Annotated in this window: 82 protein-coding genes, 1 pseudogene and 1 riboswitch (1 of these 84 only partly in view); of the genes and pseudogenes, 49 read left to right on the forward strand and 34 right to left on the reverse strand. The window is 70.7% G+C overall.

Annotated elements, in window-relative coordinates:
* Nucleotides 1-23 carry the 5' end (the start) of an FAD binding domain-containing protein gene (locus FB600_RS16510; protein WP_017920413.1) on the reverse strand. The gene continues 958 nt to the left of window position 1, outside the view, so the window shows 23 of its 981 coding nt (coding positions 1-23); its start codon is at nucleotides 21-23; its stop codon lies off the left edge, out of view.
* The gene (locus FB600_RS16515) at nucleotides 23-727 is read right to left on the reverse strand and encodes a (2Fe-2S)-binding protein (protein WP_145757087.1); all 705 of its coding nucleotides are present in this window, start codon (nucleotides 725-727) and stop codon (nucleotides 23-25) included. The genes FB600_RS16510 and FB600_RS16515 overlap by 1 nt, the downstream gene beginning before the upstream one ends.
* 601 nt (nucleotides 728-1,328) lie before the next feature.
* Between FB600_RS16515 and FB600_RS16520 the strand changes: the two genes are divergently transcribed.
* Entirely contained in the window at nucleotides 1,329-2,894 is a 1,566-nt protein-coding gene (locus FB600_RS16520; protein WP_098182154.1) for a methyl-accepting chemotaxis protein, read from the forward strand.
* Here FB600_RS16520 and FB600_RS16525 read toward each other — a convergent pair whose 3' ends face one another.
* Together FB600_RS16525 and FB600_RS16530 are read right to left on the reverse strand one after the other, a co-directional pair.
* Nucleotides 2,895-3,383 (reverse strand): GNAT family N-acetyltransferase, encoded by a 489-nt coding sequence (locus FB600_RS16525; protein WP_227743963.1) that lies wholly within the window; start codon nucleotides 3,381-3,383, stop codon nucleotides 2,895-2,897.
* Nucleotides 3,364-4,287, reverse strand: a complete 924-nt coding sequence (locus tag FB600_RS16530) for a LysR substrate-binding domain-containing protein (protein WP_046580562.1) — start codon at nucleotides 4,285-4,287, stop codon at nucleotides 3,364-3,366. The genes FB600_RS16525 and FB600_RS16530 overlap by 20 nt, the downstream gene beginning before the upstream one ends.
* Nucleotides 4,288-4,432: 145 nt before the next feature.
* On the opposite strand from FB600_RS16530, the gene FB600_RS16535 reads away from it, so the two are divergent.
* The 7 genes from FB600_RS16535 to FB600_RS16565 all read left to right on the forward strand — a co-directional run bounded on the left by FB600_RS16535 (nucleotide 4,433) and on the right by FB600_RS16565 (nucleotide 12,478).
* Nucleotides 4,433-5,461: a DUF1338 domain-containing protein gene (locus tag FB600_RS16535; RefSeq protein ID WP_096751737.1), complete on the forward strand. Its 1,029-nt coding sequence runs from the start codon at nucleotides 4,433-4,435 to the stop codon at nucleotides 5,459-5,461.
* A gap of 285 nt (nucleotides 5,462-5,746) precedes the next feature.
* Nucleotides 5,747-6,907: a branched-chain amino acid ABC transporter substrate-binding protein gene (locus tag FB600_RS16540; RefSeq protein ID WP_096751736.1), complete on the forward strand. Its 1,161-nt coding sequence runs from the start codon at nucleotides 5,747-5,749 to the stop codon at nucleotides 6,905-6,907.
* Nucleotides 6,908-7,070: 163 nt separating this feature from the next.
* Nucleotides 7,071-8,570 carry an aldehyde dehydrogenase family protein gene (locus FB600_RS16545; RefSeq protein ID WP_017919567.1) on the forward strand — a complete coding sequence of 500 codons (1,500 nt, stop codon included), beginning with the start codon at nucleotides 7,071-7,073 and terminating at the stop codon, nucleotides 8,568-8,570.
* A gap of 12 nt (nucleotides 8,571-8,582) precedes the next feature.
* Nucleotides 8,583-9,755 (forward strand): NAD(P)/FAD-dependent oxidoreductase, encoded by a 1,173-nt coding sequence (locus FB600_RS16550; RefSeq protein ID WP_098153072.1) that lies wholly within the window; start codon nucleotides 8,583-8,585, stop codon nucleotides 9,753-9,755.
* Nucleotides 9,756-9,769: 14 nt separating this feature from the next.
* Nucleotides 9,770-11,047, forward strand: a complete 1,278-nt coding sequence (locus tag FB600_RS16555) for a PLP-dependent aminotransferase family protein (RefSeq protein ID WP_098153071.1) — start codon at nucleotides 9,770-9,772, stop codon at nucleotides 11,045-11,047.
* Complete coding sequence (locus FB600_RS16560) at nucleotides 11,044-11,325, forward strand: helix-turn-helix domain-containing protein (protein WP_096751732.1); 282 nt, start codon at nucleotides 11,044-11,046, stop codon at nucleotides 11,323-11,325. Before FB600_RS16555 ends, FB600_RS16560 begins: the two co-directional genes overlap by 4 nt.
* Nucleotides 11,326-11,482: 157 nt before the next feature.
* Nucleotides 11,483-12,478 carry an SLAC1 anion channel family protein gene (locus FB600_RS16565; protein WP_145757088.1) on the forward strand — a complete coding sequence of 332 codons (996 nt, stop codon included), beginning with the start codon at nucleotides 11,483-11,485 and terminating at the stop codon, nucleotides 12,476-12,478.
* Between the two features lie 75 nt (nucleotides 12,479-12,553).
* Here the strand turns inward: FB600_RS16565 and FB600_RS16570 are convergent, their stop codons facing one another.
* The 3 genes from FB600_RS16570 to FB600_RS16580 form a co-directional block, all read right to left on the reverse strand.
* Entirely contained in the window at nucleotides 12,554-12,988 is a 435-nt protein-coding gene (locus FB600_RS16570) for a Fur family transcriptional regulator (protein ID WP_145757089.1), read from the reverse strand.
* Nucleotides 12,989-13,308: 320 nt separating this feature from the next.
* Entirely contained in the window at nucleotides 13,309-14,013 is a 705-nt protein-coding gene (locus tag FB600_RS16575) for an SDR family oxidoreductase (protein WP_096751729.1), read from the reverse strand.
* 104 nt (nucleotides 14,014-14,117) lie between these two features.
* The gene (locus FB600_RS16580) at nucleotides 14,118-14,714 is read right to left on the reverse strand and encodes a TetR/AcrR family transcriptional regulator (RefSeq protein ID WP_098153068.1); all 597 of its coding nucleotides are present in this window, start codon (nucleotides 14,712-14,714) and stop codon (nucleotides 14,118-14,120) included.
* 328 nt (nucleotides 14,715-15,042) lie between these two features.
* On the opposite strand from FB600_RS16580, the gene FB600_RS16585 reads away from it, so the two are divergent.
* The 8 genes from FB600_RS16585 (at nucleotide 15,043) to FB600_RS16620 (ending at nucleotide 21,483) form a co-directional block, all read left to right on the forward strand.
* Nucleotides 15,043-15,357, forward strand: coding sequence for a hypothetical protein (locus FB600_RS16585; protein ID WP_017919560.1), 315 nt, complete (start codon nucleotides 15,043-15,045; stop codon nucleotides 15,355-15,357).
* Between the two features lie 81 nt (nucleotides 15,358-15,438).
* Complete coding sequence (locus FB600_RS16590) at nucleotides 15,439-15,789, forward strand: hypothetical protein (RefSeq protein WP_227742814.1); 351 nt, start codon at nucleotides 15,439-15,441, stop codon at nucleotides 15,787-15,789.
* Nucleotides 15,790-15,801: 12 nt separating this feature from the next.
* Complete coding sequence (locus FB600_RS16595) at nucleotides 15,802-16,248, forward strand: hypothetical protein (RefSeq protein WP_046580571.1); 447 nt, start codon at nucleotides 15,802-15,804, stop codon at nucleotides 16,246-16,248.
* A 117-nt stretch (nucleotides 16,249-16,365) separates the two neighbouring features.
* Nucleotides 16,366-16,698, forward strand: a complete 333-nt coding sequence (locus tag FB600_RS16600; RefSeq protein ID WP_226284743.1) for a hypothetical protein — start codon at nucleotides 16,366-16,368, stop codon at nucleotides 16,696-16,698.
* 316 nt (nucleotides 16,699-17,014) lie between these two features.
* Complete coding sequence (locus FB600_RS16605; protein WP_145757090.1) at nucleotides 17,015-18,538, forward strand: ATPase domain-containing protein; 1,524 nt, start codon at nucleotides 17,015-17,017, stop codon at nucleotides 18,536-18,538.
* A gap of 6 nt (nucleotides 18,539-18,544) precedes the next feature.
* Entirely contained in the window at nucleotides 18,545-18,907 is a 363-nt protein-coding gene (locus FB600_RS16610) for a response regulator (RefSeq protein ID WP_096751726.1), read from the forward strand.
* 155 nt (nucleotides 18,908-19,062) lie between these two features.
* Nucleotides 19,063-19,782, forward strand: a complete 720-nt coding sequence (locus FB600_RS16615; protein ID WP_145757091.1) for a biliverdin-producing heme oxygenase — start codon at nucleotides 19,063-19,065, stop codon at nucleotides 19,780-19,782.
* 15 nt (nucleotides 19,783-19,797) lie between these two features.
* Nucleotides 19,798-21,483 (forward strand): sensor histidine kinase, encoded by a 1,686-nt coding sequence (locus FB600_RS16620; RefSeq protein WP_233630552.1) that lies wholly within the window; start codon nucleotides 19,798-19,800, stop codon nucleotides 21,481-21,483.
* Nucleotides 21,484-21,556: 73 nt separating this feature from the next.
* Here FB600_RS16620 and FB600_RS16625 read toward each other — a convergent pair whose 3' ends face one another.
* Together FB600_RS16625 and FB600_RS16630 are read right to left on the reverse strand one after the other, a co-directional pair.
* A complete protein-coding gene (locus tag FB600_RS16625) occupies nucleotides 21,557-21,994 on the reverse strand; it encodes a response regulator (RefSeq protein ID WP_036034379.1) in 438 nt (145 codons plus the stop codon).
* 65 nt (nucleotides 21,995-22,059) lie between these two features.
* Nucleotides 22,060-24,417, reverse strand: a complete 2,358-nt coding sequence (locus FB600_RS16630; RefSeq protein ID WP_046580573.1) for an ATP-binding protein — start codon at nucleotides 24,415-24,417, stop codon at nucleotides 22,060-22,062.
* Nucleotides 24,418-24,984: 567 nt separating this feature from the next.
* Between FB600_RS16630 and FB600_RS38175 the strand changes: the two genes are divergently transcribed.
* The 5 genes from FB600_RS38175 to maiA all read left to right on the forward strand — a co-directional run bounded on the left by FB600_RS38175 (nucleotide 24,985) and on the right by maiA (nucleotide 30,216).
* Entirely contained in the window at nucleotides 24,985-25,548 is a 564-nt protein-coding gene (locus FB600_RS38175; RefSeq protein WP_145757093.1) for a transposase, read from the forward strand.
* Nucleotides 25,549-25,833: 285 nt separating this feature from the next.
* Nucleotides 25,834-26,604 carry a YkgJ family cysteine cluster protein gene (locus FB600_RS16640; RefSeq protein WP_046580575.1) on the forward strand — a complete coding sequence of 257 codons (771 nt, stop codon included), beginning with the start codon at nucleotides 25,834-25,836 and terminating at the stop codon, nucleotides 26,602-26,604.
* A gap of 285 nt (nucleotides 26,605-26,889) precedes the next feature.
* Nucleotides 26,890-28,227: a homogentisate 1,2-dioxygenase gene (gene hmgA, locus FB600_RS16645; RefSeq protein ID WP_096751722.1), complete on the forward strand. Its 1,338-nt coding sequence runs from the start codon at nucleotides 26,890-26,892 to the stop codon at nucleotides 28,225-28,227.
* Nucleotides 28,224-29,540 carry a fumarylacetoacetase gene (fahA, locus tag FB600_RS16650; protein ID WP_096751721.1) on the forward strand — a complete coding sequence of 439 codons (1,317 nt, stop codon included), beginning with the start codon at nucleotides 28,224-28,226 and terminating at the stop codon, nucleotides 29,538-29,540. The genes hmgA and fahA overlap by 4 nt, the downstream gene beginning before the upstream one ends.
* Before the next feature lie 4 nt (nucleotides 29,541-29,544).
* Nucleotides 29,545-30,216, forward strand: coding sequence for a maleylacetoacetate isomerase (gene maiA, locus FB600_RS16655; protein WP_013691207.1), 672 nt, complete (start codon nucleotides 29,545-29,547; stop codon nucleotides 30,214-30,216).
* A 56-nt stretch (nucleotides 30,217-30,272) separates the two neighbouring features.
* Here maiA and FB600_RS16660 read toward each other — a convergent pair whose 3' ends face one another.
* Both FB600_RS16660 and FB600_RS16665 read right to left on the reverse strand, forming a co-directional pair.
* The gene (locus FB600_RS16660; RefSeq protein WP_145757094.1) at nucleotides 30,273-31,151 is read right to left on the reverse strand and encodes an alpha/beta hydrolase; all 879 of its coding nucleotides are present in this window, start codon (nucleotides 31,149-31,151) and stop codon (nucleotides 30,273-30,275) included.
* Between the two features lie 11 nt (nucleotides 31,152-31,162).
* The gene (locus FB600_RS16665) at nucleotides 31,163-32,446 is read right to left on the reverse strand and encodes an MASE1 domain-containing protein (RefSeq protein ID WP_098182145.1); all 1,284 of its coding nucleotides are present in this window, start codon (nucleotides 32,444-32,446) and stop codon (nucleotides 31,163-31,165) included.
* Nucleotides 32,447-32,693: 247 nt separating this feature from the next.
* Between FB600_RS16665 and FB600_RS16670 the strand changes: the two genes are divergently transcribed.
* Nucleotides 32,694-33,551, forward strand: a complete 858-nt coding sequence (locus FB600_RS16670) for an NmrA family NAD(P)-binding protein (RefSeq protein ID WP_145757095.1) — start codon at nucleotides 32,694-32,696, stop codon at nucleotides 33,549-33,551.
* A gap of 158 nt (nucleotides 33,552-33,709) precedes the next feature.
* On the opposite strand, the gene FB600_RS16675 is transcribed toward FB600_RS16670, so the two are convergent.
* Nucleotides 33,710-34,006 carry a DUF4148 domain-containing protein gene (locus tag FB600_RS16675; RefSeq protein ID WP_096751717.1) on the reverse strand — a complete coding sequence of 99 codons (297 nt, stop codon included), beginning with the start codon at nucleotides 34,004-34,006 and terminating at the stop codon, nucleotides 33,710-33,712.
* Nucleotides 34,007-34,040: 34 nt separating this feature from the next.
* Between FB600_RS16675 and FB600_RS16680 the strand changes: the two genes are divergently transcribed.
* Both FB600_RS16680 and FB600_RS16685 read left to right on the forward strand, forming a co-directional pair.
* Entirely contained in the window at nucleotides 34,041-34,328 is a 288-nt protein-coding gene (locus FB600_RS16680; RefSeq protein WP_145757096.1) for a hypothetical protein, read from the forward strand.
* An 11-nt stretch (nucleotides 34,329-34,339) separates the two neighbouring features.
* The gene (locus FB600_RS16685; RefSeq protein ID WP_145757097.1) at nucleotides 34,340-35,113 is read left to right on the forward strand and encodes an SDR family NAD(P)-dependent oxidoreductase; all 774 of its coding nucleotides are present in this window, start codon (nucleotides 34,340-34,342) and stop codon (nucleotides 35,111-35,113) included.
* A 68-nt stretch (nucleotides 35,114-35,181) separates the two neighbouring features.
* On the opposite strand, the gene FB600_RS16690 is transcribed toward FB600_RS16685, so the two are convergent.
* Entirely contained in the window at nucleotides 35,182-36,159 is a 978-nt protein-coding gene (locus FB600_RS16690) for a LysR family transcriptional regulator (RefSeq protein WP_145757098.1), read from the reverse strand.
* Between the two features lie 305 nt (nucleotides 36,160-36,464).
* Nucleotides 36,465-36,645, forward strand: a riboswitch (yybP-ykoY riboswitch).
* 67 nt (nucleotides 36,646-36,712) lie between these two features.
* Between FB600_RS16690 and FB600_RS16695 the strand changes: the two genes are divergently transcribed.
* The 3 genes from FB600_RS16695 (at nucleotide 36,713) to FB600_RS16705 (ending at nucleotide 40,448) form a co-directional block, all read left to right on the forward strand.
* Nucleotides 36,713-37,705: a sodium:calcium antiporter gene (locus FB600_RS16695; protein ID WP_145757099.1), complete on the forward strand. Its 993-nt coding sequence runs from the start codon at nucleotides 36,713-36,715 to the stop codon at nucleotides 37,703-37,705.
* Between the two features lie 450 nt (nucleotides 37,706-38,155).
* On the forward strand, nucleotides 38,156-39,601 hold the full coding sequence (locus tag FB600_RS16700) for an MFS transporter (protein ID WP_186015623.1): 1,446 nt from the start codon (nucleotides 38,156-38,158) through the stop codon (nucleotides 39,599-39,601).
* Nucleotides 39,602-39,776: 175 nt separating this feature from the next.
* Nucleotides 39,777-40,448 carry an aspartyl/asparaginyl beta-hydroxylase domain-containing protein gene (locus FB600_RS16705; protein WP_096751713.1) on the forward strand — a complete coding sequence of 224 codons (672 nt, stop codon included), beginning with the start codon at nucleotides 39,777-39,779 and terminating at the stop codon, nucleotides 40,446-40,448.
* Between the two features lie 74 nt (nucleotides 40,449-40,522).
* Here FB600_RS16705 and FB600_RS16710 read toward each other — a convergent pair whose 3' ends face one another.
* Together FB600_RS16710 and FB600_RS16715 are read right to left on the reverse strand one after the other, a co-directional pair.
* On the reverse strand, nucleotides 40,523-42,319 hold the full coding sequence (locus FB600_RS16710) for an alpha/beta fold hydrolase (RefSeq protein WP_098153059.1): 1,797 nt from the start codon (nucleotides 42,317-42,319) through the stop codon (nucleotides 40,523-40,525).
* Nucleotides 42,316-43,608, reverse strand: a complete 1,293-nt coding sequence (locus tag FB600_RS16715; protein ID WP_145757101.1) for a cation:proton antiporter — start codon at nucleotides 43,606-43,608, stop codon at nucleotides 42,316-42,318. Before FB600_RS16715 ends, FB600_RS16710 begins: the two co-directional genes overlap by 4 nt.
* 305 nt (nucleotides 43,609-43,913) lie before the next feature.
* On the opposite strand from FB600_RS16715, the gene FB600_RS16720 reads away from it, so the two are divergent.
* The 6 genes from FB600_RS16720 (at nucleotide 43,914) to FB600_RS16745 (ending at nucleotide 54,048) form a co-directional block, all read left to right on the forward strand.
* Nucleotides 43,914-45,164 (forward strand): alpha/beta fold hydrolase, encoded by a 1,251-nt coding sequence (locus tag FB600_RS16720; RefSeq protein WP_096751710.1) that lies wholly within the window; start codon nucleotides 43,914-43,916, stop codon nucleotides 45,162-45,164.
* Nucleotides 45,165-45,333: 169 nt separating this feature from the next.
* Nucleotides 45,334-47,211 (forward strand): amino acid adenylation domain-containing protein, encoded by a 1,878-nt coding sequence (locus tag FB600_RS16725; RefSeq protein ID WP_227742812.1) that lies wholly within the window; start codon nucleotides 45,334-45,336, stop codon nucleotides 47,209-47,211.
* A gap of 22 nt (nucleotides 47,212-47,233) precedes the next feature.
* Nucleotides 47,234-48,181, forward strand: coding sequence for a syringomycin E biosynthesis L-threonyl-[L-threonyl-carrier protein] 4-chlorinase SyrB2 (gene syrB2, locus FB600_RS16730; RefSeq protein ID WP_096751708.1), 948 nt, complete (start codon nucleotides 47,234-47,236; stop codon nucleotides 48,179-48,181).
* 7 nt (nucleotides 48,182-48,188) lie between these two features.
* A complete protein-coding gene (locus tag FB600_RS16735; RefSeq protein ID WP_096751707.1) occupies nucleotides 48,189-49,778 on the forward strand; it encodes an efflux transporter outer membrane subunit in 1,590 nt (529 codons plus the stop codon).
* Complete coding sequence (locus FB600_RS16740; RefSeq protein ID WP_096751706.1) at nucleotides 49,775-50,905, forward strand: efflux RND transporter periplasmic adaptor subunit; 1,131 nt, start codon at nucleotides 49,775-49,777, stop codon at nucleotides 50,903-50,905. Before FB600_RS16735 ends, FB600_RS16740 begins: the two co-directional genes overlap by 4 nt.
* Nucleotides 50,902-54,048, forward strand: a complete 3,147-nt coding sequence (locus tag FB600_RS16745; protein ID WP_145757102.1) for an efflux RND transporter permease subunit — start codon at nucleotides 50,902-50,904, stop codon at nucleotides 54,046-54,048. Before FB600_RS16740 ends, FB600_RS16745 begins: the two co-directional genes overlap by 4 nt.
* A gap of 22 nt (nucleotides 54,049-54,070) precedes the next feature.
* Here FB600_RS16745 and FB600_RS16750 read toward each other — a convergent pair whose 3' ends face one another.
* The gene (locus FB600_RS16750; protein WP_096751704.1) at nucleotides 54,071-54,847 is read right to left on the reverse strand and encodes a helix-turn-helix transcriptional regulator; all 777 of its coding nucleotides are present in this window, start codon (nucleotides 54,845-54,847) and stop codon (nucleotides 54,071-54,073) included.
* 759 nt (nucleotides 54,848-55,606) lie between these two features.
* Between FB600_RS16750 and FB600_RS16755 the strand changes: the two genes are divergently transcribed.
* Nucleotides 55,607-56,671 (forward strand): TauD/TfdA family dioxygenase, encoded by a 1,065-nt coding sequence (locus FB600_RS16755; protein WP_145757103.1) that lies wholly within the window; start codon nucleotides 55,607-55,609, stop codon nucleotides 56,669-56,671.
* A gap of 117 nt (nucleotides 56,672-56,788) precedes the next feature.
* Here FB600_RS16755 and FB600_RS16760 read toward each other — a convergent pair whose 3' ends face one another.
* From FB600_RS16760 to FB600_RS16775, 4 genes are all read right to left on the reverse strand, one after another.
* A complete protein-coding gene (locus FB600_RS16760; RefSeq protein WP_164467636.1) occupies nucleotides 56,789-57,784 on the reverse strand; it encodes a cupin-like domain-containing protein in 996 nt (331 codons plus the stop codon).
* A 209-nt stretch (nucleotides 57,785-57,993) separates the two neighbouring features.
* Nucleotides 57,994-71,265 carry a non-ribosomal peptide synthetase gene (locus FB600_RS16765; protein ID WP_186467865.1) on the reverse strand — a complete coding sequence of 4,424 codons (13,272 nt, stop codon included), beginning with the start codon at nucleotides 71,263-71,265 and terminating at the stop codon, nucleotides 57,994-57,996.
* Entirely contained in the window at nucleotides 71,258-87,475 is a 16,218-nt protein-coding gene (locus FB600_RS16770; RefSeq protein WP_145757105.1) for a non-ribosomal peptide synthase/polyketide synthase, read from the reverse strand. Before FB600_RS16770 ends, FB600_RS16765 begins: the two co-directional genes overlap by 8 nt.
* 120 nt (nucleotides 87,476-87,595) lie before the next feature.
* Nucleotides 87,596-88,915, reverse strand: coding sequence for a diaminobutyrate--2-oxoglutarate transaminase family protein (locus FB600_RS16775; protein WP_096751697.1), 1,320 nt, complete (start codon nucleotides 88,913-88,915; stop codon nucleotides 87,596-87,598).
* Nucleotides 88,916-89,307: 392 nt separating this feature from the next.
* Between FB600_RS16775 and FB600_RS16780 the strand changes: the two genes are divergently transcribed.
* The gene (locus tag FB600_RS16780; protein ID WP_181164037.1) at nucleotides 89,308-90,288 is read left to right on the forward strand and encodes a cupin-like domain-containing protein; all 981 of its coding nucleotides are present in this window, start codon (nucleotides 89,308-89,310) and stop codon (nucleotides 90,286-90,288) included.
* Nucleotides 90,289-91,042: 754 nt separating this feature from the next.
* The gene (locus FB600_RS16785; protein WP_098153050.1) at nucleotides 91,043-91,777 is read left to right on the forward strand and encodes a helix-turn-helix transcriptional regulator; all 735 of its coding nucleotides are present in this window, start codon (nucleotides 91,043-91,045) and stop codon (nucleotides 91,775-91,777) included.
* A gap of 43 nt (nucleotides 91,778-91,820) precedes the next feature.
* On the opposite strand, the gene FB600_RS16790 is transcribed toward FB600_RS16785, so the two are convergent.
* Together FB600_RS16790 and FB600_RS16795 are read right to left on the reverse strand one after the other, a co-directional pair.
* Nucleotides 91,821-92,168 (reverse strand): HrpB1 family type III secretion system apparatus protein, encoded by a 348-nt coding sequence (locus tag FB600_RS16790; RefSeq protein WP_098153049.1) that lies wholly within the window; start codon nucleotides 92,166-92,168, stop codon nucleotides 91,821-91,823.
* A gap of 39 nt (nucleotides 92,169-92,207) precedes the next feature.
* The gene (locus FB600_RS16795) at nucleotides 92,208-92,435 is read right to left on the reverse strand and encodes a hypothetical protein (protein WP_096751693.1); all 228 of its coding nucleotides are present in this window, start codon (nucleotides 92,433-92,435) and stop codon (nucleotides 92,208-92,210) included.
* 137 nt (nucleotides 92,436-92,572) lie between these two features.
* Here FB600_RS16795 and FB600_RS16800 point away from each other — a divergent pair.
* A pseudogene (locus FB600_RS16800) lies at nucleotides 92,573-93,061 on the forward strand (Fe2+-dependent dioxygenase); the annotation flags it as partial.
* A 46-nt stretch (nucleotides 93,062-93,107) separates the two neighbouring features.
* Here FB600_RS16800 and FB600_RS16805 read toward each other — a convergent pair.
* The 5 genes from FB600_RS16805 to FB600_RS16825 form a co-directional block, all read right to left on the reverse strand.
* Nucleotides 93,108-94,400 (reverse strand): sensor histidine kinase, encoded by a 1,293-nt coding sequence (locus FB600_RS16805; RefSeq protein WP_145757106.1) that lies wholly within the window; start codon nucleotides 94,398-94,400, stop codon nucleotides 93,108-93,110.
* Complete coding sequence (locus FB600_RS16810; RefSeq protein WP_025100653.1) at nucleotides 94,387-95,073, reverse strand: response regulator transcription factor; 687 nt, start codon at nucleotides 95,071-95,073, stop codon at nucleotides 94,387-94,389. Before FB600_RS16810 ends, FB600_RS16805 begins: the two co-directional genes overlap by 14 nt.
* Nucleotides 95,074-95,203: 130 nt before the next feature.
* Nucleotides 95,204-96,055, reverse strand: coding sequence for an alpha/beta fold hydrolase (locus FB600_RS16815; protein ID WP_145757107.1), 852 nt, complete (start codon nucleotides 96,053-96,055; stop codon nucleotides 95,204-95,206).
* A gap of 308 nt (nucleotides 96,056-96,363) precedes the next feature.
* Nucleotides 96,364-97,248: a sel1 repeat family protein gene (locus tag FB600_RS16820; protein ID WP_145757108.1), complete on the reverse strand. Its 885-nt coding sequence runs from the start codon at nucleotides 97,246-97,248 to the stop codon at nucleotides 96,364-96,366.
* 13 nt (nucleotides 97,249-97,261) lie between these two features.
* Nucleotides 97,262-97,735 (reverse strand): hypothetical protein, encoded by a 474-nt coding sequence (locus FB600_RS16825; RefSeq protein ID WP_025100656.1) that lies wholly within the window; start codon nucleotides 97,733-97,735, stop codon nucleotides 97,262-97,264.
* 318 nt (nucleotides 97,736-98,053) lie between these two features.
* Between FB600_RS16825 and FB600_RS16830 the strand changes: the two genes are divergently transcribed.
* Entirely contained in the window at nucleotides 98,054-98,830 is a 777-nt protein-coding gene (locus FB600_RS16830; RefSeq protein ID WP_261383407.1) for an HAD family hydrolase, read from the forward strand.
* Nucleotides 98,831-99,145: 315 nt separating this feature from the next.
* Nucleotides 99,146-100,387: an NAD(P)/FAD-dependent oxidoreductase gene (locus FB600_RS16835; RefSeq protein ID WP_096751689.1), complete on the forward strand. Its 1,242-nt coding sequence runs from the start codon at nucleotides 99,146-99,148 to the stop codon at nucleotides 100,385-100,387.
* Between the two features lie 58 nt (nucleotides 100,388-100,445).
* Here the strand turns inward: FB600_RS16835 and FB600_RS16840 are convergent, their stop codons facing one another.
* Nucleotides 100,446-101,333 carry a LysR family transcriptional regulator gene (locus tag FB600_RS16840; RefSeq protein WP_145757109.1) on the reverse strand — a complete coding sequence of 296 codons (888 nt, stop codon included), beginning with the start codon at nucleotides 101,331-101,333 and terminating at the stop codon, nucleotides 100,446-100,448.
* Between the two features lie 124 nt (nucleotides 101,334-101,457).
* Here FB600_RS16840 and FB600_RS16845 point away from each other — a divergent pair, with 124 nt between their 5' ends.
* The 7 genes from FB600_RS16845 to FB600_RS16875 are packed head-to-tail and all read left to right on the forward strand — an operon-like array spanning nucleotide 101,458 to nucleotide 106,224.
* Complete coding sequence (locus FB600_RS16845; RefSeq protein WP_098182130.1) at nucleotides 101,458-102,306, forward strand: transporter substrate-binding domain-containing protein; 849 nt, start codon at nucleotides 101,458-101,460, stop codon at nucleotides 102,304-102,306.
* A 10-nt stretch (nucleotides 102,307-102,316) separates the two neighbouring features.
* Nucleotides 102,317-102,988, forward strand: a complete 672-nt coding sequence (locus FB600_RS16850; protein WP_025100661.1) for an amino acid ABC transporter permease — start codon at nucleotides 102,317-102,319, stop codon at nucleotides 102,986-102,988.
* Nucleotides 102,978-103,640 carry an amino acid ABC transporter permease gene (locus tag FB600_RS16855; RefSeq protein WP_145757110.1) on the forward strand — a complete coding sequence of 221 codons (663 nt, stop codon included), beginning with the start codon at nucleotides 102,978-102,980 and terminating at the stop codon, nucleotides 103,638-103,640. The genes FB600_RS16850 and FB600_RS16855 overlap by 11 nt, the downstream gene beginning before the upstream one ends.
* Nucleotides 103,641-103,695: 55 nt before the next feature.
* Nucleotides 103,696-104,661 carry an agmatinase gene (locus tag FB600_RS16860; protein ID WP_013691189.1) on the forward strand — a complete coding sequence of 322 codons (966 nt, stop codon included), beginning with the start codon at nucleotides 103,696-103,698 and terminating at the stop codon, nucleotides 104,659-104,661.
* Nucleotides 104,662-104,680: 19 nt separating this feature from the next.
* The gene (locus FB600_RS16865; protein WP_096751686.1) at nucleotides 104,681-105,409 is read left to right on the forward strand and encodes an amino acid ABC transporter ATP-binding protein; all 729 of its coding nucleotides are present in this window, start codon (nucleotides 104,681-104,683) and stop codon (nucleotides 105,407-105,409) included.
* A 45-nt stretch (nucleotides 105,410-105,454) separates the two neighbouring features.
* Nucleotides 105,455-105,862, forward strand: a complete 408-nt coding sequence (locus tag FB600_RS16870) for a RidA family protein (RefSeq protein ID WP_025100665.1) — start codon at nucleotides 105,455-105,457, stop codon at nucleotides 105,860-105,862.
* Nucleotides 105,859-106,224 carry a M20/M25/M40 family metallo-hydrolase gene (locus FB600_RS16875; protein ID WP_145757111.1) on the forward strand — a complete coding sequence of 122 codons (366 nt, stop codon included), beginning with the start codon at nucleotides 105,859-105,861 and terminating at the stop codon, nucleotides 106,222-106,224. The genes FB600_RS16870 and FB600_RS16875 overlap by 4 nt, the downstream gene beginning before the upstream one ends.
* A gap of 39 nt (nucleotides 106,225-106,263) precedes the next feature.
* Here the strand turns inward: FB600_RS16875 and FB600_RS16880 are convergent, their stop codons facing one another.
* Entirely contained in the window at nucleotides 106,264-107,643 is a 1,380-nt protein-coding gene (locus FB600_RS16880) for an MFS transporter (protein ID WP_145757112.1), read from the reverse strand.
* A 158-nt stretch (nucleotides 107,644-107,801) separates the two neighbouring features.
* The gene (locus FB600_RS16885; protein WP_096752897.1) at nucleotides 107,802-108,674 is read right to left on the reverse strand and encodes a hypothetical protein; all 873 of its coding nucleotides are present in this window, start codon (nucleotides 108,672-108,674) and stop codon (nucleotides 107,802-107,804) included.
* A gap of 546 nt (nucleotides 108,675-109,220) precedes the next feature.
* On the opposite strand from FB600_RS16885, the gene FB600_RS16890 reads away from it, so the two are divergent.
* The 3 genes from FB600_RS16890 (at nucleotide 109,221) to FB600_RS16900 (ending at nucleotide 111,875) form a co-directional block, all read left to right on the forward strand.
* Nucleotides 109,221-109,808: a tetratricopeptide repeat protein gene (locus tag FB600_RS16890; protein WP_013691183.1), complete on the forward strand. Its 588-nt coding sequence runs from the start codon at nucleotides 109,221-109,223 to the stop codon at nucleotides 109,806-109,808.
* A 125-nt stretch (nucleotides 109,809-109,933) separates the two neighbouring features.
* On the forward strand, nucleotides 109,934-110,752 hold the full coding sequence (locus FB600_RS16895; RefSeq protein ID WP_036055551.1) for a hypothetical protein: 819 nt from the start codon (nucleotides 109,934-109,936) through the stop codon (nucleotides 110,750-110,752).
* Between the two features lie 109 nt (nucleotides 110,753-110,861).
* Nucleotides 110,862-111,875, forward strand: a complete 1,014-nt coding sequence (locus tag FB600_RS16900; RefSeq protein ID WP_098182126.1) for a hypothetical protein — start codon at nucleotides 110,862-110,864, stop codon at nucleotides 111,873-111,875.
* A gap of 109 nt (nucleotides 111,876-111,984) precedes the next feature.
* Here FB600_RS16900 and FB600_RS16905 read toward each other — a convergent pair whose 3' ends face one another.
* From FB600_RS16905 to madL, 4 genes are all read right to left on the reverse strand, one after another.
* The gene (locus FB600_RS16905) at nucleotides 111,985-113,040 is read right to left on the reverse strand and encodes a helix-turn-helix domain-containing protein (RefSeq protein WP_013691180.1); all 1,056 of its coding nucleotides are present in this window, start codon (nucleotides 113,038-113,040) and stop codon (nucleotides 111,985-111,987) included.
* A 494-nt stretch (nucleotides 113,041-113,534) separates the two neighbouring features.
* Nucleotides 113,535-114,020: a hypothetical protein gene (locus FB600_RS16910; protein ID WP_096751683.1), complete on the reverse strand. Its 486-nt coding sequence runs from the start codon at nucleotides 114,018-114,020 to the stop codon at nucleotides 113,535-113,537.
* A 104-nt stretch (nucleotides 114,021-114,124) separates the two neighbouring features.
* Nucleotides 114,125-114,892 carry a malonate transporter subunit MadM gene (madM, locus tag FB600_RS16915; RefSeq protein ID WP_013691178.1) on the reverse strand — a complete coding sequence of 256 codons (768 nt, stop codon included), beginning with the start codon at nucleotides 114,890-114,892 and terminating at the stop codon, nucleotides 114,125-114,127.
* A 12-nt stretch (nucleotides 114,893-114,904) separates the two neighbouring features.
* Nucleotides 114,905-115,288 carry a malonate transporter subunit MadL gene (gene madL, locus FB600_RS16920; RefSeq protein ID WP_145757113.1) on the reverse strand — a complete coding sequence of 128 codons (384 nt, stop codon included), beginning with the start codon at nucleotides 115,286-115,288 and terminating at the stop codon, nucleotides 114,905-114,907.
* Nucleotides 115,289-115,343: the final 55 nt, after the last annotated feature.

A 115,343-nucleotide genomic window follows, 5' to 3' on the forward strand; every position in this document is an offset into this window, starting at 1 on the left:
CGGACGTAGTCGAAGTTGCGCATCAGATCTGCCTCCCGCCCTTGGCGCGGGCGTCCTGGATCGCCACGACGATGTTGCGGTAGGCGCCGCAGCGGCAGATGTTGCCGCTCATCGCCTCGCGCAGCGAATGGTCGTCGGCGGGGATCCGCGCGTCGCGCAGCACCGCCACCGCGCTCATCATCTGGCCGGCCGTGCAATAGCCGCACTGGTAGGCGTCGTGTTCCCAGAAGGCCTGCTGGACCGGATGCAGGCGGCCGTCGCGCTCCAGCCCCTCGACGGTGGTCACCTCGTCGCCCTCGTGCATCAGCGCGAGCGACAGGCAGGAATTCACCGACACGCCGTTCACGTGCACCGTGCAGGCGCCGCATTGGCCGTGGTCGCAGCCCTTCTTGGTGCCGGTCAGTTGCAGGGAGTCGCGCAGCACGTCGAGCAGGATCACGTTCGGCGCCACGTGCAGCTCGCGCGCCACGCCGTTCACGCTGAAGCGCAGGTTCGGCGCGTTCGTCTCGGCGGGGGCGGCCGCGGGCGCGGGCGTCTCGATGGCCGGCTGGGGCTCGGCGGCGGTCGCGCTGGCGAGCCAGCCGCCGCTGCCGACGGTGGCCACGCCGGAGGCGCCGGCCTGCAGGAAGCGGCGGCGCGAGATGGCGGGGCGCTCGGGGACGCCGGCGCCGGCCGGGGCGGCGGCGTTGCCGGGGGCGTGGGCGGTCGGTCGGGAGTCGGTGGTCATGGGCGGATTACCGTATCGAGGCGTATTGAGGGGAGCGGGGGCGCGCACGACGGATCGCGCGCGATGCTCATTAAACCGCCTTTGGCGGCCTCGTGACCGTCCCGATTTGCTTCAAGCCTCGTAGAGGAAAACTCATCAATGCGTGCCGGCGCGATCGACGATCATGGACGCTTTCCACCGCGCCGCGGGCCGACGGCTGCCGGGCTTGCCGCGACGGGCTCGACGAGCCCTGCGTGGATGCGGCGCCATATGTGCGCGTATATTGCGTGCGCGGGCGGACGGCATGGGGTGCCGCCTCGCGCGACGCTTTCGGCAAACGGCGTGCCCGCCTCACCGCGTCTCGCTCGAGGAGTTCGCGGCCGACGGCGAGGCGACGACCCCACGAGGCGGCGGAGGTGACGGAGGCGGCGGAGGTGGCGGCGCGCACGCGCCGGGCAAGCCGGCGGCGTGCCGCATGGCGCAATTGGACGGGTTGCCGTCGCTTCGCGGCAAAAGTCAAAAATCGGCGATTCCGTTAGTCCGGCATGAGGCGCGTTGCCGGCACGGCCGGCGTTCGCGGCTCGCCCAGGCCGCCGTTCCGTCCGATTCCTCGATGCCGACCATGTCCCGAACCCTCACGATCCGCGGCGGGCTCGCCGCCACGATTGCCGGTTGTACCGCGCTGCTGATGCTGGTGATCGCGGCGGCCGCGTTCTCGCTCGTCAAGAGCAATGGCGCGCTCGACGCGATGTACCGCGACGACACCGCCTCGGTGGTGCACCTCAAGACCAGCTCCGAGCGCATGCTGATGCTGCGCGTGGGCCTGGGCAACGTCGAGCAGATCATCAGCGCGGGCAAGCCGGCCGGCGACGAAATCCGCCGCCTGCATGCGCTGCTCGACGAGAGCAATCGCGAGCTCGACGCCTATCGCGCCCTGCACGCGCCCGACGCGGCCGAGAAGACCTTGCTGGACACCATGCTGGCCCGGCGTGACCGGCTGCTGTCGCAGGCCTTCGCCAAGGGCCTCAAGCAGCTCGACAGCGACAACCTGGTCGATTTCCTCGGCACCCAGCGCGACATGCCCAGCGCCTGGTTCGACGAGTACCAGCAGTCGCTCACCGCGCTCGAGGCCTTCCAGGTCGAGCGCCAGCGCGCCCGCTTCGAGCAGGCCGCGCGGCGCTTCGACATGACGCTGGCGGGTTTCGGCATCGCCGCGCTGGTGGCGCTGGTGGCCGGCTTCATCGCGCATCGCGGCCTGGCGCGCGCGATCGTCGGGCCGATCGACGCGGCGGTGGGTCACTTCGCCAGGATCGCGGCGGGCGACCTGACCGGGCGCATCGAGATCGGCCGAGGCAACGAGATGGACCGGCTGCTGGCCGCGCTCGACGAGATGCGCGTCCACGTGGCCGGGGTGGTCGGCAAGGTGCGCGAGGGCACCGACGCGATCCGGCTCGACGCGCGCGACATCGCCGGCGGCAATCGCGACCTGTCGGCGCGCGCGGGCCAGCAGGCCTCCTCGCTGCAGCAGGCCGCGGCCAGCATGGAACAGTTGACGGCGACGGTGCGCCAGAACGCCGACAACGCGCACGACGCCAGCGCGCTGGCCACGCGCGCCTCCGAGATCGCCACCCGTGGCGGCGAGGTGGTGCGCCGCGTGGTGCGCACCATGGACGCGATCGCCGACAGCTCGACGCGCATCGTCGGCATCGTCGGGGTGATCGAGAGCATCGCGTTCCAGACCAACATCCTCGCCCTCAACGCGGCGGTCGAGGCGGCCCGCGCCGGCGACCAGGGCCGCGGCTTCGCGGTGGTGGCCAGCGAGGTGCGCCAGCTCGCGCAGCGCTCGGCCGCGGCGGCCAAGGAGATCAAGGAGCTCATCTCGGCCTCCAGCACGAACGTCGGCGAGGGCAGCGCGCTGGTCGGCCAGGCCGGCGCGACCATGGACGAGATCCTCGGCGCGGTGCGCAGCGTCAACGCCATCATGGCCGACATCAGCCTGGCCTCGCGCGAGCAGTCGGCGGGTATCGAGCTGGTCAATGCCAGCGTGGTGCAGATGGAGGCGAGCACGGCCCACAACGCGGCCCTGGTCGAATCGGCTTCGGCCAGCTCGGCCTCGCTGGAGCGGCAGAGCGAGAGCCTGCACGCGGCCGTGTCGTGGTTCCGGGTGGTGGAGGGGGCGGCGGCCTGATCAGCTGCGCGGGCCGTCGCGCGGCTCGCGCAGGTAGTGGATATCCCATTCGGCCTCGTCGGTCCGCACGAAGCCGTGCCGCTGGTAGAAGCGGTTCGAGGCGCTGCCGCGCAGCGCGCCCACGCGGATCGGCGCGGCCTGCGCGTCGGCCTCGGCGAAGATCGCCCCCAGCACGGCCGCGCCGATGCCCCGGCCCTGCATGGCCGGCTCGATATAGAGGTGGTCGAGCAGCCAGGGCCGCGTCTGGCGACGCAGCAGCACGAAGCCGGCGCGCACGCCGTCGGCCTCGACGAAGCGGCAATCGGCCGGCGTGAAGCCGGCCAGGAAGCGCTCGCGCGCCCGCCGTGGATCGAAGCGGCCGAGCGCTTCCAGGCTCTCGCGCATCGCCGCGATGCGGATCGCCACCAGTGCTTCGGCATCGTCCAGGGTGGTCGGGGAAAGATCCAGGATCACGGCCGATCGCCCCCCTTCATTGCTGCGCCTCGGCATACTCGCGCGCCTGCCCCAGCAGCCATTCGCGGAACGCCTCCAGCGGCTTGCTGTGGCTCAGCTCGGTCGGGTAGACGAGGTAATAGGCCGCGTCGTCGCGCATCGCCTCGCGCGCGGCGGCCGGCACCGCGTAGGGCACCACCACGCCCAGCTGCGCCTCGCGCCCGTCGACGAAGAACTTCGGCACCAGCGCGATACCGAGCCCGGCCGCCGCCGCGCTGATCAGCATGGTGTGCAGCTCGTAGCGATCGCCCTGCATGGTGCCGTGGTCCTCCACGCCGAGCGCGCCGAACCAGCGCGACCAGCCGTCGGGCCGCGTGGTGGAGTGCAGCAGCGGATAGGCCAGCAGCTCGTGCGGCTTGCGCACCGCCTTCCCCAGCAGCGCCGGCGCGCACACCGGCACCACCTCCTCGCCGAACAGGTAGTCGGCCGCGGCGCCGGGCCAGGTCGGCTTGCCGTAATGGATGGCGGCCTCGAAGTGCGATTCCTCGAAGGAGAAGATGCCGGTGCGCGCGCCCATGTTGACCCGCACCTCGGGACATCGCGCGTAGAAATCCTTCAGGCGAGGGATCAGCCACTGCGAGGCGAAGGTCGGCAGCACCGCCAGCTCCAGGTAGCTGCCGCCGCTGCCATGCGCGATGATCGACAGCGTGTCGCGGTCGAGGTTCTCCAGCGCGCGCCGCACCTGGGTGCTGTAGAGCCGGCCCGCGCGCGTGAGCACCACGCGCTGCTTGGCGCGCACGAACAGGCGCACGCCGAGGCTGGCCTCCAGCGTCGCGATCTGCCGCGAGATCGCGCTTTCCGTCAGGAACAGCTCGCGCGCCGCGTAGGTGAAGCTCTGGTGGCGGGCCGCCGCCTCGAAGGCCAGCAGCGCGCCCATGTTCGGGATCTTGAATTTGCGCATGTTGATTCCGAAAACGCATCAAGTGGCAATTTTATCTCGCTTTACGCCGGCCGCGGCCATTTCGAATAATGCGTCCGGAGCAAGCCAGCCCATGCGCCGCCCGCGCGGCGAGGCCGGCTGGCCAGAGACCCCGACGAGATCCCCGATGCGCAATTCGAACCTGCAAGCCCTGTTGACCACCCTGCTCGGCGAGCCGAAGACCGACGCCCTGTTCGCCACGCTGAACCTGCCGCCGCTGCTGGCGGACTGGGAAGCCGGCACGGTCACGCGCGCCGAGCTGGCGCAGGCGATGAACATGGCGCTGTTCGAGGACCTGCTGGCGCGCTCGCCGAACGGTCGCGACTACACGCGCGATGCGATCGCAGCCGGCGGCTCGGTGTTCTTCGACCACGGCGCGCTGCGCACCGTGCGCTGGCGCGAGACCGGCGCGCTGCCGCCGGGCGAGGCCGCCTTCGCGCGGATCCTGCGCCCGCTGGGCTTTCGCCTGAACGGCCGCTACCCGCTCGACAAGCTCGGCATGACAGGCCGCGCCTACGCCCACGAGGACGCGCCCGACGACATCGCGCAGTTCTTCGTCAGCGAGCTGCATCCCGAACGCTTCTCGACCGAATTCCAGCAGGCGGTCAGCCGCGTGCTGCGCACCTCGCGCGACCCGCTCACGCCCGAGGCGCTCGGCCTGCTCTGGGAGCTGGAACGTGACGGCACGCTGCCGCTCGAGGCCGCGCACCGGCTGCTGCCGGCGATCGTCGGTGCCTTCGCGCGCCAGCACGAGGTGCCGAGCGTCGACGACTACGAACTGCTGCTGGCCGAATCGGCCGAGATGGCCTGGATCGCCACCGAGGGCAATGCCTTCAACCACGCCACCGACCGCGTGGCCGACGTGTTCGCGCTGGCCGAGGCCGAGAAGGCCAAGGGCCGACCCATGAAGCCGGAAGTCGAGCGCTCGCGCTCGGGCCGGGTGTTCCAGACCGCCTATCGCGCCGACATCGTGGAGCGCCAGTTCCGCACCGCCGAGGGTCGCGTCATCTCGCGCAGCGTGCCGGGCTCGTTCTACGAATTCATCACGCGCAAGCGCGAGTTCGACCGCGCGACGCACCAATGGAAGCTCGACCTGCGTTTCGACGCCGGCAACGCCCAGGGCATCTTCAAGATGACCGCCAGCGCGCCCCGCTGAGCCGGCCGCGCGGCCCGCGCGCCTTGCCGTGCCGGGCTTGATGAGCAAAGCGCAAGAGGTGGTGCGTGGAAGTCGTTTGATCCGCCGTTTTCGGCTGCCGACAATCGGCGCGCCCGCCGGGCCGCGCCGGCCACCATCGACCCATGTTCCGCCGGCACGCCTCGGGCGTGCCGGGCCCAGGCAGGAAGACCCCGACTCACCGGCAGCACCCGCAAGTCCGCCGCCGAGACTGCGCCCCGGCGCCCCGGCGGCGCCCCCGATTCCCGTTCCCGAAGGAAGCGTCCCATGAGATTCCCGCCGAGATTCGCCCGTCGCGCCGTGCTGTCCGCCCTCGTGCTCGCCTGTGCCGCGGGTGCTTCCGGGGCCGCGCTGGCGCAGGAAATCGTCAAGATCGGCGTGGCCAGCCCGCTGACCGGCAGCGCCGCCGCCTACGGCAAGGACATCGAGAGCGGCGTGCGGATGGCGGTGGACGAGGCCAATGCCGGGCACCCGGTGATCGGCGGCAAGCCGGTGAAGTTCGTGGTCGATTCGCAGGACGACCAGGGCGACCCGCGCGTCGGCGTGCAGGTCGCCCAGCAACTGGTGGACGACCACGTGGCCGCGGTGGTGGGCCACTTCAACTCCGGCACCACGCTGCCGGCCTCGAAGATCTACGCGAAGGCCGGCATTCCGATGCTCACGCCCGCCGCCACCAATCCCGACATCACGCGCGCCGGGCTCGACACCGTCTATCGCGTGATCGCCAACGACATCCAGAACGCCGGCAACGCGGGCGAATACGCCGCCGTCGTCACCAAGGCAAAACGCATCGCGATCATCGACGATCGCACCGCCTTCGGCCAGGGCGAGGCCGACCAGTTCGAGAAGGCCGTCAAGGCCAACGGCGGCACGGTGGTGACGCGCGAATTCGTGTCGGACAAGGCGGTCGACTTCAGCGCCCAGCTCACCCGCATCAAGAGCACCAATGCCGACCTGGTGTTCTTCGGCGGGCTCGACGCGCAGGCCGCGATGCTGGTCAAGCGGATGCGCCAGCTCGGCATGCGCGCGCAGTTCCTGGCCGGCGGCGGCGTGATGAACGCGAACTTCATCAGGCTGGCGGGCCCGGCCGGCGAGGGCGCCTCGGTCTGGGAATACGGCCAGCCGCTCGCGCGCCTGGCGCGCGGCAAGACCTTCGCGACCGACTTCCGCCGCAAGTACGGCGTGGACATGCTGGCCTACGCGCCGTTCGCCTACGACGCCGCCTGGATCGCGATCCGCGCCATGCAGAAGGCCAACAGCACCGCGCCGGCGCTCTACAACGCGGCGCTCAAGAGCACCCGCTACGACGGCATCACCGGCACCATCGCCTTCATGCCGAACGGCGACCTGAAGCAGCCCAGCTCGACGCTCTACGAAGTGAAGCGCGCGGCCTGGGTACCCGTCACCACGCGCCAGAGCGTCGAATGACGCCGCTGGCCGATGACGATCCGGTGCGCCGCATGGCGCGCCTCGGTCCGAGGCGCGGCGGGCGCCGGCGGCTCGGCGACCCTCGCGTCGAGGGGCCGCCGCGCCCGCGGCGACGCGGCCCCATGAATCCCTTTTTCGCATTCCCCAATCCAGAGGTGGCAACGTGAACGCAGCAAGCATCCTTTCCGAACTCGGTATCGACCATCTCGTCCAGGGCGGCGAGCTCGCCGTGCATTCGCCGATCGACGGCCAGCTGATCGCCCGCGTGGCGACCCAGGGCGAGGCCGAGGTCGACGCGGCCCTGGCCGCCGCCCAGCAGGCCTTCCTGGCCTGGCGCGAAGTGCCGGCGCCGCGCCGCGGCGAGCTGGTGCGGATCCTCGGCAACAAGCTGCGCGAGAAGAAGCAGGCGCTCGGCGCGCTGATCACGCTGGAGGCCGGCAAGATCCTGCAGGAAGGGCTGGGCGAGGTGCAGGAGATGATCGACATCTGCGATTTCGCGGTCGGCCTGTCGCGCCAGCTCTACGGCTTGACGATCGCCTCGGAGCGCCCCGGCCACCGGATGGCCGAGACCTGGCATCCGCTGGGCGTGTGCACGGTGATCTCGGCCTTCAACTTCCCGGCCGCGGTGTGGTCCTGGAACGCGGCGCTGGCGCTGGTGTGCGGCAACGCGGTGATCTGGAAGCCTTCCGAGAAGACCCCGCTCACCGCGCTGGCCACCCACCAGATCCTGCTCGAGGCGCTGCGCGAATTCGGCGACGCACCGGCCGGCCTGGCCGCCGTGATCAACGGCGGCCGCGAGATCGGCGCCAAGCTGGTGGCCGATCCGCGCTCGAACATCGTCAGCGCCACCGGCAGCACCGAGATGGGGCGCACGGTCGGCGTCGAGGTGGCGCGCCGCTTCGGCCGCTCGCTGCTGGAGCTGGGCGGCAACAACGCCGGCATCGTCTCGAACACCGCCAACATGGAGCTCGCGCTGCGCGGCATCCTGTTCTCGGCGGTCGGCACCGCGGGCCAGCGCTGCACCACGCTGCGCCGCCTGTTCGTGCACGAGAGCATCTACGACGAGACCGTCGAGAAGCTCAAGACGCTGTACGCCAAGGTGCGCATCGGCAACCCGCTGGAAGCCGGCACCCTGATGGGCCCGCTGATCGACAGCCGCTCCTTCGACCGCATGCAGTCGGCGCTGGAGCAGGCGCGCCGGGAAGGCGGCAAGGTCACCGGCGGCGAGCGCCACGCGGTGGCGGGCAGCGAGGGCGGCTTCTACGTGCGCCCGGCGATCGTCGAGATGCCCGCGCAGACGGCCGTGGTGCTGACCGAAACCTTCGCGCCGATCCTCTACGTGCTGAAGTACCAGCGCTTCGAGGACGCGATCGCGGCCAACAACGCCGCCTCGCACGGCCTGTCGTCCTGCGTGTTCACCACCGACATGCGCGAGAGCGAGCGCTTCCTGTCCTCGGCCGGCAGCGACTGCGGCATCGCCAACGTCAATATCGGGCCGAGCGGCGCCGAGATCGGCGGCGCCTTCGGCGGCGAGAAGGAAACCGGCGGCGGCCGCGAGTCGGGCTCGGATGCGTGGAAGGCCTACATGCGCCGCGCCACCAACACCGTCAACTACTCGTCGGCGCTGCCGCTCGCGCAGGGCATCGACTTCAACATCGGCTGAACGGAGCGCGGCATGAGTTCCCGGATCGTCATCATCGGCGGCGGCGTGATCGGCAGCGCGGTCGCGTACTTCCTGCGGGCCGCCGACCCGAGCGTCGCGGTGACCGTGATCGAGCGCGATCCGACCTACGCGCGCTCGTCCTCGGCGCTGTCGGCGGCCTCGATCCGCCAGCAGTTCTCCACGCCGCTGTCGATCCGCATGTCGCTGTTCGGCATCGCGTTCCTGCGCGAGCTGGGCGAGCGGCTGGCGATCGACGGCGCGCGGCCCTCGATCGACCTGCACGAGGGCGGCTACCTGTTCCTCGCCACGCCGGCGGGCGAGGCCACGCTGCGCGAGAACCACGCGCTGCAACTGGCCGAGGGCGCGCAGATCCGCTACCTGGAGCGCGAGGCGCTGGCCGCCGGCTTTCCCTGGCTCAACGTCGAGGATCTCGCCGCGGGCTGCTACGGCGAGCGCGGCGAGGGCTGGTTCGACGGCTACGGGCTGGTGCAGGCGCTGCGCAAGAAGGCGCAGTCGCTCGGCGCGCGCTACCTGGCCAGCGAGGCGGTGGACCTGGTGCGCGAGGGGCGGCGCATCACCCACGTGGTGAGCGCCGACGGCGAGCGCCATGCCTGCGATACCGTGGTCAACGCGGCCGGCGCCTGGGCGCGCCGCATCGCCGAGCTGGCCGGCGTCGAGATCCCGGTGTTCGCGCGCCGCCGCAGCATCTTCAACGTGTCCTCGCCGGCGCGGCTGGAACGCTGCCCGCTGCTGATCGACCCGAGCGGCGTCTACTTCCGTCCCGAGGGGCGCACCTATCTGTGCGGCACCTCGCCCGCGCCCGATCGCGATCCCGACGACCTGCCGCTCGACGAGGTCGACCACGCGCTGTTCGACGAGGTGATCTGGCCGACGCTCGCGCATCGCGTGCCGGGCTTCGAGGCGCTGCGCGTCGAGAACTGCTGGTCGGGCTACTACGAGTACAACGTGTTCGACCACAACGCGATCATCGGCTACCACCCCGAGGTCGAGAACTGCATCTTCGCCAACGGCTTCAGCGGCCACGGGCTGCAGCAGGGGCCGGCCACCGGGCGCGGCGTCAGCGAGCTGATCCTGTACGGCCGCTACACCACGCTGGATCTGTCCGAGCTCGACTGGACGCGCGTGCTGGAAAACCGGCCGATCGTCGAGAAGAACGTGGTCTGAGGGAGGGCCCGTCCATGTATGACTTCACCGCCCCGTTTCGCGAACCGGCCGGCTCGCCGATCCGCGAGCTGTTCCGCTATCTCGGCCTGCCGGGGATGATCTCGTTCGCCGGCGGCTACCCGGCCGCCGGGCTGTTCGATACCGAAGGGCTGGAGCGCGCCGCGCAGCGTGCCTATGCCAGGCCGGTGCGCTGCCTGCAATACGGGCCCACCGACGGGCTGCCCGAGCTGAAGGAGGCGCTGGCCGCGCGGCTGGCCTCGCGCGGCGCGTCCTGCCGGCCCGAGGAGCTGGTGGTGACCACCGGCTCGCAGCAGGGGCTCGACCTGCTGCTGCGCGTGCTGGTGGCGCCGGGCGACCTGGTGCTGACCGAGCAGCCCGCCTATCCGGCCACGCTGGCCGCGCTGCGCCTGGCGCAGGCGCGCATCGTCACGCTGCCGACCGACGGCGCGGGGCTGGATGTCGAGGCGCTGGCCGAACTGCTCGATTCGGGGCGCGTGGCGCGGCCCAAGCTGCTCTACACGGTGCCGACCTTCGCCAACCCGACCGGCGCCACGCTCACGCGCGAACGGCGCCTGGCGCTGCTCGCGCTGGCGGCGCGGCATCGCTTCGTGATCGTCGAGGACGATCCCTACGCGGACCTGCGCTTCGCCGGCGAGCCGGTGCCCTCGATGCTGGCGCTGTCGGACCAGGTGCCGGGCTCGCGCGACTGGGTGGTGCATTTCGCCAGCCTGTCGAAGATCGTCGCGCCGGGGCTGCGGGTGGGCTGGACCGTCGCGCCGGCCGAGATCGCCCGGCGCTGCACCATCGCCAAGCAGACCGTCGACCTGTGCAGCTCGCCGTGGACCCAGGCGGTCGCCGCCGAGTACCTGGCCGAGGGCGCGCTGGAGCGGCATCTGCCGCTGATCGCCGCAGCCTATCGCGACAAGTGCGATGCGCTCTGCGACGGGCTGGAGGCCGCGCTGGGCGACGCGATCGATTTCCATCGTCCGGAGGGCGGCTTGTTCGTCTGGGCGCGCATCGGCGGCGCGGAATCGGCGGCGCTGCTCAAGCAGGCGATCGCGCAGAACGTGATCTTCGTGCCGGGGCGCGCGTTCTACGAGGACGGTGTCGATCCCTGCGCGCTGCGCCTGTCGTTCGCGGCGCCCGCGCCCGACGATATCCGCGAGGGCGTGCGGCGCCTGAAGCTCGCGCTCGACGCGACGCTGGCGGGCGAGGACGTGGTGGCGGCGCGCGCGGCGGCGAGGCCAGCGCCTGGATCGGCTTTGCCGGCTGGCGGCTCGATACGCGCATGAAGCAGCTGCTGTCGCCCGAGGGCGTGGTGGTCTCGCTCGGCGGTTCGGACTACCGCACCCTGCGCACCCTGCTCGATCATCCGAACCGGCCGCTGTCGCGCGAATTCCTGCTCGACCGCGTGTTCGACAAGGGGCTCACGCCGCTCGATCGCTCGATCGACGTGTGCGTGAGCCGGCTGCGCCAGACGCTCGGCGACGATGCCCGCCGCGCCATGCTGATCCGCACCGTGCGCAACGAGGGTTACATGCTGGTGGCCGAGGTCGGTCACGAGGCCTGAGGCGCCAAGCGAAGCCCCGGCGCCGCGCGGGACCGGCGGCGCCAACCCGCGCGACACGGTTTCTCCTGTCATCCTTCCCCGGTAGAGTTCGAGTGGCGCCGGCCGTGCCAGCCCGGCGCGGCCCCGCATCCCTCATTCGATACGACAAAGGCAAGCCATGGGAGATACAGCAAGCCAGGTACTCAAGCCGCCCTCGCAGCTCGACTACCTGCCGGTGAGCCTGTTCGGCTCGGTGATGGGCCTGGTCGGGCTCGCCGTCGCCTGGCGCGAGGCCGCCCGCCTGTATGGCGTGCCGGGCGCGATCGCCGATCTCGTCGGGTTCGTCGCGATCGTGGTGTTCGTCGCGCTGCTGCTGGCTTACGGCTGGAAATGCCTGAGCGCCCGGGCCGCCGTGATGACGGAGTTTCGACATCCGGTGGCCGGCAGCCTGTTCGGCACCGTCTGGATCAGCCTCTTGCTGCTGCCCATCGTGCTGGTGCGCCTCGATCGCGCGCTCGCGTTCGGCATGTGGGGGGGGGGAGCGGCCGGCATGATGCTGTTCGCCTGGCATATCGTCGGCCGCTGGATGAGCGACCGCCAGCACGCCGCCCACGCCACGCCGGCCTGGATCATCTCCGTGGTCGGGCTGCTCGACCTGCCGCTGGCGATGCCGGCGCTGGGCCTGCCCGCCGCCTCGGGGCTCGGCGTGTTCGCCCTGGCGGTCGGGCTGTTCTTCGCGATCCCGCTGTTCACGCTGATCTTCTCGCGCCTGCTGTTCGAGGCGCCGATGCCCGACGCGATGCGTCCTTCGCTGATGATCCTGGTCGCGCCGTTCGCGGTCGGCTACTCGGCTTACACGACCGTGACCGGCCGGCACGACCTGTTCGCCACCGCCCTCTACATGCTGAGCCTGTTCATGCTCGCCGTGCTGGCCGGGCAGATGCGCCATCTGGCAGCCTGCTGCCCGTTCCGCGTGTCCTGGTGGGCGGTCAGCTTTCCGCTGGCCGCCTCCGCGATCTGCGCGCTGCGCCATGCCGGCGCCAGCCCCGGCGCTTTCACGGACGGCGTCGCCTGGCTGCTGCTGGGCGTGGCGAGCCTGGTCATCGCCGGCTTGCTGCTGCGTACGCTCAAGGGGCTGTTCAGCGGCGAGCTGCGTACCCTGAGCGGCAGCTAGATCGAGGCGCCCGGTGCCCCTTGGTGCCGCGGGCGCGCTCGAGCCGGTTGCGGCCCGCGAGGCCGGGCCGGCCCCTCAATGCACGGCAGCGTTCGGCGCCGGCTCGCAGTCGGCGCAGACCCCGAACAGCACATGCCGATACGCCTGGTAATGGAAGCCGTGCGCGGCCGCGAGCCTTGCCTGCCGGCGCTCGAACTCGGGATCGCGCAGGTCGCGGATCGTCTCGCAGCGCGTGCAGACCAGGTGGATGTGCTGCTCGCCGCGATTGAGCTCGTAGACCAGCTTGGCCGAGCCGACCGAGGAGCCGACGATCAGCGAGGCTTCCTGCAGGTTGGCCAGCGCCCGGTAGATGCTCGACAGGCTGTAGTTCATCTCGCCGCTGAGCGCCTGGAACACCTGGTCGACCGTGTCGTGCGCGGCCGGCTCGTCGTGGAACAGCTTGAGAACCGCCACGCGCGCCGCGGTGGGCCGCACCTGGACGCGCTTCAGTTCCGAATAGATCGCTTTCATGGGGTGGATATCGTTGTTTTGTCGGTGCCGCGTGCGGTGTGCGGTGCCGCCATGGCGGCGCCGCATCCGGAGTAACACCGGATCGACGCGAATATTCCAGGGGCGGGAGTGAAAAAAACGTCTAGGCGCGCTGGGCGAGCCGCGAAGGCGGGAGGACAGGGGGCTTGTCCGGGCAGGGCGCGGCAGGCCCGGCGCGTTCGATATCTCGCCGGGCAGGGCCGGGGGAGGGGGAGCAGGAAGCGGCGGGGCCGCGAGAGGCGGGGCGGCCGAACGCAGAGCGGCGGCAAGCCCGGCCTGCCGCCGTCCGCCCCGGGCGCGGATCAGCCGGCCAGCACGTCCTTCAGGTAGACGCCGCCCGACAGCGCCTGCTTGACCTGGCGCGTCGGCTCGTCCACCAGCACCTCTTCCTCGCCGGCCTCGAGCGCGTCGAGCGTGGTGCGGATCACGTCCTCGGGGCGCGCCTTCGGCACGTCGAACTGGCGAATCATGTCGGTGTCGATGTAGCCGGCGTGGAAGCCCGTGACCTGGGTGCCCTGCGCGCGCAGCTCGTGGCGCAGGCCATTGGTCAGCGACCAGGCGGCCGCCTTGCTGACGCCGTAGCCGGCGATCATCGGCGTGTTGGCCCAGCTCAGGATCGACAGCATGTTGAGCAGCGCGCCGCCGCCGTTGCGGCCGAGCACGCCGGCGAAGGCGCGCGTCACGTTCAGCACGCCGATCAGGTTGGTCTCGAGCTGCTCGCGCAGCACCGGCAAACCCTCGTCGGACAGCAGGCTGCCGAGCCGGCCGATCCCGGCGTTGTTGATCAGTACGGTGACGTCGCCGCATTCCCGCGCGGCGGCCTCGGCCTGCTCCGGCCGGGTCACGTCGAGCTGGATCGGGATCACGCCCGGCAGGGTCACCGTGGCCGGGTCGCGCGCGGCCGCGTAGACCTTGGCGGCGCCGCGCGCCAGCGCCTGTTTCGCGAGTTCGAGGCCGAGGCCGCGATTCGCCCCGGTGATGAAGACGACGGAACCTTCGAGTTTCATGGAAGCATCCTTGCGCGCAGCGCGCCTTGAGTTGATATGACGATCGTCATATTTCGGATCGGAAAAAAGCCCCGGTGGCGATCCAGGCCGGCCGGGGCGGGCGCTCAGGCCGGCGCGTAGCGCGCCAGCAGTTCGCGTTTGGCGGCCGCCAGCACGGCGCGGCCTTCCTCGCTGTCGCCGAGCGCGCGTGCCAGTTGCAGCGCGCCGAGCATGGTGCCGGTGATCGACCAGGCGGTGTCGTCGGGGTAGCCGGGCGGCAGCGCCCGCAGCACATGGCGCTGGAGCCGGCGCGCCACCTCGCGCGAGGCCTCCACCACGTCGTCCGATTGCACCGGTATCTCGGAGGCCAGCGCGGCCATCGCGCAGCCGCGCTCGCGATCGCCGATCACGCCGGGATACAGGTAGGTTTCGACCATTGCCTGGAACGGGCTCAGGCCGGCCGCCACCAGCCGCGCCGCATGCGCGTCCATGGTCACCATGCTGTCGGCGGCGGCGTGCTCGACGGCCGCGCACAGCAGCGCGTCGCGCGAGGCGAAGTGGGCGTAGAAGCCGCCGTGGGTGAGGCCAGCTTCCTTCATCACGTCCGCGATGCCGACGCCATGGAAGCCGGCGCGCCGCACCGCGCGGCTGCCGACCTCGAGGATCCGCTCGCGCGAGGCTTCCTTGCGCAGGCTATGGGCTGATTTCTTCATCGGGTTCATCCGGCGAATTCATATGATGCTCGTAATATGATGTGCATCATATGTGCTGACGGCGGCGGCAGGCAAGCGGTTTTTCAAGGGCGGGACGACGGCGCCCGTCGCGCGCCTCCTCACCAGCCGTTCCCCCTCGCCCGGGCCGCCGACCTCCTCCGTTTTCCTTGCCAGCGAGCCGTCCCCGGGGCTGGCCCGATTCTTGCCCATTCCCTGCGCCGATCGAAGCCGATCGCCCGCCGTGCCAAGCGGGAAGCGCTTCGACAGGCGGCATGCGACATGCCGATTTACCAAGGTGCTGGCTTGAATTGTAATTTTTACAACAAGGAAAAGACCAATGAACGAGATTCAATTCGTCAGGTTGGTGGTCGTCGCGCTGTTCGCGATGGTCTGCTGGTCGATGTGGGATGCGCTTCGCGTGGCGGTGCGCAGCCCGCTCGACGGCCCGGTGCGCCGCGCGCAGACGATGGTCCGGCTGATGCGCGCGGTGGTCTACGCGGCGCTGCTGTACGTGCTGTCGGCCTGGGGCGCCTACCAGGCCTGGTTCGCCGGCTCGGTGGTGTCCTGGACGCTGGCCACGCTGCTGGTCACGGGCGGGGCGACCGGCGCCTACCTGGGCTGGGTGTACCTGACCGTGAGGCCGCCGGCCTGAAGCCGTGGTCCCGCCCCTTGGCCGTACTTTCGATGCCTCGTCCGGCCCGGCCGGGGCTCCCCTGATTGCGCAGGACATCCGATGATGATTCCGACCCAGACCGCACAAGACACGCTGGCGGCGCTCGCGCGCGCCGGCTTCGAGATCAGCTTGCCGCTTTCGATCGCGCCGGTGCGCGAGGAGCGCGACTACCGCGCGCTGGTCGCGGCCGGCCTGATGGCCCTGAACCTGCCCGCCGACGCCTGGGCCGACACGGAGATGTGGGCGGTGGTGGCCGCCTACGTGAACGTGCACGGGCTGGTGCCGATCACCGAGCTGCAGGCGGCCAGGCTGCGCCTGACGCCGTTCGAGACCGGCGCGGCCAACACGGTGATCGCGCTGGCCGCGCGCATCGCCACGCTGGCGGTCGCGCCCGGCCGACGCGCGGCCTGAGGCGCGGGCGGCATGAAACGACGTCAACTGAGCAAGGCGCAATTGCTGCCGCTGCCGGCCGACTACCAGCGGCGGATGCAGTTGCGCCACCATCTCGCGCTGGCTTCGCTGCGCGCGGCCCGGGCGAGCCCGGAGCAATTGGCGCTGCTGCTCAGCACGATCCAGCTCGCCTACCTGCTGCGCGCGCCGTCGCAGGCAGGCACCGCCGGCGAGGCCGACCAGGCGTTGTTCTCGCGTGCCGAGCGCACGCTCGAGCAGTGTTATGCGCGCCTCAGCGAAGGCGCGCCGGTATTGCTGCACGAGCACGAGCGCGGCGACCTGGAGCGCATCGTGACCGACTACGACGCGCGCCTGGTCGCGCTGCCCGCGCATCGCTACGCCGATGCCCAGGCGGAGCTGCACCACCACGTCTTCACCGGGCGCTCGCCGATTCCGGCGCAGCGGTCGCAGGCCGCCTGAGGTGCCCCGGTTTCTGCAATCGCATTGAAAAAAACGCATCGTCCGGCCCGCTCGCGGGCGCGGCCGGCCCTGCACCGCTTTCCGATTCGAGGTTCGTCCATGTATGAAAAAACGCCGATGTCCGGCCCGCGGCCGGACGCCCCGCGCCGCGTCGACGGCATCGTGTTCCATCTCGCCCTGAACGGCAGCTGGATCGAGACCATCGGCACGCCCTTCGAGTGTCGCGGCCGGACCTGGGCCGTGCATCGCTCGCCGCTGTTCGCGCCGGACAGCCATCCGCGCTACACCGTCTCGGACGTCGAGACCGGGCGCGGCCTGCGGCGCATCCTCGAGCCGAGCATCGAGGCGGCCCGCGCGGTGGCCACCGCGGTGATCGAGGCGATGCCGCTGCCGGTCTGGACCAAGATGGTCCGGCTGCCGCAGGTCGCCGCGGTGATGGCCGCCGCCTGAGCTTCGCGGCCCGCCGTGCCCGGCACTCGGCGGTGCCCGCGCCTCCGGTCGCGTCACGGCTGCGAATGCGTGCGCGGGCGGCGTGATACGGCCCCCCCGCGCGTCGCCATGCACGCGCTCCGCGCATCCACTGTTTCTTTTCTCCTCGCCCACTTGAGCGGGCCCGGCATTTGCTCCGTTTCATCATGACTTGTCGTGACGATATGCGGGGCGCCGTCGGTCGCTCACGTTAGAATCGCGAAACCCGAGTCGCCCGTCGCGGGCGGCATCGCGCCCGGTCCGCCGGGATCGGCCACCGACATCTGAACGACTGAACATGACCCAGGAAGACTCCGCGCCCCAACATCCAGCGCCCGACCCGAAGCCGAGCTTGCCGTCCGAAACGCGGCCGCCCGACAATGTGGAGACGGGGGTGCCGGGTCTAGACGAGATCCTCGGCGGAGGCTTTGTCCGCGGCGGCCTCTATCTGATCGAGGGCATGGCCGGCGCGGGCAAGACCATCCTGTCGAGCCAGATCGGCTTTCACCGCGTGCGCCAGGGCGAGCGCGTGCTCTACATGACGCTGATCGCCGAATCGCACGACAAGCTGCTGGGCCATCTGCGCGGGCTCGAATTCTTCGACCCGTCCGCCGTGGCGCAGCAGATGATGTTCGAGTCCGGCTACCACGAGCTGATGAAGGACGGCCTGGACGGCTTCCTGAAGCTGATCGCCGCGAGCCTGGCGAACTACCGCCCGGGCCTGCTGATCATCGACGGCTTCCGCAGCGCGCGCGAGTTCAGCGAGACCGAGCTCTCGCTGTCGAAATTCATCCACGAACTCAACGCGCTGGTGGCGGCGATGGGCTGCACCACGCTGCTGCTCGCGCCGCTGTCGGGCAACGAGCCGCATCCCGAGCACACCCTGGTGGACGGCCTGATCGAGCTGAACCGCTACAGCGACGGCATGCGCCGCGCGCGCGAGATCGAGGTCCACAAGATGCGCGCGCGCAACCATCTGCTCGGCAAGCATTTCTTCCGCATCACCACCAGCGGCCACGCCATGTACCCGCGCCTGGAGGCGCGCTACGCCAACCTCGAGGACGAGCGCGACCTGCGCCAGCGGCTCGACACCGGCCTGCCGCACCTCGATCACCTGATCGGCGGCGGCTTCGTGCGCGGCTCGACCACCACCGTGATCGGGCCGGCCGGGGTCGGCAAGACCCTGCTCGCGCTGCAGTTCCTGCAGGCCGGCATCGCGCGCGGCGAGAAGGTGGTCTACCTGGGCTTCTACGAGTCGCCGCAGCGCCTGATCGGCAAGGCCGAGGCGGTCGGCATCCTGCTGCGCGAGGGCTTCGCCGACGGCCGTCTCACCATGCAGTGGCAGCCGGCCGTCGAGCTCGAGGTGGACGAGCTGGCCACCACCACGCTCGCGCTGATCCGCCGGCTCGGCGCCTCGCGGCTGGTGATCGACGGCATGGAGGGCTTCCGCGACTCGGCGCTGCGGCCCGCGCGTTTCGGGCTGTTCCTCAATGCCTTCACGCATGCGCTGCGCGACTCGGGCATCACCACCATGCTGACCGAGGAACTGCCGCTCTACGCGGATCCCTCGCACGGCAAGGGCATGCGCCTGTCGGCGCTGACCGAGAACCTGATCCTGCTGCGCTACGTGGAAGCCGATGGCCGCCTGCGTCGCATGGTGTCGGTGGTCAAGCAGCGCGAGAGCGCGCACGACACCTCGCTGCGCGAACTGATCATCAAGTCCGACGGGCTCGACGTCACGCCGAATGCGATCGGCGCGTCGGGGCTGCTGTCGGCGCAGGGGCTGACGACCATGCTGCATCGGCCGATGACGGACGGCTAGTCGCTGATGAAGACCATCCTGATCGTGGACGACGAGTTCGACATGCTGACCGTCTGGCGTCTGCTGCTGGAGCAGTGCGGCTATGCGGTGATCACGGCGTCGAACGGCGCGATCGCGCTCGACCGCGTGAGGGAAACCATGCCGGACCTGATCGTGACCGACTACATGATGCCGGTGATGACGGGCGCCGAGCTGTGCGCCGCGCTGGCGCGCGAGCCCGACTGGCGCCGGATCCCGGTGATCCTCTGCAGCGCGGCGGTCGAGATCCCGGTGCCGTCGGGCGAGCAGGTCGAGACCGCGCGCAAGCCGCTGTCCTTCGATACGCTGCACGGCATGATCCGGCGCCGGCTCGGCGAAGTGCCCGGCTGAGAGCGGCGGGTAGTGCATCAAAATGCGTGCGCCGATGCCGCTGTCATGCGATAGTCGCGGAACTGCTGGCGGTGCCGACTCGATCCGGCGCCGCTCCGGCACGATCCGCCGCCTTCCTGCCGCGCGCGGCGGAGCCAACCGAGGAACCCATTCCGATGCTGGACGAGATTCGACCGGCCGATGCCCACGAGGCGTCGCCGTCCACCTCCATGGCCGAGCGCGCGGCAGCGCCCGCCATGCAGGCAACGCCGCCGGTGCTGGCGCGGCTGCGCGAGGCCACCGGCGAGCAGCATGAGCTGCTGCACGGCCTGATGCCGCTCGCGGCGCCGTCCCCAACGCTTTCCGATTACCTTTCCCACCTGCTGGTGCTGCGTGCCTGGCTGGCGCCGCTCGAGCCCTGGCTGGCCGCACGCGGCGACGGCCTCGCCGCGCACGCGGCGGCCGTGCCGCCGGTCGACCGGCGCGCGCTGATCGACGCCGACCTGGCCGCCGCGCCGCGCGATGCCGTGCCGGCCGGGCCCGCGCCGCTCGCGCCGTGGTGGCCCGCCGATGCCGATCGCGCCTATCGCTGGGGCGCGAGCTACGTGATCGAGGGCTCGCAGATGGGCGGCGCGGTGCTGTACCAGCAGCTGCACGAGCGTCTCGCGCCGCATCCGCTCGGTTTCCTGGCGAGCGGCCGCAACGGCCTGTCGGCGCGCTGGAAGGCCATCGTGCGCTGCCTGGCGGCCGAGGTCATCGGGCCGGACGAGATCGACGCCGCCTGTCGCGGCGCCGTCGACGCGTTCGACCGTTTGGTCGCGCTGGCCCGTGCCTGCCGCGAGCCCGGCGGCGCGGGCGGCGCCGATCGATCGGCCGCCGCCGGCCGGGCCGGCTGAGGCGTGCGGCCCGACATGGACGAGTTCCACCTCGACCCCTCCGCGTCGCGTGCAGGCTCGCCCGTCGTGCGCGCGAGCGATGCCGTCTCCGAGGCGACGCGCGCGGCGGCCGCTGTCTTCGACTGCCTGCCCGACGCCTACCTGATCGTCAACGCGCGGCACGAGGTGCTGCTGGCCAACCGCCGCTACCTGGAGCTGCTCGACGTGCCGCTCGAGGCGGTGCTCGGCATCCGCGTGCAGGACATCAACCAGTTCGGTGCCCAGGCCCAGCGCGCCGCGCGCCGCGAATGGCTGGACGAGGCGCTGCGCGGGCCGCTGCGCCGCGAGTCGGCCTGGTCGCCGGTGTTCCGCTACGAGATGCCGGTGGCGCACGACGACGGCGCGCTCGCGCCGATGCCGCGCTACTGGCGCATCAAGACCACCCCGCTCGATTCGGCCGACCCGACGCTGGCCGGCGCGATCGCGATCCTGGTCAGCGAGGCCACCGACCACGTGGCCGAATACGAACGCGACCAGCGCGAGCGCGCCAAGCTGCGTTCGCAGGCGCAATTGCGCCAGGTGGTGGCCGACGAGGCGCGCGCCCAGTTGCGCGAGCAGCAGGAGCAGTTCGAGATCGCGATGGCCTTCTCGCAGGTCGGCGCCTGGCAGCTCGATCCGCACAGCGGCCGCATCGACTGCACCGACCAGTGCCGCACCAATCTCGGCCTGGCGGTCGACGAGGCGCTCACGCGCGAGCTTTGGTTCGGCGAGATCGTCCATCCCGGCGATCGCGCGCGGCTGCGCGAGGCGATGGAGCAGGCGCTGGACGCGCGCGGCCAGTTCGAGGTCGATTTCCGGGTCGGCTGGCAGGACGGCACGGCACGCTGGATCCTGGTGCGCGGGGTGGGCCGCTACCACGCCAGCGGCGCGCTCAGCAGCGTGCTCGGCTTCACGCTCGACATCACCGCGCGCAAGCAGTCCGAGCTCGAGACACAGGCGACCGCCGCCGCCGAGAAGCGCGCGCGCGAGGAAAGCGAGCGCCTGGCCACCGCGATGGATCACTTCATCGCCACCGTCAGCCACGAGCTGCGCTCGCCGCTCAACGCGATCCTGAGCTGGTGCGAGCTGATGCGCCGCTCGCCCGAGCCGGCGCTGGTCACGCGCGCCGGCGAGGTGATCAACCGCAACGGGCGCCAGCTCGCGCACATGGTGGACGACCTGCTCGACAGCGGCGCGATCGTCACCGGCAAGCTCTCGGTGCTGCCCCGGCCGGTCGACCTGGGCGCGCTGGCCGGCATCGTGATCGAGGACATGCGGGTGATCGCCGAGGCCAAGGGCCTGGCGCTGATCGCCGAGCGCCTGCGCCCGGCGCCGGTGATGGCCGACGAGCACCGCATCAAGCAGATCGTCTGGAACCTGTTGTCGAACGCGGTGAAGTTCACGCCGCAGGGCAGCATCGAGGTATCGATCGAGACGGCCGGCGAGCAGGTCGAGCTGGTGGTGAGCGATACCGGGCGCGGCATCGATCCGAGCATGCTGGAGCGCGTGTTCGAGCGCTTCCAGCAATCGGCCGCCGACGGCGAGGGACGCGTGGCGGGGCTCGGCCTGGGGCTGTGGCTGGCGAGGAACCTGTTGGAGCGGCAGGGCGGCGAGATCGTCGCGGAGAGCGAGGGCCCGGGCCGCGGCGCGACCTTCCGGGTGCGCCTGCCCGTCTATCGCTGAGGGCGGGGCAAGGGCAAGAGGGCGGGGGGGCGGGGCGCCGGCGGCGTGTCCGCCATGGCTCGGTACCCCGTGCTCAGCGCTGGTAGGGCGGCGGTTCGTTCAGCACCGCCCAGAACATGCCGAGATCGTTGATCGCGGCCATGAAATCGTCGAACGCGACCGGCTTCACGACATAGGCGTTGACGCCCAGGTCGTAGCTGCGCAGCAGGTCCTTCTCCTCGCGCGAGGAGGTCAGCATCACCACCGGGATATGGCGCAGGCTCTCGTCGGCGCGCACGCTCTTGAGCACCTCGTGGCCGTCGATCTTCGGCAGCTTCTTGTCAAGCAGGATCACCGCCGGATTCTGGTCCACGCGCTCCGCCCACTTGCCTTGGCGGCGCAGGAAGTCGAGTGCCTCCTCGCCGTCCCGCACCGACACCACCGGATTCGCCAGTCGCGTCTTCTCGAGCGCGATCAAGGTCAGTTCGATGTCGTCAGGATTGTCTTCCACCAGAAGGATCGGTCTTAACACACTCGCTCCATTGCTTGAATTGCCGGTTCTTTCGTCGTCGACGGGTGCCGCATGAATGCGGCGGCTCATTTGGCCTGCTTGGGCACCGAGCGCGAACCGCGCCCCGGCGCCAGCGCCTCCAGCCGGGCCGCCGCGCTGTTCGAGCTTTCCTCGAGTTCCACCGCCGCCCCGGCGAACACGCGCGGCAGCGTAAACCAGATCGTCGCGCCGCGGTCGAGCTCGCCTTCGGCCCAGACTTTTCCGCCGTGCCGCTCGACGATCCGTTTCACTGAAGCAAGACCGATGCCTGTGCCGTCGAATTCCTCGACGTGATGGAGCCGCTGGAACACGCCGAACAATTTGTCGACGTAGCGCATGTCGAAGCCCACGCCGTCGTCGCGCACGAAGAACACGTCCTGGCCGGCCAGCTCGCGCTCGCCGTCGCGGCGTCCGATCTCGATGTGCGCCACGGGCCGGGAGGCGGAGAATTTTACAGCGTTCTCTACCAAGTTACGCAGTACCAGGTGGATCAGGACCGGGTCGGCCATCACCGCGCCGAGTTCGCCGACCTGCCATTCGATGCGGCGCTCGCCGAGTTCCTTGCTCTCGTCGGCGATCAGTGCCTGGACCATCGCGTTCAGCTCGATCTTCTGCGGGCGCAGCGCCGAGCGGCCCATGCGCGAGAAGGCCAGCAGGTCGTCCACCAGCTTGCCGCCCAGGCGTGCGGAATTGACGATGCGCTCGACGAAGTGGCGGCCGCGCTCAGACAGGTTAGGCATCTCCATCTCGCGCAGCAGGTCGGCGAAGCCGACGATATGGCGCAGCGGCGCGCGCAGGTCGTGCGAGACCGTGTAGGAGAAGCCCTCCAGCTCCTGGTTGGCGCGGCCCAGCTCGAGCGCCAGCTCGGCCAGCTCCTCGGCGCGGCGCAGCACGATGCCGAGCAAGGCGGTGCGGAACTCCAGCGCGATCTCGCGTTCGGCCGGCCGCCACGGCGGCGAGTAGCCGCGCACGATATCGGTCCAGACCTCGAAGCTCTTGCGCGGCGAGAGCGAGTCCGCCAGCGGCGCCAGCTTCTCGCGCGGGTCGCCGGCCCACTTGATGGTCTTCACCATCTCGGGCCGGAACCAGACGATGTAGTTGCGGAACAGCCGCGAGATCGATACCGCCAGCGCGCCCGAGTAATCGGGACTGGCCTCCAGCACCGGCACGTCGCGCGCCAGGTTGTCGGTCCAGAACACCTCCTCGATCTGCGTGTCGAGCCACTTCACCAACTGGCCCACCTGCGCCTCGGGCGGCGTGACGCCGGCCAGCACCACGCGGCCCTCGAACACGATCGCCACGCCCGAGGCGTGGGTCAGGCGCAGCAGGTCGACCGGATCGGCCGCCAGCGCGTCGACGAAGCTCTCGGTGTCGGCCATCGAGGCCAGCAGCCGTGCCAGCAGTTGGCGCAGGTGCAGGCGCTGCTCCGCGTCGGCGTGATCCTCCTTGGCCTCGATCTGCAGCGACAGCACCTGGGCGATGTGCTCGCAGGCGGTGCGCACCTCGAAGGGCGGCACGCGCGCGGCGTCGTGGTGGCAGGAGATCAGCCCCCAGAGCTTGCCCCTCACCATGATCGACATCGACATCGAGGCCAGCGTGCCCATGTTCTTCATGTACTGCACGTGCACCGGCGAGATGCTGCGCAGCGAGGCGTAGGTCAGGTCGGTGGGGCGCTGGGTGGCGGGATGGCGCGGCGGCACCAGCCGCACCGGCCGGTAGTTGGCGTCGGCGATCAGGCGGATCCGGTTGCGCATGTAGAGCGCGCGGGCCTGGGCGGGAATGTCGGAAGCCGGGAAGTGCTGGTCCGCGTAGGAGGCGTAGCCGGGATCGATGCGCTCGGCGATCACGTGGCCGTTGCCGTCGTCGTCGAAGTTGTAGACCAGGGTGCGGCCGAAGCCGGTGATCCGGTGCACCTCGTCGGCGGCCAGCTCGGCCAGGTCGGCGGTGGTCTGCACTTCCTGCAGGCGGTTGATGAAGGTGCGCACCAGCGGGTACATCGACGAGAACACGTCGATGGTGCCGCGTGCCGGCTCGAATTCGACGATCGAGATGTCGTCGTGGCGGTGCACCACGATCGCGAACGGCGACTTGCGCGGCGCGTCGCGGCGCGGATCGTCCATCGAGCCCAGGTAGAGCGGCAGGCCGTTGGTGTCGTGCTCGCGCAGCGCGGCGACGATGGTGGCGGCCCAGCTCTCGCCGACGAAGCGCGCCAGCGGCAGGCCGGGCAGCGCCTCGGGCGCGCCGCCGACCAGCTCGACGGCGTTTTCGCTGGCCTGCAGGACCGTGCCTTCGGCGTCGATCGACAGCAGGAATCCGTGCGGCTGGATGCCGCCGGGGATATGGATGGGTTCTCGCGCGCAATCGGCGCCGTTCGTGTCTGAAACGGTGGGGATCGGGGCTGCCATGAGCACTCCAGGCTGGGGTGCGGGCATTTTCGCACAGCGGCGCGGGGCGCCGGCATGGGCGGCGGGCGTCGGTTCGCCTCGCGAAGCCGCGCGGCGGGGCGCCAGGGCAGGGCGGCGGGCGGCGCGGGATCGAGGCCTGGGCCGTCGGGAAGCCGCCGCGGGTACCGGCCGGCGCGCTCGGAAGGGCGGCAAGGCGCGAGGAAGGGGGACAGCGGGCAAGTCGGCGCGTCGAGGAGGAGGCGGCCCGAGCATCGCTCATGCTGCGTCGCAAAATGCGTTCCCGGAGCGCGTCATCGGCAAGCCCGACATGGCCGTCAGGCGTTCGGCGCGGGACCGGATTGCTGCGGCGCAACTTCATGTGCCGCTGGTCGCGGCGCGGCGATCTTCCGTCTGGACCGGAATTACAGGACAGACAACGGCATGACGGATCGTTTTAATAGGTCCCGTGAAAGCGGTATTCGGTCGAGTCGATTGTGAATCCAGGCGGCTGTCCGACACCGATCCAGGGCTAATAAAACGACGACGCCGGTCAGTCCCGCCGCGCCGTCCTATGAAGACGAGGTTGAGATGACTGCCGATACGACACCGATGCTCGACGACACGCTGTGGTCCATGATCCAGCCCCTGCTGCCGCCGGCCAAGCCGCGCCGCACGCGCTATCCGGGCCGCAAGCCGCTGGACGACCGTTCCGTGATGGCGGGGATCCTGTTCGTGCTCGAATCGGGCATCCCCTGGGGGCAGCTGCCGCAGGAGCTCGGCTATGGCTCGGGCATGAGCTGCTGGCGCCGCCTGCGCGACTGGCAGCAGGCGGGCGCCTGGGAGCAGATTCACGCGGTGCTGATGAAGCAGCTGCACATGGCCGAGCGGATCGACTGGTCGCGCGTGTTCATCGAATCGCCGTCGAGCCGCTCGAACCGCGCCGAGACGCCGGCCGCGCAGATCATGCTCGACGCGCCGGCGCCACGCGCGCCGCAGGCGCTGGGCCCGCTGCCGTCGCCCTTGCCCTCGCCGCTGTCGCTGGTCCAGCCGGTGCAGCACCTGGCGCACGTCACGCATGCGCAGCACGCCTCGCAGCCGGCGCAGGCCTTGGCCCTGTCCTTGTCCCGGCACGATGTCAGCGAAGTGAGCTGAGCGGCCCTCGCCGCGCCTCGTCTCCACCCCGGGGCGCGGCGGCCGGTTCGCCGCGCCTGTCTCCCGACTGTCCCCCCGACTGCCTTTCGATCGCCCCGGCGGCCCGCCGGGCGCCACCGCCGTCCCGCCCGGCAAGAGCCCGCGCGCGAGACGCCGAAACTCGCTATAGTTCGTCGCCCGCCTGCCGGCAGCGGAATCGTTCCGCATCCGGCCGAGCGGGGGCTTTCCAGCGACCGCGCGCTCCCTGCCCGGAGCGCCGCCGCCAAGACGATCGAGGTTCCCCCAGTGAGCGATATTGCGTTCCAATGCACGTCGTGCGGCAACTGCTGCCACGATCTGCGCCTGCCCGTCACGCCCGCCGAGGCGCTGGGCTGGCTCGAGCGCGGCGGCCGCGTCGACGTGCTCTGCGAGGCCGTGCCCTGGCCGACCGAACCCGAGCCCGGCAACGCCTTCGCCGACTACAAGCGGCGCCGCAGCTTCGCCGCCGACAGCGGCTCGCTGCCGATTCGCGTCGACGTGACGCTGGCGGCCTCGTTCAGCGGCCCCTGCCCGAACCTGCTCGAGGACATGCGCTGCGGCGCCTACGAGATCCGGCCGATGGTGTGCCGCGTCTACCCGGCCGAGATCAATCCCTTCATCCCGCTCGCCCCCGCCAACAAGGGTTGCCCGCCCGAGGCATGGCAGGCAGCCACGCCGCTGATCGCGGGCGGCGTGATCGTCGATGCCGTCACGCGCGAGGCCGCCGAGCGCAGCCGCGTCGCGCACGAGCAGGCGGTGCCGGCCAAGCAGGCGATCTGCGCGGCGCTCGGCATCGCGCATGCCTCGGTGTCGAACGAGGGTTTCCTGATCGTCGCGCCGGAGCCGGCGCGCTTGCTCGAGGTGCTGCGGGCGCTGCCGTCCGGGCCCGAGGCGGCGGCCCCGCCTGCCGGCTCCTGGACGCTGGTGTCGAATCGCCAGCCGACCGTCGAGGTGCTGGGGCAGGTTGGCGCGATCAGCGAACTCGATCGCGCCGGCACGAGCGGGTATCAATACCTGGGGATGTTCGAGGCGGCCTGAACGGCCGTTCTTTCCAAGCCTTCCGCGTGACGCGAGCCGGCCGGGCGCCGCCCGGGCCGGCGTCGCCGCGCTCGTGCCGGTTCCTGCCGCGCCGCCCGCCGTTTGTTCCTTCCCCTTCCCCTGGTTTCGCCGGTTTGCCGCCCCGGCAGGCCGGTGCTCGTTCGCGCGCCGCCGCGCCTTAGGGTAAACGCAATTTCACGTATGAGAAACGAGTTATACAATGCGTAAAAAATTTCCGAGATAGACCGGGCGACGAAACCTGCCCGGACCGACTGGAGCGCATCCATGACCTTCGACCTGAGCCGACCGGGCGAGACCGGCTACCAGCCCGGCTTCGCGAATCACTTCGCGAGCGAGGCGCTGCCGGGCGCCTTGCCCGCCGCGCAGAACTCGCCGCAGCGCGCGCCTTACGGCCTGTACGCCGAGCAACTGAGCGGCACCGCCTTCACCGCGCCGCGCGCGCACAACCGCCGCTCCTGGCTGTACCGGATCCGCCCGGCCGCCGTGCACCGGCCGTTCGAGCCGCTGCCGCGCCCGCTCGCGCTGGTGGCCGAGTTCGGGGCCGAGTCGGCCGAGGTGCCGCCCACGCCGCCGAACCAGTTGCGCTGGGACCCGCTGCCGATCCCGACCGAGCCGACCGATTTCGTCGACGGCTGGGTGACCATGGCCGGCAACGGCTCGGCCGCCGCGATGAACGGCTGCGCGATCCATCTCTACGCGGCCAATCGCTCGATGCGCGAGCGCTTCTTCTACAGCGCCGACGGCGAGCTGCTGATCGTGCCGCAGCAGGGGCGCCTGTTCATCGCCACCGAACTGGGCCGCCTCGACGTCGAGCCGCAGCAGATCGCGGTGATCCCGCGCGGCGTGCGCTTCACGGTGGCGCTGCCCGATGGCGAGGCACGCGGTTACGTCTGCGAGAACTTCGGCCAGGCGCTGCAACTGCCCGACCTCGGCCCGATCGGCTCGAACGGCCTGGCCAACCCGCGCGACTTCGAGACGCCGCACGCGGCCTACGAGGATCGCGAGGGCGATTTCGAGCTGGTCGCCAAGCTCAACGGCCGGCTCTGGCGCGCCGCGATCGGCCACTCGCCGCTCGACGTGGTGGCCTGGCACGGCAACTACGCGCCGTATCGCTACGACCTGCGCCGCTTCAACACCATCGGCTCGATCAGCTACGACCATCCCGATCCCTCGATCTTCCTGGTGCTGCAGGCGCCCAGCGACACGCCGGGCGTCGACACGCTCGACTTCGTGATCTTCCCGCCGCGCTGGCTGGCGGCCGAGTCGACCTTCCGGCCGCCCTGGTTCCACCGCAACGTGGCCAGCGAATTCATGGGCCTGATCCATGGCGCCTACGACGCCAAGGCCGAGGGCTTCGTGCCGGGCGGCGCGAGCCTGCACAACTGCATGTCCGGGCACGGGCCCGACGCGGGCACCTTCGAGAAGGCCTCGGCGGCCGATACCTCGCGCCCGCACAAGGTCGGCGACACCATGGCCTTCATGTTCGAGACGCGCACCCTGATCCGGCCGACGCGCTTCGCGCTGGAGACCTCGCAACTGCAGGCCGACTACTACCGCTGCTGGCAGGACCTCGCCAGGCACTTCAACCCGGAGCAACGATGACCGTCACCGACCTCGACGCCACGCTGGCCGCCTCGCTGCGCAGCTGGCTCGATTCGGCCAATCAGGCCGATTGCGATTTCCCGATCCAGAACCTGCCGTTCGGCATCTTCAGCGACGCGCGAGCGCCGCGCGCCGGCGTGGCGCTCGGCGACGCGATCGTCGACCTCGCCGCGCTGGCCGAGGCGGGCCTGCTCGCGGTGCCGGGCGCCGATGCGCGCGCGGTGTTCGAGGCGAGCACCCTGAACGGCTTCATCGCGCTGGGCCGGGACGCCTGGCGCGCGGTGCGCGTGCAGTTGAGCGCGCTGTTCGCGCAGGGCAACGCGCGCTTGCGCGACGACGCGGCGCTGCGCGAGCGCGTGCTGGTGCCGCAAGCCGGCGCGACGCTGCACCTGCCGGTCGAGATTCCCGGCTACACCGATTTCTATTCCTCGAAGGAGCACGCGACCAACGTCGGCTCGATGTTTCGCGATCCGAAGCATGCGCTGCTGCCGAACTGGTCCGAGATGCCGATCGGCTACAACGGCCGGGCGTCGTCGGTGGTGGTCAGCGGCACGCCGGTGCGCCGCCCGCTCGGCCAGTTGAAGCTGCCCGACCAGGAGCGGCCCGTGTTCGGCGCCAGCCGCCGGCTCGACATCGAGCTCGAGACCGGCTTCATCGTCGGCCGCGGCAACGCGCTCGGCGAGCCGATTCCCTGCGAGACGGCCGAGGAGCACATCTTCGGCATGGTGCTGCTCAACGACTGGAGCGCGCGCGACATCCAGCAATGGGAATACGTGCCGCTCGGGCCGTTCAATTCCAAGGGCTTCGCCACCACCATCTCGCCATGGATCGTCACGCTCGATGCGTTGGCGCCGTTTCGCGTCGCGCAGCCGAGGCAGGAGCCGCCGCCGCTGCCCTACCTGCGGCATGCCGGCGAGCATGGCTTCGACATCCGGCTCGAGGTGCGGCTGCAGCCCGAGGGCGCGGCCGAGCCGAGCGTGATCTCGCGCAGCAATTTCCGGCACATGTACTGGAGCATGGCGCAGCAGCTCGCGCATCACACCGTGTCGGGCTGCAATACGCGGGTAGGCGACCTGATGGGCTCGGGCACCATCAGCGCGCCCGACCAGCACGGCTACGGCAGCCTGCTGGAGCTGAGCTGGGGCGGCAAGGCGCCGATCGCGCTGGCGGGCGGCGGCACGCGCGCCTTCATCGAGGACGGCGATACGCTGACGCTCGCCGGGCATTGCCAGGGCGACGGTTATCGCGTGGGTTTCGGCACCTGCACGGGCACCATCCTGCCGGCGGCCGCGCACGACTTCGGCGGGGAGTGAGGCCATGTCCGCGCTCGCGCTTCATGGTTATTTCCGCAGCTCGGCCTCGTATCGCGTGCGGATCGCGCTGAACCTGAAGGGGCTCGACTACACGCAACTGCCTGTGCACCTGCTGCGCGGCGGCGGCGAGCAACTGGGCGAGGCCTATCGCCGGATCCATCCCGACGGGCTGGTGCCGGCGCTGGTGGATGGCGACGCGCCGCCGCTGCTGCAGTCGCTGGCGATCGTCGAGTATCTCGACGAGTGTTATCCCGAGCCGCCGTTGTTGCCGGCCGCGGCGGCCGATCGTGCCTATGTGCGCTCGGTGGCGCAGCAGATCGCCTGCGAGATCCATCCGCTCAACAACCTGCGCGTGCTCGGCTATTTGAAATCGACGCTCGGCGTGAGCGACGAGCAGAAGAGCGCCTGGTACGCCCACTGGATCGGCAATGGCTTCGCCACGCTCGAACGGCGCCTGGCGGCCGAGCCGCGCGTGGGGCGCTTCGTGTGCGGCGACACGCCTGGCCTGGCGGATCTGTGCCTGGTGCCGCAGGTCTGGAATGCCAGGCGTTTCGCGATCGCGCTCGACGACTACCCGACCCTGGTCGGGCTTGACGAGCGTGCCGCCGCGCTGCCGGCCTTCGCGCGCGCGGAGCCTTCGCGGCAGCCCGATGCGGAACCGCCGCCGTCGAGGTAGAACGGGGCGGTGACGGGCCGTTGTCGAGGGACGCGGCCGACGCGGCCCGGCGCGCGTCAGCCCGCCTCGTCACCCGAATCGGCTGGATCGGCTGAATTGCCCGCGTTGCCTGGGGCGTCATCCCGGCTGCCGCGGCCCATGCGGCGCGCCATGGCCGGGCTCACCGCATGTACCGGATCGAAGCCGAAGAAGGCCAGCAACTGCCGGGCCACCTCGTCGCGATCGTTGTCGGCGCAGATCATGTGGTAGCTGTCCTCCAGCACCACGCTGCGCGCATCGGGCAGCGTGTCCTGCAGGAAGGCCTGCGAGCGCAGGCTGGTCAGCTCGTCCTCGCGCGCGTGCACCACCAGGGTCGGGCAGCGCGTCTCGGGCGCGGCCGCCTGCACCCAGGCGCGCATGCGATCGACCTGCCCGACGCAGGACAGCGGCACCCAGGGATAGTGGAAATTGTCCTGGCGCTCGAATTTCTTCTTCACGATCGCGCGCACCAGCGGGTTCTTGATGCCGAACGGTTCGCCTTCCTCCACGCGCATGCGCCGGGCCAGTTGCGGCAGGCGATAGATCAGGTGGCGCAGCGGGCGATACCAGGGCGTCGACCAGCCGTCGATGAACACCGGCGCGGCCAGCAGCGCGAGCCGCCCGCGCGCGTGCCCGACGCGATGGCAGAGCAGCAGGGCGACCAGCGCGCCCATGCACATGCCGGCCACGTGCAGCGTGTCGTATTCCCCCTCGAGCTGCCGATACTGCTCGACCACCGCGTCGAGCCAGGCCTCCGCGCGCACCTCGGCGAGATTCTCGGGGCGCGTGCCGTGGCCGGGCAGGGTGATCATGTGCGCGTCGCCGCCGGCGCGCCGGATCGCCTTGTGCATCGAGCCGAGATCGTGACGCGTGCCGCCCAGCCCGTGGATCAGCAGAACGCCGGTGCGATCGTTCATGATGGCCGCGCCTAGTTCGAGCGATCCCCGAGCAGCCAGACGCCGGCGAACACCGCCACCTCGGCGCTGGCATCGCGCAGCGCGCTGCCGTGATCGACGATCGCCAGCGTGCCGCCGTCGGGCTGGATCACGCGCAGCCGCAAGGGCGCGCGCGTGTCCTGCGCCTGCTCGGCGGACCAGCTCTCTCGCAGGGCCGCGCGATCGTCGGGATGCAGGCGCTCGAGCAGCAGCGGCAGGCTCGCCACCTGCCGGGCGGCGATGCCCGCGCCGAATACGCGGCCGAGCTCGCCGGTCCATTCGAGCTGCCCCGATTGCGGGTCGAGCACGTAGGCGAGCTGGCCGGCGCCGGCCAGCGCCAGCGCCACGTTGTTCTGCTGGCGCGCGGCCTGTTCGTGCACGCGCTCGCGGTTGGTCTTCAGCGTGCTGACGGTGAGCACCAGCAGCGAGGCGATCGCCAGATAGAACTGCACTTCCAGCAGCGAGCGGCCGTGATGGTCGTCGAGCCAGGCGAACGGCCCGTCGTCCTGCGCGGTCAGGCCGATCGCGATCAGCGCCAGGACCAGCATCGACACCGAGCCGCTGCGCCCGCCCAGCAGGATGGTCACGACCACGGTCAGGAACAGCGGGATGTAGGTCAGCGAGAACAGGATGCCGATGTCCTCGATGCGCGCCGCCGATTCGCTGAAGACCAGCGCCGCGCTCACCACCATCAGCACGAAGCAGGCGATGCCGAGCCAGAGATCGAAGCGTTCGTGGTCGCCCGAGCGATGGGCGCGAAAGCGCGACCACGAAGCCAGCACCGGCGTGACCAGCAGCACCCCGACGAAGCTCGAGGCCGCGCCGATCGCCACCGCGCCCAGCGTGGCGTGGCCGCCGCGCAGGCTCAGCCAGGCCGCGTCGCCGAGCGCCGCGACCACCCCGGCCAGCAGCCCCGCGAAGATCACCGAGCGCAGGAAATACAGGCCCTCGAGCGCGAAACCGGTGCGCTGGATCAGCCACACGGCCAGGGCGGCCGCGCCGACGTCGTCGACGGCATACAGCAGGGCGTCGAGCCAGCGGCCCAGCTCGAAGCCGCCCAGCAGCCATTGCGCCAGCAGGAACAGGCCGCCGAGCAGGGGCCAGTCGCGCACCGGGCGCAGCATGAAGGCGCCGACCGTCACGCCGGTCGGCAGCCAGATGTAGTCGATCGAGTCGTCGACGGCCCCGAGCCGATACGACAGGTAGCCGCTCAGCACATACAGCGCCACCCACCACCAGGCGGACGCGAATTCGGGTCTTGCGCGTGTCGTCGCCATCGAGCACTCCTTGCGGCCGGGCGTGGCCGGCCTGTCTGTTCAGCCCGCGATTGTACGCGTCCCGAACGCGCGTGGCGTGGCGACTCATGACGAAACGTCATCGATGTCCTGACCTTCCGGCCATTCGTCGCCGCGCCCGCGCGGCTTACGCTGCGAGCAGTCGCATCGAGCTCGCGCCGCGCCACCCGGGCGAGCCGGCTCGATCGCGGTGGCGAACCCAATATTCAGTGATCCGGAGGACAGCACGATGTATGCAGTGACAGGTATTACCGGCAAGGTCGGGGGAGAAGTCGCGCGAACGCTGCTGGCCGCGGGCCTGCCGGTGCGCGCGGTGGTGCGCGACGCGGCCCGCGGCGCGCCCTGGGCCGCGCTCGGCTGCGAGGTGGCGGTGGCCGAGATCGGCGACGCCCAGGCGCTGGCCCGGGCCTTCGCCGGCACCGCGGGCGTGTTCTTCATGACGCCGCCGAACTACGACCCGGCGCCGGGCTTTCCCGAGACGGTGGAGAACTGCGAATCGATCCGCCATGCGATCGAGACGGCGCGGCCGGGCCGCGTGGTGTTCCTGTCGACGGTCGGCGCGCAGGTGGCCGAGCCCAACCTGCTGAACAACTCGCGGATGACCGAGACCATGCTGCGCACGCTCGACGTGCCGGTCGGCCTGCTGCGCGCCGCCTGGTTCATGGAGAACGCGGCCTGGGACGTCGAGGCCGCGCGGACCGGCACGGTCCCGTCCTTCCTGCAGCCGCTCGATCATCCGATCCCGATGGTCGCCACGGTGGACATCGGCCGCACCGCCGCGGCCATGCTGCGCGAGGACTGGACCGGCACGCGCGTGGTCGAGCTGGAGGGCCCGCGCCGCTACAGCGCGAACGACATCGGCGCGGCCTTCGCGGCGGCGCTCGGCCATCCGGTGACGATGGCGCCGGTGCCGCGCGATACCTGGGAGGCGCTGTTCCGCTCGCAGGGCATGCAGTATCCGATGCCGCGCATCCGCATGATCGACGGCTTCAACGAAGGCTGGATCGATTTCGAGCGCGAGGGCAGCGAGCATCGCGTGGCCTCGACCACGCTGGAAACCGTGTTGAAGGGGCTGGTGGCGCGCTGAGCGGCACGCCGCCCGAGGCCGGGTGTGTCGACGAGGCCCTCGCCGCGCAAGCGGCGAGGGCCTTGCCCTTTGTGCCGGCGTAATGATGCCGGCTTAATGAAACAGGGCCGATCCTGCGATCGGCCCCGCGAGCTTCCGGCGCGAACGGCACGCATGCATCAATGATGCGCGTAGAGCGGTTCGCCGGTCACCGGCGCCCGCGCGCTGCCGGCTTCGCCGCGCGCCGCGGGCTGCGTGCCGATGCCGGCGGCGGCCTGGCCCGCGTTCAGCTTCGCCTCGGCGGCCTGGATCGAATCCGGGTAGTGGACGTCGTTGCGCGCGGGCCGGTAGCCGATGCTTTCGAGCCGGACCAGTTCCTCGCGCAGCTGGGCGCGCGTGACGGCGGAGTGCGCCTGCGCGGCGAGCGGCGCGGCGAGGCTGGCCGCGAGCAGCAGGATGGACCAACGAGATGGCATGATGAGACTCCCATGATGGTCAGGACAAGAAAGCTTGTCGCTCGACAGGAAGGATTGTCTCCAGGCCGGCCCGGTGGAAACAGGCACGCCGTCTCATCGCATCGATGCGGCGACGGCATCAATGCGAGCCCCGCATCGATGCGATGCCGCGCGCGGGATTGCTCGGCGCGGGCGGCCTCGCCACAATCGGCATCACATGCGGTTCGACATGGCCGCCGCGCCGCTCACCGGTGAATTCAAGCCGGGCTTCGGCGCGGGCACCGGCACGACACGACACGACACGACAACGCGCCGGCTCCGGCATTTCCTGACATTCAATTAAGCGGTGGGCACATGGCAAGGATCTTCATCACCGGATCGACCGACGGGCTCGGGCTGATGGCCGGGCAACTGCTGGCGCAGGACGGCCATCGCGTGGTGCTGCATGCGCGCAACGCCGAACGTGCCGACCAGGCGCGTCGCCGCCTGCCGGGCGCCGAGGCGATCGTCAGCGGCGACCTCTCGACGCTCGACGCGATGCGCGAGGTGGCGGAGCAGGCGAACCGGCTGGGACAGTTCGATGCGGTGATCCACAACGTCGGCGTCGGTTATCGCGAGCGACGCATCGAGACCGCGGACGGCCTGCCGCACGTGTTCGCGATCAACGTGCTGGCGCCCTACGTGCTGACCGCCTTGATGCATCGTCCGCGGCGCCTCGTTTATCTGAGCTCGGGCATGCATCGCGGCACCGCGGCGGCGCTCGACGACCTGGCCTGGACGCGGCGGCGCTGGAACGGTGCCGATGCCTATTCGGAAAGCAAGCTCTACGACGTGCTGCTGGCCTTCGCGGTGGCGCGGCGCTGGCCCGGCGTGCTGTCGAACGCGCTGGAGCCGGGCTGGGTGCCCACCCGCATGGGCGGGCCCGGCGCGCCCGACGATCTCGACCAGGCGCATCGCACCCAGGCCTGGCTCGCGGTGGGCGAGGACGAGGGCGCGCGGGTCAGCGCCCGGTATTTCTTCCACATGAAGCCGCGCCAGCCCGATCCGGCCACGCGCGAGGCGGCCTTGCAGGAGCGCCTGCTGGCCGAATGCGAACGCCTGTCGGGGGTGGCCTTGCCGGTGGAATGAGCCGGGGCGGCGGCGTTGCCGTCATCGCGCCCGGTGGTGGTGCCGCGCGCGGATTCCGGGCCCGCGCCTCAAGCCCTCGCACGCGGCTTGCGCAAAGATCTGACGGGCGGCACGAGCGGCGCGGCGCCGCCCGTGCCCGCGTCGGTCAGCGACACCACGAAATCGAGGAAGGCGCGCGTCTTCGCGGGCGGGTGATTGGCGCTCAGGTACAGCGCGTGGAGCGGGAAGCGCTCGTCGGGCCAATCGGGAAACAGCTCCACCAGCCGGCCCTCGGCCAGCAGCGCCTCGGAGCCGAGCGCCATCACCTGGGCCACGCCGTAGCCGGCCGCGCAGGCGCTCAGCATGGTGCCGACATCGTTGACCACCAGCCGGGCCTGCGTTTCGACCACGATGCGTTCGCGCTTGCGATGGAATTCCCAGGGAAACGGCCGGCCGCTCTCGGGATCGCGGAAGTCGATGCAGACGTGCCTGCCGTCGCCGAGCTCCTGCGGCTTGAGCGGGCGGCCGTGGCGCGCCAGGTAGTCGGGCGAGGCGACCGTGAGGATGCGCGTGTCGAGCAGCTTGCGCGCGCGCATCGCCGATTCGCGCGGCACGCCGAAGCGCACCGCGAGATCGAAGCCGTCCGCCACCAGGTCGCCGAGCTGGTCGCGCGTGACCAGCTCGAGCCGCAGTTCGGGATGCTGATTGAGGAAGGCCTCGAGGCGCGGCCCGAGCATCAGCCGCGAGAAGAACGGATCGATGTTCACGCGCAGCCGGCCGCGCACCACGGTGGCGCTGCCCGAGGCGGTGGCGGCCGCTTCCTCCAGCCCGGAGAGCAGCGGCGTGATCTGCCGGTGGAAGCGCCGGCCCTCGTCGGTCAGCGACACGGCGCGCGTGCTGCGATCGAACAGGCGGATCTCGAGGCGCGTTTCGAGCCGCGCGATGGCGCGGCTCACGCCCGGTTGCGACATGTCGAGCCGCTCGGCCGCGGCGGCGAAGCTGCCGGCTTCCACCACGGCCACGAAGATGCTCATGCCGTTCAGTACGCGTTCGTCGAATCCCGGCATTCAGGCTTCCGTGCTCGTTGATGGGGGACTTGCCGATCCTGCGCGACCTGCCGCGATCGGCTGCCGGCGACGATAGCACGGCGATGCGCGTGTCCGCGAGGCGCGTCGGGCGCGCGAAAGGCGGCTTCGGCCGGGCGAGCCGCGCCACGGCTGGCGCGCGGCGACCCATGCGGATCCGTCATCACGGCGATGACGCCCGGGGCATGGCACGGGCCGCGCGGCGCCGGCATCATGCGCGCGGGCTCCGGCGGCGGCGCGCCACGACGGCCCGAAAATTGGTGTTGTCACAATGTTCGGCTAGAATAGCGCCTGTCTTAGGGGAGTAGTCTGCTTCGCCTCCCCGGCGAAGCGCCGACGTCAACATATTTGGCCAGCATGGCCATGGCGTCGGCAGCCGTTGTTGTCCACGGCCTGACGAGACTTATGACGTTTCCCTCCACCCTGGCCGGGCGGGAGGGTTGCGTCATGGTTGCGTCGCCCGGCCCGTGGAGATAATAAAAGTGTCCCTCAATCCCTCCTGCCGTACCCGTCTCGCCATCGCGGAGTTGCCGCGATGATCCTCACCTTCGTTCTCCTGATCGCCGCGGCCGGCATCATCTATTTTTCCTGCGAAACCTTCGTCAACGGCGTGGAATGGCTCGGCCAGAAGCTGAACCTGACACAGACCGCCACCGGCACGATCCTCGCCGCGTTCGGCACGGCCCTGCCCGAGAGCGTGGTCACCCTGGTCGCGGTGGCCTTCGGCACCACCCCGGCGCACAAGGAAATCGGCGTGGGGGCCGCGATCGGCGGCCCGCTGGCGCTGAGCACGGTGGCCTACGCGGTGGTCGGCTTCGCGCTGCTGGCGGTGGCCAGGAAGCTCGGCCGCGCGCGCGAGGTGGATGCCAACACCGCGCAACTGCGCCGTGACCAGCTCTGGTTCCTGGCCATCTTCGTGGCCAAGATCGGCCTCGGCCTGGTGGTGTTCCAGTACAAGCCGCTGCTCGGCATCGCCTTCCTGGCGGCCTACACGCTGTATTGCTGGCGCGAGCTGACGGCCGACGGCGACGGCAGCGAACACGGCGATCTCGAGCCCTTGATGCTGCGTCCGCGCTCCGACAATCCGGCGATGGGCTGGGTGGTCCTGCAGACGGTGGGCGCGCTGGTGGTGATCTTCGCCGCCTCGCACCTGTTCGTCGGCCAGATCGAGGCGGTCGGCCCCTGGCTCGGCCTGAGCCCGCAGCTCACGGCGCTGCTGTTCAGCCCGATCGCCACCGAGCTGCCCGAGATCATGAACGCGGTGATCTGGGTGCGGCAGGGCAAGGAGCGCCTGGCGCTGGCCAACATCAGCGGCGCGATGATGATCCAGGCCACCATCCCGACCGCGTTCGGGTTGTTCTTCACGCCCTGGCATCTCGCCTCGCCGTCGATCCTCGCGGCGGTGATGACGGCCATCGCGATCGTGTTCCTGCAGTTCGTGTTCCGCGCGCGCCGTGTCAGCAGCCGCCTGCTGACCTGCGTCGGCGGGTTCTACGCGGTATTCGCCGGGCTGCTCCTGGTGATCTGAGCCGCGCTGCGGGGCCGGGCTCGCGCACCGAGGGGGAGCGCGAGGCATGGCCCCGCCACGCCGGCTCGCCGGCTCGCGGCGGCGGCGCTCGCCGCCGCGCTTGCCCGGTTTTCCGTTTCCCACCGTTTCCGCCGTTCCCGTCTTTCCGTCGCTCGCTCGACCCGGAGCGCGTCGCCGAGCCGCCGATGCCGCTTCGCGCGGCCCCTCTCGTCCCCGCATTTCCGGGACAGACGGGCGCCGTGCCCCATGCTCCAATCGTCCTGGCGTCGGCCGGCTTCGGCACGGCGCACGCCCCCGGCGCTGCCTGCCCGGCCGCATCCGGCATGCGCACCGGCCGCCGCCGGCCCGTCGCCGCGCGACACTCCTGACAGCGAACGCGATCCCCATGAGCCGCCAGATCCTCCTCCGGAATTCGTCCGGCCGCGCCGCGCCGCGTGCGGGGAACCGCCGATGAGCGGCTTCCTGAGCGGCCTGCGGCTCCATCTCGGGCAGCGCTTCTACCTGCTGCTGGCCGGCGAATCGCTGTCGATGTGCAGCGGCTCGCTGGTCGAGTTCGCGCTGGGCATCTGGATCTATTCGCATAGCGGTTCGGTGGCCGACTTCGCCGGCGCGGTGCTGGCGGTGACCTGGCCGCCGGTGCTGATCCTGCCGCTGGCCGGCGCGCTGGCCGACCGCCTCGACCGCAAGTACCTGATCGTCGGCTCGGACGTGCTGCTCTCGCTGATCCTGGCCCTGCTCGGCTGGCTGCTCTGGAGCGACCGGCTGCAACTGGTCCACCTGTACCTGTTCAACTGCATCGCCTCGATCATCGCGGCGGTGCGCCAGCCCGCCTACCAGGCGGTGGTCGCGGCGATCGTGCCGCCCGACGGCTACGTGCGCGCCTCCGGCCTGACCGGCCTCGGCGCGAGCCTGGCGACCATGTTCGCGCCGCTCGCGGCCGGCCTGCTGATGGGCGCGGTCGGCCTCGACGGGGTGATCGTGGTGTCGTTCGCGGCCTTCGTGCTCGGCGCGCTGCTGGTGTTGCGCTCGCTGCGGCGCACGGCGCGGGGGCCGGCCGCCGAGGCAACGGCGCATGCGGCGGCGCACGCGGGCGGCCCGGCCGCCGACGCGAGCGGCGCCGAGGCCGCGCTCGAGGCCGCCGAGGCCGGCGTCTCGGTGGCCGCCGACGTGTTCCGCAACCTGCGCGCCGGCCTGGCGTTCTTCCGCGGCGACCGCCTGATGTCCTGGCTGCTCGCCTACGCGATGATGCGCAGCTCGCTGTTCGCGCTGGCCACCGCGATGATCACGCCGCTGGTGCTGGCCGGCCACACGCAGCAGCAGCTCGGCTGGATCTATACCTGCGGCGCGCTCGGCGGCCTGGCCGGCGGCCTGCTGATCGTGGTGATCGGCACGCCGCGCCGCATGATGCTGACGGTGCTCTGCTTCGACGCGCTGATGGCCTCCAGCGTGTTCGGCATCGGCGCGGCCCACTCGACGCTCGGCTACTGCGTGTTCGCGTTCACCGCGCTGGCCTCGGGCTCGGTCGCCGAGGGCTGCGTGAAGGCGATGTGGATGAGCAAGGTGCCCCCGCGCTATCACGGCAGCGTGTTCTCCCTGGTGGCGATGTTCCTGCTCGCGGCCGCCTCCCTGACCCTGCTGGGCGGCGGCCTGCTGGTCGATCACGTGCTGGATCCGGCCCTGTCCGCCGGCGGCTCGCTGGCGGGTACCGCGGTGGGCGACTGGCTGGGCGTCGGCAAGGGGCGCGGCGTGGCCCTGCTGTTCGTGATCAGCGGCGTGGCCGGTGCCCTCTGGTGCCTCGTCACGCTGGCCTCGGCGCGCATGCGCCGGCTCGACTCGCTGGTGCCCGACGGCGTGCCGGCGATCGCGATCGAGAGCGCGGCGAGGGCCGAGGGCTAGCCTCGCGCCGCGCGCGCCGATGTCCGTGGAAGACGCGACAGACGCGCGGCGCCGGCGGTGCTTCAATGGCTCTGCCGTGTCACTTCCGCAGACGCGGGGCCGCGCCCGATGCGCCGGCCCGTCGTCGTATCCGTCCCCAGCCGCGCAGCGCGCGGCGCCGATACCTGTCCAGCCGATGGAAACCATTCTTCAAGACCAGTCCGCGAGCTTCTGCCAGCACGTTCCCGAATCGACGCCGCGTCCCGCCTTCTACCCGCTCGAGCAGTTCCCGCGCCTGAACGAGCTGGCCGCGCAATGGGAGATCATCCGCGACGAGTTCCTCGAGCTGAACGCCCCGACGCTCGACATCGATCGCGTGGGCAAGTCGCACGTCGAGGTGTATGCCGAGACGCTCGAGCACGTCAACGGCGGCGGCGAGTATGGCTGGCTGATGGGCTGGGGCGAGGGCGAGGCGCCCAACCCGGACTGGACCGCGTATGGCCTGGTCGCCTACGACGAGCCGATCTCGTTCGCCGAGGCCAGGATGCCGAAGACCCTGGCCCTGCTCAAGCGCATCGAGGGCATCAAGATCTGCGCGCTGCAGCGCATGGGCCCGAACGTGTTCCTCAACACCCATCGGCATCCCGAGCTGCACGACCAGGACATGCTGCAACTGCATATCACGATCGACGCGGCCACCGAGCGCGACTACGCCTACCTGAACGTGGCCGGCCACTTCAACCAGAACCGCATCGGCAATGCGATCGTGTTCGACGGCTCGCTCGATCACTTCGCGCTGAACGCCTCGCCGAGCATCCGCACCATCCTCTACATGGAGTTCGAGCGTGACAAGCAGATGGCGCCCTGAGGCACGCGGTGCCCGGCGATGACGAAACGGCCGCCCGAGGGCGGCCGTTTCGTCATCGCCGGGGCGGGGGACCGTCAGGCGCGGTCCTGCCACCAGCGCGCCAGCGATGCGACGTGCGGCGCCTGCAGCATGGTGTAGTGGTTGCCGTCGCCGCGCCGCTCCTCGATCAGCGGCGCGACGCGCTGCCAGCCCTGGTGCGCGCCCTGGTTCGACTCGACCTCGTCGGCGGCCAGCACCAGCGTGGCCGGGCCCGTGTAGCGCGCGGGCGGCCGGTAGACGGTGCGCATCGCGGTGGCGTAGGTGCGCACCAGCCCGTAGGTGTCGCTCGGCCGCGACTGGCGATGCACCAGGCGCAGCGCGAGCATGCCCCGGTGCAGCATCTCCCATTGCTCGCGGCGCTCGGCGCCGAAGTAGGCCGCGCGGTCGATGCCCATGCTCCTGGCGCTGCCGTGCTCGAGCGCGCGCACCAGCGCCCAGGTGACCTCGGTGAAGGTATAGGCGCGGCCCAGCCTGAGGCCCGCCTCGGGCGCCTCGGAATCGATCACGGTCAGCGAGGCGGGCGGCGTGCCGCGCGCCTGCAGGCGGCAGGCCAGGTCGAAGGCGATCCAGCCGCCGAAGGAATGGCCGATCAGGTGGACCGGCGCGCCGTGCTCGGCGCTCAGCAGGTCGATCTGCGCGAGATAGGTGCGCGCGGCCGCCTCGACGCTGGCATGCGGCACCAGCACGCCGTCGAAGCCGCGCGGCTGCAGGCCGTGCAGGTCCCATTGCTCGTCGAGCGCGTTGCAGAACGGCATGAAGGCGGTGACCGCCGAGCCGGCGCCGGGGATCATCACCACCGGCTCGCGGCGGCTGCCGCCCTGGCGCAGCGGGACATGCGGGTTGTAGCCGTGCTCGGGCGACGCGACCAGGCGCCCGGCGCGCTTCTGCAGCTCGGCGCGCAGGGCGCGCACCAGCGCGACGGACAGCGCCGCAGCCGCTCCGGACAGGAAGGGCCGCCCCGCGCCGGCGGCCGGCACGTAGTGGTATTCGCCGTTGCGCAGCACGCTCTCCCAGGACGCGGCCGGCTCGTCGGCCGGGTCGGCCGGGCGCGCGGCATGCGGCCTGAACAGGTGCACGAAGGTCGAACTCGGGAACGGCGCGTAGTGGGCCAGCGCATGGTCGTGCGCGCGCCAGCGCTGCAGCAGCGCGGCCAGCTCGTGCGGGTCGGTCGCGGCGAGCGCCGCGGGCCACGCGCCGGCCAGCCGGCATGCCTCGACCACCTCGGCGAGCGTCGCGTCGTCGGCCAGCGCGGCGATGGCCTCGCCCAGCCTGTCGCGCGCGGCGGCGTCGCCCGGCGCGAACAGTTGCAGCAGTTCGCGATGCCGCGTGTCGCCCGCCGGCGCCGGCCCGGCGGCGATCCGCAGCAGGCCGAGCAGGTAGGCGCCCGGCGCGAGCCCCGCCTCGAGTGGCGCGGCGATGCGCCGGGCGGTCGCCGAGCCCGGCAGGTTCGCGTCGATCATGGCGAGGAATTCGATGTCGCGATCGCGCCCGACCAGCTGCATCGCCACCTCGTAGGCAAGGATGCCGCCGAAGGACCAGCCGGCCAGCCGGTAGGGCCCCTCGGGCTGGCGCTCGACGAGCGCCTGCGCGTAATGCATGGCCAGCCCCTCCAGGGTGGCGGGCCGGCTCGCGTCGAGCGGCGGGCAGGGCAGGCACTCGAGCGGGCCGTCGGCGGCCAGGCCCGCCGCGAAGTCGGCCATGCCGTCGGCCAGGCCCGTGTAGTCGGGCAGCAGGAACAGCGTGCGCACGGCCGGCGCGGCCTGGCGCGGCTTCGAGGCTTGCCGCGCGGCGGCTGGCGCCGGGGAGGCGCTCACTTCGGCTATCAGGTTCATCGCATCGTCTCGCCATGGGGTTCGAAGCCGCGCAGCGCTGCCGGCGCATCGCCGTCGCGCGCCGGCTGCTCCGCTTCCTGGCGCATCGCCGGGCCGCCGAACCAGCGCACGAACGGAATCGTCATCGCGGTGGTGACCAGCGCCATGGTGACCAGGATCGCGTAGACATTGCCCGGCAGCACGCCCATCTGCAGGCCCATGGCCAGCACCACCAGCTCCATCAGCCCGCGGGTGTTCATCAGCGAGCCGACGATGGCCGCGTGGCGCGGGTTCACGCCGCCGGCACGCGCGCCCAGGAAGGCGCCGCCGAACTTGCCGACGAAGGCCACCGAGAAGAACACCGCGAACCAGAACCAGGCGGCCGAGCTGGCCAGCACGTTGAGCTTGGCGTGCAGGCCCGCGTAGGCGAAGAACACCGGCAGCAGCACGGTGCGCACGAAGCCGCCGAAATGCGAATCCCAGTCCTCGCGCAGGTTCGGCAGGTCGCGCAGCAGGATCGCCGCGAACAGCGCGCCGAACACGCTGTGGAAGCCCAGCGCCGCGGTCGCCCAGGCCGAGCCCAGCACGTAGGGCACCAGGATCGCCAGCCGCTCGCCGGGCGAGGCCGCGCGCCGCGCCAGCGGGCGCACCACCAGCCGCACCAGCAGTAGCGAGGCGATGCCGAAGCCGATCAGCTTGCCGAGCACCGCCACGAACAGCGTGGCGCTCGAGCCGGCCACCGACAGCGAGGCGATCACGCCCAGCGCGAGCCAGCCGGCCAGGTCGGTGAGCATCGCCGCGCCCAGCGCGAGCTTGGCGGCGGGATGGCGGGTGAGCTTCATGTCGATCACCATCTTGCCCATCACCGGCACCGCCGAGACCGACAGCGCGACGCCGCAGAACAGCACGTATTCGAGCTTGCGATAGCCGGCCGCCAGCGCGGGCCAGGACCAGAGCGCGGCGCCCAGGCCCAGCACGAAGGGCAGGGCCATGCCGCAGAACGCCACCAGCAGCGCCGGCCGCAGCGATTTCCCGCCGCTCGTCGAGCTGCCCAGCTCCATGTGCAGGCCCACGTCGAACATCAGCATCACCACGCCCACCTCGCCGAGCTGCGAGATGCCGGTCGAGGCGGCGGGGCCGAACACCGCGCCGTAGAAGCCGGGGGTGATGGCGCCGACGATCGACGGCCCGAGCACGATGCCTGCCACGATCTCGCCGACCACGCGCGACTGGCCGACGCGCTCGGCCAGCGCGCCGAAACATCCGCACGCCACCACGATGATTGCCAGTTGAAGTAGCCAAAGCGTCATTCCGAGATTCTCCGAAAGTGTGGACCTCACGCGTGCGGGACGAGGCTGGAGGAGCCGGGGCGCAGACGATGCGAGCGATTTAACCAGCGATGCCGGCTCGCGTATGCAAGGGAAAGATGGGACAGGGCATTCGCATGCGGTGTCGCGCGAATGTCCCGCCAATGTCCCGGTTTCGTGCGGCAGACATGCCCCGACCCGCATGATGAAATCCTGCCACTGTCCGAGTGACCGGGGAGGCGCGCCGCTGGCGAGCCGCCGCGCGTCGCTCGTCGCGTTGCGCAATGCCAGTTCCACGAGGCCATTCCATGGACGACACCGTCGTAGTCAGCCAGCCCTTCCTTGCCGAGCAGCGGATCGAACGCTGCGTCGAGCGTCTGCGCCATATCGCCGGCCAGTTGCCGGGGCCGGTGCGCCTGCTGGTGCCGGGCGCCGGGGCGCGATCGCCGGAGCGCGACCTGATCGCCGCCGCCTTCGAGCGCATCGGCGTGAGCCAGGTGCGCTTCATGGATGCCGAGGACGGCAGCCGTTCCTCGTTCGAGCATCTGCTCGGCCGCCACCTGTCGGAGGCGCTGGCCGCCGGCACGGCCGACAACGACGCGCGAATCGATTCGGAGGACGAACCGGATCGCGCCGCGGCGGGCCACGCGGCGGTAGCCGGCCTGGCGCCGCAGCGCATCGAGCGCGAACCCGGCGTGACGCTGCATGCCTACGCGGCCGGCGCGCCCGAGGCGCCGCCGCTGGTGATGGTGCTGCCGTTCGGCATGCCGCTGGCGCTCTGCGCGGGCTGGTTCGAGAGCCTGTCGCGCGAGTATCGCGTGCTGAGCTGGGAGACCCGCGGCCTGTTCGGCGCCTGCGACGATTTCAAGGCGGTGCGCGCCGACCTCGATGCCCAGGTCGACGACCTGTACGCGGTGATGCGGCATTTCGGGGTGGCGTCGGCGCAGCTGATGGGCATCTGCGGCGGCGCCGTGATCGCCGTCGCGGCAGCGGCGCGCGAGCCCGCGCGGGCCAGCGCGCTGAGCCTCTGGTACGGCGACTACCCGTTCGCCGACAGCACGCTGCGCACCCCGCACCAGGCCAATTTCGAGTGGCTGATGGAAGCCGCGGCGCAAAGCCTCGACGAGGCGCGCGACCTGCAGCAGATGTTCCTCGATCCCGGCACGCTGGCCACCACGCCGCCCGAGATCGCGCATCTCTCGCTCTATCCCTACGTCAACGCCGAGCTGCTGCATCGCTACGCGCGCATCAACGACGCGCTGAACAAGACCGACATCACGCCGTGGTTCGACCAGGTGCGGGCCCCGACGCTGGTGGTCACGGGCGACCGGGACACCACCACCCACGCGGGCGGCTCCGCCCTGGTCGCGCGGCGGATCGCCGGCGCGCGACTGGTGGTCGAGCCGGGCGGCACCCATACCGACTTCTTCGGCATGCCCGCGCCGTCGGCCGAGCTGGCGAGCGCCTTCCATCGCGAGCACGCGGTGTCGCCGGCCGGCACGGCCGCCGCCGCCGCTCGCCCGGGCGCCGCGGCACCGGAACTCCGGTACGGCAGATGAACGGCACCCGGGCGGTGTCGCGGCCCCGGCCCCGACCCGCTCGCGCCGCCTTGCAGGCCGCCTGACGCGGATCCGCGCGGGCGGCCGCCTTCGCGCGATCTCGCCATCGTTTCGCAAGCTGGACCGGCTCGGTCATCGGTGCCGGGACTTTTACACAGGAGGATGTCCAGTGTTTTCTACTGAACCGGCACGTTCGGGTAGTGCGGCTGCCACGCAGCCGTCCGGAGCACGCTCGCTGCACGCGGCGTTCCATGAGCAGGCGCTGCGTTTCCCGGATCGCGTCGCGGCGTCCGATGGCGAACGCAGGCTCGCTTATGCGGAACTCGACCGCATGTCGTCGCGCCTGGCGGGCGAATTGCGCCGCGCCGGCGTGACCCCCGGCATGGTGGTCGGCCTCTACGTGGGCCGCGGCGTGCAACTGCTGGTGGGCCTGCTCGGCATCCTGAAGGCGGGCGCGGCCTACCTGCCCATCGATCCGGGCTATCCGGCGCAGCGCGTCGCGCACATCGTCGAGGACAGCGGCCTGTCGGTGCTGGTCGACGAGTCGACCGAGCCCGCGCCGCTGGGCGGCCGGGCGGTGCGCAGCGTGCATCTCGACGCGCTGTGGTCGGCGCTGGCGGCGCCGGGCGCGGCCGACGAGGCGCACGAGGTCCACGCCTCGAACCCCGACGACCTGGCCTACGTGATCTACACCTCGGGTTCGACCGGCAAGCCCAAGGGCGTGATGGTCGAGCATCGCAACGCGCTGCGCCTGGTGGCGCGCACCAGCGCGCTGTTCGGCTTCGACGAGCGCGATGTCTGGTCGATGTTCCACTCGATCGGCTTCGACTTCGCGGTGTGGGAAATCTGGGGCGCCTGGCTGAGCGGCGCCCGCGTCGAGATCGTGCCCTACGCGGTCTCGCGCGCGCCCGAGCAGTTCCGCGCCTGGCTGGCGAGCACCGGCGTGACGGTGCTGAACCAGACGCCCTCGGCATTCCGCAACCTGGAAGCCGCCGATCGCGCCGGCGGGGCGCCGCTCGCGCTGCGCCACGTGATCTTCGGCGGCGAGGCGCTTTCGCACGCGGTGCTGGCGCCCTGGATCGCGCGCCATGGCGATCATGCCCCGGCCTTGACCAACATGTACGGCATCACCGAGACCACCGTCCACGTCACCCACCAGCGCGTGACGCGCGCCGCGGTGGAGGCCGCGCCCGAGGCGATGGCCTCGATCGGCGTGGCGATCGACGACCTGCGCCTGCACCTGCTCGACGCGCAGCGCAAGCCGGTGCCCGACGGCGCGATCGGCGAGATCTACGTGGAGGGCGCGGGCCTCGCGCGCGGCTACCTGAACCAGCCGGCGCTGACCGAGGAACGCTTCGTGTCGCTGGCCACCGCCGAGGGCACCACGGTGCGCGCCTACCGCTCGGGCGACCTGGCGGTGCGCGGCGAGGGCGGCCTGGTCCACGCCGGCCGTGCCGACGACCAGATGAAGATCCGCGGTTTCCGGATCGAGCCGGGCGAGATCGAGGCGGCCCTGCAGCGCAGCGCGCGAATCCGCGCGAGCCACGCCTGCGGCCACGATTTCGGCGACGGCGACGTGCGCGTGATCGCCTACGTGGTGCCGGCCGAGGGCGCGAGCCTGGCTGCCGCGGACGAGGCCGCGCTGCGCGAGGCCGCCGCGCGCGACCTGCCCGACTACATGCGTCCCTCGGTGTACGTGGCGCTGGCCGCGCTGCCGCTCACCGAGCACGGCAAGATCGACCGCCGCGCGCTGCCCGCGCCGGGCGCCGCGCCGGCGCAGGCCGCGCCGGCCATCGTGCTGGACGAGGAGCAGTCGGGCGTGCTGGAGGTATGGCGCGACCTGCTGGGCCTGAAGACGATCGGCCTGCACGACGACTTCTTCGATGCGGGCGGCACCTCGCTCGCGCTGATCCGCTCGATCGCCGCGATCAAGGCGCGCTTCCGGATCAATCTCGACCTGAGCGCGCTCGCCAGCGGCGCGACCGCCCAGGCCCTCGCCGACGTGATCCGGGCCAATCGTGCCGGCCTGGCGCTGCAAGCCAAATGACCCTCAAGGAAATCGAATCATCATGGACGCACTGACTACTACCCGGAATTTCCAGCTGACCGACGAGGAGCTGGCCTCGTTCCGCAAGAACGGCTATCTCGGCCCGTTCACGCTCTACTCGCCGGAGGAGATGAAGGCCGAGTGGCGCAAGGCGCGCCTGCGCCTGCTGGATCGCAGCCACGCCGCCTACCAGGACCTGGACGCCGTGTCGGGCCAGACCAACATCGCCAACTACGACCGCCACCTCGACGACGACTTCCTGGCCGACCACATCATGCGCGCGGAGATCTGCGACCGCGTGTCGGGCATCCTCGGGCCGGACGTGATCTGCTGGCGCACCGAGTTCTTCCCGAAGTACCCGGGCGACGAAGGCACCGACTGGCACCAGGCCGACACCTTCGCGAACGCCTCGGGCAAGCCGCAGATCGTCTGGCCGGAGAACCGCGAGTTCGGCGGCACGATCACGGTCTGGACCGCCTTCACCGACGCCATGAAGGACACCGGCTGCCTGCAGTTCATCCCCGGCACGCACACCGCGATGAACTACGACGAGACCAAGCGCATGCGCTACGACCCGGACGCGCTGACCGGCGTCGAGAAGGACGGCATGCGCCGCGGCTTCTTCGGCTACGACTATCGCGAGCTGCAGATCGACAAGGACTGGAAGCCGGACGAGGCGGCGGCCGCGGCGATGGAGATGAAGGCCGGCCAGTTCATCATCTTCTGGTCGACCCTGATGCACGCCTCCTACCCGCACGCGGGCAAGACCGAGGAGATGCGCATGGGTTTCGCCTCGCGCTACGTGCCCTCCAGCGTGCATGTCTACCCGGACACCGACTACGTCGAGGAATACGGCGGCAAGATCAGCCTCGAGCGCTACGGCTCGGTGCAGGTGGTCGGCGACCACACGCCCGCCTACAACCGCATGGTCACGCACACCACGCGCGGCAAGAAGTTCGAGCGAGGCTGAGCCACGCATGGCGCCGCGCATCCGTCCCGCCGTTGCCGGGCTGAACCGTGCGCGGCGCGGGATGCGCCGCGAGCCGGCGCGCGCGTTGCGTGCGGCGCGCGCGCTGGCGCTGGTCCTGCTGGCCGGGCAACTGGCCGGCTGCATGCTGGGCCCCGACTACCGGCGGCCCGATGCCCGGGCCCTCGGCATCCCCGAGGCCTGGCACGCCACCCTGCCGCACGGCGGCAGCCTGGTCGAGCTGAGCGAATGGTGGCGACGCTTCGACGATCCGGCGCTCAGCGCGCTGATCGCCGCCGCGCAGGCGGACAACCCCGATATCGACGCGGCGGTGGCGCGCGTGCGCGAGGCGCGCGCGATCCGGCGCGGCAGCCTCGCACCGCTGCTGCCGCAGCTCAACGCGAGCGGCTCCTTCGAGCGCTCCAACGGCAATACCCAGGCCGTCACCTCCAATGACGTCAGCCAGCCGCAATCGCTGCAGGAAAGCGAGCTGAACACCACGCGCGGCGCGCTCGAGGCCTCCTGGGAGATCGATCTGTTCGGCCGCCGCCGGCGCGCGGTGCAGGCCGAATCGGCGCGCAGCGACGCGGCCGTCGACGACTGGCACGACGCGCGCGTCAGCGTGGCGGCCGACGTGGCCGACAACTACGCGGCGCTGCGCGAATGCGAGGCGCTGCTCGAGGCACGCCGCGACGAGCAGCGCTCGCGCGAGCGCTCCGACGCGCTGGCGCGCCTGCGCGTGCAGGCCGGCTTCCTGTCGCCCACCGACGCGGAATTGCCGATCGCCTCGGTGGCCGAGGGGCGCAATGCGCTGGTGCAGCAGGCCAGCCAGTGCGAACTGGACCGCAACGCGCTGACCGCGCTGACCGGCATGGCGCGCGGGCCGCTCGACACGCTGCTGAAGCCCGGTTATGCGCGCATGCTGGTGCCGCGGGACGGCGCGATCGTCGCCCTGCCGGCCAGTTCGATCGAGCAGCGCCCCGACGTGCGCTCGGCCGAGCGCGCGGTGGCCGCCGCCAGCGCCGAGATCGGCGAGGCGCGCGCGGCGCGCTTCCCGCAGCTCTCGCTGACCGGCTCGATCGAGGTCGACCGCTACCACATCACCGGCCAGTCGCTGACCCTGCATCCCTGGGCCTTCGGGCCCTCGCTGAGCCTGCCGGTGTTCGACGGCGGCAGCGGCGCGGCCAACGAGCGCGCCGCGCGGGCCCGCTACGAGAGCGCGATGGCGAACTATCGCGGCAAGGTCCGGCAGGCCGTCAACGAGGTGGAGAACGCACTGACGCGCGTCGATGCCTCGGTCGAGCTGGAGCGCAGCGCGGTCGAGTCCGAGCGTCACTACCGGCTGTATTCCGAGGCGACCGACCGGCAGTTCCAGGCCGGCAGCCGCGACGTGCTCGATGTCGAGACCGCGCGCGGCCAGTTGATCGCCAGCACCCAGTCGGTGGCGGTCGCGCGGCTCGAGCGCGCGCAGGCCTGGATCGCCCTCTATCGCGCGATCGGCGGCGGCTGGCAGGAGCCGGACCCGGCGCTCGCGCTCGCGCAGCCCACGGACCCCGGCCATCAGGACGGCAAGCAAGGCGGCACGACGCTGACACCATGAATCTTCCCTTTCGATACACCGCGATGCTGGTGCTGGCGCTGGCCGGCGCCGCCTGCGGCCCGTCCCGGCCCGTGTCCGAGGCCAACGCGGCCACCGGCGCGGCCAGCGCGGCCGAGGCGCCCACCGCGCTGAGCGTCGCCACGATCGCGCCCGACACCCGCCGCTGGGCGCGCAGCATCCTGGCCAGCGGCAGCGTCGCGCCGTTCGAGCCGGTCGAGATCGCCGCGCCCGCCAACGGCATGCCCTTCGCCACGGTGCGGGCGCAGGTCGGCGACCAGGTGCGCGCCGGCCAGGTGCTGGCGACCATGGAGGTCGCCGCGGTGCGCCTGCGCCGCGCGCAGACCCTGGCCGAGGTGGACGAGGCGCGCGCCAACCTGGAGCAGGCCGATGCGCAACTGGCCGGCTCCAGGCTGCTGGACGCCTCGGGCGCGATCAGCCGCCAGTCGCTGGTGGCCGCGCAGACCGGCGCGAGCGTGAGCGCCGCGCGGCTGGCCGGCGCGCGCGCGCGGCTCGCCGCGATCGATCTGGAACTGCGCGATTCGACGCTGCGCGCGCCGGCCGACGGCCTGATCGCCAGCAGCCGCGCCAGCGCCGGCAGCGTGCCCGCGGCCGGCAGCGCGGTGTTCACCCTGATCCCGGGCGGCCGGCTCGAATGGCGTGCCCAGGTGGGGATGCGCGAGATCGGCGCGGTGCGCGAGGGGCAGCAGGCCGTGATCACCGCGCCCGACGGCAGCAGCGTCATCGGCACGGTGCGGCGCGTCTCGCCGCTGCTCGACCCGGCCACCCTCACCGGCATCGTCTATGTCGATCTGCCGGCCTCGTCCGCGCTGAAGGCGGGCGGCGTGGCCTCGGGCATCCTGGCCGGCGCGCCGGCCGAGGTGAGCACGCTGCCCGCCAGCGCGATCGTCACGCGCGACGGCTTCGACTACGCCTGGCGCGTCGACGACACGCACCATGTGCATGCGCTCAAGCTCAGCACCGGGCAGCGCCGCGACGGCCGCGTCGAGGTGCTCGCCGGCCTGCCGGCCGGCGCGCGCGTGGTCGAGCGCGGCGCCGGCCTGCTCGACGAGGGCGATCGGGTGGCGGTGGTCGAGGCGGGCGCCATGCAGCGGGCCGACGCGCGATGAACGTCTCCGCCCGGTCGATCCGCCGGCCGCTGCCCGCCGTGCTGCTGTTTCTCGCGCTGTGCATCGGCGGGCTGGTCGGCTTCGGTTCGCTGCCGGTCACCGAGCTGCCGGTGGTGGAGATCCCGCAGATCGTGGTCGACGCGCAGTGGCCCGGCACGCCGGCCGGCCAGGTCGAGCGCGAACTCACGCGCGTGATCGAGCAGGCGGTGGCCGGCACCGGCCGCGTGCGCCATGTGCTGTCGCAGGTCAGCGAGGGGCAGTCGCATACCACCATCGAATTCGAGCCCGAGCGCAAGCGCGCCGATGCGCTGGACGCGGTGCGCGCCGCCGTGGCGCGCGTGCGCGATCGCCTGCCGCCGGGCGTGCGCGACCCGGTGGTGCGCGCCGACGGCACCGAGAACCTGATGTTCCTGCTGGTGGTGTCCTCCACGCGGCGCGACGCGCTCGACCTGAGCCGCTTCGTGGACACCGAGCTGAATCGCGCGCTGGCCGCGGTGCCGGGCGTGGGCAGCGTGAAGCGGCAGGGCGGCGCCGCGCGCGAGATCGAGGTCGGGCTCGACCCGGTCGCGCTGCGTGCCCTGCATCTGGATGCCGGCACCGTGGCCGGCCAGGTGGCCGGGCTGGTGGAGGACACCCAGGCCGGGCGCATCGCGCTGGACGGCACCGAGCGGCCCCTGCAATGGCGCGCCAGCGCCACCGGGGTGGCCGCGCTGGCCGACGCCAGCCTGTCGCTCAAGGAGGGCCGCGCGGTGCGCCTGGCCGATCTCGCCAGCGTGCGCGACACGGCGGCGCGGCCCACCGAGCTGGCCCTGCTCGACGGCCGCCCGGTGATCGGGGTGCAGGTGATGCAGCGCGAGGACGCCGACGAGACGCGCGCCGCGCGCGGCGTGCAGGCGGCCGTCGCCGCGCTGCGCGCCGCGCATCCGGACATCGCCATCGATACCTTCACCGACAACGTCGCCCCGGTCGACGAGGTGTACCGCCATGCGATGCGCGCGCTCTACGAGGGCTGCGCGCTCGCGGTGGTGGTGGTCTGGCTGTTCCTGCGCGACTGGCGCGCCACCCTGGTGTCGGCCGCCGCGCTGCCGCTGTCGGTGGTGCCGACCTTCCTGGTGCTGGCCTGGCTCGGCTTCTCGCTGAACCAGTTGACCATGCTGGCGCTGATCCTGGTGATCGGGGTGCTGGTGGACGATGCGATCGTCGAGGTCGAGAACATCGCCCGCCACCTGGCGATGGGCAAGTCGCCGCGGCAGGCCGCCTTCGACGCGGCCGAGGAAATCGGCATGGCGGTGATCGCCACCTCGCTGACCCTGGTCGCGGTATTCCTGCCGACCTCGTTCATGACCGGCACGGTCGGCCGCTACTTCATGCAGTTCGGCTGGACCGCGGCGGCGGCCGTGCTGGTCTCGCTCGGCGTGGCGCGCCTGCTGACCCCGGCGATGGCCGCGCGCTACCTGCGCCCGGCCGCGCATGCGCCGCGCGAGGGGCGCCTGATGGCGCGCTACCTGAAGGCGGTGAACTGGTGCCTGGGCCATCCGTGGCGCTGCGCGGCCGGCGGCCTGGTCTTCGTGCTGGCCTCGGTGGCCGCGCTGGCCGCGCTGCCGCAGAGCTTCTTTCCGCAGGAGGACGGCACGCAGATCATCGTCGACGTGGCGAGCGATCCCGGCAGCGGCCTGGCGGCCACGCGCGAGGCGGCCGAGGCCGCGCGCCGCGCGAGCGCCGGCATCGACGAGATCGCCTCGGTCTACACCACCGTGGGCGCGGCCGGCGACGCCGGCGCGGCGGATACCGCCAGGCTGACTCTCGCGCTGAAGCCGTTGGCCGAGCGCAAGCGCAGCCAGACCGAGATCGAGGAACTGCTGCGCCGCCGGTTCGCGCTCGTGCCCGGCGCGCGCGTGACGATCGACGACAGCCGGGCGGCGCGCTCCACCGCCGTGGTGCTGGCGGGCCGCGACGGCGCGGCGCTCGATGCGGCCGCGCGCGAGGTCGAGCGCGCGATCCGCCTCGCGCCGGGGCTCGGCTATGTCAGCTCGGCGGCGGGCTCGCCGCGGCCCACGCTGGCGATCGCGGTCGATTCGGCGCGCGCCGCCGCGCTCGGCGTGTCGGTCGACACCGCCGCGCGCGCGATCCGTGCCGCCACCGGCGGCGGCGAGGCGGCCGACCTGCCGCAACTGAACCTGGCCGGCACGCGCGTGCCGGTGCGCGTCGCGCTGGCGACGCAGGCCGGCGGCGCCGATGCCGCGAGCCTGCTGGCCGGGCTGTCGATCCCCGGCGCGAACGGCGAGCTGCCGCTGGCCAGCGTGGCGCGCGTGCTGCGCGCCAGCGAGGCGGGGCGCATCGAGCGCCGCGACGGCGAGCGCGTGGTGACGCTGGACGTGGCGCTCAACGGCCGCCCGCTCGACCAGGTGGCGGCCCAGCTCGATACGCTGCCGGCCCTGCAGCGGCTGCCGGCCGGCGTGCACCGCGGGCTCGGCAACGACGCCCAATCGCTCGCCGAGCTGTTCGGCGGTTTCTACCAGGCGATGCTGTTCGGCCTGATCTGCATCTACGCGATCCTGGTGCTGCTGTTCGGCGGCTTCGTGCTGCCGGCCACCGTGCTGGTGGCGCTGCCGCTCTCGCTGGGCGGCGCGGCGGCCGCGCTCGCGCTGCTGCCGGGGCTGGGGCTGTCGCTGGCTTCGCTGGTGGGGGTGCTGATGCTGATGGGGCTCAGCACCAAGAACGCGATCCTGCTGGTGGAGCATGTGCAGATCGCCCGGCGCGGCTCGGACATCTCGCGCGCCGAGGCGATCGTCGATGCCTGCCGCAAGCGCGCGCGGCCGATCGTGATGACCACGCTGGCGATGATGGCGGGCCTGCTGCCGCTCGCGCTCGACATGCGCGGCGACGCGTTCCGCTCCTCGATGGCGGTGACCGTGATCGGCGGGCTGGTCAGCTCGACCCTGCTGAGCCTGCTGCTGGTGCCGGTCGCCTTCATGCTGCTCGACCGCGGGCAGGCGCGCCTGGCGCGGCTGCTGCATCGGCCGCCGCGGCCCTCGCCGTCGCCCCTGGCCTCGCGGCACGAGGCGCCGGCCCAGGCGGGCGGCGAGGCGGGGCGGGAGGCGGGCGTCGCCCAGGCCGCCCGCGCCAGCCGCGAGCCGGCCTGAGTGCCGCCCCGCCTTCAGGCTTTCATTCGATCATCCAGCGCGACAGGCCGTGCCGGCCGCTCAGGCCGAGCTTGATGCGGGCGCGCTTCAGGTAGGTTTCGATGGTGCTGGCGCGCAGGTCCAGTTCGTCGCAGATCGCGGGCAGGGTATAGCCCGACAGGATCAGGATGCAGACCTGCTGCTCGCGCGAGGACAGCGTGATGTTCTGCTGCTCGAGGCGTTCGCGAAAGCGCTGCGAGAGCGTGTCGGCGGCGCTGTCGGGCAAGGCCGCGCTCGCCTCGCCGGCCGGTGGCGCGAACTCGTCGTCGGCGCTCGCGGTGGCGGGCTGCTGCATCGAGGCATGCTGCTCGACCAGCGGCAGCAGCGCCTGCGAGAGCTCGCCGAGCGAGGCCAGTTCGTCGGGACGAAAGTCGCCGCGTTCGGCCTCGCGCTGCAGGAACACCACGAAATGCGTGCGCACGCGCCGCATCAGGATGATGCAGCGATGCGCCGGCGTGACCGCGCTTTCGTCGTCGAACAGGCGCGGCGCGAGATGGATCAGCCGCGGGCCGTCCGGATCGAGGATCTGCTCGATCAGTGTCTCGGGCAGGCGCTGGCCGAAGCCGCCGTCGTGCAGTGCCGTGCCGTGGATCGTCGAGGCGCCGACCAGCTGGCCCAGGTGCGGATCGGTATGCCAGATCGAGACGTGCATCATGTCGATCGTGACCGTGCCGCTGATGAAGCGCTGCATGGCTGAAAAGAATCGGGTGGTCCCCACGTTCGAGATCACCCTGCCAAGTTTCACGATGCTGTCGCGCATGATAGCCCTGTCGTGTGTTGCGCATGCCGGCACGCGGTGCCGGTTGCCTGGAGCCCGTCCCGGGTGCTCCGGATTCGACGGATCGGTCCGGTCCGCTCGAACGCGCAGGCTTTAATCGATAACCCCTGCGCAGGTCCTTTTATTCTCCTAATATCGATCAATTCCCCTGGCGTCGCATCGTCGAGACGACGGGCTGTCGATCGACGCGAAGCGCCGTAAACGCCGAATTGGCGACCCGCGGAACCGGCCTGGTTTTCAGTTTCATTTTGTTCTGGGCGATTGAATTTGAGGGCGAAGCGGTGAAGGCAACTTTTCCATCGATTCGATCGAAAAACGGAAAAATGATCAATCGGGAATATCTTCTCGTGATTCGATGACAGGAATAAAAACAACCGGATTCGTCAATCGAAGACCATGGAATGGTTAACGATTCATGTTTCCATGGCATGTAAATCCGTATAAAAATTTGAATTGTTTCTCAGGTGAAAATTCAATGTACTAAATACCACGATAGCAGGTGGCGCGATAGCGTCAATCGCCGCCGGGGACCGGCGACGTGGGACGGGGCACCGTTTTTGTCCCCGCTATGGAGTACAGACAGGCCCGGGGGCCGATGCTCTAATGCCTGGCAGGTAAGCTGCGGTTCCTGTCGTGCTTCGCCGCGAGGGCCGCGTCCACAACCCTCCCGGCGTCGCGGCATCGTCATGGCGAGCGCGCCCGGACCATGGCGGGGCCGCCGGCCCCGGACAGGAGTCGCTGATGAATTCCCAAACCCTTGCACCGGACCTCGACGCGATCGATACGGGCTCCGAAGCGTCGGCGCCGTACCCCGAGGCCGCCTTCGACGGCAGCGTGCGGATCTCCACCTTGCGCGACGGCGCGAGCCTGCCGGTGGTGTTCGAGCCGGCGCGCGCGCACGACGATCCGGTCGCCTGGGCCAGCCGCCATCGCGACGCCGTCGACGCGGCGCTGTGCCGGCACGCGGCGATCCTGTTCCGCGGCTTCGCGCTGCCCACCCCGCAGGATTTCGAGCGCTTCGCCGAGGCGCTTTCGCCGGGCTTGCACGGTGCTTACGGCGATCTGCCGAAGAAGGAAGGCGGGCGCAACATCTACCGCTCGACCCCGTATCCCGAGCAGGAAATGATTCTGTTCCACAACGAGAGCTCGCACCTGGAGAGCTGGCCGCGCAAGCAGTGGTTCTATTGCGAGGTGCCCTCGCCGGTGGGCGGCGCGACGCCGCTGGTCGACATCCGCGAGATGATCCGCGTGCTGCCGGCCGAGCTGGTCGAGCGCATCGAGCGCAAGTCGCTGCTGTACGTGCGCACCTTCACCGAGGAGCTCGACCTGTCCTGGCGCGAGTTCTTCAAGACCGACGATCGCGCCGCGGTCGAGGCGCGCTGCCGCGCGGCCGGCACCGAGTTCCGCTGGCTCGAGGACGACGCCTTCCAGATGCGCACGCGCTGCGCGGGCGTGATCCGCCATCCGTCGACCGGCGAGCGCGCCTTCTTCAACCAGGTGCAGCTGCATCATCCCTACTGCCTGGGCCCGGGCGTGCGCGAGGACCTGATCGAGCTGGTCGGTGCCGAGCGCCTGCCGCGCAACGTCTGCTACGGCGACGGCACGCCGATCGCCGACGAGGACATGGCGCTGATCGGCCGGGCCTACGAGGCTTGCGCGGTGCGTTTCGACTGGCGCCGCGGCGACGTGGTGATGCTCGACAACATGCTGACCGCGCATGCGCGCGATCCCTTCGAGGGACCGCGCAAGATCGTGGTGGCGATGGGGGAGATGATGTCGCGCGAGCCGCTGGAGGTGGCGGCCTGAACGACCGGGCGGCGCGCCCGCCGGGGCGCCGCCGCCTGCATGGCGGCGCGGGCCGGCGCCGCGCCGTCGAGGCGGAGGCGTCCCGCCTGAGCGCGCCGCCGCGATGCTCGGGATACCTCAGCGTCGCGCCGAGCGCAAGCCGATCCGCTTCAGCACCTTGTGCGCCAGCGCATAGGCCAGCGCGCCGACCAGCAGCGGCGCGAACGGGCTGAGCGCGTAGGTGCGGGCGAGCTTCCTGACCGCCGGATACTGCCAGTCGCCGTTGATGTGCAGCGGCGAGGCGAAGGTCCTGGCCACCGTCACGCCGAACTGCGTGCCGACCGATTCCACCGCATGCCACCAGAACACCGGGATGTAGAGCGCATCGCCCGGCTCCACCAGCACGCGATACGGCCGCAGCTTCGAGAAGCCCGCGTAGCGCCGGCTGTCGACGTCGAACAGGTAGCCGTTCTCGCGGATCACCGGCAGCAGGGCCTGCCACGACACGTCGTCGGGCGGCAGGATCAGCACTTCCTTGGCGCCGACCACCTGGGTCATCAGGGTCTCGTCGGCGGCATGGAAGTGCCAGTCGGTGTAGGAGCCGCGATACAGGAAGGCGCGGTACAGCGGGTTGACGCGCGGCTTGCCGGCGTTGCGCAGGAAGGTGTAGCCGGTGATGTCCTGCTGCAGCTCCGCGAGCGGCGACTTGTCGTCGAACTCGCAGGCGTCGAGCACCAGCTGGCCGCCGTTGAGCTTCATCTCGTCGAGGAAGGCATGGAAGGGCATGCCCTTCATGTTGGTGCCGATGTCGTCGATCAGCTTCTGGCGGATGTCCTCGTTGACCCAGGCGATCAGCTCCGAGCATGGATAGTGGCGCGCTTCCACCTGGATGTCGTTGGCGGCCCGCTTGAAGTATTCCGGATCGCGCCACGCCCGGAACGCGGGCCAGTGCGCCGCCGCGCCGCGTACCCGGCAGGGCAGGTTCTGCATCACGTAGTGCTTGTGGAAATCCTCCTGGCTGAGGTCGCGCGCGTCGAGCGAATCGATCTCCTCCGAGGCCTCGTAGTTGGGAAAGCCGGTGAGGCTCCACGGATATTCCAACGGACCGGCGCTGGCGTCATTGCGGACTGTCATTGAGTGTCCCTGTATCGGCAGATTCGTTCGCGGCCGTTCCCGCGCGCTGGCGCGAACGGCCCGATGCTTGAAGGATTGAAACATCGAATCCGGGCCGCGTCTGTCATCGCAAAGCGCGACAGTCGACGCAGGCCGCGACCCTGTCCCGGCAAGGTCGGCATGCGGTGTCGGGAAGCCCTGCCCGCGGCGGCCGCGGGCAGGGCTCGTGCTTACTCCACCACGCCCGCCACGCCGACGCCGAGCGCCTGCGTGATGGCCGCGCCGAGCGCCTGCACATGCGGCATGGCCACCACCGTCATGTGCGTGCCCGCCACCGGCACCCGTTGCAGGCGATCGCCGAGCAGCGGCGCCCAGCCGAGCGCGGCGTCCTCGCGCGCCTCGCCGGCCGCGGCGAACAGCGTGACCGGCGCCTGCAGCGGCTGCGGCCGGTAGCCGAGCACCGCCTGCTGGGTGGCCGCCGCGACCGCCAGGTAGCGCGACAGCAGGGCCGCGTCGAGTTCGCGCGGGATGTCCGGCGGCAGCAGCCCGTTGGCCTGGGCGAACGACAGCAGGGCCGGCAGGTCGCGCTCGGCGGCGAGCCGCTCGAAGCCTTGCTGCAGGTTCGCGTCGAGCTGCTCGGGCAGCCAGTCGCGCAGGTAGGCGATCTCGTCGAGCGTCGAGGCCTGCGCGACGGCGGCGGCAGCCGGCCGAGCCGCATCGATCAGGCCGAGGAACTGCACCTGGTCGCCGGCGGCGAGCAACTGCCGCGCGATCTCGTAGGCGACCAGCCCGCCCGCCGACCAGCCGGCGATCCGGTAGGGCCCATGCGGCTGGACCGCGCGGATCGCCGCGACGTGCGCGCCGGCCAGCGCGCCCATCTCGCGCAGCGGCGTCTCGCCCTCGCCGAAGCCCGGCGCGGCCAGGCCGTACACCGGCATGCCCGCGTCGAGCCAGGGCGCCAGGTCGTGCGCGTACTTCACGCCGCCGCCCACCGGATGCGCCAGGAACAGCGGCGTGCCGGCGCCGGTGCGCACCGGCACCAGGTTCGGATGACGCGCGGCCTGACCGTCGCGGCGCAGCGAGGCCGCGAAGCCGGCCACGGTCGGCTTGCGGAACAGGTCGCGCATGTCGATCGGCATGCCGAGCTTCTTGCGCAGTTGCGAGACCATCTGCACCGCCATCAGGGAGATGCCGCCGAGCTCGAAGAAGTGATCGTGCCGGCCCACCCGCTCGCGCGAGAGCAACTGCTGCCAGAGCGCGGCGATGGCCTGCTCGATCTCGCCGCGCGGCGTGTCGTCGCCGTCGTGCCCTGCTTCGTCCCCGGCAGGCAGGACCGGCTCGGCCTCGAGCGCCGGGTCCCGCGGCGCGGGCGCCACCAGCTCCGGCACCAGCGAGCCGATCGGCCGCCGCGGGTCGGCCGCCATCTCGGCGAGCACCTGGGCGAATCGCGCGCCGGTGCTGGCGACGAATGGCGCATCGAACAGGTCGGCGGCATAGATCAGCGCGCCGGCGATCACCTCGCCGTCGTCGGCGAGCGACAGCGTCAGGTCGAACTGGCTGGTGGTCTGCGCCTGGTCCAGCGATTCCAGCACCAGCCCCGGCAGCGCCAGGTCGGTGGCCGGCGTGTTGTTCAGGCTCAGCATGACCTGGAAGATCGGGCTGTGGGCCAGGCTGCGCGAGGGCTGCAGCGCCTCCACCACCTGCTCGAACGGCACTTCCTGGTGCGAGTAGGCGGCAGTCGCGGTGGTCCTGACCTGCTCGAGCAGCTCGGCCACGCTCATGCCGTCGCCGAAGCTCACGCGCAGCGCCAGGGTATTGACGAAGAAGCCGATCAGGCCTTCCAGGTCCGCGCGCGGGCGGTTCGCCACCGGCGAGCCGATCACCACGTCCTGCTGCCCGGCCAGGCGGCCGAGCAGGACCGACCAGCCCGCCAGCAAGGTCATGAAGACCGTCGCGCCATGGCGCTGGCCCAGCTCGCGCACCGCCGCGCTGGCCTCGGCCGACAGCGCGAAGGGCAGGCTGGCGCCGGCATAGCGCTGCACCGCCGGGCGTGCCGCGCGGGTCGGCAGCGCCAGCCGCGCCGGCGCGCCGGCCAGCTGGTCGCGCCAGAACGCCACCTGGCGGTCGAGCCCTTCCTCGCCGAGGCGCCCCTGCTGCCAGGCCGCGTAGTCGGCGTACTGCAGCGGCAGGGCCGGCAGCGGATCCGGCTGCGCGGCGAGGCGGGCGGCGTAGAGGCGGCTGACTTCCTCGACCAGCACGCCGGTCGACCAGCCGTCGGAGACGATGTGGTGCAGGGTGACCAGCAGCACATGGCTTTGCGCATCGAGCAGCAGCAGGCGGCCGCGGATCAGCGGATCGCGGGCCAGGTCGAACGGCGTGCCGGCCTCGTCGTCGCCGATCCGCGCCACCGCGGCGTCCTGCTCGCCGCGCGGCAGGCCGCGCAGGTCGTGCTCGGCCAGCGCGAAGCGCGGCTCGGCGTGGATTTGCTGCCGCGGCCGGCCGAGCTCGTCGGAGACGAAGTTGGTGCGCAGGATCTCGTGGCGCGCGATCACCGTGCGCAGGCACGCGAGCAGCGCCTCGCGGTCCAGCTCGCCGGTCAGGCGCAGCGCGACCGGCAAGTGGTAGGCCGCGCCGATCGCGTGATCGAGCGAATCGAGGAACCATAGCCGCTGCTGCGCGAACGACAGCGGCAGCGGGGCCTGGCGGTCGGCGCGCGGGATCGCCCGCAGCGGCGCCGCCGCGGCCGGGCCGCCGAGCGCCGCGAGGCTCGCGACGGTCGGCCGGGCCAGGAAGTCGCGCAGCGAGACCTTGATGCCGGCATGCTTGCGGACCCGCCCGAGCAGTTGCACCGCCATCAGCGAATGGCCGCCCAGCTCGAAGAACTGGTCGTGGCGGCCGACCCGCTCCAGGTGCAGCAGGTCCTGCCAGATCGCGGCGATCCGGGCCTCGGTCTCGTTGAGCGGCGCCTCGTACTCGCGCGTGACCACCGAGCTCGAATCGGGCTCGGGCAGGGCGCGGCGATCCAGCTTGCCGTTGGTGGTCAGCGGGAAGGCGTCGAGCACCACGAAGGCGCTCGGCACCATGTGCTCGGCCAGCGATTCGGCCAGCTTCGCGCGCAGCTCGGCGGTCGATAGCGCGCTGCCCGCCTGGCGTACCAGGTAGGCCACCAGGCGGCGCTCGCCCGGGCTGTCCTCGCGGGCGATCACCTGCACCTCGCGCACGCCCGGGTAGGCGGCGATCCGTGCCTCGATCTCGCCCAGCTCGATGCGAAAGCCGCGGATCTTGACCTGGAAGTCATTGCGGCCAAGATAGTCGAGCGTGCCGTCCGGCAGCCAGCGCCCGAGATCGCCGGTCTTGTAGAGACGCGCGCCGGGCCGCGCCGAGAAGCGGTCCTCGACGAAGCGCTCGGCGCTCAGCGCCGGCCGCTCGTGGTAGCCGCGCGCGACCTGCACGCCGCCGACGTGGATCTCGCCCACGCAGCCGACCGGCACCGGCTCGCCGTGGGCGTCCAGCAGGTAGACCTGGGTGTTGGCGATCGGCCGGCCGATGCTCGGGCGCTCGCCGAGCTCGCGGATCAGCCCGATGGTGGCGTCGACGGTCGACTCGGTCGGGCCGTACATGTTGTGGAAGCGGATCGTGTCCGAGGCGCGCAGCCGCTCCCAGGTCACGGCATTGATCGCCTCGCCGCCCAGCAGCACGCTGCCCGGCTGGTAGTCGCCCGGCTCCAGCAGGCCCGCGGCCAGCAGGCCCTCGAGCTGCGAGGGCGTGCTGTCGAAGCCGTCCACCCGATGTTGCCGCAGGAAGGCCAGCAACTCGGCGCCGCTCGCGCGGATCGCCTGCGGGATCAGCACCAGGCGGTGGCCCGAGAGCAGCTGCGAGAGCCCCTTGATCGACATGTCGAACGAGAAGGCCGCGTTCAGGGCGATGGTGGAATGGTCCGGCATGTCGGCGTAGATGCCGTGCCGCAGCACGTTCCAGAAGTTCACCACCGAGCGGTGCTCGACCATCACGCCCTTGGCCTGCCCGGTCGAGCCCGAGGTATAGATCATGTAGGCCAGGTTGCCCGGGCCGACCTCGCGCACGTCGGGATCGCGATCGGATTGCGAGCGCAGGCCGTCGGCGTGCTCGCCCTCGTCGTCGAGCAGCAGCACCGGCACGCCGGCGGTGGCGAACTGCGCCTGCAGCGCGCCTTGCGTGAGCAGCGCGATCGGCCGGCTGTCGGCCAGCATGTAGGCGATCCGCTCGTCGGGATAGGACGGATCGATCGGCACGTAGGCCGCGCCCGCCTTCAGGATGCCGAGCAGGCCGGCCACCATGTCGACGCTGCGCTCGGTGCAGATCGCGACCCGGTCGTCGGGGCGCGCGCCCAGCGCCAGCAGGCGATGCGCGACCTGGTTGGCGCGCCGGTTCAGCCCGTCGAAGCTCAGCGTGCCGTCCTCGGCCACCAGCGCGACCGCTTCCGGCGTGCGTGCCGCCTGCGCCTCGAACAGCCGGTGCAGGGTGGTCTCGCCGGAGAACTCGACGGCGGTGTCGTTGAAGCCGCGCAGCACCTGCTCACGCTCGGCCGGCGGCATCACCGCCAGGGTGCTGACCGACACCTGCGGCGCGCGTTCCAGCGCGTCGCACAGGCTGTCGAGCGCCTGGCTCATGTAGCCGCACACGCGCTGCGCGCCGAAATCGTCGAGCGCCAGCACGGTCAGGCCGAAGCCGGTGCCGAGGTCGTCGATCATGATGGTCAGCGGGTAGTTGTTGCGCGTCTCGGTATCGAGGAACTCGATGCCGTAGTCGTCGGGCAGGCCCTCGTCGCCGGTCTCCTCGTCGAGGTCGCCGCCCTGCCGGTAGTTCATCAGCGCGCTGAACAGCGGCGCCGGCGCGGCGATGCCGCTGCAGCGCTGCGCCAGCGTCAGCGGCGCGTGCTCGTGCAGCAGCAGCTCGCTCAGGCGCCGGTGAGCCTCGCGCGCGGCCTCCTCGACCGCCGGCGCGCCCACGTCGAGCCGGATCGGCAGGGTGTTGATCAGCATCCCCATCGCGCGCTCGCTGCTCGCGCTCTGCATGCCGCCCAGCAGCACGGTGCCGAACACCACGTCGTCGCGTCCCGACAGCAGGGACAGCACGCGCGCCCAGGCCAGGTGATGCAGGCTGACCGGGCTGACGCGCAGGCGCCGCGCCTGCGCGTGGATGCGCTGGCTCAGCCCGGCGTCGAGCTGCAGCTCGGCGCGATCGATGCCGTGACCGTCGCCGGAGACGTCGTGCACGCCGAACGGCAGGGTCGGTTCGTCGACCTCGCCCAGCATCTCGCGGAAGAAGCCCTCGTGGTCATGCTGCGAGGCGCTCGACTGGACCTGGGCGACATAGTCGCGATAGGGCACCGGCGCCGGCAGGCTGTCGACCTCGTCGCACAGATGCGCGAGGATCTCGGCGCGGATCAGCCGCATCGACGAGGCGTCGTCGATCAGGTGATGGAACAGCAGCGCGGCGACCCAGCGGCCGTTGGCGGGATCCTCGGCGAACGCCAGGTGCATCATCGGCGCGCGGCGCAGGTCGAGCCGGTAGCGGCGCGGGTCGAAGCGCTGCTCGATCTGTTCGATGACCGGGCCGCCGGCCGGATCGGGCACGACCTGCTCGACCGTCAGCGGCGCGTCGCGCCAGACCACCTGCACCGGCGCGTCGAGATCCTCCCAGACGGTGGCGGTGCGCAGGATGTCGTGACGGCGGATCACCTGCTGCAGCGCGGCCACGAAGCCGTCGAGCTGCTCGCGGCTGCGCGCCGTGAACAGGCTGCGCAGCAGGTAGGGGTCGCCGTTGCGCTCCAGCGTGAGCAGGTGGTGGAACAGGATGCCTTCCTGCATCGGCGTGAGCGGGTAGATGTCCTGCAGGTTGGCCGCGCCGCCCGGCACGGTCCGCACGATCTGCCCGATCTGGTCCTGCGTGAGCCGCACCAGCGGCAGCATGTCCGGCGTGATGGTGCCGCCGTCCGCCGCCAGGCGGTAGTCGGGCGCCGCGGCCAGCTCGCGCGGCGCGGCGCTGACCGCGGCGGCCAGCGCCGCCAGCGTCTGCGCGTTGAACAGCGCGCGCACGTCGGTATGCAGGCCGGCCTGGCGCATCCGCTCGATCACGTTGATCGCCAGCAGGGAGTGGCCGCCCAGCGCGAAGAAGTTGTCGTTGCGGCCGACCTGCTCGAGCTGCAGCAGCTCGCACCAGATCGCCGCCAGGGCGATCTCGGTGTCGCCGCGCGGCGCCTCGTAGACGCCCGCGGCATAGGCGGCGGCGTCGGGCGCCGGCAAGGCGCGCCGGTCGAGCTTGCCGTTCGCCGTGAGCGGCAGCGTGTCGAGCCTGACGTAGGCCGAGGGCACCATGAAGTCCGGCAGCACCGTGCCCGCGTAGGCGCGCAGCCGTTCGGCGTCGGGCGCGGCGGCCGGCTCGGCCAGATCCTCGCGCACCGTGTAGTAGGCCACCAGCTGGCGACTGCCGGCGGCATCCTCGCGCGCCAGCACCACCGTGTGGTGCACGCCCTCGTGCTGGGCCAGGCGCGCCTCGATCTCGCCGAGCTCGATACGGAAACCGCGCAGCTTGACCTGCTCGTCGTTGCGGCCCAGGTATTCGAGCTGGCCGTCGGGCAGGTAGCGCGCCAGGTCGCCGGTGCGGTACAGCCGGGCGCCGGGACGGTCGCTGAACGGATCGGCGACGAAGCGCTCCTCGGTCAGTTGCGGCCGGTTCAGGTAGCCGCGCGTGACGCCGGCACCGCCGATCCACATCTCGCCGGTCACGCCCACCGGCACCGGGTTGCGATGCCGGTCGAGCACGTAGGCCGACAGGTCGGCCAGCGGCCGGCCGATGCACAGCGGCGTCGCGCTCGCGCCGTTCAGGGCCATGTAGGTGACGTGGACGGTGGTTTCCGTGATGCCGTACATGTTGACCAGCCGGGTGTCGCGATTGCGCGCGTCCTGGTTCCAGGGCGCCAGCATCGCGACCTCGAGCGCTTCCCCGCCGAAGATCACGTGGCGCAGGCCATGCGCGAGCCCGCTCGCGCCCTGCGCGGCGATCAGCTGGCGGAACGCGCTCGGCGTCTGGTTCAGCACCGTCACCCGTTCGCGGCACAGCAGCGCGTGGAAGTCCTCGGGCGAGCGGCTGATCGCGTGCGGCACCACCACCAGGCGCGCGCCATGGGTGAGCGCGCCCCAGATCTCCCACACCGAGAAGTCGAAGGCGAACGAGTGGAACAGGGTCCAGACGTCGTCGCGGCCGAAGCCGAAGGACACGCGGGTCGAATCGAACAGGCGCGTGACGTTGCGGTGCTCGACCATCACGCCCTTGGGCGTGCCGGTCGAACCCGAGGTGTAGATCACGTAGGCGAGGTCGGAAGGCGCGACCGGCACGTCCGGGTTCTGCTCGGAATAGGCCGCGAGGCTCTCGGGCGCGTCGAGCAGCAGCACGGCGGCGTCGTTGGCCGGCAGCGAGCCGGCCAGCTCGCGCTGGGTCAGCAGGGCCACCGGCGCGCTGTCGCCGAGCATGTGCTCGAGGCGCGCGGCCGGGTAGGCCGGATCGAGCGGCACGTAGGCGGCGCCGGCCTTGAGGATGCCGAGCAGGCCGACGATCATGTCCAGCCCGCGCTCGACGCAGATCGCCACGCGCTGGTCGGCGCCCACGCCGCGTTCCAGCAGCGCATGGGCGACGCGGTTGGCGCGGCGGTTCAGGGCGTCGTAGCTGAGCGAGTGCTCGCCGTGGGTCACCGCGAGCGCCTCCGGTGCCTGCCGCGCCTGCTGTTCGAACAGCGCGTGGATGGTCAGGTCGGTGGGGTAGTCGGCCAGCGCGGCATTGAGTTCGAGCACCTGCTCGCGCCCGGCCGCGTCGAGCAGCGGCAGGGTGCTGACGCGCTGGCCGGCATCGGCCGCCATCGCGGCCAGCAGGGTCTGCAGGCAGGCGACGATGCGCTCGGCGGTGCTCGCGTCGAACAGCTCGCTCGCGTATTCGAGCTCGCCCGAGATCAGGCCGTCTTCCTCGACCAGCAGCAGCGACAGGTCGAACTGCGTGCTCAGGCGGGCCTCGGGCAGCGTGTCCAGCTGCAGCCCCGGCAGCTCGAGCGCGCGCGAAGGCGTGTTGTTCAGCGAGATCATGGCCTGGAAGATCGGGCTGTGGCTCAGGCTGCGCGGCGGCTGCACGGCCTCCACCACCTGCTCGAAGGGCAGGTCCTGGTTCGCGTAGGCGGCCAGCGCGCTGGCCTTGACCTGGCGCAGCAGGCCCGCGACGTCGGGATCCTCGTCGATGCGCACGCGCAGCGCCAGGGTATTGACGAAGAAGCCGATCAGCGGCTCCAGCTCGGCGCGCCGGCGGTTCGCCACCGGCGTGCCGACCACCACGTCGTCCTGGCCCGAGAGGCGGCCCAGCAGGCTGGCCCAGCCCGCCAGCAGGGTCATGAAGAGGGTGGTGCCGTGCTGCTGGCTCAACTGCCGCAGCGCGTCGCCGAGCGGCCGCGGGAAGGTGAAGGCCAGGCTGCGGCCCGCGTAGCGCTGCACGGCGGGGCGCGGGCGATCGGTGGGCAGCTCCAGCAGGGCGGGCGCGCCCTGCAGGTGGCCGCGCCAGAACGCGACCTGCCCGGCGAGCGCGTCGCCGCGCAGCCAGTCGCGCTGCCAGGCGGCGTAGTCCGCGTACTGGATCGGCAGCGCGGGCAGCGGGTCGGGCCGTTGCTGGCGGAACGCGTCGTACAGCGCGGCGAGTTCCTCCACCAGCACGCCGATCGACCAGCCGTCCGAGACGATGTGGTGCTGCGTGATCAGCAGGACATGCTGCTCGGCGCCGAGCGCGAGCAGGCGCCCGCGGATCAGCGGGCCGGCGGCCAGGTCGAAGGGCGCGGCGGCTTCGGCTTCGCCCAGGCGCGCGACGCTCGCCTGCTGCTCGCCGGCGGGAAGTTCGCGCAGGTCCTGCTCGACCAGCGCGAAGCCGGCCGAGGCATCGGCGATGCGCTGGAACGGCTGGCCCTTGGCGGTCGCGAAGGTGGTGCGCAGGATCTCGTGGCGCGCGACGATGCGATCGAGCGCGGCGCGCAGCGCGGCCCGGTCCAGCGCGCCCGTCAGGCGCAGCGCGACCGGCATGTGATAGGCCGCGCCGGCGGCGCGGTCGAGCGTGTCGAGGAACCACAGCCGCTGCTGCGAGAAGGACAGCGCCAGCGGCTGGGCCGAGCGCGGCAGGGCCACGATCGGCGGCAGCTCGGGGCCGGCCTCGCCCTGCGCGATCTGCGCGGCGAGATCGGCCAGCACCGGGCGCGCGAACAGGTCGCGCAGCGAGACCTCCACGCCGAACTGCTTGCGCACGCGCGAGCCGAGCTGCACGGCCAGCAGCGAGTGGCCGCCGAGGTCGAAGAAGCCGTCATGGCGGCCGACCCGCTCGAGGCCGAGCAGTTCCTGCCAGATCGCGGCCAGTGCCTGCTCGGTCTCGCCCAGCGGCGCCTCGTAGGCCTGGCGCACCACCGCGGCCGCGTCGGGGGCGGGCAGCGCGCGGCGGTCGAGCTTGCCGTTGGGGGTGAGCGGGAAGCTGTCCAGCACCATGAAGGCGTTCGGCACCATGTACTCGGGCAGCGAGGCCTGCAGGTGCTGGCGCAGCAGGCCCGGCGACAGCTTCGCCTGCACGGGGATCTCGCCGTCGGCGAACAGGCGCGCGTAGAACGGCGAGGCGCGGAATTCGGCGGTGCGATGCGGCATGGCATGGCGGATCGCCAGCTCGCTGCCGTCCACGCGGCGCAGCACCGCGTCGAGATGGAAGTCGGGGTTCAGCCCGTTGGGGTCCAGGCTGCGCGTGATGCGGCCTTCCAGCACGTCGCCGGCCTGCACCGCCAGGCCTTCCGGGAAGGCCGGGAAATAGACCGGCAGCCAGCTGCCCTGGTCGGCCAGCGTGTCGAGCGTGTTGTCGGCATCGACGAACAGCAGCATCCAGACCACGAAGCCCGTCATGCGCCCGCCCTTCTCGAAGCGCAGGCTGATCGCGTGCGTCGTTTCCGGCTCCATGTGGCGCGTGTAGTCGAGGTCCTCGAAGGCGTCCTCGCTGCTGAGGATCGCGCTGGCCGGCAGGTCCTTGACGCAGATCCGCAGGTCGAACGGCGAGCCGGTCTCCTCGAAGATCTTGCGCACGTAGTGGCCGGTGGTCTCGGTGAAGGCGTAGTCGAACAGGTCCTCGGTCAGCGAGACGGCGACGATCTTGGTCAGGCTGCGCTCGGGGATCATGTGCGCGCCGTCCTTGAGGAAGCGCCGCGCGTTGTTGATGATCACCGCCGAGCCCTCGCTGCCGGCGATGTTGCCGATGATCTCGGAGATGCAGTAGTCGACCGGCTCGGGCAGCTCGATGCGGGTCGCGTCGCCGTGCAGCACGACGATGCGGTCCTCCAGGCCCAGCGAGCGCACCTTCTCGCGCGCGGCCAGGTAGCTGCGTTCGAGCAGCTCGATCGCGTAGACCTTGCGCGCGCCCGCGTCGATCGCCATGCGCGAGAGCACCGCGTGCGGGCCCGGCCCGATCTCGACCACGGTCTTGCCGGGCAGGTGGCGCGCGAAGGCGTTCGCGTAGCAGCGGTTGCGCGTGGTGTGGTTCGCCATCGCGTGGTACAGCAGCGCGTCGTAGACGTAGAACTCCGATACCGAGGGCCACAGCTCGACGCGGTCGGTGGCGGTCACGTAGGCGGCCAGGCGCGGGTCGCCCGGCGCGTCCTCGCGCGCCATCACGATCGCGTCCTTGACCTGCGGGTGCAGGCGCAGGCGCGCCTCGACCTCGGCCGGCTCGATGCGAAAGCCGCGCAGCTTGACCTGGGTGTCGTTGCGGCCCAGGTATTCGATGCTGCCGTCGGGCAGCCAGCGGCCCAGGTCGCCGGTGCGGTACAGGCGCGCTTGCGCCGCGCCGCTGAACGGATCCTCGACGAAGCGCTCGCGCGTCATCTCGGGCAGGTTCAGGTAGCCGCGCGCCAGGCCGATGCCGCCGATGTGGATCTCGCCGGCCACGCCGATCGGCACCGGCTGGCCCAGCTCGTCGAGCAGGTGGATGCGCACGTTGTCCATCGGTGCGCCGATCGGCACCGCGCCGTCGGTCTCGCCGGGCTCGCAGACCTGCATGCTGGCGCAGACCGTCGCCTCGGTCGGGCCGTAGGCGTTGATCATGCGCCGGCCCTTCGCCCAGCGCCTCACCAGGGCGGCCGGGCAGGCCTCGCCGGCCACCGCCAGGGTGCGCAGCGCGCGCAGCGCCTCGCTGTCGGCATGGGGCGCGAGGATGCCGGCGGCCACCGGCGGCAGCGTGACGTGGGTGATCGCGTGCGAGGACAGCGTGGCCAGCAGCGGCTCGCCCGGCAGCAGGGCTTCGCGCGAGGCCAGGTAGAGGGTGGCGCCGCGGCACAGCGCCATGGCGATCTCGGAGATGCAGGCGTCGAAGCTGAACGAGGCGAACTGCAGCACGCGGCTGTCGGGCTGCACGTCGAACACGCGGATCTGCGCCTGGGCGAGGTTCGACAGGCCCTTGTGCTCGACCATCACGCCCTTGGGCGTGCCGGTGGAACCGGAGGTGTAGATCACGTAGGCCAGGCTCGCGGCGTCGATCGGCAGCTCGGGGTCGTGCTCGGGCAAGCCCTCGAAGCCGCCGTCGTCGAGCAGCAGCACGGGCGCCTCGCCCACCGGCAGCGTGCCGGCCAGCGGCGCCAGCGCCTGCTGGCTCAACAGCGCCACCGGCGCGCTGTCGCGCACCATGTGCTCGAGCCGCGCGGCCGGATAGGCCGGGTCGAGCGGCACGTAGGCGGCGCCGGCCTTGAGGATGCCGAGCAGGCCCGCCACCATGTCGAGGCCGCGCTCGACGCAGATCGCCACGCGCTGGTCGGCGCGCACGCCGCGCTCGATCAGCGCATGGGCGATGCGGTTGGCGCGGCGGTTCAGGGCGTCGTAGTCCAGCACCTGGGTGCCGAACACGGCGGCCGGCGCGGTGGGCTGGCTGCGGGCCAGGGCCTCGAACTGCTGGTGGATCAGCGCTTGCGGATAGGGCGTGGCGTTCGCGTTGAAGTCGACCAGCACCTGGCGGCGCTGGGCCTCGTCGAGCAGCGGCAGGGCGCTGACGCGCCGCGTCGGGTCGGCGGCCATCGCGGCCAGCAGGATCTGCAGGCTCTGGGCGAGGCGTTCGATGGTGGCCGCGTCGAACAGGTCGCTGGAGTAGCTGATGCTGCCGCCGATGCGCTGGTCGTCGTCGCTGAGCAGCAGCGCCAGGTCGAAGGTGGCGGTCGAGCCGGTTTCGGCGAGGGTCTGCACGTCCAGGCCGGCCAGGCTCACGGTGCGGTCGGCCGGGGTGTTCTCGAGCGTGATGCCGACCTGGAAGATCGGGCTGTGGCTGAGGCTGCGGGTGGGCGCCAGCGCTTCCACCACCTGCTCGAAGGGCAGGTCCTGGTGCGCGTAGGCGTCCAGCGCGATCTTGCGCACGCGCTGCAGCAGGGTGGCCACGTCGGGATCGTCGCTGGTATCGACGCGCAGCGCGAGGGTGTTGACGAAGAAGCCGATCAGCGATTCGAACTCGCTGCGCTGGCGGTTCGCCACCGGCGTGCCGATCACGATCTCGCGGGTGCGGCTGATGCGCGAGAGCAGCACGGCCCAGCCCGCGAACAGGGTCATGAACAGGGTGGTGCCCTGCTGCTGGCTCAGGCGGCGCAGCGCGTCGCCGAGCGCGCCCGAAAAGCCGAGCGGCACGTTGCCGCCGGCATAGCGCTGCACGGCCGGGCGCGGCCGGTCGGTGGGCAGCGCCAGCAGGGCCGGCGCGCCCTTCAGGTGATCGGTCCAGAACGCCACCTGGCGGCGCAAGGTCTCGCCCTGCAGCCAGCCGCGCTGCCAGGCCGCGTAGTCGGCGTATTGCAGCGCCAGCGGCGGCAGCGGGTCGGGCTGCTGCTGGCGGAAGGCCTCGTAGAGCACGGTGATTTCCTCGACCAGCAGGCCCAGCGACCAGCCGTCCGAGACGATGTGATGCTGCGTGATCAGCAGGATGTGCTGCTCGGCGCCGAGCCGCAGCAGCTGGCCGCGAATCAGCGGGCCCTGCTCCAGGTCGAAGGGCGCGGCGGCCTCGGCCTCGCGGATCCGCGCCACGGCCGCTTCCTGCTCGGCGGCGGGCAGCTCGCCCAGGTCCTGCTCGAGCAGCGCGAAACCGGCCTCGGCGTCGGCGATGCGCTGGAACGGCTCGCCCTGCTCGGTGGCGAAGCGGGTGCGCAGCACTTCGTGGCGCGCCACCACGCGGTCCAGCGCGGCGCGCAGGGCGGCGCGGTCGAGCGCGCCGGTCAGGCGCAGCGCGGTCGGCACGTGGTAGGCGGCGCCGGCGGCCTGGTCCAGCGTGTCGAGGAACCACAGGCGCTGCTGGGCGAACGACAGCGGCAGGCTGGCGGAGCGATCCGCGCGCGCGATCGGCTGGCGCGCCTCGCCGGCCGGCCGCGCGTCGCCGCGCTGGCGCAACCGTTGCAGGAGGAGAGCACGCTTCAGTTGTTCGACATCGGGACTACGTTTATTCACTTTGCGCATCCTTTAATTGAGCCAGCAATTCGCTTTCGGACAGGTTGCCCAACTCCAGTTCCAGGTCTTGCAGATCGTCGGCCGCGTACAGGACCAGCAGCAGCGAGGTCACCGTATCGGCGAGCTGGCCGAGCGTGGGGTGTTCGAACAGCGCGTTGAGCGAGACCTCGACGCCGAACTGCTCGTCGAGGCGGATCACCAGTTGCACGGCCAGCAGCGAATGGCCGCCGAGATCGAAGAAGCTGTCGTGACGGCCGATCCGTTCGGTGCCGAGCAGCTCGCGCCAGATCTGCGCGATCTCCTCCTCCACCTCGCCGATCGGCGCTTCGTGGTCCTGCGCCAGCGCGATGCCCGCGTCGGGCGCCGGCAGGGCCTGGCGGTCGAGCTTGCCGTTCGGCGTGAGCGGCAGCGCCGCGAGGATCACGAAGGCGTCGGGGATCATGTAGCCGGCCAGGCGCTCGGACAGCTCGCCCTGCAGGCCGGCCGCGCTCGGCTGGGCGCCGTCCTGCGGCACCACGTAGGCGACCAGGCGCTTGGCGCCGTCGGCCTCGGTGAGCGCGATCACGGCCGCCTCGCGCACGCCCTCGCATTCGGCCAGGCGGGCCTCGACCTCGCCGAGCTCGATGCGGAAGCCGCGGATCTTGACCTGGAAGTCGTTGCGGCCGAGGTATTCGAGGCTGCCGTCGGGCAGCCAGCGTGCGAGATCGCCGGTCTTGTAGAGCCGCTCGCCGGGGCGCTGGCTGAACGGGTCGCGGATGAAGCGCTGGGCGGTGAGCTCGTCGCGGTTGAGGTAGCCGCGGGTGACGCCGTCGCCGCCGATGTGCAGCTCGCCGGAGACGCCTTGGGGGACCGGCTGGAGATGCTCGTCGAGCAGGTAGATGCGGGTATTGGCGAGCGGCTTGCCGATGGTGGCGATGCCCATGCCGCGCTGCCGGGCCTCGTCGAAACCGACGTAGGCGGCGGTGCAGGAGACGGTGGTCTCGGTGGGTCCGTAGGTGTTGACCAGGCGGGTGTGCTCGGGGCGGAAGCGATCCCAGAGTTCGAGCTTCTGGGTGGAGAGCGCGTCGCCGGTGACATTGACGAGGCGCACGCTGTCCAGCAGCTCGCGCGCCTTGGCCGGCTGGCGATCCCATTCGGCGACCAGGGTATGCCAGTGCGCGGCGGTGAGATGGACCACGCTGGGCGGCCGCGATCCGGAAGCGCCGGCACCGAAGATCTGGGTGGCGGGCATCAGGGTGGCGCCGCCGAGCAGGGCGGGGAAGATCTCCTCGGCGGAGAGGTCGAAGTTCAGCGAGTTCTGCTGGAGGACGACGTCCTCGGGGGTGATGGCGAACAGGCGTATCGCGTCGACGGTGTAGTTGACGAGGTTGCGGTGCTCGACCATCACGCCCTTGGGCAGGCCGGTGGAGCCGGAGGTGTAGATCACGTAGACCAGGTTGCCGGGCGTGACCTGGGTGACGGGGTCCTGCTCGGGGAAGCGGGCGAAGTGCGCTTCGTCGTCGAGCAGCAGGGTGGGCGCGTCGAGGGCGGGCAGCTTGTCGGCGAGCGCGGCCTGGGTGAGCAGGGCGACGGGAGCGCTGTCGCGCAGCATGTGCTCGATGCGGGCGGGCGGGTAGGCGGGATCGAGCGGCACATAGGCGGCGCCGGCCTTGAGGACGCCGAGCAGGCCGGCGACGGTATCGATGCCGCGCTCGGCGCTGATGGCCACGCGCTGGTCGGGTCGCACGCCGATCTCGATCAGGGCGTGGGCGATGCGATTGGCGCGGCGGTTGAGGGCGTCGTAGCTGATCTCGTGCTGGCCGTGTGCGACGGCGATCGCCTCGGGTCGGCTGGCGACCACGGCCTCGAACAGTTGATGGACGGTGCGCTCGGCGGGCCAGGGTGCCTCGCTGCGATTGAAGTCGACCAGCACCTGTTGCCGCTCGGCCTCGTCGAGTATCGCGATGCCGCCGATCTCGCGGCCCGGCGCGGCCACCATGCCCTCCAGCACGCGCAGCAGGTAGGCCGTGTAGCGGAGCATGGTCGCGCGATCGAACAGCGCGGTGGCGTATTCGAGCGTGCCGACGATCTCGCCGTCCACTTCCTCCAGGTCCAGCGAGAGATCGAACATCGCGGTGCGTTGCGGCGGTTCGATCGACTGCAGCGCCACGCCGCCCAGGTCGAGCTCGACCGTGTCGGTGCCCTGCCAGGCGAACATGGCCTGGAACACCGGGCTGTGCGCGAGGCTGCGCTCGGGCTTGAGCAGTTCCACCACCTGCTCGAAGGGCAGGTCCTGGTTCGACTGCGCGTCGATGGTCTGCTGGCGCACGCGCTGCAGCAACTGCGAGCTGCTCGGATGGCCCGACAGGTCGACGCGCAGCGCCAGCGTGTTGACGAAGAAGCCGATCAGCCCCTCCACGCCGGCATGCGTGCGGTTGGCCACCGGCGAGCCGATCACCACCTCGTCCTGGCCGGCCAGGCGCGAGAGCACGCTGGCCCAGGCCGCGAGCAGCGTCATGTAGAGCGTGGTGCCCTCGCGCTTGCCGAGCGATTTCAGCGCGGCGCTGAGCGGCTTGCCCAGCGCGAGCGGCACCGTGCTGCCGGCATGGTCCTGCTGCGCCGGGCGGGGCCGGTCGGTCGGCAGCGTCAGCAGGCCCGGCGCATCGGCCAGGGCGCGCCGCCAGTAGGCGGCCTGCTCCTGCATCACCGGGCCCTCGAGCCAGCGGCGCTGCCAGGCGGCGTAATCGGCGTATTGCAGGACCGGCACCGGCAGCGGGTCGGCCTGTCGCGCCAGGAAGGCGCGGTAGAGCGCGCCGAGTTCGCGGCTGAGCACGCCCATCGACCAGCCGTCGCTGACGATGTGGTGCATGGTGACCAGCAGCACGTGCTCGGCCTCGGCCAGCCGGAACAGTTCGGCGCGTACCAGCGGACCCTGTTCGAGATCGAAGGGCTGGTGCGCGGCCTGGTCGAGCCGGGCTTCGAGCTGCTCGCTCGCCTGCTCGGCGGCCAGGTCGCTGAACGCGATCGGCAGGCCGCCGCCGGGCGCGCCGATCCGCTGCACGACCTGCTTGCCTTCGCGCACGAAGGTGGTGCGCAGGGCTTCGTGGCGCTCCACGATCCGGTCCAGCGAGGCCTGCAGCGCGGCGCGATCGAGCGTGCCGCTCAGGCGCAGCGCGGCCGGCATGTGATAGGCGCTGCTCACGCCGTCCATCTGCGCGAGGAACCACAGCCGCTGCTGGGCGAACGACAGCGGCAGCGCGCCGTCGCGGCCGATCGGCTCGATCGGCGGCAGCGTGCTGGCCGCCGCGCGCGACACGGCCCGCGCCAGCTCGGCCAGGCGCGGATGCGCGAACAGGTCGGCCAGCCCCAGTTCGACGCCGGTGGCGAGGCGGACCTGCGAGATCAGCTTGACCGCCAGCAGCGAGTGGCCGCCGAGTTCGAAGAAGTCGTCGTGGCGGCCGACGCGTTCGAGACCGAGCAGGTCCTGCCAGATCGCGGCCAGCCCCGGCTCGACGTCGCCGCAAGGCGCTTCGTAGGCGAGGCCCGTGGCGGCGCTGCTGTCGGGCGCGGGCAGCGCGCTGCGATCGAGCTTGCCGTTCGGCGTGAGCGGGAAGGCGTCGAGCAAGACGAAGGCCGAGGGAATCATGTGGGCGGCCAGTTGCGCGCCCAGCTCCGTTTGCAGATCGGCCACGCCCGGCTGGGCGCCGTCCTGCGGCACCACGTAGGCGACCAGGCGCTTGGCGCCGTCGGCCTCGGTGAGCGCGATCACGGCCGCCTCGCGCACGCCCTCGCATTCGGCCAGGCGGGCCTCGACCTCGCCGAGCTCGATGCGGAAGCCGCGGATCTTGACCTGGAAGTCGTTGCGGCCGAGGTATTCGAGGCTGCCGTCGGGCAGCCAGCGTGCGAGATCGCCGGTCTTGTAGAGCCGCTCGCCGGGGCGCTGGCTGAACGGGTCGCGGATAAAGCGCTGGGCGGTGAGCTCGTCGCGGTTGAGGTAGCCGCGGGTGACGCCGTCGCCGCCGATGTGCAGCTCGCCGGAGACGCCTTGGGGGACCGGCTGGAGATGTTCGTCGAGCAGGTAGATGCGGGTATTGGCGAGCGGCTTGCCGATGGTGGCGATGCCCATGCCGCGCTGCCGGGCCTCGTCGAAGCCGACGTAGGCGGCGGTGCAGGAGACGGTGGTCTCGGTGGGTCCGTAGGTGTTGACCAGGCGGGTGTGCTCGGGGCGGAAGCGATCCCAGAGTTCGAGCTTCTGGGTGGAGAGCGCGTCGCCGGTGACATTGACGAGGCGCACGCTGTCGAGCAGCTCGCGCGCCTTGGCCGGCTGGCGATCCCATTCGGCGACCAGGGTATGCCAGTGCGCGGCGGTGAGATGGACCACGCTGGGCGGCCGCGATCCGGAAGCGCCGGCACCGAAGATCTGGGTGGCGGGCATCAGGGTGGCGCCGCCGAGCAGGGCGGGGAAGATCTCCTCGGCGGAAAGGTCGAAGTTCAGCGAGTTCTGCTGGAGGACGACGTCCTCGGGAGTGATGGCGAACAGGCGTATCGCGTCGACGGTGTAGTTGACGAGGTTGCGGTGCTCGACCATCACGCCCTTGGGCAGGCCGGTGGAGCCGGAGGTGTAGATCACGTAGACCAGGTTGCCGGGCGTGACCTCGGTGACGGGGTCCTGCTCGGGGAAGCGGGCGAAGTGCGCCTCGTCATCGAGCAGCAGGGTGGGCGCGTCGAGGGCGGGCAGCTTGTCGGCGAGCGCGGCCTGGGTGAGCAGGGCGACGGGAGCGCTGTCGCGCAGCATGTGCTCGATGCGGGCGGCCGGGTAGGCGGGATCGAGCGGGACATAGGCGGCACCGGCCTTGAGGATGCCGAGCAGGCCCGCCACCATCCCGATGCCGCGCTCGGCGCACAGTGCCACGCATTGGTCGGTGCCCACGCCGGTCTCGATCAGGGCATGGGCGATCCGGTTGGCCTGCCGGTTCAGGGCGTCGTAGCTGATGGCGTGCTCGCCATGGAGCACGGCGATCGCCTCGGGCGTGGCGCGCACCTGCTTCTCGAACAGCGCGTGGATCGTCAGGTCGGCCGGGTAGTCGGTGCCGGTCGCGTTGAAGTCGACCAGCACCTGTTGCCGCTGCGTCTCGTCGAGCAGGGGCAGCGCGCCGACGCGGCAGCCCGTGTCGGCGGCCATGCCGGCCAGCAGCGTCTGCAGGTGGGCGGCCAGGCGCGCGACGGTGGACGCGTCGAACAGGTCGCTCGCGTATTCCAGCTCGCCCGAGATGATGCCGTCGCGATCGACCAGCGACAGCGACAGGTCGAACTGCGTGCTCAGGTAGGACTGCGCGAGCGGCGCGAGCTTCAGGCCCGGCAGGTCGAGCGTGCGTGCCGGCGTGTTGTCCAGCGAGATCATGGCCTGGAAGATCGGGCTGTGGCTCAGGCTGCGCGGCGGCTGCACGGCCTCCACCACCTGCTCGAAGGGCAGCTCCTGGTGCGCGTAGGCGGCCAGGGCGTCGGCCTTCACGCGCTGCAGCAGGGTGGCCACGTCGGGGTTGTCCTCGAGCCGCACGCGCAGCGCCAGGGTGTTGACGAAGAAGCCGATCAGCGGCTCCAGCTCGGCCTGCTGGCGGTTGGCCACCGGCGTGCCGATCACCAGGTCGCGCTGGTGGGCGAGGCGCGAGAGCAGGGCGGCCCAGCCGGCGAACAGGGTCATGAACAGCGTGGTGCCGTGCTGTCGGCCGAGCTGGCGCAGCGCGTCGCCCAGCTCGCGCGGGAAGGCCAGCGGCACGCTCGCGCCGCGGTAGCTCTGCACGGCCGGGCGGGGCCGGTCGGTCGGCAGTTCGAGCAGCGCCGGCGCATCGGCCAGGCGCGCCTTCCAGAAGCCGGCCTGCCGCGCCAGCGCCTCGCCCTGCAGCCGCTCGCGCTGCCAGGCGGCGTAGTCGGCGTACTGGATCGCGAGCGGCGGCAGCGGGTCGGGCTGCCGCTGGTGGAAGGCGGCGTAGAGCGCGCTGATCTCGTCGATCAGCACGCCGATCGACCAGCCGTCCGAGACGATGTGATGCTGGGTGACCAGCAGCAGATGGTCCTCGTCGTCGAGTTCGAGCAGCTGGCCGCGGATCAGCGGGCCTTGGGCGAGATCGAAGGGCTCGATCGCCTCGGCCTCGCCGATGCGCGCCACCGCCAGCTCGCGTGCCTCGGCGGCGATGCCGCGCAGGTCGTGGACGGCCAGCCGGAAACCCTGGTCCGCCTCGCCGATCCGCAGGAAGGGCTCGCCCTGCTCGACGGCGATGCTGGCGCGCAGCACTTCATGGCGGGCCACGATGCGGTCCAGCGCGGCGCGCAGCGCGGCCGGGTCGAGGCGGCCGCTCAGGCGCAGCGCGGCGGGCATGTGATAGGCGGCGCCGGCGGCCTGGTCGAGCGTGTCGAGGAACCACAGGCGCTGCTGGGCGAACGACAGCGGCAGCCTGCCGTCGCGCGAGCGCGGCAGGATCGGCGGCAGCTCGGCGGCGGGCTCGGCACCGGCCTCGATGCGCGCGGCCAGCTCGGCCAGCTCGGCCAGCACCGGGCGCGCCAGCAGCTCGCGTAGCGGCAGCTCGACGCCGAAGGCCTTGCGCAGCCGCGAGGCCAGTTGGACCGCCAGCAGCGAATGGCCGCCGAGTTCGAGGAAGTTGTCGTGGCGGCCGACGCGTTCGAGGCCGAGCAGTTCCTGCCAGATCGCGGCGAGCCGCGGTTCGGTCTCGCCTTGCGGCGCGCTGTAGGCCTGCATCACCACCGCGTCCGCGTCGGGCGCGGGCAGCGCGCGGCGGTCGAGCTTGCCGTTGGGGGTGAGCGGGAAGGCGGCGAGCGCGACGAAGGCGTTCGGCACCATGTAGTCGGGCAGCGCGGCGGCCAGGCGCGCGCGCAGCTCGGCCGGCGCGGGCGCGGCGCCCTCCAGCGGCACCAGGTAGGCGACCAGGCGCGCGCTCTCGCTCGCGCCGTCCTGGCGCGCGATCACCACCGCCTCGCCGACGCCCTCGCAGGCCGCCAACGCCGCCTCGATCTCGCCGAGCTCGACGCGCAGGCCGCGGATCTTGACCTGGAAGTCGTTGCGGCCGAGGTATTCGATATTGCCGTCCGGCAGGTAGCGGCCGAGGTCGCCGGTGCGATAGAGCCGCGCGTCGGCCTCGTCGCCGAACGGGTCGCGCACGAAGCGCTCGGCGCTCAGCTCGGGACGGTTCAGGTAGCCGCGCGCGACCCCCGCGCCGCCGATGCAGATCTCGCCCGTCACGCCGGGCGGCACCAGCCGGTCGTGCGCGTCGAGCAGGTACAGGCGGGCATGGCGGATCGGCCGGCCGAGCGGCACCGGCGCGTCGCGATAGTCGTCGAGCTCGGTCGACAGCACATGCCAGCCGGCCACGTCGCTGCATTCGGTCGGGCCGTAGCTGTTGACGAACACCGGGCGCGGCGCCGGGATCGCGGCCAGCCTGGCGGCCTGGATCGGTTCGCCGCCGAGCACCACGCGGCGCAGGCGCGACAGGTCGTGGCCGCCGTCGGCGTCGATCAGGGCATGGAAGGCGCTCGGCGACAGGTTCAGGTGGCCGATGCCGTCGCGGCGGATCCGCGCCAGGATCGCGGGCGGATCGAAGCGCGGCTCGGCCAGGTGCAGGATGCCGCCCGTCATCAGCGGCGCCAGCAGGTTCTTCTGGGTCAGGTCGAAGCTCGGCGAGGTGACGATCAGCACCGCGTCGTCGCGGCCCACGCCGACGTCCTCGAGATACCAGTCCATCAGGTTCGACAGGCCGCGGTGCTCGACCATCACGCCCTTGGGCTCGCCGGTCGAGCCCGAGGTATAGATCAGGTAGGCGAGATCGTCCGGCGCTGCCGTGACCGCCGGCACGCCGGGATCGTCGCCGGGCACGGCCACCTCGCGCGGATCGAGGCAGGGCGCGCCGCTGTCGCGCAGCGCCTCCGGCAAGGCGTCGACGTGGGTCAGGATCGCGGCCGGCGCGCAGTCCGCGATCATGTAGGCGATCCGCTCGGCCGGGTAGGACGGATCGATCGGCACGTAGGCGGCGCCGGCCTTCAGGGTCGCGAGCAGGCCGATCATCAGGTCGATGCCGCGCTCCAGATGGAGCGCGACGCGCGTGTCGGGCACCACGCCGGCGCCGATCAGGCGATGCGCGAGCGCGTTGGCGCGGCGCTCCAGTTCGCCGTAGCTCAGGCGCGTGCGGCCGTCGTCGAGCGCCGGCGCGTCGGGGCGGGCCGCGGCCTGCGCCTCGAAGCGGCGATGCACGGGTTCGGCCGGGCGCGTGCCGGCGGCGGCGCTTGCCGCGTCGCCCGATCCGGCGGCGGCCACCAGCCGGCGCTGTTCCGTGGCCGGCAGGATCGCCAGGCGCGCGGCGGGCCGCGGCGATGCCTCGCCCAGCGCGTCGACGAGCGACTCGATGGCGGTGGCGAGATAGTGCAGCAGCGGTTTCGGGTCGACCTGGTCCAGGCAGCGCAGGGTCAGCGCGAAACCGGCGCCGAGATCGTCGACCGTCATGTCGAACGGGTAGTTGGTGCGCTCGTCGGCGGCCAGCACGCGCACGCCGTCGCCGAGGAACACGTCGGCCGTGCCGTGCTGGGTGCGGGCCGTCTCCGGGCTGTGGCGGTAGTTCAGCAGGGTGCTGAACAGCGGTACCGAGGCGGGCACCGCGCTGCAGCGCTGCGCGCTCGCCAGCGAGGCCTGTTCGTGGTCGAGCAGGCCGCTGAGCTTGAGGCGCATCTGCTCGGTGAGATCGGCCGCGCTGCGGCCGCCGAACGAGGCGCGTACCGGCAGCGTGTTGAGGAACATGCCGAAGGTCTGGTCGGCGCCCTCGGTGCCCTGCAGGCGGCCCGACAGCACCGTGCCGAACACCACGTCGTCCTGGCCGGTGCAGGCCGACAGCACCAGGGCCCAGGCCGCGTGGAACAGCACCGCGCCGGTCACGCCCTGGCGCTGCGCGCAGTCGCGGATGCGCTGCGCCAGCTCGGCCGGCAGCGCGAGGCTGGCCTCGTGGATGTCGGCGCCGTCGCCCTGGGTGTCGAACAGGCCGAACAGCGCGGTCGGCGTCTCGATGTCGCCGAGCTGCTGCCGGAAGTAACGCTCGTGGACGCCCGGCTCGACCGCGCGCGACTGGGCGATGAAGTTGCGATAGGGCGTCGAGGCGCGCAGTTGCGCGGCGCGGCCGTCCATGATGGTGCGGATCTCCTCGAGCATCAGCTCGAGCGTGACGTGGTCGCTGACCATGTGGTGGTCGAGCAGCGACAGCAGCCATTCGCCGCTGCGCGGATCGGGGGCGATCCAGGCCCGGCTCAGCGGCGCGCGCGACAGGTCGAGGCGCACCCGCGCGGGATCGGTCAGCGCCAGCAACTGCCCCAGCGTATCGCGGCCGGCGTCGAGCGCGGGCGTCTCGACCACCAGCGCGGCTTGCCGATGCACCACCTGCACCGGCTGGCGCAGGCCGTTCCAGTGCACGCTGCTGCGCAGCACGTCGTGGCGCGAGATCACGGTCTGCAGCGCGGCGAGGAACGCGTCGAGGCGGCCGCGCGTGTCGAAGGCCAGCACCGTGCGCATCAGGTAGGCGTCGCCCTCGGTGTCGAGCAGGTGATGGAACAGGATGCCGTCCTGCAGCGAGGACAGCGGATAGATGTCCTGGATCGCGGCCGCGCCGCCCGGCACCTCGGCCGCCAGCAGGTCGATCTCGGCCTGGCCCAGTTCCACCAGCGGCAGCATGGCCGGCGTGATCGCGGTGCAGCCCTCGGGGATGCGGTTGGGCGCGACGGCCGGTGCCGCCTGCGGCGCGACCGCGCCGATCTTCAGTGCCATCTCGGAGAGCACCGGCGCCGCGAACACGGTCTTCACGTCGATCTTGAGGTCCTTCTGGCGCAGCCGCTCGATCAGGGTGATGGCGAGCAGCGAGTGGCCGCCGACCTCGAAGAAGTTGTCGTTGCGGCCGACCTGCTCGACGCCGAGCAGGGCTTGCCAGATCTGCGACAGCACCAGCTCGGCATGGCCGCGCGGCGCCTCGAACACGCGCGTGAGGATCGCCGATTCGTCGGGCGCGGGCAGGGCGTTGCGGTCGAGCTTGCCGTTGGGCGTCAGCGGCAGCGATTTCAGCACCACGAAGGCGCGCGGCACCATGAAGTCGGCCAGCGTGCTGGCGAGGCGGTTGCGCAGGCGCGTGACCGCGCGCTTCTCGGTGCGCTTGGCGCCGAGCTCGGCGCCGCTCTGGGGCACCACGTAGGCGACCAGCTGGCGCGAGCCGTCCTCTTCCCTGCGCGCCACCACCACCGCCTCGCCGACGCCCTCGCATTCGGCCAGGCGGGCCTCGACCTCGCCGAGCTCGATGCGGAAGCCACGGATCTTGACCTGGAAGTCGTTGCGGCCGAGGTATTCGAGGCTGCCGTCGGGCAGCCAGCGTGCGAGATCGCCGGTCTTGTAGAGACGCTCGCCGGGGCGCTGGCTGAACGGATCGCGGATGAAGCGCTGGGCGGTGAGCTCGTCGCGGTTGAGGTAGCCGCGGGTAACGCCGTCGCCGCCGATGTGCAGCTCGCCGGAGACGCCTTGGGGGACCGGCTGGAGATGCTCGTCGAGCAGGTAGATGCGGGTATTGGCGAGCGGCTTGCCGATGGTGGCGATACCCATGCCGCGCTGCCGGGCCTCGTCGAAACCGACGTAGGCGGCGGTACACGAGACGGTGGTCTCGGTGGGCCCGTAGGTGTTGACCAGGCGGGTGTGCTCGGGGCGGAAGCGATCCCAGAGTTCGAGCTTCTGGGTGGAGAGCGCGTCGCCGGTGACATTGACGAGGCGCACGCTGGCCAGCAGCTCGCGAGCGCGCTCGGGCCGGCGATCCCATTCGGCGACCAGGGTATGCCAGTGCGCGGCGGTCAGGTGCACGAAGCTCGGCTTGCGCGCGGCTTCCGTCTCGCCGGGCTCGCCGTAGCCGAAGATCTGGGTGGCGGGCATCAGGGTGGCGCCGCCGAGCAGGGCGGGGAAGATCTCCTCGGCGGAGAGGTCGAAGTTCAGCGAGTTCTGCTGGAGGACGACGTCCTCGGGGGTGATGGCGAACAGGCGTATCGCGTCGACGGTGTAGTTGACGAGGTTGCGGTGCTCGACCATCACGCCCTTGGGCAGGCCGGTGGAGCCGGAGGTGTAGATCACGTAGACCAGGTTGCCGGGCGTGACCTCGGTGACGGGGTCCTGCTCGGGGAAGCGGGCGAAGTGCGCTTCGTCGTCGAGCAGCAGGGTGGGCGCGTCGAGGGCGGGCAGCTTGTCGGCGAGCGCGGCCTGGGTGAGCAGGGCGACGGGAGCGCTGTCGCGCAGCATGTGCTCGATGCGGGCGGCCGGGTAGGCGGGATCGAGCGGGACATAGGCGGCGCCGGCCTTGAGGATGCCGAGCAGGCCGGCGACGGTATCGATGCCGCGCTCGGCGCTGATGGCCACGCGCTGGTCGGGTCGCACGCCGATCTCGATCAGGGCGCGGGCGATGCGATTGGCGCGGCGGTTGAGGGCGTCGTAGCTGATCTCGTGCTGGCCGTGGGCGACGGCGATCGCCTCGGGCCGGCTGGCGACCACGGCCTCGAACAGTTGATGGACGGTGCGCTGGGCGGGCCAGGGTGCCTCGCTGCGATTGAAGTCGACCAGCACCTGCTGCCGCTGCGTCTCGTCGAGCAGGGGCAGGGTGCCGAGGCGGCGGGACGGATCGGCGGCCATGCCGGCCAGCAGCGTCTGCAGGTGGGCGGCCAGGCGCGCGACGGTGGACGCGTCGAACAGGTCGCTCGCGTATTCGAGGTCGCCCGAGATGATGCCGTCCTCGTCGACCAGCGACAGCGACAGGTCGAACTGCGTGGTGACATGCGCCTGCGCGAGGGTCTCGAGCTGCAGGCCCGGCAATTCGAGCGCGTGCGCCGGCGTGTTGTTCAGCGAGATCATGGCCTGGAAGATCGGGCTATGACTCAGGCTGCGCGGCGGCTGCACGGCTTCCACCACCTGCTCGAAGGGCAGGTCCTGGTGCGCGTAGGCATCGAGCGCGGTCTGTCGGACCTGTTGCAGCAGGCCGGCCACGTCGGGGTCGTCCTCGAGCCGCACGCGCAGCGCCAGGGTGTTGACGAAGAAGCCGATCAGCGGCTCCAGCTCGGCCTGCTGGCGGTTGGCCACCGGCGTGCCGATCACCAGGTCGCGCTGGTGGGTGAGGCGCGAGAGCAGGGCGGCCCAGCCGGCGAACAGGGTCATGAACAGCGTGGTGCCGTGCTGCCGGCCGAGCTGGCGCAGCGCGTCGCCCAGCTCGCGCGGGAAGGCCACGGCGATGCGGCCGCCGGCATAGCTCTGCACGGCCGGGCGGGGCCGGTCGGTCGGCAGTTCGAGCAGCGCCGGCGCGCCGGCCAGGTGGTCGCGCCAGAAGCCGGTCTGCCGCTGCAAGGTCTCGCCCTGCAGCCAGTCGCGCTGCCAGGCGGCGTAGTCGGCGTACTGGATCGCGAGCGGCGGCAGCGGGTCGGGCTGCCGGCGGTGGAAGGCGGCGTAGAGCGTGCTGATCTCGTCGATCAGCACGCCGATCGACCAGCCGTCCGAGACGATGTGGTGCTGGGTGACCAGCAGGATGTGCTGCGTGTCGTCGAGCGCGAGCAACTGGCCGCGGATCAGCGGGCCGCGCGCGAGATCGAAGGGCGCCAGCGCCTCGGCCCCGGCGATGCGCGTGACGGCGGCCTGGCAAGCCTCGTCGGCCAGCCCGCGCAGGTCCTGCGTGTCGAGCGCGAAGCCGGCGCCCGCCTCGGCGATGCGCTGGACCGGCTGGCCGTCGACGGTATCGATGGTGGTGCGCAGCACTTCATGGCGGGCCACGATGCGGTCCAGCGCGGCGCGCAGCGCGGCCGGGTCGAGCTGGCCGCTCAGGCGCAGCGCGGCGGGCATGTGATAGGCGGCGCCGGCGGCCTGGTCGAGCGTGTCGAGGAACCACAGGCGCTGCTGGGCGAACGACAGCGGCAGCCTGCTGTCACGCGCGCGCGGCAGGATCGGCGGCAGCTCGGCGGCGGGCGCGGCACCGGCCTCCGAATCGGCCTCGATACGCGCGGCCAGCTCGGCCAGCACCGGGCGCGCGAACAGCTCGCGCAGCGGCAGTTCGGCGCCGAAGGCCTTGCGCAGCCGCGAGACCAGCTGGACCGCCAGCAGCGAGTGGCCGCCGAGGTCGAAGAAGCTGTCGTGGCGGCCGACGCGCTCGAGGCCGAGCAGTTCCTGCCAGATCGCGGCGAGCGCCACCTCGGTGTCGCCGCGCGGTGCCTGGTAGGCGCGCGCGACCACCGCGTCCGCGTCGGGCGCGGGCAGCGCGCGGCGCTCCAGCTTGCCGTTCGGCGAGAGCGGGAAGGCCTCCATCACCACGAAGGCGTTCGGCACCATGTAGTCGGGCAGCGCGGCGGCCAGCGCCTCGCGCAGCGCCGCGGGAACCAGGCTCGCGCCTTCCAGCGCCACCAGGTAGGCCACCAGGCGCGCGCCCTCGCCGTCGTCGCGGGCGATCACCACGGCCTCGCGCACCCCCTCGCTGGCCGCCAGGCGGGTCTCGATCTCGCCGAGCTCGACGCGCAGGCCGCGGATCTTGACCTGGAAGTCGGTGCGGCCGAGGTACTCGATGCTGCCGTCGGCGAGGTAGCGGCCGAGGTCGCCGGTGCGATAGAGCCGCGCGCCCGCCTCGTCGCGGAACGGGTCGCGCACGAAGCGCTCGGCGCTCAGCTCGGGACGGTTCAGGTAACCGCGCGCGACCTGCACGCCGCCCAGGTAAAGCTCGCCGATCGCGCCCATCGGCACCGGTTGGCCGAGTTCGTCGAGCAGGTAGATCTGCGTGTTGGCGACCGGGCGGCCGATCGGCACGATGCCGGGATGCGCGTCGGCGCGGCAATGCCAGAAGCTGACGTCGATCGCCGCCTCGGTCGGGCCATAGAGGTTCGACAGCCGCGCCTGCGGCAGCAGGGCGAGCGTGCGCTGCTGGAGCGTGTAGGGCAGCGCCTCGCCGCTGCACAGCAGATGGCGCAGCGTGGGGCAGCGGCCGGCCCCGAGTTCGTCGACGAACAACTGCAGCATCGAGGGCACGAAGTGCAGCATGGTGATGCCGCGCTGCTCGATCAGCTCGGCCAGGTAGCGCGGATCGCGATGGCCGTCGGGCCGCGCGAGCACCAGCCGCGCGCCCGCCAGCAAGGGCAGGAAGAACTCCCAGACCGACACGTCGAAGCCGAACGGCGTCTTCTGCAGCACGCGGTCCTCGGCGCCGAGCGCGTATTCGTCGCGCGCCCAGCACAGGCGGTTGACCACGCCCAGGTGCTCGTTCATCGCGCCCTTCGGCTGGCCGGTCGAGCCCGAGGTGTAGATCACGTAGGCCAGGTGATCCGGCCTCAGGCCCAGCGCGGCCGGGTCGGGATTCTCCCCGGATTCGCGCGCCAGGCTCGCGGCGGTGGCCAGCTCGTCGAGCACCAGGGTGGGCAGCGTGCCGGCGGGCAGCGCCGGGGCCAGGCGGGCCTGCGTGAGCAGGGCGATCGGCGCGCTGTCGGCGAGCAGGTAGGCAAGCCGCTCGGCCGGGTAGGACGGGTCGATCGGCACATAGGCCGCGCCGGCCTTCATGATCGCCAGCAGCCCGACCACCATCTCCAGGCTGCGTTCCATGCAGATCGCGACGCGATCGTCGGGCTTCGCGCCGAGCGCGACCAGCCGGTGCGCGAGCTGGTTGGCGCGGCGGTTGAGCTGGTCGTAGCTGAGCGTCTCGCCCTCGAATTCGAGGGCGATGGCGTGGCGCCGGCTCGCGACCTGGTCCTCGAACAGTTGATGGACCAGCCGGTCGCGCGGATAGTCCGCCGCGCTGTCGTTGAGCCCGACCAGCAGCCGGTGCCGCTCGGCCTCGTCGAGCAGGGGCAGGCGCGAGACGCGGGTGTGCGCCTGCTCGATCGCCATGCCCAGCAGCCGCTCGACGCCGGCGCGGATGCGCTCGATCTCCTCGGGGCGGAAGCCGTCGCCATTGAAGTTGAATTCGACCGGCACGTCCGCGTTCGGATGGTAGTCGCGCACGAAGATCGACAGCGGCGTCTGCTCGTGGCCGTTGTCCATCACGCGCACCTTCGCGAGCGTGCCGCCGAAGCGATGGTCGCCCTCCAGCGTCTCGATCGACAGGCGCACGTCGAACAGTTGACGGCGGCCCTGCTGCGCCAGGTTCAGGCCGCGGTTCAGTTCGGCGATCGGGAAGCGCTGGTGGCGATAGGCGAGCCGCAGCTCGGCCGAGATCGCGCTCATCAGCTCCAGCAGGCTGCGCTCGGGATCGACCTGGATGCCGATCGGGCTGACCGAGGAGAACATGCCGCCGACGGTGCGCCGGAGCTGCGCGCTGCTGCGGTTGTGCACCGGCAGGCCGATCACCACCTGCTCGTGCCGGTTCACGCGCGAGAAATAGACCGCCAGCACCGCCATGAAGACATGCGTGATCGAGGCGCCGTGCTCGCCCGCGAACGCGGCCAGCCGGTTGAACAGGTCGCGCCCCAGCATCCAGCGCGACTGATGGCTCGGGCTCGCCTGGCCGAGCGCGGCCGCGCGCGGCAGCAGCGAGGGCGGCAGGCTCTCGAAGCGCTCGCGCCAGAATCGCCGGTCCTTCTCGTGGCGGGGCGATTGCAGGTAGGCGCGATCGTCCTCGACCTGGCCGAGATAGGAGGGGCCGCGCTCGACCGTCGCCGCCGGGTCGGCCAGCAGGCGCGTATAGGCGAGCGAGACCTCGTGGCTGATCACCGCCACGCCCAGGCCGTCGGTGACCAGGTGGTGATAGCGATGCAGCCAGTGGTAGCGGTTGGGCGCCGAGCGCACCAGGTGCGTGTCCCACAGCAGCGCGCCGAGGTCGGTGAAGGGCTGCCGGAAGGTCTCGTTCAGGTAGGCGAGCGCGCGCGCCTCGGCGTCGGGCTGGCCGGAGAAATCGACGAAGGCGATGCGGGTGTCCACCGCCGGCAGCACCCGCTGGCGCGCCAGGCCGTCCGCGCCGCCCTCGCTCAGCACCAGCCGCAACGCGTCGTTGGCGTTGGCGACCTCGTTCATCGCGCGTTCGAGCACGGCCGGCTCGATCGGGCCGTCGATCTCGAAGGTCATGCCGATGTTGTAGAGCGGCGCGTGCGGATGGGAGACCTGGTCGAGCCATACCGCCTGCTGCGCCAGCGTCAGTGCATGGCTGGCGTCATCTTGCGGGGTGGCGGAGGCGGGCTGGACGGGCGAGGCGGACGACGGGATCATCAGCGGGAAACCTTTCGATCGATAGCGACAACCGGCGGCCGCGCGGGTTCGCGCGGGCCGTCGATCCTTGACTCCGAACCCGCGCGCGAGACCGCGGGCTGGCTGGTGGGGAGGGGCGGCTCAGCGGGCCGCGTGTTCGACGCTGGCGAGCGAACGCTCGAACAGCTCGAGCGCCTCGCCGATCTCGTCCTCGGTCATCACCAGCGGCGGCAGGAAACGCAGCACCGAGCCGTCGCGGCCGCCGGTCTCGACGATCAGGCCGTTCTCGAAGCACTTGAGCTTGATGGCGCGGGCCAGCGCGCCGTCGGGCGCGCCGGCGCGGCCCTCGCTGCCGGGGCGGGTGATCTCGACGCCGATCATCAGCCCGCGGCCGCGCACGTCGCCGATCGCGGCATGGCGGCCGGCGACGCCGCGCAGCCCTTCCACGAAGCGCGCGCCGAGCTTCTCGGCGCGATAGGGAATGTTGTCGCGCTCGATGATCCGGATCGCCGCGGCGCCGGCCACCATGCCGATCTGGTTGCCGCGGAAGGTGCCGGCGTGCATGCCCGACTTCCAGGTGTCGAGCGCCTTGTTGTAGACCACCACCGCGAGCGGGTAGCCGCCGCCGAGCATCTTCGAGAGCACGATCGCGTCGGGGATGATGCCGGCGTGGTCGATCGCGAACATCTTGCCGGTGCGGCCCAGGCCCGTCTGCACCTCGTCGACGATCAGCGGCACGTCGTGCTTGATGGTCAGCTCGCGCAGCGCGCGCAGCCATTCCACCGAGGCGGGGATGCAGCCGCCCTCGCCCTGCACGGCCTCGACGATGATCGCGGCGGGCTTGGCGATGCCGCTTTCCGGATCGGACAGCACGTTGTCGATGTAGTTGATCGACAGCGTGTCGGTCGACGTGCCGTCGGTGCCGAACGGGCAGCGGAAGCGATACGGATAGGGCAGGAAATGCACGCCCGAGGTGGCCATGCCGGGCGCGCGCTTGGCATTGAGGTTGCCCATCGCGGCCAGCGAGCCGGCCGTCATGCCGTGGTAGGCGCCATGGAAGGCCATGATGCTGGAGCGGCCGGTATGGTGCCTGGCGAGCTTGATGGCGGCTTCCACCGCGTCCGAGCCGCTCGGTCCGCAGAACTGGATCTTGCTCGATTCGCGCATGCCGACCGGCAGCTGCGAGATCAGCGTCTCGACGAAGGCGAGCTTGGCCGGCGTGGCGAGATCGAGGGCCTGCTGCAATTGCTGCGAATCGAGGTATTGCAACACCGCTTCCTTGACCTCGGGATGGTTGTGACCCAGGCCGAGCGTGCCGGCGTTCGCCAGGCAATCGAGGTAGGCCTTCCCGTCGGCGTCGTAGATGCGGGATCCTTGCGCGCGCACGAACATCTTGCGGAAGGTGTTGGCGTAGGTTCTCGCGTTCGATTCCACGCGTTGCAGATAGTCGAGAGTGTCCATGTGCGGTTGGATGCCAGACGAGAGGAGGGTTGGAAACCGGCGCATCGTGGAGCCGGGGGCATGCAAGACGGCTCTTGCAGCTTTTGCCTGGCGATTAGAGCATCGGCCCTCGCGAGTGTCTGTACGAGGAATGAGGGACATCGATCACGTGTGCCGTGGCAACCGGGGACACGCCCGCCCCGGGGCCTCGGGGCGGGCTTCGCTGTCACGGTTTGTCATGACAGACGATTCGCTGCTTCGATGGTCCAATGCCTGGCGCGACCGGTTGCTCTCGGACCGGGCGAGCAAGCTTGACTGTCGATGGAATCGCCGATCACCGGGTCCGTGCGAGCCGCGCGCATCGAGTTGCACCGCGAAGGCGCGTCCCGACGGGCCGCTACCAGGAACTTGTCATGACAGAGCGGAGTTACGTTCGGGTCGGGCCGTTCGAGGATCCGCAAGGCCTCGCGGGCGGGTCCGGCTACGAGCAGACCCGGGAGATCGATTCGCTGGATGCCAGCGAACTGACGCAGGAGGATTTCTTCCGGCACTACGTGATACGCAACCGCCCCTGCCGCCTGCGCGGCGCGGCGCTCGGCTGGTCCGCGCTCGACCGGTGGCGCGATCCCGATTACTTCAAGCGCGGCTCGAACGATCACCGCTTCGAGATGCGCCGCTACCTGCGGCGGCCCGACGAGGCGCCGGCGGGCGAGGCCGACGGCATGTCGCTCCACGAGATCCTGGAGCGGATGAAGCACGCGGACGCGCAGGTCGTGGTCGAGGGCTGCGAGTTCGGCGAGGGCGCCTCGCTGGCCGACCTGCGCCAGGACATCGGGCGTCATGCCTTCCTGGCCCGCGCCGGGCGGCCGCGCGCCAACCCGCCGTATCGCGCCAGCCTGTATCGGGGCTCGTGCTCCGACTGGTACCTGCTCGCGGCCGACGAGATGCTGCTGACCCAGGTGGTGGGCGCCAAGGAGATGCTGATCCTGCCGCCCGAGGACATCTCGTGGCGGGCGCTGCCGCAGCCGGCCCACGAGCCCGGCTGCCTGCTCGATGCCGATCTGCGGCGCCACGCGGAGTTCGCGCAGATCCGCCCTTATCGCGTGCTGGTCGAGCCCGGCGACGCCCTTTATGTGCCGATGTTCTGGTGGCATGCCGTCGAATCGGTCGGCAAGCAGTTCGGCGTGACGCTCGCGCGGGCCTTCGCCTCGCCCTTGCAGCGCTATGACGACCGCGGCGGCCGGGCAGCCGGAAGGCCGCCCGGGCGGCCCGGCGCCGCCGGCCCCTTCGCTTCCCTGATCGCGTCCGCGATCGGTTATGCCATCGTCCACACCATGATGCGCCGGCCGGCGACCTTGAACCGATGCGCGGTGTTATCGAATTTACCGGGTTGAAGCTCGGTGGTTTTTATTGCCACTTATTTTGTTATTTCACCGGTTTAGAATTACTGAGGATTGAAGCCGGGCTGCCTGGTTTGACGGCGATGGGGATTCAATTCCAGGCATGAGCTATTCCAATTTGCTTTCAGTTATCGGACTTCTAACGACGACTGCCGGTTTTTCCGCTGGACGTCATTTTGTCGGTGAGCTCGAAAGATCGGTGAAATTCCTTGCCTGGTGAGGAATCTGGGTGTTTTTTGTCGGTCGTGCGATTTTCGCCCCTGCCTGATTCACGACGAGAGGTATCGAGACGGCCGTGATCAGGCAATATGCCGGGATTACGAAATTATTTTGTTATTGAGTTTTCCGGGGATTGTGACTGGTCGGTATGGCATGGATTGGTTGTTTTATAGTGATAATAAATTCGAAAGATAAAAAAATTCAATGGTGTCGATTATGTCGGGCACCTTATGATGTGCCCAGCCGACGCGGTGCGTGAAGAGAGAGCTTCACGGCGGGAACCGGAACATCATTTCGATGGCGGTTTCCACATCGGCTCGGCATGCAGTCTCGCCATCGGGATATCGACCCGCGGGAGGTGGGCCGGATGAACGCGCAAACGTTGTCGCGCCGATCCGGACGTGCTTCCCGCCGGCGGGACAAGTCAAAAAAGCGGGTGCGTTGATGCAGTTTCCGAGGAGCGTGAGAAGTGGACAATTTTTTTGCAAAGATTGGGCAGGTGATCACCGATAGCGGGACCGAAAACTTCATGGCAGGGATCCACAGCCTGATCAATGACTACGTGCCGGTCGACGTGACCGAGGCAAGCAACTGGATTCTCGACGACAGGAACAAGACGGTAACAGCGGTGCAGCGCCTCGGCAGCTGGGGCGCGGACAACAATCTGAACGGCATCGGCAGGAGCGTGAGCATGGGGCGTGACGAGGCGCCCGATTCGTCGATCTTCGGCAAGATCGTCAATGCGGAGGATTCCCAACTGATTCACCTGAGGCCGCGGGCCGTGCCGGGCGAGGCCGAGGATTCCGGCGACAGGGTGTGCCAGTGCATCCTGCTCTATCACGAGGAGAACCGCCGGCATGTGATCTCCCTGTATCGCTCGTCGCGGCGTTCGCTGGATTTCACGCTGCAGGAGCTGTCCGCGCTCAAGCAGTTGTCCGACGCGATCCTGCCGGCGGTCGGCCACCATGCACGCAAGAAGACCCAGAAGCCCAAGCGCGAGGCCGCGCCGGCGGCTCCGGTCGAGAGCCAGACCGCCCAGGTGCAGCGCAGCTTCGACGAGCGATTGAGCCGGCTCGGCGTGACGCTGTCGAGCCGCGAGTACGAAGTCTGTCTCGCCCACCTGCTGGGCAATACCCTGCCCGCGATCGCACGCCAGCTCAGCGTGCGCGAGAGCACCGCCGCCACCTACTTCCGGCGCGCCGGAATCAAGCTCAACCTGAGCGGGCGCCACGGCTTCGCGAAGTGGATGCTCGGTACCGCCTGAGCGCGGTCGCATCTTGCCGCCGGCATGCGCCGGCGGCCTGTCTTCAGGCGCCGGCCGGCGCCTCCTCCAGCAGCTTGCGCATCGCCATGGCGACGTGGGGATTCGCGTCGTCGGCGAGGCCCTGGGCGATGCCGCGCCAGAGCGGATCGTCGAGGAAGTAGAGCGCGAGCGCCTTCAGTTCCGGAAAGCGCTCGCCTTCGGCGCTGCTCGCGAGGTGCAGCGCGTCGAGGTAGTCGCCGCGCTCGATGCAGGCGCACAGCCTCAGCGTCAGCGATTCGCGCGAGGCCGGCGCCTCGGCGTGCAATTGCTGCAGCAGCGCCTCGGCTTCGGCCTCGCGCCCTTGCTGGCGCGCCGCCTGCCAGGCGTCGTGGATCGTGCTGGGATCGGTCATGTCGGGAAGGAGCCGCGCACGGCGGCTCGAATGGCCTGCTCAGGCCTTGTGGAACGAGCCCGGAGGCATCTTCGAGAACAGGTCGGCCAGCGAGGCGTCCCTGGGCAGCGGGCTGCCCTTTTCCGCGATGCCCTTGCCCAGGCCCTGCATCAGGGCGCCGAGCGCCTGCATGCCGGCGTCCTTGGGCAGCGCGCCGCCGCCCTTCTTTTCCTCGATGGCCGAGGCCAGTGCCGAGATATCGATCTTGCCGCTGATTGCGGTTGCCATGATTCCTCCCTGGGATAGACAGGCCAGGCCATTACAGCCGAGCGGGCCGCGCCGGTCCCCGCCGCGGGCGAATGCGCGGCCCGCGAGCCGAAACCGATAGCCGCCTGAAAGCCGGATGAAGTCTGCCCGCATGCCGCGCGCGGCATGCCGTGTTCATGTCGGCCGCGCTGCCCAGGAAGATCTATCCGCCGCTGTTCAACTGCTACGCGGGCGGCGAGGCCTTCGGCTTCCAGGTCGACAATGCCGTGCGCGACATCCGCGAATCGCGCGAGCGCGTGCGCACCGATCTGTCGGCCACGCTGTTCCTGAGCGAGCCCGACAGCTGCGAGGGCGGCGAGCTGGTGGTGCGCGACACCTTCGGCGAGCATGCCGTCAAGCTCGCGGCCGGCAACCTGGTGCTCTACCCGGGTTCGAGCCTGCATCGCGTGGCGCCCGTCACGCGCGGCGAGCGGCTCGCCTCGTTCTTCTGGGTCGAGAGCCTGGTGCGCGAGGATGCGCAGCGCAGCCTGCTGCTGGAGATGGACGTGGCGATCCAGCGGCTCACGCAGCAGGGCGCCGACGAGGCCTCGCTGCCACAACTGACGGGCAGTTATCACAACCTGCTGCGGATGTGGGCCGATAGCTGAGCCGCGGGCGGGGCACCGGACCTCGCACGCGCCGTCAGGCGTGGTTCTAGGCGCTCGGCGCGGCGGGCTCGTCGCGCAGGTCGATGCGGAACCGGCAGCCTCGCCCCGGCGCCGAATCTAGCGTCACGCGCCAGCCCTGGTGCTGGCAGATCCGCTGCACCAGCGACAGGCCGAGGCCGAGATTGTCGGCGCCGGCGTTGGTGCCCTGCACGAAGGGGGCGAACACGGCCGCCTGCGCCTCGGGCGCGATGCCTGGGCCGTCGTCCTCGACTTCCAGCGAGCGCGCGGTGGCGCGCACGCGGATCCGCGTGCCGCCGCCCGCATGCTGCAGGGCATTGCGGATCAGGTTCGACAGCACGATACGCAGCAGTGCGGACGGATAACGCGGCGGCGCGGCCAGCACCTCCGGCTCGTCGATCGCCAGTTCCAGCGCGAAGCCGCGTTGCGCGGCGCGCGCCTGCCAGCGCTGCGTCTCGTCGCGCGCCACGCCGATCGTCTCGGCATGCGCGAAGCCGTGCGTGTCGCCGGCGCCGCGCGAGAGCATCAGATAGGCCGCCAGTTGTTGGTCGATTTCCCGGGCCGCGCCCTGCATGCGCTGCAGGCGCGCGCGCTGCGCCTCGTCCAGCGCCGGATCGTCGAGCAGCAGCTCGGCCGAGCTCGAGATCACCATCAGCGGCGTGCGCAGCTCGTGGCCGACGTCGGCCGTAAACAGCCGTTCGCGCTGCAGGGCCGCCTCGAGCTGGTTGTAGGTCTCGTCGAAGGCGGCCGCCAACTGGCCGATCTCGTTGTCGGGGTATTCGTGCGCGAGGCGCGTCTGCGGCGGCAGCGCGGGGCGCTCGCCGACCTGCGCGGCCAGCCGCAGCAGCGGCCCGACGAAGCGCCGCGTGGTGACGCCGCCCAGCAGGAAGGCGAGGATCAGCGCGCCGGCCATGCTGGCCACCGCGATCCAGTGCGAATGCTGCTGGCGCTGCTCGAACTCGGTGTAGTCGCGCAGCAGCAGGTAGCGCACCTGGTCATGGTCGTCGACCATCGCATGCCATTCGCGGCCCTCGTGCTCGATCTTGCTGAAGCCGAGCGGCAGCGCGCGCAGCCAGGGCGGAAACGCGTCGCTGCCGGGCGCGCCGTGGAAGAAGCGGTCCTCGCGGCCCACGTCGCGGCCGCTCAGGTATTCGTCGCGGATCCGCTTGACGGCCATGCCCATGTCGATGCGCTGCAGGTGCACTTCCAGCGTGTCGATGGTCCACAGCGAGGCGAGCGAGAGCAGGGTGCCCACCACCGCCGCGAGCAGCACGTAGGTGAGCAGCAGCTGGCGCGCCAGCGTGCGCCTAGGCTTGCGCACGCTGCGGGTCCTGCAACTGGTAGCCGATGCCGTGCACGGTGCGCAGCAGCGGCACCGCGTAGGGCTTGTCGATCACCTGGCGGATCAGGTGGACGTGGGTGCGCAGGCTGTCGCTGTCGGGCGGCGAATCGAGCCACAGCGCTTCCTCCAGCCGCGCGCGATGGACCACGGCGGGGCTCGCCTGCATCAGGATCTGCAGCAGCTTGAGCGGCGCGGGCGGCAGCCGCAGCGTGTCGCCGGCGCGCGTCAGCGCGCGCGTTTCGGTGTCGTAGACCAGGTCGGCCACCTGCAGCGTGCGCGCGGCCGGGCGGCGCGAGCGATGCAGCAGCGCCTTGACGCGCGCGGCCAGCTCGGCCAGCGCGAAGGGCTTGACGAGGTAGTCGTCGGCACCGGCGTCGAAGCCCTGCAGGCGATCGTCGAGCGTGTCGCGCGCGGTCACCATGATGAGCGGCGTTTCCAGCCGCGCCTCCTCGCGCAGCTTGCGGCACAGGCTGTAGCCGTCGAGCCTGGGCAGCATCAGGTCGAGCACGATCAGGTCGAATTCGTGCGCGGTGGCGAGCGCATAACCCTGCTGGCCGTCGAACGCGCAATCGACGATGTAGCCGCGATTGCCGAGATGGCCGGAGATATTGGCGAGGATGTCGGGATCGTCTTCGATGACGAGGATACGCATGGGCGGTGCCGCGAAGGCGCGAACGGGAATCGTCGCCGATTCTATCGCGCGGCAGGCGCTTGCGCGCGGTGCTGGGGAAGTTGAAAGCCGGCGGCGCGGGAATCTCGCCGCGCCGCTGGCCGGGCGATGCTTAGGCGCCCTTGAGAAATGCCGTCAGGTGGCGGTTGAAGGCGCTCGGGCGCGCGAGGTTCATGCCGTGCGAGGCACCTTCGATGGTCACGCGCGAGGCCTTCGGGATCCAGTTGGCCAGCGCGCCGACGTTCTCGCGGAACATCGCCGGGCTCTTCTCGCCGTCGATCAGCAGGGTCGGGCAGGCGATGCCGCCGGCCAGCTCGGCCGAGTAGGCCGGCAGCGGGTCGCGCAACTGCATCGACAGGGTGCGGGCGTTGTCGGTGGCCATGGTGCGGAAGCCCGGCGTGCTCTTCTGCCAGGTGCCGGGACGGCTCACGGAATCGACGAACAGCTCCAGGCCGGCGGCCACCTCGCCATTGGCGATCAGCGTCACGGCGCGCGTGCGCAGGCGCTTGGTTTCCAGCGAGGCGGTGGGCGCGGCCAGGTTCGGCACGCCGCTCAGCGAGCCGCCCGGATCGCACAGCGTCAGCGAGCGCACCAGTTCCGGGTAGCGATGCGCCATGTAGAAGGCCACGCAGCCGCCGCGCGAATGCCCGACCAGGTGCACCGGGCCGGCGCCGAGCTGGCGCACGAAGGCGCCGAGCTGGTCGGCGTGGGTGCTCCAGCTGAAGGTGGGCAGCACCTCGGAGGGCTCGGCCGGCCAGTAGTGCGTGAGGCTCGGCGCGAGGCAGGCGAACTGCGGGGCGAGGCCCGACAGTTGCGGCTGCCAGAAGCGGAAGTCGCAGAGCGAGCCGTGCACGAACACGACGAGATCGCCTTCGCCCGTCTGGACGTAGGGCATCTTGATGATGGGGCCGGGACCGGGCAGGTCCAGCGAAACGGGTGCGGCGAGAGAGGCGACGGGGTTCACGATCGTTCTTGGTGGAGTTACGGGCGTCATGATAATGGATTTCCCTGATATGTCGCGTCTGTGTGAAAAAACGACAACGACGTGGGTGCAGCATCCAATTCCGTCTGATAAATAATAAGTGATTGTTTTTATTTGGATTATTGATGTTGTTGCGATGCGGGATCACCCTCGCAACGGAAGGCGAGATTGTTGTTTGAATTTGTAGTAATTAGGGAATGCAAGGGGCGTTTCGCCGCGTGTGCACGTTTCGCGACGCTGGCACGGACGCTGGCTTGACTTATTGAAAGGTTTTTGAAGGCTGACAGCGATCAACCGGCTTTCGGGCAGGCCTGCCGGGCCTGCTGCATGCCCTGGTCGTAGGCGGCGGCGAAATCGGCCGCCGACAGCGTGGCGCCGAAACGCGCCGCGAGCCGCTCGCGCGGCCACTTGCCGTTGCCGGCCGACGCGGCGAGCAGGGCATAGGCGATCGAGGTCGCTGGATCCTGCGCGCCGAACTGACCGCTGCCATAGGCGCTGGCCAGCAGCCCGGCGGCCAGCGGATCGCAGTTGCCGGCGGCATCCCGCAGGTGCTCGCGTGCCTCGCCGCGCCATTGCCGCACGCGCGGGTCGTCGGGGTTGTCGCCGAGCGCGGCGCTGCCCTGGCCGAACGGCCCTTCGATGAAGTAGTCGACTTGCGCGTCGCCGCGCCCGGCGCGGGCAGCCTGGGCCAGGAACTGCAGGCGTTCGCCGACCTGCGCGGCGCTGACGTTCGCGCAAAGCCGCGCCTCGCGGCTCGCCGATGCTCGGGAGTCCGATGCAGCCGCGTCGCCTGCCGGCTGCCGCGTGGCCGCCTCGGCGCAGACCGATTCGGCCAGGTACACATGCCAGGCCGCATCGGCGTCGCCGCGCCGGGCCGCGCCCGCGTACTGGTCGACATATTGCGCGACGGTCTTGCCGCCGAGATCGACCAGGCGCCCGCTGCTGCCCACCAGTTGCGTGCCCGCGTCGTCGACGGCGGCGCGCCCGGCCGGCGCCTCGGGATTCGAGAAGCTCGAGGCGCCGGTGCTCCCGAGCTTCGAGACCACCGGCGCGCTGACCGGCGCCGGACTTCCCACCGGCTTGCCGCCGCGCGCGAAGCACCAGGCGAGCACCAGCGCGAGCGCCGCCAGCATGATCGCCGGCGTTCCCAGGCGGCGTGCTCGTCGTGTGCTCATGGCGGCGGCCTGCTTACCAGAGATAGCAGTAGGTTTCGTTGCTCTCGAGGTTGTTGCCGAGCGCCGGCTGCGAGAGATCCTTGACCCAGCCGTTCGGCTCGTCGGGCGTCGGCGTGTCGCCGCAGTTGGTGTGCACCCAGTGGATGCCGACGTCGCCGCCGGTATAGAGCTGGCCGCACAGCTCGAGCTGGTCGCCGACGCGGATCTGCGTCAGCGGATCGGGCACGCTCTTCTGGTTGCGGCGGTAGCCGTTCGCGAACACGTTGTCCATCGCCACGTCGTAGGTCCGGCCGTCGGTGCCGCGCAGGTTCACGTGTGTGTGCGAGAGATAGATGCCCTGGCGCTGCGAGCCCGACACGAACACGGGCGCGCTCAACACGGTGCCGGTGAGCAGCGAGCCGCCCTGGCAGAGATCAGCCGCCGAGGCGGTCAGGGAAGCGGACATCGAAGCGGCGGCCAGTGCCAGGCCGATCAGGATTTTTTTCAATCTGGATTCCCCCTCAGGAATGGAATGTCGAACGGACATCGCACCGATGCCGAGGCGCGCGACGCGATGTCGGCGACTACGGTAACGAAGCCTCGATGACGTCGCGATGAATTCGCGAGCCCTGATCGCGATCATTTCGCATGCGTCGCCGGATGGCCGGACATGCGCATCGGTCTCAGCACAATAGGCGCTGCGCGTGCCTTATGCGAGCGACAAAATGATTGCGTCGCCCAGCATCGATGATGAACGCGATCGATGCGGGATTCGTATCGCGCCGGTGCGGAGTGAAGCCTGCTCCGATTTACAATCGAGGCCTTCATGGCCGATTCCGTATTCAATTCCGCTGCTCTCATGCCCGCCCCCGATTCCACCGACACCGGCAATTCGTTCCATGCCGCCGACGCGAGCGGCAAGCTCGACCGATCCTCTTCCGAGGCCGCTTGCCGAGCGATCCTCTGGGACATGGACGGCACGCTCGCCGATAGCGAGCCGCTGCATTTCGCCTCGCTGGCGGCTGCCTTGCATCACTTCGGCGTGCAGGCCGACGAGGCGCTGCATGCGCTGACCGTCGGCATGACCGGGCGCGATGCCTACCGCTTCTGCGTCGAGCGCTACGGGCAGGCATTCGATTTCGCGCGGTGGTCGCAACTGCGCGCCGATACCTTCGCCGCGAGCCTCGGAACCTTGCGCGCACGCGAGGGCGCGCTCGCGCTGTGCCATGCCGCCCAGCGCGCGGGCTTGCGCCAGGCCGTGGTGTCGAACGCGGGGCGCGGCACGCTCGATGCCGGCATCGGCGCGCTCGGCCTGGATGCCTGGCTGACGGTATCGATCAGCGCGCACGACGTGGCGGCCGGCAAGCCCGCTCCCGACGGCTATCGGCTTGCCGCCGCGCGGCTCGGCGTGAGCGCCGCCGAGGCGGTGGTGGTCGAGGACAGCCCGCTCGGCGCGCAGGCGGGCGTGGCCGCCGGCATGCGCGTGCTGGTCTGGCTCGATGCCGCGAGCGATGCGCGCGCCTATCCGCGCGAAGCGCAGGTGGTGCGGAGTGCGAAGGAACTGGCGGCGGCGCTGGGCCTGGCGATCGATCGCCAGGCTTGATCTGCTGGCTCGCGGCGCCCGGCAGGCCTCGCTGCTGACGGCGGACCAGCCTGCGATAGCCGAGAAGACCGCATGCGCCGGGATGGCCGGACGTCGAGCCCGCGGAGTCGATCGGCCGACCAGGGCACGGCGCGAAATCATCGGCCTGGGCGTTGCCGCGCGCGCAATGAACGGCGATACTCACGGACGCCGATTCTCCAGGGCTCGCGATCGCGCGGGCCGCCCCTGCACGCGACGGCGCGTTTCAAACGCCGCCGGCCCATTCCGGCGCCGCCCGCGCGGCATCGACCGGATAACAAAATAGAGGAACGCCAGATGGACGTAGTGGATGTATTGATCGTCGGTGCCGGACATGCCGGCGCCAATTGTGCGATGGAGCTGCGCAAGGCTGGTTTCGAAGGCAGCGTGATGCTGTTGTCCGACGAAACCGAGCTGCCTTACGAACGTCCGCCGCTGACCAAGGACTATTTCACCGGCGATCGCGGCGGCGAGCAGATTCGCTTTCGCACTGCCGAGGCCTGGCTCGAGCGCGGCATCGAGGTGCGGCTCGCGCATCGCGTCGAGGCGATCGAGCCCGAGGCGCATCGCGTGCGCCTGGCCGATGGCGCCACGCTGCAATACGGCAAGCTGGTGTGGGCCGCTGGCGGCACGCCGCGCCGGCTCGCCTGCGAAGGCGCAACGCTGGCGGGCGTGCACGTGATCCGCGCCAAGCACGATATCGATGCACTGAAGGCCGACCTGGCCGGGCGCGAGCAGGTGGTGATCGTCGGCGGCGGCTACGTCGGCCTGGAGGCGGCGGCTTCGCTGACCAAGCTCGGCGGCGTGCGCGTGACCGTGGTGGAAGCGCAGGACCGCCTGCTCGCGCGCGTGGCCGGCGAGCCGTTGTCGGCCTTCATCGAGGGCGAGCATCGCGCGCGCGGCGTGGAGATCGTCACGGGCGCGCAGGTCGCCGCGCTGAAGGGGCGGGACGGGCGCGTCAGCGCGGTCGAGCTGGCCGACGGCCGTTCGATCGCGGCCGACCTGGTGATCGCCGGCATCGGCATCGTGCCGAGCGCGCAACTGCTGCTGGAGGCGGGCGCGCAGGGCGGCAACGGCGTCGATGTCGACGAGCAGTGCCGCACCACGCTGCCCGACGTCTACGCGATCGGCGATTGCGCGCGTCGCGCGCATCCGCTGGTGGCCGGCGCCGCGCTGCGCATCGAGAGCGTGCCGAGCGCGCTCGAACACGCGCAGATCGTGGCCGCCTCGATCACCGGCAAGCCCTCGCCGAAGCCGGGCGTGCCCTGGTTCTGGTCGACCCAGTACGACCTGCGCATCCAGATGGCCGGGATTCCCGACGGCTACGACGAGGTGGCGGTGCGTGGCGACCTGGCCGCGCGATCGTTCCTGGTGCTCTATCTGCGCGGCGGCCGCCTGATCGCGCTCGACGCCGTGAACGCCACCAAGGACTACGTGCAGGGCCGCGCGCTGCTGGCCGCCGACGTCACGCTCACGCGCGAGCAGCTCGAGGATCTCTCGGTACCGCTGCAGGCGCGCATGCCGGTGGCGAGCGCCTGAGCGGCACGCCACCGCGCGGCGGCACGGTGCAAGGCCGTGCCGCCCTTCAAGAATCCTTTCAAGGCCGATGCGTTTCCAGCAGCAGATTCAGGAACGCCTCGACGCTGCGCGTGACCGGCCGCGCCTCCTCGACGATCACGCAGAACGACACCGAATAGGCCGGCGAATCGGGCAGCACCTCGAAGTGGTAGCGCGGCGCGAGCCGCGCCACCAGATGCTCGGGCAGCAGCCCGACGCAATGGCCGGTGGCCACCATCATCGCCACGGCCTCCAGGCCGACCACTTCCGGGCCCTGCGCGAACCCCTGGCTCGACAGCGCGTCCTCCACGAACGGATGCGAGCGATAGACCAGCGGTAGCCGCCGAGTATCGCCGGCCGCGCGCAACTCGCCCGCCACGTCGGGCCGGTAGAACACGCGATGGGTTTCCTCGAACAGCGGATAGTGGCGAAACCCGGCCGCGCGCTTGTAGGCGCCGCGGATCGCGACCTGCACGCGGCGCTCGACCAGCGCGGCGCTGAGATCGCGATAGGTCATCACCGACAGCGAGGGGCGCACCAGCGGCGCGATCCGGTGCAGCTCGGCCAGCGCCTGCGGCACGCGACAGCCCTCGTGGCTCAGCACGTGCTCCGACATCCCCAGCTGCAGCGGCCCCGACAGCACGCCGCGCACCGCGTCCACCTCGGGCTTGATGCGCTCCAGCGCCTCCAGCGCTTCCGAGGCCACGCGCAGCGCCACCTCGCCGCCCTCGGTCAATTGAAAGCCGCCCGGCCCGCGCTCGCAGAGCTTGATGCCCAGGCGCGCCTCCACCTCGTTGATGTGCCGGCTGATCGAGGCCTTGGACATCGCCAGCACGCGCTCGGCCGCGGCGAAACCGCTGGCCTGCGCGGCCGCGCAGAACACGCGCAACGAGCGCAGGTCGCGCTCGTCGAGGTCCATTTTCTTCATCGATCGCGCCCCGCGAAAGTTTCGGTTTCCGAAACCATATCAATAAAAAAATGAATTTCCAAAACTATTTGGCGTGTCTACATTGGCCTTCAACCACCCCCCACCGCTACCAGGAAGCACCGCCATGAGACCGCTGAACCGACGTCAATTCCTTGCCCTGACGGGCAGCGCCACGCTCGCGCTGGCCGCGCCGTCGATCGCCTTCGCGGAGGGCGGCACGCTGGCCGACATCCGCAAGCGCGGCGTGCTGACGGTGGGCACCGAGGCAGCCTATGAACCTTTCGAATTCGTCGAGAACGGCAAGGTGACCGGCTACGGCCACGACATCCTCGACTACATGGCGGGCAAGCTCGGCGTGAAGCTGAACCAGATGAACCTGCCGTTCCAGGGCCTGCTGCCGGGCCTGATGACGCACAAGTTCGATTTCGTCGCCACCAGCGTGGGCATCAATCCGGAGCGCGCGCGCCGCTTCGCCTTCTCGCAGCCGGTGGGCGTGGTCGACACGGTGCTGGTGGTGCGCGCGGGCGACACGGCGGTCGGCAAGCCCGAGGACGCGGGCGGCAAGATCGTCGGCACCCAGATGGGCTCGTCCTCGCAGCCGATCGCGCAGGCCTTCGATACGCAGTTGAAGGCGAAGGGCGCCGGCTATGCCGACATCAAGCTGTTCCAGGCCTATCCGGACGTGATGGTGGCGCTGCAGAACAAGACGCTCGACATCGGCATCATGCCGTCGAACATCGTCGCGGTGCTGATGAAGAAGGAGCCGGGGCAGTTCCGCGTGGTCGGCAAGATCGGCGAGCCGAAGATGCTGGCCTGGGTCGCCAATCCGCAGGACAAGGAGATCCGCGACTTCATCAACGCCTCGCTGAGCGAGCTGGAGAAGAACGGGCAACTGGCCCAACTGCAGAAGAAGTGGTTCGGCTACACCATGAACCTGCCGACCAGCGGCTACCTGCCCGAAGGCGCGGTCTGAGGCGCGCGCGATGGCATCGGCATCCTTCCTCGACGGCGCCATGCTCGGGCCGTTCCTGCACGACGTGGCGGCCGGCGCGGCCACCACGGTGATCGCGAGCGTGGCCGCGTTCGCGATCGGCATCGTGCTCGGCGCGCTGCTGCTGCTCGCGCGCCAGCACGGCGGGCGCGTGGCGGCGGCCTGCGTGCTCGCCTACGTGAGCCTGATCCGCGGCGTGCCGGCGCTGATCCAGATGCTGGTCGCCTACTACGTGCTGCCCGCGCTGCTGGACATCACGCTCTCGCCCCTGCAGGCCGGGATCCTCGCGCTGGCGCTCAACACCGCCGCCTACATCTCGGAGATCCTGCGCGGCGCGCTGCATTCGCTGGGCCGCGGTCAGATCCCGGCGGCTCGCGCGCTCGGCATGTCCCCGGTGCAGGTGTGGCGCCACATCGTGTTCCCGCAGTTGTTCCTGCGCTCGATCCCGCCGCTGACCAGCGAGTTCACCATGCTGCTGAAGGCCTCCTCGCTGCTGTCGATCATCGCCGTGCACGACCTCGCGACGGTGGCGCGCGATGCCACCTTGCAGACCAATCAGCCGCTGCAGGTGTTCAGCGCGGCGGCGGCGGTCTACTTCGCGATCCTGTTCCTGGTCTCTTCCGCCTCGCGCGGGCTCGAACGCAGGCTGTCCCATGTCCATTGACGTCTCCATCGTCACCGCCTCGATCGGGCCGCTGCTCGAAGGGCTGAAGGTGACGGCCCAGGTCTGCGTGCTCGGCATTCCGCTGGGCATCGCGGCCGGCACGCTGGCCGCCTATTGCCGCGCGATGCCCTCGCGCCTGCTGCGCGCGCTCTCGCTCGCCTATGTCGAGATCGTGCGCAACGTGCCCTTCCTGATCCTGGTGTACCTGAGCTTCTTCGGCCTGCCCAAGCTCGGCTTGCGGGTGCCCGCCTTCGCGATCGGCGTGGCCGCCACCGCCTTCTATACCGGCGGCTACTTCTGCGAGATTCTGCGCGCCGCGCTGGCGAGCCTGTCGCGCGGGCAGGTGCAGGCCGCGCGCTCGCTGGGGCTGAACGCCTTCCAGGTGCAGCGCCACGTGGTGCTGCCGCAGATCTTCGGCTTCCTCGCGCCGGCCACCACCAGCCTGACCATCATGATGTTCAAGGACAGCTCGATCTTCTCGGTGATGAGCCTGGCCGAGATGACCTACCAGAGCAACCTGCTGACCGCCGATACCTTCGCCTACGTCGAGGTGCTCGGCACCACGGCGCTGATCTACTGGTCGTGCAGCGTGCTGCTCGACATCGCCGGGCAGTGGGCCGAGCGCGCCGCGACGCGCTACCGCCACGCCTGATTCCATTCCCGACGAAGCGCTCATCGCATCATCCACATAAAGAGGAATACTGAAAATGACGCAAGCCCTGACGGTCGCGCCGCGCACCGGCCACAAGACCCTGCTGTACTCGGAACTGGCACTCGACCTGGACCATCTGGAGGCCGACATCGCCGTGCTCGGCATGCCCTATGGCGCGGCCTATTCGGCCTCCGACTTCACCAACGACCAGACCAACGCGCCGGCCGCGATCCGCCAGGCCACCGACCGCGTGGTGCGCTCGCCCGGCCATTACGACTTCGACATCGACGGCCCGCTGCTGCAGGAGCGCGACGACATCCGCTTCGTCGACTGCGGCGACGTGATCGCCGACCTGGCCGCGCCGGGCAGCCACTACCAGCGCGTCGAGGCCGCGGTGCGCAAGATCCTCGCGGCCGGCGCGCTGCCGATCGTGATGGGCGGCGACCACGGCATCACCACGCCGGTGCTGCGCGCCTTCGATACGCTGGGGCCGATCACCCTCGTGCATGTCGATGCGCACCTGGACTGGCGCGACGAGGTGAACGGCGTGCGCGAGGGCCTGTCGAGCCCGATCCGCCGCGCCTCGGAGATGAAGCACGTGGCGAAGATCGTGCAGATCGGCCTGCGCGCGCAGGGCAGTGCGCGGCCCGAGGAACTTCGCGCGGCGCAGGCCTACGGCTCGGAGCTGGTGAGCGCCTACGAGCTGCACGACGTCGGCATGGATGCCGTGCTGGCGCGCATTCCCGACAACGGCAACTACTACCTGACGATCGACGCCGACGGGCTCGACCCTTCGGTGATGCCGGCCGTGGCCGGCCCGGCGCCGGGCGGCGTGACCTTCCTGCAGGCGCGCAAGCTGATCCACGGCCTGGTGAGGAAGGGCCGCGTGGTCGGCATGGACATCGTCGAGATCCAGCCCGAGAAGGACGTCAACCAGATCTCCTGCATCACCGCCGGCCGCCTGATCCTGAACCTGATCGGCAGCGCGATCCGCGCCGGTTATTTCGACGGCAAGCGCTGAGCGCGCGAGGGAGGCTTCGATGATCGAGATCCGGCAGCTCGGCAAGCACTATGGCGCGTTCCAGGTGCTCGATGCCTGCACCGCCAGCGTCGCCAAGGGCGAGGTGGTGGTGGTCTGCGGGCCGTCGGGCTCGGGCAAGAGCACGCTGATCAAGTGCGTGAACGGGCTGGAGCCGTTCCAGTCCGGGCAGGTGGTGGTCGGCGGCATCAGCGTGGGCGCGGCCGGCACGCGCCTGTCGGCGCTGCGCGCGCGCATCGGCATGGTGTTCCAGCACTTCGAGCTGTTCCCGCACATGAGCGTGCTCGACAACATCGTGCTCGCCCAGCGCAAGGTGCTGGGCCGGCGCCGCGACGAAGCCGAGGCGCGCGCGCTCGCGCTGCTCGATCGCGTCGGCTTGCGCGCGCAGGCCGGCAAGTATCCGGCGGCGCTGTCGGGCGGCCAGCAGCAGCGCGTGGCGATCGTGCGCGCGCTGGCGATGGACCCGGCCGCGATGCTGTTCGACGAGCCGACCTCGGCGCTCGACCCCGAGATGGTCAACGAAGTGCTCGAGGTGATGACCGACCTGGCCCGCGAGGGCATGACGATGATGGTGGTCACGCACGAGATGGGCTTCGCGCGGCGCGTGGCCGATCGCGTGATCTTCATGGAGCGCGGCGCGATCGTCGAGGATGCCGCCGCCGACGCTTTCTTCGAGGCGCCGCGCTCCGAGCGCGCGCGCCTGTTCCTGTCCCGCATCCTCACGCATTGAGGCGGCCTCGCCGCTTTTCCCAACCCAGCCACCGCCTGATTCCCCATGGAACATATCCGCATCCGCCCGTTCAACACCAAGCACACCTATCCCGAGCAGTCGCTCGACAACGACCTCGCGCAAGGCGTGGTGGCCGGCAAGATGGTCTTCCTGCGCGGCCAGATCGGCCAGGATCTCGACACTTCGCAATCGGTCGGCATCGGCGACGCCGCGGCCCAGGCCGAGCGCGCGATGGCGAATGTCCAGATGCTGCTGGAGGAAGCCGGCAGCAAGCTCGAGGACATCTGCAAGATCACCGTCTACCTGACCGACGTGCGCTATCGCGAGGCCGTCTATCGCGTGATCGGGCGCTGGCTGAAGGGCGTGCACGCGGTCTCGACAGGACTGACCGTGACCGCCCTGGCGCGCCCGGAATGGCTGGTCGAGATCGACGTGATCGCCGTCAAGCCATGAACGCGCCGCGCGATCCGGTCGAGCTGCTGGCGCGGCTGGTGGCGTTCCGCTCGATCAGCCGCCAGCCCAACCTCGACCTGATCGGCTTCGTGGCCGACTACCTGCGCGGATACGGCGTCGAATCGCGGCTGGTGCCGCACGCCGACGGCACGCGCGCCAATCTCTACGCCAGCATCGGCCCGCGCGATCGCGGCGGCCTGTGCCTGTCCGGCCATGCCGACGTGGTGCCGGTGGCGGGCCAGCCCTGGAGCAGCGATCCGTTCGAGCTGGTGGAGCGCGACGGCCGCCTGTATGGGCGCGGCAGTTCGGACATGAAGGGCTTCCTGGCGCGCTTCACCGAGCACTGCCGCGCGCCCGGCTGAGGCGAGCCGCGCGGTGGCCCGCCCGACGCGACTTTCCGTTCAGTGGCTGCCGCGCGTGCCGGCGACGGCGGGCTGGCTCTCCAGCTTGCCGAACACGAAGGTCGACAGCACCGTGATCGCGCCGACCAGCAGGAAACTCATCTGGATGCCGAACAAGGTCGAGCTGCCGTGCGCGCTCAGCAGGCTGGCGAAGCCGCCGCCGATCGACACGCCCAGGCCGGTGGCCAGCATCTGCACCATCGAGAACAGGCTGTTGCCGCTGCTCGCGTCGCGGTGGGACAGATCCTTGAGGGTGACGCTGTTCATGGCCGCGAACTGCATCGAGGTGGCGCCGCCGAACGAGGCCATCAGCGCGAGGTCGAGCAGCAGCGGCGTGTGCGGCGAGAGCGTGGCGAAGCCGAGGATCGAGACGCCCACCACCAGCGTGTTGACCTTCAGGAAGGGCACGTAGCCGTAGCGCCTGACCAGCGGCGCGATCATGCGCTTGGTGATCACGCCGGCGACGGCGGCCGGCAGCATCACCAGCCCCGCGTGCAGCGGCGAGTAGCCGAAGCCGAGCTGCATCTGCAGCGGCAGCAGGAAGGGCACCGCGCTGCTGCCGATCCGGCACACCAGGTTGCCGATCAGGCCGACGCTGAAGCGGCGCTCGAACAGGCCGAGCCGGAACAGCGGCTGTTCGCGGCGGCGCGCGTGCGCGACATAGGCCAGCACCGCGAGCGCCGAACCGAGCGCGGCCAGCACGATCCAGCCCACGTGCGAGGCGGCGCCCGGCATGTCGAGTGCCAGCGAGCTGCCGAGCATCGCCAGCGACAGCAGGGTGCAGCCGATCAGGTCGAAGGGCTGCCGCTCGTCGAGCCGGTCGGCGGGCAGGTGGCGCTGCACCGCGAGCAGGCCGAGCGCCGCGATCGGCACGTTGACGAAGAAGATCCAGCGCCACGACAGCGCCTGCGCGAACCAGCCGCCGAGCGTGGGGCCGACGATCGGCCCGACCTGGCCGGCGATCGAGATGAAGGCCAGCGCGCCCACGTAGGCTTCGCCGGGCACGCTGCGCAGCACCGCGAGCCGGCCGATCGGCAGCAGCATCGAGCCGCCCACGCCCTGCACCACGCGCGCCACCACCAGTTGCGTCGAGGTATGCGAGCCGGCGCAGGCCAGCGAGCCGATCGCGAACACCAGGATCGCCGCGAAATAGACCGAGCGCGTGCCGTAGCGGTCGGCCAGCCAGCCCGAGGCGGGCGTGAGCATCGCCATGGTCAGCGTGTAGGCCACCACGACCGAACGCATCGACAGCGTGTTCTCGCCGAAGGCATGCGCGATCGAGGGCAGGGCGGTATTGACGATGGTGGTGTCGAGCGCCTGCATGAAGAAACCACCGGCCACGATCCATAGCAGGGCCGATCGGGAAACAGAACGCGTCATGTCGGGAGAGCGGAGGTCGATAACGAAAACGTGAGCGCGGCGGATCCTTGTGCCGAGCGCTTGCAGTTTGCCAGAGCAAGCTTACGGAGACGCGACGGCTTCTATGCCCCGGCCTTGGTGGCCGGTCCGGAGGCGCTGCCGAATGCGTTCGGGGTTCCTCATTTCTCCGTGCAGGCGACGGTGGCACTGACCACGTCGTCATTGCGCGGATCGGGATCGCCGCCGACGGTCACCACCGACAGCACGCCGGCGGCATTGTCGTAGGAGTAGCCGCAATAACCCACCCCGGTGCCCGAACAGTCGTTCACCTCGATCACGCCGTGCCTGGCGAGATCGGCCGCCACGTCGTGGAGCGGGTCGCCTCGCCTTGCGCGCATCGGCCTCCAGCCCTGCGCGATGAGGATCTTGCGCGCCTCGGCGATCGACTTGTCGAACACGTTGGGCACGCGGGCGCGGCCTTGGCAGAACGATCGCGAGGCGGCCACCGCGGTCAGGCGCAGCCCCTCGTCCTGTTGATGCAATTCGGCGACCGGGCCGCCGACGCCTTGCCCCTCGCCGATCAGCAGCCCGCCTGTCTCCAAGGACGTGAGCCTGCCCAGATGCCAGTCGGCCTTGCGCGCCGTGTAGGCGAGCGCGATCAGGCGCGTGCCGTCGAAGATGCCGATGTTGGCGTTGCGCGGCGTGCAGATCGCGCTGGTGCCGGGCTCGAAGCCGCTCGCGAACGACACCGCGCGATAACGGCCGAGCGGTGCCTCGGACATCACGAACCAGCCTAGCTTCTCGACCTCGCGGCCGGCGGCCGACAGCGCATCGGCAGGCTCGCGGTAATGCGCGCAGAACTCGGCCGGCGCGCCGTGCTCGGGCGAGGGCGGCAGCACCGCGAGCGGCACCAGCGAGGCGCCGGTCACCTCGGAAGCGGTGCTCGGCGTTTGAGCCATTGCCGCTGGCGCCATCGCCGACAAGATGGATGCGCACGCAAGCATGATGGCCGCCAGGCCACGACGGGATGCGCGCGCGAATGTCGGCGCCATGAAGGTTGCCTGAGGGGCATGCAGCATGTTGCGGGTCTCCGGGAAAGGACGATTTTGGCGCCCGCGGCCGGCCGCGGGCGAGGCCATGATGCCCCGAAACGGGGCAGGGTTCACACCGACAAAGTTCCTGTCGAACTTCCGATGAGACGGAAAGTAACCAATCGTGGACGGCGAGGCACTCGTTTTTCCCGCTGGAGAACTTAGGATTCGTCTTCACGAACAGCCGGAAAGACACGGCTCGCGCTGAAATCTCATAAATTTATCGTCGCCCCCGATGGCGGCGAATCGCGTGGAATCCCTTGGGGGGATCGTCTGTCGATGGCTCGCCCAATCCGGCACGGAAGGCCGGCGCTCGCGAGCCGAAACATCATGAGAACCAGGCTGGCGGGCGAGACGTTCCGGCATAGAGAGAAACCGCGGGCCGCATGCCTGCCGAAGTTGAAACGTTTGGCTCACGCGCCGCGAGGCGCGTGAGCGCTTCACCGCCCTTGGGGGCGGGCGTCGGAAACCGGCAGTCGATGCGATTCGATTCGAGCCGGGGGAATCATGAAGTGCCGTCTGTTGGTGCCGTCGCTGTCCTTGCTGTTGCTGGCTGCCTGCGCGCAGCCCCAGCCCAGCGACATGGTCCGTATCTGCGACGGCCAGGGCTGTTCCGATCGCCCGAAGAACCAGGTCACCACGGAATTCAAGGACGGCGTGAACGATCGCGAGGACCCTCGCATCGCGGCGCTCAAGGAGAGCGCCAAGGCGCAGCCGAAGGCCGCCTACGATCTCGGTCTGCGTTATTTCCGCGGCGACGGCGTGCGCCAGGACAGCTACCAGGCGCTCAACTGGATGCGCAGCGCCGCCGAGCGCGGCGACCTGCGCGCGCAGAAGGCGCTCGGCGTCTACTACCTGTTCGGCCTCGAGGAGATGGGCTCGGACCCGCGCGAAGCGGAGAAGTGGCTGTCGATCGCGGCGGGCCGCGGCGACAAGGAATCGGAAAAGCTGCTGCAGCAGGCCCGCGAAGCGAAGAAGGCCGATGAGGAAGATTTCAAGTGGCGCACGCGCTGGCGTGACGTCTATTACGGCTATTGGAATTCGGGCTATCCGTACTACGGCACCTGGCAACAGACCACCTGGTACTGGTACTGACGAATTCCGAAGCATGGGGGGCCGCGACGGGGAGACCGATCCTTTCGCGAACCATGCCGGGGGGCTTATCTAGGTTCGCACCGACGTGTAAGCCGTAACATCGTCTCACTTGATTCGACAACGATATGAAAACCTATCCCATCACCAGGATCGCGGCGGCCGCCGCCATCGTCTCCTCGCTCGCCGCGTGCGGCGGCATGGTGACGCCGGGCGGCCAGGACATCGGCGTGAGCGGCGCCGCCGGCGGCGCGGCCAGCGCGGGCGCCGACACCAAGCTCGAGCACTGCGCGCAGCCGCTCGGCACGATCGCCGTCGACGACGGCCGCAACGCGGACTGGTTCGGCCCGTTCGGCAGCGCCACCAAGGTCACCAGCATCGATCCGCTGCTGCGCCTGGCGGTCCAGCAATCGAACTGCTTCGTGATCACCTCGGTCGGCAACCAGAAGACCGACGCGCGCCTGCAGCGCATCACCGCGTTGCAGCGCAGCTCCGGCGAATACCGCGCCGGCTCGAAGCAGCAGAAGGGCCAGCGCGTGGCGGCCGACTACTACATGGAGCCGACCATCGTGGTCAACGATTCGGCGATCGGCGGCATCGGCGGCGCGATCGGCGGGCTGATCGGCAACGGCGCGATCTCGGCGCTGGCCGGCAGCCTCAAGAGCAAGGCGTCGGTGGTCACGCTCACGCTGTTCGACGTGCGCTCGGCGGTGCAGATCGCGGCGGCCGAAGGTAGCTCGACGGCCACCAACTGGGGCACCGCGCTGGGCGGCTTCGGCGGTGGCGTGGGCGGCGCGCTCGGCGGTTTCTCGTCGACGCCGGAAGGCAAGGCCACCGTGGTCGCCTTCATCGACGCCTGGAACAAGATGGTGGTGGCACTGCGCAGCTACAAGGCGCAGGACGTCAGCGGCGGCCTGGGCCGCGGCGGTACGCTGAAGGTCAACTAAGCAAGCTGCTTCGACGCGGCGGCCGGCCGGCCGCCGCGCGGCCCGCGCCTTGTCAGGCGGGCCGCGCCCTTCGCGTCGTCTTCCCTTTGATTCGCTTCCCGAGGTCGCCATGAAAAAAGCCGCCGCGCTGATCGCGCTCGCCTGTCTCGCCCTGACCGCCTGCGGCGGGGACGACGATGTCTCGTCCGCTTCGGCGGGTTCCTCCAGCTCCGCCGGCTCCTCGTCGGGCGGCGGCGGTTCGACCAGCGGCACCAGTGGCGGCACGAGTGGCACCAGCGGCGGAACCAGCGGCACCAGCGGAACCGGCAGCACGCTCACGCCGCGCTTCGAGGCGATCGCGACGGCCGCCGACGGCGCGAGCTTCCTCACGCTGGTCAATGGCGAGGGCGCCAAGGGCTTCCACTATCTCGGCGATTTGTCGTTCTCGGGCGACGGCACGATCCGCTCGGTCTTCGTCAACGATGGTGCGGGCGCGGTCTATACCTACGAGCTGCAGACCGCGCAATCGGGCCAGACGGCCTTCCTCTCGCAGGCGAACGCCGAAGGCGCGCGCGGCTTCCGCTACGAGGGCGAGCTGGGATTCGGCAACCTCTATCGCAGCGACGGCACGTCGGCGACCTACAGCTATCAGCTCGCGCCGGCGGTCGCCAGCCCGGCCGACTTCGTCACGCAGGCCAACGGGCAGGGGCAATCGGGTTACTGGCAGGTCTCGCCGCTGTTCCTCGATTCGACCGAGGTGACGCTGTACATGAAGAACAACGCCTCGAACGCGACCTACACCTACGAGGCGGTGGCGCCGAGCGCATCGGCCGCGGACTTCGTCACGCAGGCCAACAGCGAGGGCGCGCGCGGTTTCCGCGCCAAGGGCACGCAGGTGTTCGGCAGCGCCTCGGCCACGGTCTACGTGAAGGACCAGACGCAATCGCCGACCTTCACGTACCAGAGCGCGGCCGTGCAGACCACCAACAGCGGCTTCGTCACGCAGTCGAACACGCTGGGCGCGCAGGGCAATGCCTATTTCGGCGATTTCGCCTTCGGCACGGCAGTTAGTTCGTTCTACTTCAAGCCGGCGAACTGCACGGGCTTCCTCTGCACCACGCTCAATCCGCTGATCCAGAACTGAGCGCGCGAGCCGTCGCACGCAACGCAAAAAGCGCGGCCGTCCTTCGACTGCCGCGCTTTTTTTCGTGGCGTCCTGGCTTCATGGCCGCGCCGCGTCGGCCTGCCCCGGCCTACAGCGACACGAAGGAGCGCATCCAGTCGCTGAAGTTGGTCGACGCAGCCGACTGCTCCGGCGAGGCATGCGCGTACTCGGATTCGCGGCGGAATTCGCGCGCGGCCACCTCGCTCGGCGTGCAGCCGAACTTCTCCTTGAACAGGCGGCTGAAGTGCTTCTCGTTGACGAAGCCGTGCCGCCACGCCACCTCGGAGATCCGCATGCGTTTCGCGGTCGGGTCGATCAGCAGGTTGCGCGCGCGATGCAGGCGCTTGTGCTGGATCAGCCGCGCCACGCCGCCGGTCGGCTCGAACAGCCGGTAGAGCTTCGAGCGCGAGATGCCCATCGCCTTGCAGATGCGGTCCGGGCTCAGGTCGGGCGAGAGCAGGTGCTGCTCGATGTAGTCGCGCACGCGGTTCACGAACATCGCGTCGAGCTCGGTCTCGGCCTGCTTGAGCGTGTCGAGCGTCGGCGCCAGGCAGGCCAGCAGCATGTTCTTGGTGGCCTGCACCGCATAGGGCATCTCCCCGGCCGAGACCACCGACATGTTCCGGCGCAGCGAGCGCAGGTAGTCGGCCAGCATCGAGCCCATGCCATGCGACAGCGAGCGGCCGTGCAGCGCCGCCGCGCCAGCCGGCAGCAGGTCGCGCGGGATCACCATGCAGATCGTGTCGCCGGTGCTGACCTTGAGGTCGAAGGGCGTGGCCAGGTCGAGCACGCACATGTCGCCGGGGCCGATCAGCACCGGGTCGCGGCCGGCCGAGCCGGACAGCGTCTCGCTGATCTGCAGCTGCAGGTAGTAGCCGTCGAGCCCGTCCGAGCGGATCCGCTGCGCGGAACGGCTCATCGCGTGCTCGACGCGGTGCTCGGGATGCAGCCACTGGCGGCCGCCGAACATGATCTGGTCGAGCAGCGTGAAATCGAACTGCGAATCGTAGGGGACATGCTCGTCCTCGAGCATGCCGATGTCGAATAGCGCACCGGTGTCGGCGCGCCAGGCGTCGAAACGCTCGCGCGCCGGCGCATAGGCTGTCGAGAACCGATAGCTCAAACCTTCGGAAGTCGTGCTCATCGTGATCTTGTTATCACCCGTTGCTTATTATCGAAATGCTGGCGCCGGATTTCACCCCCCAAAGGGAAATCCGTCCGGCCCACGCGGTACTGCCTCGCCGGAAAAATAGGGACGCCAATGCGGTCGGCCGGGATCGCGCGATTCACCTGGAATTGCGCCGGCTTATGGTTGTGTATCTGGTGTGTATCTTTTTGAATGGTACACAGTCGGCTTATCGGGCAGGTGAGATTTTTCTTATATCGACCGGGCCAAGGATCCGGGAAGGTGGCGGGAAATGCCTGCCCAGCCTGCGCCTGGGCCGGGATTCCGGGCGCAGGCGAATGAGTCGTCGAATTCGGTCCGGAAATTGTGTGGCAAATGCGAACGAGTGCCGGTCAGGCAATCGCATTGTTTTTCAGGTGTTTTTCAATCGAATTGGCAAGTCGAATGCCGGACCGTCGTATCGCGACAACGATGATACCGATCGGTATCCATTTGACTCCGAATTTCGGATATTAATTGCGCCGCCCATTTAAGGTGGTGGATATCAAATCGAATCGCCGATTAAGGTGTCGCGCACGAGTGTCGATCGGCGTGTCGAGGTTTGGCGATTGAGAATACGGAATGACCGATTGCGCCTCACGCATGTCACGCCACGCGCCGAGGTAGGCGCCGACCGTGACGGCGGCCAGTTGCGCGTCGTGCAGCGCGAGCAGCGGCTCCAGCGCATCTCGCGCGGCCCGGTCGAGCCGGTAGGGCGCGCCGCGCGCGAAGCTGCGTTGCAGGGCGAGGTCGGCGCGCCGGCAGCAGGCGGCGAGCGAGGGCATCGAGGCGATGCCGCGCAGCGCCTGTGCGAGCCGGATCACGTTGGCCAGCACCCCGAGCGGCACCGGGTCGTGGCAGCGGTCGAGCAGCCTGGCGAGGGCGAGATGATGCCTGAGTTGCAGCGCGCGCCGCTCGTGTTCGGGCAGCGGGCCTTGGAGGGGGATGGGATGGCGCATGACGCGGTGCCGGTGCAAGGAAGGGCAGGCTCGCGGGCAGGGACGAGGTGGACGCGGGCGCGGCCGGCGCGGCACCGAGGTGCCGCTGGCCGCGCCCGCCTCGTTCAACCGCCGACGATGGCCCGGGTGGCGAAGAACAGCACCGAGGGCCCGAGCAGGCAGCCGACGCCGGTGTGGAAGGTCGAGATCAGCGCGCCGTAGGGCACCAGCCGCCGATCGGTGGCGGCCAGCCCGGCCGTCACGCCGCTCACGGTGCCGGCCAGGCCGCCGAAGATCATCGCCGAGCGCGGCGTGCGCAGGCCGAGGAAGCCGGCCGCGAGCGGCGTGCCGACCATCACGATGATGGCCTTGACCAGCCCGGTGGCGATGCTCAGCGCGATCACGTCGGAGCTCGCGCCGATCGCCGCGCCCGTCACCGGGCCGACGATGTAGGTGACGGCGCCCGCGCCGATGGTGGTCATGCTGACCGCGTCGGTATAACCGAAGGCACGCGCCACCAGCGCGCCGACGATGAAGGGCAGCACCGTGCCCAGCAGCAGCGAGACCACGCCGATCATGCCGGCGCGGCGCGCCTCGCTGGCCTGCACCTCGAAGGCGGTGGCGACGATCGCGAAGTCGCGCAGCATCGCGCCGCCCATCACGCCGATGCCGGCGAACAGCGGCACGTCGGCGATGCCCTTCTCGCCGTGGGTGAGCGTGCCGCCCACCCAGGCCAGCGCGAGGCCGATCAGGATCGCGAAGGCGGAGCCGTGCACGCGGCCGCGCGTGAGCGTCTTCGACAGCATCATCGAGATCCACATCACGATCCCGACCAGCGCGAAGGCGGCCACCAGGCCGTTGTGCGAGAGAACTTTCTCGAGCATGGCAAGCATCCCGGCCTCCGCTTATTGCTTGGCCGGCACGATTGCCGAGTCGTCGTTGCCCAGGCGCGAGAGCACCGCGATGCAGCAGGCGCAGATCGCCACCGCGCCGAGCGCGGCCAGCAGCGCCACCGGGCCGCCCTTGAGCGCCGCCACCACGTTCTGGTTGGCCGCCATCGCCACCACCACCGGGATGTACATGGCGCCCCAGAAGGTCACGCCGGCCTCGGACTCCTTGGGCAGCCAGCCGCGCCGGTGCAGCCAGATGCGCAGCGCGATGAGCAGCAGCATCGCGATGCCGACGCCGCCGACATTGGTCTTGACGCCGATCGCGGCGCCCAGCAGGTCGCCGAGGAACAGGCCGGCGAGATGGCAGAACGCGAGCAGGGCGGTTCCGTAGATGATCATGCATGTCTCCTGTCTGATAGGAATCGGCGGCCGGGGCCGCCGCCCGGTGCCGGCG

This window comes from Burkholderia sp. SJZ089, from assembly GCF_007828315.1.
Taxonomy (GTDB): domain Bacteria; phylum Pseudomonadota; class Gammaproteobacteria; order Burkholderiales; family Burkholderiaceae; genus Burkholderia; species Burkholderia gladioli.

Bases quoted from the DNA above. Each gene is read 5' to 3' on its own strand.
- FB600_RS16515 (WP_145757087.1), bottom strand. From the start codon at position 727: ATGACCACCGACTCCCGACCGACCGCCCACGCCCCCGGCAACGCCGCC.
- FB600_RS16520 (WP_098182154.1), top strand. From the start codon at position 1,329: ATGTCCCGAACCCTCACGATCCGCGGCGGGCTCGCCGCCACGATTGCC.
- FB600_RS16525 (WP_227743963.1), bottom strand. From the start codon at position 3,383: ATGCCGAGGCGCAGCAATGAAGGGGGGCGATCGGCCGTGATCCTGGAT.
- FB600_RS16530 (WP_046580562.1), bottom strand. From the start codon at position 4,287: ATGCGCAAATTCAAGATCCCGAACATGGGCGCGCTGCTGGCCTTCGAG.
- FB600_RS16535 (WP_096751737.1), top strand. From the start codon at position 4,433: ATGCGCAATTCGAACCTGCAAGCCCTGTTGACCACCCTGCTCGGCGAG.
- FB600_RS16540 (WP_096751736.1), top strand. From the start codon at position 5,747: ATGAGATTCCCGCCGAGATTCGCCCGTCGCGCCGTGCTGTCCGCCCTC.
- FB600_RS16550 (WP_098153072.1), top strand. From the start codon at position 8,583: ATGAGTTCCCGGATCGTCATCATCGGCGGCGGCGTGATCGGCAGCGCG.
- FB600_RS16555 (WP_098153071.1), top strand. From the start codon at position 9,770: ATGTATGACTTCACCGCCCCGTTTCGCGAACCGGCCGGCTCGCCGATC.
- FB600_RS16560 (WP_096751732.1), top strand. From the start codon at position 11,044: ATGAAGCAGCTGCTGTCGCCCGAGGGCGTGGTGGTCTCGCTCGGCGGT.
- FB600_RS16565 (WP_145757088.1), top strand. From the start codon at position 11,483: ATGGGAGATACAGCAAGCCAGGTACTCAAGCCGCCCTCGCAGCTCGAC.
- FB600_RS16570 (WP_145757089.1), bottom strand. From the start codon at position 12,988: ATGAAAGCGATCTATTCGGAACTGAAGCGCGTCCAGGTGCGGCCCACC.
- FB600_RS16575 (WP_096751729.1), bottom strand. From the start codon at position 14,013: ATGAAACTCGAAGGTTCCGTCGTCTTCATCACCGGGGCGAATCGCGGC.
- FB600_RS16580 (WP_098153068.1), bottom strand. From the start codon at position 14,714: ATGAACCCGATGAAGAAATCAGCCCATAGCCTGCGCAAGGAAGCCTCG.
- FB600_RS16585 (WP_017919560.1), top strand. From the start codon at position 15,043: ATGAACGAGATTCAATTCGTCAGGTTGGTGGTCGTCGCGCTGTTCGCG.
- FB600_RS16590 (WP_227742814.1), top strand. From the start codon at position 15,439: ATGATGATTCCGACCCAGACCGCACAAGACACGCTGGCGGCGCTCGCG.
- FB600_RS16595 (WP_046580571.1), top strand. From the start codon at position 15,802: ATGAAACGACGTCAACTGAGCAAGGCGCAATTGCTGCCGCTGCCGGCC.
- FB600_RS16600 (WP_226284743.1), top strand. From the start codon at position 16,366: ATGTCCGGCCCGCGGCCGGACGCCCCGCGCCGCGTCGACGGCATCGTG.
- FB600_RS16605 (WP_145757090.1), top strand. From the start codon at position 17,015: ATGACCCAGGAAGACTCCGCGCCCCAACATCCAGCGCCCGACCCGAAG.
- FB600_RS16610 (WP_096751726.1), top strand. From the start codon at position 18,545: ATGAAGACCATCCTGATCGTGGACGACGAGTTCGACATGCTGACCGTC.
- FB600_RS16615 (WP_145757091.1), top strand. From the start codon at position 19,063: ATGCTGGACGAGATTCGACCGGCCGATGCCCACGAGGCGTCGCCGTCC.
- FB600_RS16620 (WP_233630552.1), top strand. From the start codon at position 19,798: ATGGACGAGTTCCACCTCGACCCCTCCGCGTCGCGTGCAGGCTCGCCC.
- FB600_RS16630 (WP_046580573.1), bottom strand. From the start codon at position 24,417: ATGGCAGCCCCGATCCCCACCGTTTCAGACACGAACGGCGCCGATTGC.
- FB600_RS38175 (WP_145757093.1), top strand. From the start codon at position 24,985: ATGACTGCCGATACGACACCGATGCTCGACGACACGCTGTGGTCCATG.
- hmgA (WP_096751722.1), top strand. From the start codon at position 26,890: ATGACCTTCGACCTGAGCCGACCGGGCGAGACCGGCTACCAGCCCGGC.
- fahA (WP_096751721.1), top strand. From the start codon at position 28,224: ATGACCGTCACCGACCTCGACGCCACGCTGGCCGCCTCGCTGCGCAGC.
- maiA (WP_013691207.1), top strand. From the start codon at position 29,545: ATGTCCGCGCTCGCGCTTCATGGTTATTTCCGCAGCTCGGCCTCGTAT.
- FB600_RS16660 (WP_145757094.1), bottom strand. From the start codon at position 31,151: ATGAACGATCGCACCGGCGTTCTGCTGATCCACGGGCTGGGCGGCACG.
- FB600_RS16665 (WP_098182145.1), bottom strand. From the start codon at position 32,446: ATGGCGACGACACGCGCAAGACCCGAATTCGCGTCCGCCTGGTGGTGG.
- FB600_RS16670 (WP_145757095.1), top strand. From the start codon at position 32,694: ATGTATGCAGTGACAGGTATTACCGGCAAGGTCGGGGGAGAAGTCGCG.
- FB600_RS16675 (WP_096751717.1), bottom strand. From the start codon at position 34,006: ATGCCATCTCGTTGGTCCATCCTGCTGCTCGCGGCCAGCCTCGCCGCG.
- FB600_RS16685 (WP_145757097.1), top strand. From the start codon at position 34,340: ATGGCAAGGATCTTCATCACCGGATCGACCGACGGGCTCGGGCTGATG.
- FB600_RS16690 (WP_145757098.1), bottom strand. From the start codon at position 36,159: ATGCCGGGATTCGACGAACGCGTACTGAACGGCATGAGCATCTTCGTG.
- FB600_RS16695 (WP_145757099.1), top strand. From the start codon at position 36,713: ATGATCCTCACCTTCGTTCTCCTGATCGCCGCGGCCGGCATCATCTAT.
- FB600_RS16700 (WP_186015623.1), top strand. From the start codon at position 38,156: ATGAGCGGCTTCCTGAGCGGCCTGCGGCTCCATCTCGGGCAGCGCTTC.
- FB600_RS16705 (WP_096751713.1), top strand. From the start codon at position 39,777: ATGGAAACCATTCTTCAAGACCAGTCCGCGAGCTTCTGCCAGCACGTT.
- FB600_RS16710 (WP_098153059.1), bottom strand. From the start codon at position 42,319: ATGAACCTGATAGCCGAAGTGAGCGCCTCCCCGGCGCCAGCCGCCGCG.
- FB600_RS16715 (WP_145757101.1), bottom strand. From the start codon at position 43,608: ATGACGCTTTGGCTACTTCAACTGGCAATCATCGTGGTGGCGTGCGGA.
- FB600_RS16720 (WP_096751710.1), top strand. From the start codon at position 43,914: ATGGACGACACCGTCGTAGTCAGCCAGCCCTTCCTTGCCGAGCAGCGG.
- syrB2 (WP_096751708.1), top strand. From the start codon at position 47,234: ATGGACGCACTGACTACTACCCGGAATTTCCAGCTGACCGACGAGGAG.
- FB600_RS16735 (WP_096751707.1), top strand. From the start codon at position 48,189: ATGGCGCCGCGCATCCGTCCCGCCGTTGCCGGGCTGAACCGTGCGCGG.
- FB600_RS16740 (WP_096751706.1), top strand. From the start codon at position 49,775: ATGAATCTTCCCTTTCGATACACCGCGATGCTGGTGCTGGCGCTGGCC.
- FB600_RS16745 (WP_145757102.1), top strand. From the start codon at position 50,902: ATGAACGTCTCCGCCCGGTCGATCCGCCGGCCGCTGCCCGCCGTGCTG.
- FB600_RS16750 (WP_096751704.1), bottom strand. From the start codon at position 54,847: ATGCGCGACAGCATCGTGAAACTTGGCAGGGTGATCTCGAACGTGGGG.
- FB600_RS16755 (WP_145757103.1), top strand. From the start codon at position 55,607: ATGAATTCCCAAACCCTTGCACCGGACCTCGACGCGATCGATACGGGC.
- FB600_RS16760 (WP_164467636.1), bottom strand. From the start codon at position 57,784: ATGACAGTCCGCAATGACGCCAGCGCCGGTCCGTTGGAATATCCGTGG.
- FB600_RS16770 (WP_145757105.1), bottom strand. From the start codon at position 87,475: ATGATCCCGTCGTCCGCCTCGCCCGTCCAGCCCGCCTCCGCCACCCCG.
- FB600_RS16775 (WP_096751697.1), bottom strand. From the start codon at position 88,915: ATGGACACTCTCGACTATCTGCAACGCGTGGAATCGAACGCGAGAACC.
- FB600_RS16780 (WP_181164037.1), top strand. From the start codon at position 89,308: ATGACAGAGCGGAGTTACGTTCGGGTCGGGCCGTTCGAGGATCCGCAA.
- FB600_RS16785 (WP_098153050.1), top strand. From the start codon at position 91,043: ATGGCAGGGATCCACAGCCTGATCAATGACTACGTGCCGGTCGACGTG.
- FB600_RS16790 (WP_098153049.1), bottom strand. From the start codon at position 92,168: ATGACCGATCCCAGCACGATCCACGACGCCTGGCAGGCGGCGCGCCAG.
- FB600_RS16795 (WP_096751693.1), bottom strand. From the start codon at position 92,435: ATGGCAACCGCAATCAGCGGCAAGATCGATATCTCGGCACTGGCCTCG.
- FB600_RS16810 (WP_025100653.1), bottom strand. From the start codon at position 95,073: ATGCGTATCCTCGTCATCGAAGACGATCCCGACATCCTCGCCAATATC.
- FB600_RS16820 (WP_145757108.1), bottom strand. From the start codon at position 97,248: ATGAGCACACGACGAGCACGCCGCCTGGGAACGCCGGCGATCATGCTG.
- FB600_RS16830 (WP_261383407.1), top strand. From the start codon at position 98,054: ATGGCCGATTCCGTATTCAATTCCGCTGCTCTCATGCCCGCCCCCGAT.
- FB600_RS16835 (WP_096751689.1), top strand. From the start codon at position 99,146: ATGGACGTAGTGGATGTATTGATCGTCGGTGCCGGACATGCCGGCGCC.
- FB600_RS16840 (WP_145757109.1), bottom strand. From the start codon at position 101,333: ATGAAGAAAATGGACCTCGACGAGCGCGACCTGCGCTCGTTGCGCGTG.
- FB600_RS16845 (WP_098182130.1), top strand. From the start codon at position 101,458: ATGAGACCGCTGAACCGACGTCAATTCCTTGCCCTGACGGGCAGCGCC.
- FB600_RS16850 (WP_025100661.1), top strand. From the start codon at position 102,317: ATGGCATCGGCATCCTTCCTCGACGGCGCCATGCTCGGGCCGTTCCTG.
- FB600_RS16855 (WP_145757110.1), top strand. From the start codon at position 102,978: ATGTCCATTGACGTCTCCATCGTCACCGCCTCGATCGGGCCGCTGCTC.
- FB600_RS16860 (WP_013691189.1), top strand. From the start codon at position 103,696: ATGACGCAAGCCCTGACGGTCGCGCCGCGCACCGGCCACAAGACCCTG.
- FB600_RS16865 (WP_096751686.1), top strand. From the start codon at position 104,681: ATGATCGAGATCCGGCAGCTCGGCAAGCACTATGGCGCGTTCCAGGTG.
- FB600_RS16870 (WP_025100665.1), top strand. From the start codon at position 105,455: ATGGAACATATCCGCATCCGCCCGTTCAACACCAAGCACACCTATCCC.
- FB600_RS16875 (WP_145757111.1), top strand. From the start codon at position 105,859: ATGAACGCGCCGCGCGATCCGGTCGAGCTGCTGGCGCGGCTGGTGGCG.
- FB600_RS16880 (WP_145757112.1), bottom strand. From the start codon at position 107,643: ATGACGCGTTCTGTTTCCCGATCGGCCCTGCTATGGATCGTGGCCGGT.
- FB600_RS16885 (WP_096752897.1), bottom strand. From the start codon at position 108,674: ATGGCGCCGACATTCGCGCGCGCATCCCGTCGTGGCCTGGCGGCCATC.
- FB600_RS16890 (WP_013691183.1), top strand. From the start codon at position 109,221: ATGAAGTGCCGTCTGTTGGTGCCGTCGCTGTCCTTGCTGTTGCTGGCT.
- FB600_RS16895 (WP_036055551.1), top strand. From the start codon at position 109,934: ATGAAAACCTATCCCATCACCAGGATCGCGGCGGCCGCCGCCATCGTC.
- FB600_RS16900 (WP_098182126.1), top strand. From the start codon at position 110,862: ATGAAAAAAGCCGCCGCGCTGATCGCGCTCGCCTGTCTCGCCCTGACC.
- FB600_RS16905 (WP_013691180.1), bottom strand. From the start codon at position 113,040: ATGAGCACGACTTCCGAAGGTTTGAGCTATCGGTTCTCGACAGCCTAT.
- FB600_RS16910 (WP_096751683.1), bottom strand. From the start codon at position 114,020: ATGCGCCATCCCATCCCCCTCCAAGGCCCGCTGCCCGAACACGAGCGG.
- madM (WP_013691178.1), bottom strand. From the start codon at position 114,892: ATGCTTGCCATGCTCGAGAAAGTTCTCTCGCACAACGGCCTGGTGGCC.
- madL (WP_145757113.1), bottom strand. From the start codon at position 115,288: ATGATCATCTACGGAACCGCCCTGCTCGCGTTCTGCCATCTCGCCGGC.